We start from the raw sequence: 115,343 nt of genomic DNA, 5'->3' as shown, positions 1-115,343 counted from the left end.
GCGATTTTTTGCAATCACGGGCTAATCCATTACTGTCAACAGCCAGCCCACCAGACAGGAAACTGTAGCTTACCGAACTACCTTCAGCAGCGAATACACTCTGGGAAATAACAGCAGCACAGAGCACTGATAGTGCTATTTTTTTACTTACCATAATCAATATCACTCCAATTAATTAACAATTACCCTAAACAAATTACAAACGATCAAGTTGATGATAATTATAGCACTGTTTTAGGTTGTTGCATGATATACCATTCAAATCAAATTATCCTGTCATGATTCAAGGTGGTTTATAGTTAGTTGATGATGATATCGAGTATACATTGGTGAGATGTTATTGATATAAAACAATTATCGAGTTTTATTTAACATGATATTTACAGGTATCCATTTTTTTAAAAAAAATACAGAATAATTTACCTGGGAGGTTATTCTGCCGTTAGCCTATTGGTAAAACCCTATTTTGTTATCAATCAGTTTTTGATAAAAAAAGGGTGTGCTCATTCAATGGCCAATCAATCGACCCTGATTTTGATAAACTTCACATCCGATTATGATGAGGTACTGCCTAAAAAATAAGGTCCACGAGTACTGAACCAGAAGCGTTTTGTTAACGCAGTGAGGAGGCGAACTCAGTAGAAAAATAGAGTACTATGGGCCCTGCGTAGGGCCTAATTGAGGTTTGCCCACCCACTATCAACAGCAGAGAGCCTCCATGAGTCAGCGTCGCGATCAGTTATTGCAGCAACTGGGTATTACCCAGTGGCAGCTGCGGCGTCCTGACGCTTTAAAGGGGTTGGTGGGGTCGCCATTGCTCTCCACCATCCGCTTCGTGCTGTTGGCCGATCCACTCCCCTCATTATCAACGCCGTTACTACAGGATGTGCTAAAAACCCTCCAACTGACCGAACAACAGGTCCACTGCTGTACACCAGCATCGCTAGCGGTGCTGCCGAAAGCCGCGCTCTACTGGTCCTTAGGCGACTGGGCGGTTAAACCACCGAGCAACATGCTACTCTCCCCCCCTTTAAGCGAGCTACTGTCCTGCGCCCAGGCGAAGCGCCAGCTTTGGCAACAGATTTGTTACTATGCAGACCATCTCTCCGCTACTGTCTAGTGAGCTGGAGATGGCTTATGCTATCGCCCAGGCTGGTCACCGCTATCCTGGCCAACTGGAAACTTTTTTAGCTCAACAGGGTCACGCCTACCTGAATCTCAAGGTGATGGAGATCACCAAAATGGTGGGATTCGCCATCACCCAAATCGTACAGGATGAAGCTTCCTTACTTGATCTAGTGATTCATCCGGTAGCCCAACGGCGAGGGGTTGGTCGGCAGCTGTTGCTGGCGTTAATTGAACAGTTGCAGAGACGGTCAGTGCAGACGCTCTGGTTAGAGGTGCGGATCAGCAATGCGCCAGCGCGTGCGCTCTATCAGCAGTTATCATTTAATGAAGTTTTTGTCCGATCAGGCTATTATCCGGCTGAGAAGGGGCGTGAAGATGCTCTGATCTTAGCCAGAGCCCTCACAGACTAGATCTGAGGATCACTGATAATGTATCAAACCTTGATTCGCTCAGAGTTACAGCAAGCCTTGCAAGTGCTTCAGCGATTTTTGGCCGATGATGGCCAGCTAAAAGCTATTCAGGCAGCCGCCCTCTTGTTAACGACCGCCTTTAAGGCAGGAGGAAAGGTGTTGGCCTGCGGCAACGGTGGCTCACACTGTGACGCGATGCATTTCGCTGAAGAGTTAACGGGTCGTTATCGGAACAGTCGCCCCGCCTATCCCGCTATTGCCATCGCTGATCCGAGTCACCTATCGTGTGTCGCCAACGATTTTGGCTTTGAACAGGTGTTTTCTCGATACATCGAAGCCTTGGGGCAGCCAGGGGATGTGCTGTTAGCCATCTCCACTTCCGGTAACTCTTGCAATGTGATCAAGGCCATCAAGGCTGCCCGTGCTCAGAGCATGCGGGTGATCACCTTGAGTGGCTATCAGGGTGGAGAGTTGGCGGGAAAGGGCGATGTAGCGATCTGTGTTGACCACACCGGCTATGCCGATCGTATTCAAGAGATGCATATTAAAATCATCCACCTGTTGATTCACTTGATTGAACAGGAGATGCTCCCGTCTGTTTAAATAGCCGTTCAGGGTTTTTTAATGAAATTATTAATAATGCGACATGGGGCTGCTGAGCAGCATGCGAGTAGTGATGCCGAACGGGCGCTAACCCCCTCTGGGTGGCAGCAGAGCGTCGCCATGGCCCGCTGGTTACAAACACAACCAATCGTTGTGAAACAGGTAGTGGCTAGCCCCACTCGACGAACGCAGCAGACCTTCGAGGCGCTGCGCAGTGTGTTGCCCCAATTAACCCAGCTGCCCCAATCGCTGGATCTCACCCCACAGGGTAAAGTAGCCCCCATCATAGAGCAGCTACAGCAGGATGATGCGCTGCAGCTCCCGGTACTGCTACTCATCTCCCACATGCCCTTGGTGAGTCAGTTAGTCGGTGCCCTGTGCCCACACACTACAGCGCCTCAGTTTTCAACGTCAACCCTGGCGGCTATTGAGTTCTCAAGAGCGTCTGGCCGAGCGATGCTACAATGGCTCCAGAACCCCCCAGGCTGACTGCCGCTTAAAGCGATCTCCGATCTCAAGGGTTCAGCCACGGCACTCGATAAACATTTTGCTCGATCATCATGGTTGGAGGATTATTTGGATCAAATCACGCTTGAAGAGGCAGTTGATCAACTGCAGACCTTACAAGATCTCCTGCGCTGGGCCGTTAGCCAATTCAATGCGGCTTCCCTCTGTTATGGGCATGGCGCTGATAACGCCTGGGATGAAGCGCAACACCTGATACTCTCCGGGTTACAGTTGCCGATTGATCTGCCACCTGAGATCTATACGGCGCGACTCACGATCCGTGAACGACAGCAGCTTGTGATCTGGATACAGCAGCGGATTGAAGCCCGGATCCCGGTTGCTTATCTGACTCAGTGTGCCTGGTTTTGTGGGTTAGCGTTTTATGTTGATGAACGGGTATTAGTGCCTCGATCCCCGCTGTCTGAGTTAATTCAGAACCGATTTGCCGGGACTGTGGTCGCTGAGCCCCGGAGGATTTTAGAGCTGTGTACTGGCAGTGGGTGTATTGCCATCGCCTGTGCCTATGCTTTCCCGGAGGCGGAAATTGATGCGGTCGATATCTCACCAGAAGCGCTGGCGGTCGCTGAAATCAATATTCAGCGGCATGGGCTAGAGCAGCAAGTCACGCCGATCTGCTCTGATCTGTTTCAACAGCTTCCCCTGGACGCCTACGATCTCATCATCGCCAATCCGCCGTATGTTGATGCCGAAGCGATGGCCAATTTGCCGCCTGAATTTCACCATGAACCCACTTTAGGGTTGACGGCCGGAGCGGATGGACTGCAGGTGGTTGAACGCATTCTTTCAGAAAGCGCCTCCTATCTAGAGGAGCAGGGGCTGCTGATTTGTGAAGTTGGGAGTAGCTCCCTGGCCTTAGAAGCACGCTATCCAGAATGGCCCTTCCACTGGTTGCCTTTAAAACAGGGTGGGCAGGGGATCTTTCAATTAACTCGCCAGCAGTTATTGACTGCTGCTCAGCCGATCAAAACCTGATCGCAGGCTTCATGGTGTCGTGTAGAGAGGATTAGCCCCTATGGCAGGCAATAGTATTGGACAGCTGTTTCGGGTGACCACGTTTGGGGAATCCCATGGCCCAGCCCTGGGCGCTATCATTGATGGCATGCCACCAGGTCTGCCACTGAGTGAGGCCGATATCCAGCCCGATCTCAATCGCCGGCGACCTGGACAATCCGCCTATACGACTCAACGGCATGAACTCGATCAGATTGAGATCCTCTCTGGAATTTTTGAAGGCTGTACCACCGGCACTCCTATTGGATTATTGATCAAAAATAGTGATCAACGTTCGCAAGATTATGCGGCTCTGAAAACTTGTTTCAGACCAGGGCATGCGGACTATACCTATCAAAAAAAGTATGGGATCCGTGATTATCGCGGCGGCGGGCGGGCTTCAGCCCGCGAAACAGTGATGCGAGTGGCGGCAGGGGCCATTGCTAAAAAGTATCTGCAACAGATGCTGGCGATTACTGTGCGTGGCTACGTGGCGCAAATAGGTTCGGTGATCAGTGAACAGGTGGTGTGGGATCAGGTGGAGCAGAATCCGTTCTTTTTTGCTGATCCCAACCAAGTACCTGCCCTAATCGCCCTATTCAAAGATCTTCAGCGGCGAGGAGACTCTATCGGTGCCGAAATCGTCGTCGTAGCCAATCAGGTTCCTGTTGGTCTGGGAGAGCCGGTGTTTGATCGACTGGATGCCGATTTAGCGCATGCCTTGATGAGTATTAATGCCGTCAAAGGGGTCGCTCTGGGTGCTGGATTTGATGTCGTGACTCAGTTTGGCAGCCAACAGCGTGATGAGATCACTCCAGAGGGCTTTGTGAGTAACCAGGCAGGCGGTACACTGGGTGGGATCAGTAGTGGTCAACCGATCATCGCCAAATTAGCGCTCAAGCCGACCTCAAGTATTGCCATTCCAGGCCGTTCAGTGGATCAGCAGCAGCAAGTGGTTGAAGTGAGCAGCCGTGGCCGTCATGATCCCTGTGTGGGGATCCGTGCAGTTCCCATTGCAGAAGCCATGGTTGCCATCGTGTTGTTAGACCATCTGCTCCGTCACCGTGCCCAGTGTGGGCCTTAAAATGATCGTCGGTAGCGTCATTTTTGTACAAACGTCAACGGATAAGTATCATTTCGTCGTTAATGTGAGATAATAATGGCAGTTGGATAGCGATTCGCCTGGTAACGGCAAGGGTTGACTATCGGGCTAAGATTGGAAATTAAAAGGTTTACATCATGAAACGTGCAGTCATTACGGGTCTAGGGGTTATCTCCAGTATCGGTAACAATGGTCAAGAGGTCCTGGCCGCCCTGAAGGCCGGTCGTTCGGGTATTACCCCAGCGCCAGCGCTACAAGAGATCAATATGCGTAGCCAGATTTGGGGGGATATTAAGTTAGATTTTAAAGATCTGATTGACCGTAAGGTGGCACGCTTCATGGGAGATGCCTCGGCGTATGCCTACCTAGCGATGCAGGAAGCGATTGCCGATGCTGGCTTATCAGAGCAGCTGGTCTCTAACGACCGTACCGGTGTCGTCGCTGGAACCGGTGGCGGCTCACCGGCTAATCAAGTGGCGGCCGCCGATGCTATGCGTTCCCGCGGCTTGCGAGGCGTTGGCCCCTATATGGTACCCCGTACCATGACCTCGGGCATTACCGCCTGTTTAGCAACTGCCTTTAAAATTCGTGGGGTCAACTACACCATTAGCTCCGCTTGTGCCACCTCTGCACACTGCATCGGACATGCCCTAGAACTGATTCAACTGGGCAAGCAGGATTGTGTGTTTGCCGGGGGTGGGGAGGAGCTACACTGGACCTTGGCGATGGAATTTGACGCTATGGGTGCGCTCTCTAGGCAATATAATGCCACGCCTTCGAAAGCCTCTCGTCCTTACGATCAGGGTCGGGATGGTTTCGTGATCTCCGGAGGCGGGGGGATGGTGGTGGTGGAGGAGCTTGAGCATGCCCTGAAAAGAGGTGCTTCTATCTACGGGGAGATCGTCGGTTATGGAGCGACCTCTGATGGCTATGATATGGTGGCTCCTTCTGGTGAAGGGGCGATCCGCTGTATGCGTATGGCACTGCAGGGGGTGGAGTCGCCGATTGACTATATCAACACCCATGGAACCTCCACCGGCGTGGGTGATCTCAAAGAGCTGTCAGCTGTTCGTGCGGTGTTTGGCGACTGTTCTCCCGCGATTTCCTCAACTAAATCGATGACCGGCCATGCCTTGGGGGCCGCTGGAGTCCATGAGGCCGCTTACAGCTTGTTAATGTTAAAGCATGGTTTTATTGCTCCCAACATCAACCTTGAGCAGTTGGATGAAGAGGCTAGTGGTTTAGATATTGTTACCCAGTATCGTGAGCAGAGTCTCACCACGGTGATGTCCAATAGCTTTGGCTTTGGTGGGACGAATGCTACCCTGGTGCTGCGTAAACTATCAGCCGACACCTGATCACTTTAAAACGCTTACCAACCCCTGCCTGAGGCCTCATCTCTAGCGGGTGCAGGCTACTCCTATGCGTATTATTATCGATCAAGCCACACCAGCAGCCTCTCTGCTGTTTGGATCGCTTGGCGAGATACAGACTATTCCCGGACGTGCCATCACCAGCGAGCACTGTAGAGCGGCACAGGCGGTTATTGTCCGTTCGGTCACCTCGGTTAATCGTGAACTACTCACCGGCAGCACGGTGCAGTTTGTCGGCAGTGCTACTGCCGGCACCGACCATATTGATCGGCACTGGTTACAGCAGCAAGACATTACCTTTGCTCACGCCCCCGGGTGCAATGCTACCGCCGTGGTTGAATATGTGTTAACCGCCCTGCTGTGGTTAATGGTGCGCGAGGGCTGTTTACTCCAAGAGAAAACCGTCGGGATTATTGGTGTGGGCCATATCGGCTCGCTATTAAACCAACGACTGCAAGCCTTAGGCGTGACCACCCTGCTGTGTGATCCTCCACGGGCAGAGCGCGGGGATACAGGACCCTTTTGGCCTTTATCCCATCTTGTGCAGCACGCTGAGGTATTAACCTTTCATCTCCCGTTACAGCGGGAGGGTCCGCACCCAACGTGGCATTTGCTAGATGAGGAGCTGTTAGCAGCCCTGCCTGATGGACGGATTTTGATCAATAGTGCGCGTGGGGCACTCTTCGATAGTGCTGCGCTGCTCACCGCCTTAGCCGGTGGTAAAACGTGTCGTGTCGTACTCGATGTTTGGGAGCATGAGCCAGCGCTATCGCTGCCGTTATTATCCCGTGTCACTTTAGCCACCCCCCATATTGCCGGTTATACGCTTGAGGGTCGGGTCAATGGGGCTTTTGCTGTCTATCAAGCGCTCTGTCGACAGTTAGGGGGGCGGCCTGGCGTCGATCGCGCCTCGCTGTTACCTAATGCTCAGCAGGCGGTTACCTTATCGGGTCCCTGGCGATCTGAACAGCTAAAACCACTGCTGGATAGGATCTATCGGATAGAGCGAGATGATGCCGCACTGCGCGCGGTCGCTGACCAATCCGGCGCATTTGATCAGTTGCGCGCAGCGTATCCAGCGCGACGTGAATGCTCCTCACTACTGCTGGTGTGTGATCAGGAGCAGACGGCCCAGCAGTGGCAGCGGCTCGGATTTCAAGCGGTTGTGCGCTGACTACAACGGCTCAAGAGATTCTCGATCGGTATGTTTACCACCGACGGCTGGCCAAATTACCAACGTCAGATCTCTCAACTCAAGCATCTCGTTGGCAAGATCTTCACTCAACGGATCGAACGCCATAACTTAACGCTACGGACACACCTCAAGCGCTTGGCTAGACGAACTATTGGCTTCTCTAAATCTGTAGAACTTCATGAAAAAGTTATCGGTGCTTCTATCGATAAACTTCACTGCCAATCATTATGAGGCACTACCCTCCGGTCGTTATTTTTATAGGTCATTTGGATCCCCTGTAGTTTTTTCCCAGGAACTACTTTGTAGATATTCAAGGCAATTTTCTACACGGCAGTGGTTTGCCGCTTACGATCATCACGCCTGCTTTCGTTCGCCAGTGGTCACGCTCTGATCTTGCCACCTTTTTTTAGACACAGAGAAGAGAAACCTTAAGCGACCTGGGATAACCAATTTTTTTCAAAATTTACAGGAGACAGATAGCCTAGCGTTGAGTGCCGTCTCTGTCGGTTATAAAACACTTCTACGTATTCAAAAATGCTCAATTTGGCTTGTTCTCTGCTCTCAAAACGTTCAAAGTGGGTGTGCTCTGTTTTTAAGGTATGGAAAAAACTCTCTGCTACTGCATTGTCATAACAATTGCCCGTACTACTCATGCTAAGCGTTATCTGGTGATGCGCCGATACAGCCTTGAATCCTTTGCTGGTATACTGGCTGCCTCGGTCGGAGTGGTGGATGAGACCTGCAGCAGGCTTCCTCCGTGTTATTGCCTGGCGTAATGCTGCGGCTACTAACTCGGTGGTCATGTGAGCTTGCATATCCATCCCCACGATACTACGAGAGAACAGGTCCAGTACGATAGCAACATACAACCATCCCTCTTGGGTCGGAATATAGGTAATATCTGCTGCCCAGTATTGATCAGGGCGAGTGGCTGTGAACTTCTGCTTGAGTAAATTAGGCGCCACTGCGGCCTTTGGATCGACTATTGTGGTTACCTTAAATCGTTTTTTCATCTTAGCCGCAATATGGGCTGCTTTCATTAGCCGACAAACCCGTTTGCGTGAACAGCGCTCACCTCTAGCTCGTAACTCAGCATGGATACGTGGGCTACCGTAAATTTGGTTGCTTATGGTATAAACCTCTTTAATTTCAGATATTAAACGCTCATCCTCACAATAGCGCTTGGATGGCTCAGCCTTGATAAACTGATAATAGCCACTGCGGGATACACCTAACACGTTGGACATCCTCTCTACGCTGAATTCCCCAGCATGCTTTTGCATAAACTGGTATTTTACTTGCGGGCCACTGAGAAGATGCCCAAGGCTTTTTTTAGGATATCCCTCTCTTCGCGTGCTATCGCCAATTCTTTCCGCAATTGACTGAGCTCAGCATCAGACGCTTTCAGGTATCCTTTGCCCGGGAAAGCCTCTGCACCATCCTTGTTATGCTGATGGACCCACCCTGCCAATGTACTCTTGGGAACTCCCAATTCCTCGCTCAATTGACAGAGCGTTTTACCAGTGCTGTGATACAGCTTTACCGCATTCAGCTTGAATTCCTTATCATAGCTCCTTGATTCCCCTTGATTCATAACTTCACCTCAAAAAGTAACAAAAAATTATACGCTTTGTTCCTCTTCGTTGTGTCCGTTAAAGGGTAGCAAGATCAGGGTGTGCTCTCCGTACTTCGACATCACGACTCTGGCCAATAACCCTGGCCCAGCGATTCCTCGTTCTATCGGACGGCTGGGGGCTGGGGCCTGTACAATACAGTCACAACGACCACAGGCTTTTTTTGGGCGAACCGTTTGGATCGTTTTGAAGGCACTTTTGAGGAGTTCCAGCTGTTCGGAAACATCTTCACCCAGAGGTTTCAGCTCGCCACCACATTTTGGGCAGGCCTCCTCTTGCGGCTCTAACCGTCGTATTTCCCGAGGCAGTTCAGCCGGTAACGGTTTGCGGGCAGGGGATTGACGTAAGGCCTTGGGGACCCCAGGGTCCCTAAGCGCCAGAGCCTGGATTTGCTCCTCTTCCAGCTCACTGAGCTGTTTTTCCAATCGCCCAATTTGCCGTTTAACTTTTTCAGAACTCTGGCCAAAATGCAGCCGTTTCAGCTCCGCTAGCTGACTCTTTAACTGCTCAATCTCTGCCGCTTTATTGCTTAGGTCATGCTTGAGCGTCGTGATCGTCTCGTTTTGCTGGAAGAGCAGCTCACTTTGCTCGAGCAGTAAGGCTCTTAGCGTATTGATATCATTAGGAAGCTCATACATAAGCTGCAACGTTACACGTCGGTTACAGGAATTACAATATTGATAACCGCTGAGTGTTAATCCGTTTGGGCTGCTTCCACTCTAAACCTTCCAGTAACATGGCTAACTGAGCTGGCGTTAGAAACACCCTGCCCTCACGAGCCCCCGGCCAAACAAAATGTCCCCGCTCTAATCGCTTGGATAGCAGGCACAACCCATCTCCAGTAGACCATAATATTTTAAGTAAATGACCATTCTTACCGCGAAAGACAAATAGATGGCCAGAGAAAGGTGATGCCTTTAAGGTGCTCTCCACCTTGGCGGATAGTCCCTGAAAACTATTGCGCATATCGGTCACCCCGGCCATTAGCCAGATGCGGGTCCCTGCCGGCAGACTCAGAATCCTGACAGACTCTTCAATACGACCTGTAATGCATTGGCATCAACCAAGCCATTAATTCGGATCTTAGCTTGTTGTAGTGTGATCTCGATCATCCCCATTGGCGAGGCTGTTATCTCTACAGGCGGAGATCCCTTACTTTCTAACTGGCTAGCTGGAAGGAGTGGACTGTCTGCTTCAACTGCTATCGGGAACAAGGTGGCAGGCTCTGGCTGCTGGTATTGCCTTCGCCATTTGGATAGAGCAGATAGGCTGATGCCTTCTTTTTGAGCAATAGTTGAGAGTGAAACCCCCGGCTGACTGGCATCTGCCGCTAGGCGTTGTTTAAATTCAGGACTGTAATAAGCTGGCTTACGGCGGTTATTCGCCCTAGTAATGTTAGCGATCATGGTAGTTCCCAGCAGGATTTTAAAAGAGAACTACTTTGACGGCATCACCGTCCATTTTCTACACGGTACTGGCTTGTCGCTTACCTCTATCGGCAGTCAGAGATTTATGCACGCCAAGGGGTTGAACTGAGCCGCAGTACGCTAGGTCGTTGGATGGCGGCGGTCAGTGAGTTGCTAAGCCCCCTGGTGACTGAGATTAATCGGTATGTTTTACACTCTACAAAAGTTCACGGCGACGACACCCCAGTGCAGGTTCAGGAACCCGGTAACGGTAAAACCCGGACTGGGAGGTTGTGGACCTACGTAAGGGATGATCGTAATGCTGGTTCAGCAGAAGCTCCGGCGGTATGGTTTAGTTACAGCCCAGATCGCAAAGGAGTGCGTCCCCAGAGCCACTTAGCAAGCTATCGTGGCGTGCTCCAGGCGGATGCCTATGCGGGTTTTGATAAATTATATGCAGAAGGAGCGATTCAAGAAGCAGCGTGCATGGCGCATGCCCGGCGAAAAATCTACGATGTGCATGTACGTCATCCCTCAAAAACCACTGCGGAAGCCTTAGAGCGTATTGGCAAGCTGTATGCTATTGAAGCTGATATACGCGGTCAGACCGCAGCGCATAGATTAGCTATTCGCCAGGAACAAAGCTTCCCTTTACTGCAAGCTCTAAAGAGTTGGGTAGAGGAAAAATTGAAAACCCTATCAAGTCACTCCGACACAAGAAAAGCCTTCAATTATCTGATGAATCATTGGAGTGCTCTGAATCTGTTCTGCAGCAATGGCCTGATAAAGATCGATAACAACATTGCTGAAAATGCCTTACGGGTAGTGAGTTTAGGTCGTAAAAATTACCTATTTATGGGCTCAGATCGCGGCGGTGGGTATGCTGCTAACCTGTACACGATAATCGGAACTTGTAAATTAAACGGTATTGATCCGGAGGGTTACTTACGCCAGGTACTAACAGTGATTGCTGATTATCCAATCAATCGGATCAAAGAGCTCTTGCCATGGAACATAAAACTCTCCTCTTAGCAAGACGTCTCTGACGCACCGCTTACGAACATGAACCGCTCTGCTCAATAGTCAATACGGTACTGGCTTGTCGCTTACATATTTGACCATATAGCATCGTTTTATAATCGTCAGCGTAGACATTCTACACTGAATTATCTTTCACCCATGGCTTATGAAGCAGCAGCGTAAACTCAGTGCGCATTTTTTCCGGGACAGATCAGTGAGCAGAGTCTGTAGTTTGGCCACTGAGGCTTGAAGATTTTCTATAGCAGCAGTGAAATTAGGCTGATTGTTTTGGTTACTTTCTTCTCGATGTTCCATAGCTATTCTTTACTTGGATATTTTTAAACCGAATTTCTAGAGGACTCAGGCCTTAATGCCTTGATGGAGGCAACCTGCGCCGGCGGTAACAGCGTTTCTAAGCAGCCTAATAGGGCTGCTCCTGCTGCTTGTAGCGTGGCAATAACAGTCGATCCTTTATCAAAAAAGCCCCGAACACGGAGGGCTACACCCTCTGAAATAGTTCCAGCCACACTGGCCATCTGGGCTTCTAAAGTACGACGACTCCAGTGGGGATAACGTAGCAGCCACTGTACTGTCAGTAGGTAGCATTGGAGTAACTCCTGCGTGTCGGCTGCTAGTAGCGCTAGCATCGCTACAGTTGAAGGATCAGATCGATAACCCTCCCCTCGAAACCGAATGAGCTGCTGGTTGCTCAGCGACTCGATCACCGTTCTGATGCGTTCGACTAATGAAGGCTCTGAATAATCAAGAAACAGATCCGCTTGCAGCACTGGATACAGTAAGTTGATCAGCTGCGCCATGACTGTCGCACTGATCCCTGGCTGATTCAGTAGTAAATTGGCTATCAGCGAGGGTAGTACCAGCAGATGTTGAATATTGTGACGATAATAGCTGAGCTCAGCCACTTGTGTCGGTGGTAATGCGAGGATCGACTCTGGCTCATCAGGCGTTAGCGGCAGCACTTTGCCTAGCTTGATAGCCTGCTCAATCAAGGCCTCAACCGACTCCGTTGGTAGGGTGCAGCTGCTGCTGTATGGCGCCTGGCGCAATAGTTGCAAATAACAAGTTAATTGACGCGCTAACAGCGCACGGGGCAGGCGCTGTTGCTCAGCGACTAACAACACCGTCACACAGAGATTGACCGCATTAACCGCCGCCGCACGATTGATAGCAACCATCACCTTCTGCGCTAAGGGGTTCACCAGGGTTTGTAACCCATTTGAGCGAGTCAGGTTACCAGCAGTGCCCTCAAACTTCCCCTCCAGCACTGGCGGATTCAGATCACTGTTTAGCGAAATAGGGGCCCCAAAGTTAACATAGCTACGTCCTAAATGGCGCAGGTTTTTCAGGCTCCTCAATAGTTGCCAGAGACTCTCTGGCTGCTTCACATGACCGGCCAACTCTTTGGCATAAGTCGAGGCTTCCACCACATGCTCATAACCAATATACACCGGCACTAAAACTACAGGACGAGGAGTTCCACCGAGCAATGCCTGTAACGTCATGCTTAATAAACCGGTCTTGGGAGCCAGCAGCCGGCCGGTGCGTGAACGCCCCCCTTCTATAAAATACTCCACTGGGCAGCCCTGGGAAAATAGCGTGGCTAAATAGCTCTGTAGTGCCATCGAGTACAGCTTATTGCCCTTAAAACTACGACGAATAAAAAAGGCTCCCGTACGCCGAAACAGCGTGCCTACCGGCCAAAAGTTGAGATTAATGCCCGCCGCGATATGGGGGGGAACTAATCCTTCACGATACAACACATAAGAGAGCAGCAGATAGTCCATGTGGCTACGGTGGCAGGGCAGATAAACTATCTCATGACCGGCTAATACCCGTTGGCGAATGGGCTTGATCTCATTGATGACGATGCCTTGATATAAGCGATTCCATAACCATGAAAAAAGACGGTAGGAAAAACGGAGCAACCCATAAGAAAAGTGCGCAGCCATCTCATTAAACATCGCTAGCACCTGCCGCTCTATGAGTGCCAGATCCTTTTGCTTACTACGCGCCTCATTAGCCATTGCCGCTTGCAGGGTTGGGATCTGCAAACAGTGCTGCAACAGCTGAGAGCGCTGTGGCAGAGCGGGGCCAGCCACCATCCAGTAGTGACGTGCCCAAAACCTGCAGGCTAGGCGGGCCCATTTTTGGATATCCAGTGGCTTATCAATCGCTAAGCGCTGGGAAACGCTCTGTAGAGAGAGAGGAGGCGCCAGGTGAATAAAGAGATCCCTGCCAAACTTCACTAGGCTGAAAAATTTCCGCCAGGCCGTTAACCAGCGCCAGGAGACCCGGTTTAACCCCGCCCTCCCATAACCCGGTGATCGTCCCCACATCAGGGTAACGAGCACGATTTGAAAGTCCACTGAGGCTTGAGCCTGCAGCAGATTGAGATGCTGCAGGAGCGACTGAACGGAGGGTTGATCGAGTTCTATTTTATCCAGTAAATCAACCCCTTCATTCAGAAACAGATAATGGGCACTGGCCTGGCCCTGAAGGATCTCAGTGGCTAAGGGATCTGGCAGCTGTCGATTGAGGCAGTAGCGCTGCAAAGCCAACAGATCGATCGCTGAACGATAGGGCAATAGGTAAATAATGCGGTGATCAGAGGTTAACAGAGGAGGTGGTCGCACTGCAGGGATTTGCCTTTCGTGCGCAAACACCCTGAGTAGTAACTGTAAGCTTTGACGACAAAAGCAACGCCAAATAGACATAGCTTGCTGATCTCTCTAGATAAAAATGCGAGCAAGCATAACAAAAATAAGCCGTTAGCGCTGCCTAGAACGACTAATTAGCCACCTTTTTTTACGATTGGTGGTTTATTGTTGTCTTATCAGGGTTAGGCTACGGCCACTTGATCCCGATAGGCACAGCTGATCTCGGTCACTAGTTTCGGGTTATCTGCTAAGCCACAAACCGTACAGAGCACTGTGCTAACGCCCTGTTGGGTGATCAGCTGCTGTAAACGGACCACTTCTGGATCCGCCTCATGGTGGTAGCATAGAGCGGCAACCACCCCTTTTAGGAGATTCCCATAGGCCAATTGATTTTCGAAAGCGCCCACTAGCGGCTTAATGAGGCGATCCTCTGCCCCCAACTTACGTAGAGGCTGACGGCCTACACGGATCACGGCATCCTTTAATGAGGGGTTTTTGAAGCGATCGATGATCTTCTCAATGTAGCGCGCATGCTGCTGTGGATCAAAACCATAGCGTTTAACTAATACGGCGCCACTCTCCTGCATGGCATGACGAACGACCCTAGCTATCTGTGGATCGAGAATCGCCTGGCGAATGGTCTCATGGCCAGCTAAATAACCGAGATAGGCGGTCATGGCATGACCAGTATTTAAAGTAAACAGTTTACGCTCGATAAAAGCGGTTAAATCGTCACTCAGCTCTAAACCAGTAATTGCCGGGAACGTTCCTTTAATTTGTTTGCGATCAATAATCCATTCGCTAAAGGGTTCTACCGTAACCGCCAAGTCGACGGTAGTCATTGGGGATGGTGGAATAATGCGATCAACGACAGCATCTACAAAACCAATGGTCTGCTCTGCCCAAATCCGGGCTCTCTCTGGTAACTGTTCAAAAACAAAGTGCTTTAACTGCGTGCTCCCGTGTAGGCTATTTTCGCAGGCGATAATATTTAAACAGCTCTTAGCATTGTCAGCCTCACGCCGCAGTAAGCCACGTGCAATAATAGCTGCGATAGTTTTCAAAACCGTTGGGCCAACGGCAGTGGTGATAAGATCGGCGGTGATCACCGCTTGAATGGCCGCTTCGCTGCTGCTATGTAGCGCTGTGATCCCTCGGACCCACTCCGTTCGTTGCTGTTCGCCAACCGTCTGTACCGGATAGGCGCCCTGTTGATTCAGCTGATCAATCAGCGGTTGCGCCACATCAGCGAAAATCAGCTCGGTACCAGGATGCTCTGCCAAGAGTTTGCCGATAAATCCTCGACCGATATTGCCCGCACCAAATAACAGGACTTTCATACCGTCTCCTCACTATTCAACAGCAAGAGGAAATCTTCTATCGCTTCTGTCGTTACCAGTTTCTCGATCATCAAGGGATCCTCCAGGGCGCTGGTTAATTGGGCCAGCAGTTGCACATGCTCCTGATCACGGGCTGCGATTCCGATGACCAACCGAGCTCGCTCATCGGCTTGCTCGCCAAAGAGCACCCCTTGTGGATATTGGCAAATAACCATGCCGCTATGCAGGATCAAAGCTTTAGCTTCCGTCGTGCCATGCGGGACGGCAATGGACTCTCCAAGGTAGGTTGAAGCCAGGGCTTCACGGGCTAGCATCGCCTCGATATAGGCTGGAGTAACATAACCATTGTTCACCAACTGCTCACCGGCGAAGCGAATGGCTTGCTGTTTATTCGTAGCCTGTTGTGCTAAAAAAACATCTTGAGCCCGCAGTTGGCAGCGCGTTTTTACAGCGGGAACCGCCACCCCTTGGTCGCTGATAGCCGGAGCCGAGGGCTCAGCGGCCCGAGCGTGCAGTGACTGGGTTAACAGCCGTTTTACCAAAGTATCGTAAAAAGGGGCCTCCATAAAGTGGTTGAGCGACAGATGCTCCGCTGTGGGGCAGCGCTGTTGAGCTCGCGGCGTTAAACTATGGTGTGTGATGATAATATCAGCGTCATGAGGTATTTGATTAATCGCACAATGCCTAACGCTGACAGTCGTTAATCCAGCCGCTTCGACACGTTTTTTTAGAAGCCCAGCCCCTAAGGCGCTTGAACCCATCCCAGCATCACAAGCGACAATGATTTTAGCCACTAAGGGGCCGTTTGTTGCGGTAGTTAACGGCCCGATCACGCGCCTAGTTTTGGCAGAACTGGCTGTTTGACCAGGGGTTTGCTCCAGATCGGTTAGTGACGGCTCACTCTCTTTACTTGGTTTTAGCAATAGAGTGGCTATTACAAAAGAGACCAGTGTCGCCACACCGATTGCAGTGAGCACCCCTAATAACGAACTAGGAGGCGATAGGGCTATGATAGCCACTATGGATCCGGGCGAAGGCGGTGCTACCAAACCCGCTTTAAACAAGATCAGGGTAAATAGTCCGCTCATGCCTCCCGCAATGACGGCTAACAGCAGTCGAGGTTGCATCAAAACATAGGGAAAGTAGATCTCATGAATGCCGCCGAAAAAATGGATGATGGTAGCACCCATGGCTGATTGTCTAACCGTTTTTTTGCCAAATAACCCATAAGCGAGCAGCACCCCTAGCCCTGGACCTGGATTAGCTTCAACCAGAAAAAACAGCGATTGTCCTGCTGCTGCTGTTTCTTGAATGCCTAAGGGTGAGAAAATGCCATGGTTAATCGCATTATTAAGAAAGAAAACCTTAGCTGGCTCAGTCAACACCGTAATCAAGGGTAACAGATTGTGTTGGAGCATAAAGTTCACGCCACCGGCTAACACACCTGAGAAACTCTCTACCCAGGGTCCTAGGAAGAGAAAAGCCAGTAGCGAGAGTAATGCACCAATGATACCTAGGGAGAAGTTATTGACTAACATCTCAAAGCCACTTTTGATCTTCCCTTCGACCAGCTGATCAAAGCACTTAAGCGTATAGCCGGCGAGCGGGCCAGCTATCATGGCGCCGATAAACATGGGACTTTGGGAGCCAACAATCGCTCCCAGGGTCGTTATAGCACCGACCACGCCGCCGCGCGCCCCGCCGACCAATTGACCGCCAGTATAGCCAACTAGTAGCGGCAATAAGTAAGTGAGCATTGGCACAATCAGTTGTGCCAAATGCTCATTAGGTAACCAGCCTTTTTCGATAAACAGCGCCGTAATGAGCCCCCAAGCGATGAAGGCCCCAATATTAGGCATGATGAGATTGCTTAAGAAGCGCCCAAAGCGCTGTATCTTGATTTCTAGGTCAGTTGTTAACATTAAAATCCCTAGGTTTCCCACTTTAACGGTTTGATTTTAATTTTTCACAGAAAACCAAAACTAACCTTTCACCTGAAGCTTGGGGTACTATAAGTTATCAACGGCTGATACTCCTAGTAGAGCATCAATTTTATCAAAAAAAGCTAAAAAACCCAGTGGCAGGCGCTTATGCTTCTTAAGCCCCTATCAGCAGACTATTAGTCGTGTTAAGGTCTCTAAAAAAACAGAGGTTTTAGTTTTAAACAATGGTGACTAATTTGGAGCCCCTGATGATACGTTACCCTATCGTTGTTGCTGATCTGGATGGGACCTTGTTCAATCAAGAACATACTATGAGCCGCTTCACGCAAGAAACAGTACAGTGGCTGATCACACAAGGAGTCCATTTCATTTTTGCCACAGGCCGTCATACCCTTGATGTGCAGTGTATTCAAAAAAAGCTAGGGGTTTGTTGTTTTATGATCACAGCCAATGGCGCCCGTGTGCATGATAATTTAGGGAACTTACTGTTTAAACAAGATATTTCAACAACCATTACCCATCATTTGTTACAACTGGTCCCTATAGCGCAGGGGATTATCACCAGCGCCTATCATGATAGCGGCTGGTTTATCAATAGCGCTGTCCCTGATCTAGAACAATTCCATCGAGATTCCTTGTTTCATTACGATCTTTTTCCAACGAATTTACAAAACTTACCCCCATTATGCAAGGTGTTCTATCTAGGGGCCCACGAAGCGTTAATTCCGCTTGAGAGGGCTATTCATGCTGATTGGGGTGATCAAGTCAATGTCACCTTTTCGCAAAAAAATTGTTTAGAGGTGATGGCCAGCACTGTTTCTAAAGGGTGTGCCCTGCAGAGGGTTCTAGCCCATCCACTGTTTGCCTCCCAACAATACACGTTAAAAGATTGTATCGCTTTTGGAGATGGCATGAATGATTTAGAGCTACTCACCATGGCTGGTAAAGGCTGTATGATGGCCAATAGCGTTCAACGATTGAAGGAGAGCCTACCGGAATTAGAAATGATCGGCGATCATCAAGAAGATGCCGTGGCTCATTATCTTCGTAATCAGTTTTTTTATTCAGATATCTAAAATCACATTAACCTGAACTGTTGGGATCTGCAGGACAAAATAAGAGAGCAAGTGACTATTAGTAAAAGATAAGGAAGATAGATACTGATCGGTGTATCCTGCGGTAGCGCCCCAGAAGCCAACACCATTCCACCAGCTAAAATCATCTGTAAAAAGGTTATCAGCGCCGCGCCTGCACCAATGTTTTTAGAAAGAGCGCTTAAAGCTTGTGGGATTGCATTGCCAAACACCTAAAAAGTGATGGTGTGCTTTACTTCAGAGATTGCACAACAAAATTCGTAAGCAATTGTGGGCGTTGCAGGAATATAAATATCAGTCGCCATCTCAGATAACGCTATGGCAATAGTTATTATGCTGAGAAAACCGAGATTAACTTTCTTAGATTCTTCCACTAGGTAGGTAGGTACGATGTAGATGGTTGATCTTAAATTCAGGGCGAGCCTACCGACCACTCTGGGAGTCAGATGTTATCCCAACTCAGTGGCCAACAAGCCTGTAACTGAATTATAGCAGCTATTAGAAAAGTTATTTTTTTATTAGTAGGCTACAGCTGAGGAAACAGCGGGTCTCTCTACCCGTTACTGGCTGAGAGAATCATAGGTACAACTTGCAAATCGCACGCCAAAGTAATTAACGAGAAAGAGATCTGGGTGGTGAAGGAGATTCAAACGGTAGCTCTAGGAGGTGGTTGGCTCAATATTGGATTATCTCAATCGGTGATCTCTAGTTTTTCACACTGTTTTTGATAACGACCAAATGACGCTCCTCATTGAATATCCCAGGAACTTGTAAAGAGATAATCTCTGTTACGCTGAAACCAACGGCTATTGCTGTTAGCGCTTCCGCTGCCAGCTTACCCTTCATCGCATAAAATTGGCCGTTGGCGCAGAGTAAATGGTGACACTGATTTAACATCGTCGAAAGCGCCGCAAATGCACGGCTCATGATCCCATCGAAGAGTAGTGTTGGCCTAAAGCTCTCCACTCGGCTCTGTATCACGGTAACATTCGTTAAGCCTAACTGCTGCTGTACGTGGGTTAAGAACCTGGTGCGTTTTCCAGCACTGTCTAACAGCGTAAACTGCCGCTCAGGTTGCGCTATGGCTAAAGGGATACCTGGTAACCCTGCGCCGCTGCCGACATCCAGTAAATGTGCTCCTTGTAGAAAGGGGGCAACCGATAGGCTATCCATTATATGGCGTGATAACATCTGCTCGGGTTGCCGTACTGCGGTTAAGTTGTAAACTTTATTCCAGTGAGTGAGCAGCGCTAGGTAGTGTAGTTGCGCTTTTTTTTGTTCTAGTGTGAGCTGTAAGGGGGTGGCTGATAAGAGTTCGTCAAACAGTTTTAGCATTTATTCAGTCACCAGCGCTAGCGTTGTGGTTTGCAATAGCGCCCGTTTTTTTAACCAAACCAGCAGTAGTGAGATAGCTGAGGGGGTTATCCCATCAATACGGCTAGCTTGACCAATGGTGGTTGGTTTGTGATCGTTCAGTTTGCTGATGACTTCACAAGAGAGACCAGTGACTAACTGATAATCCAGTGTTAACGGTAGCGGTGTCTGTTCATGACGCCGCTGTTTATCCACTTCGTTTTGTTGGCGGTCAATATAGCCTGAATATTTGATCTGGATTGCGACTTGTTCGGTAGCTGTCGGATCAAGTGCCAGTGATGCCCATATCGGCAAGGTTAGTAGTGTCTGATACTCTATTTCTGGTCGTCGAAGCAGGGTTTCGCCATTGATTTCATGAGATAACGGGGATTTCAGCCAGGGGTCCAGTCTTTTAGCATTCTCATCTCCCGGCTGGATAAAGGTGGTTCGTAGATGGTGCCGCGCTGTTTCTATCTGTTCAAGCTTGCGGTTAAAGAGCTTCCAACGCTTATCGTCAACTAATCCTAGTTCACGCCCTTTAGCCGTGAGTCTGAGATCAGCATTATCTTCCCGCAGTTGTAAGCGGTACTCCGCTCGGGAGGTAAACATCCGGTAAGGCTCTTTAGTTCCTTGCGTGCAGAGATCATCCATTAAGACCCCCAAATAGGCTTCATCACGCTGTGGATACCATTGGGGTTGCTGATTAGCATAAAGCGCCGCATTGAGTCCAGCTAACAGCCCTTGGGCCGCTGCCTCTTCATAGCCAGTGGTGCCGTTTATCTGCCCAGCAAAAAACAGACCCTGAATCAATTTGCTTTCAAGGGTTGGTTTAAGATCGCGGGGATCGAAAAAATCGTATTCAATAGCATACCCTGGACGCGTGATGTGTGCGTTCTCTAATCCTCGGATAGTACGTACCAGCTGATATTGCACATCAAAAGGCAGACTAGTTGAAATGCCATTTGGGTAGATTTCGTTGCTGTTGAGCCCTTCAGGCTCTAAAAAAATTTGGTGCTGCGATCGATCAGCAAAACGCATCACTTTATCTTCAATGGAGGGACAGTAACGCGGCCCTATCCCAGCAATCTCACCACTATAGAGCGGACTACGGTCTAAATTGGCGAGAATCAGATCATGGGTCTGCTGGTTAGTATAGGTCAAGTGGCAGGGAAGCTGCTGCGGGTGTTGATCAGCTGTGCCCAGAAAGGAGAATACCGGTTTTGGAGTATCCCCCTGTTGTAGGTTTAAAGTCCGAAAATCAATAGAGCGGCGGTCAATGCGCGGCGGGGTTCCCGTTTTGAGTCGTCCGATACGGAGTGGAAGTTCTCGTAGCCTTTGTGCTAAGCGGGTCGCTGGCGGCTCACCGGCACGTCCCCCTTGGCTTTTTTGTTGGCCAATATGGATTTTACCCTCTAAAAACGTGCCGACGGTCAAAACAACCGCTTTGGCACGAAACTTCAGACCCATTTGAGTCAGCACGCCGGTGACTTCATCAGCTTCTAGCAGAAGATCGTCGACTGCTTGCTGAAAAATAAATAGGTTGGGTTGTTGCTGTAAAGCGGAAAAAACGACTTGTCGATAACGCATTCGGTCTACTTGAGCTCGAGTGGCCCGTACCGCTGCCCCTTTGCTGGCATTGAGGATGCGGAATTGTATCCCCGCTTGATCAGTAGCCAAAGCCATTAAACCACCTAACGCGTCGATCTCTTTGACCAGATGACCTTTCCCGATGCCGCCAATTGCTGGATTACAGGACATCTGTCCCAGCGTGTCCAGGTTGTGCGTGAGCAACAAGGTCTGTTGTCCTCTCCGAGCGGCGGCCAAAGCAGCTTCGGTGCCGGCGTGGCCGCCACCCACGATGATGACGTCAAAAATGGTTGAATGAAACATAGTCCAATGATCTCGTTAGGCGATAAACCCTTGGGGTGATTGTACAGCTTATTCGGGTGGTTGTTCAGCACCAGGAGCGGTTTTTTAAGATCAGTGATCCTGGGTGGATGATCCTGTCTAATAATAAGATCTTCTTTTAGGATCTTTTTTATTTTTACTACTACTAGGATCGTCCTCTGCGGTGCATAAGGCTATTTAACCCTTATAGATCAAGGTATCGAGTGGGATCGTTTCCGGTGTGTGTCGCGTGATCTACGATCTTTTAAGCGGTGGATAAGATCACGATCTATCCACCGCTTGATCCAGGGCCCAAACGGTCTACAGTTTGCTCACGGTTTGTTCCAAGCTTATCAGTGCGGTTACTCACAGGTTGTTAGTGTTACCGGATGTTTCAGTCAGGGTCGCCAGCCAGCACTGCAACCACGCTTCCGCACAGGCCTCTAGATCGGGTTCACTACTCACATCAATTTCTAAGCGTTGCACGATGCTTTGCGCCCCAAGATCACACAATTGTTGATCAGCGGTGATGGCGCCTTGGCAAAAAGTGTCATAACTACTATTATCCCCTAAACCAATGATCCCATAGTGAAGCTGACGCAAATCAGGGGTGCTCTCTTTCAGCGCTGCAAACAGTGGTTGTAGATTCTCAGGGAGCTCTCCTGCACCATGGGTTGAGGTGATGATCAGCCACACCCCCTGCCGAGGGAGCTGTTCGAGCATCGGCCCATGGTGTAGTTTGACAATAAAGCCTGCGGCTTCTAGTGGCTCACATAAGTGTTCGGCTAAGTACTCTGCACTGCCTAAGGTACTGCCAGTGATGACGGTGATAGTTTTCATTGTGATGGGCTCCTGAACCCAGAAAGCAGGTTTTTATTTTAAAGGGGTGGTCGAATTTTTATGATACAGTGAGATCTCCTGAGTGGTAGCCGCTTTTTCCCACCTTTGACTAGTTTATCAGTAGAAATGGATGCCTGAATTACCTGAAGTAGAAACCCTATGTCGTGTGCTGCGGCCTAGGCTAGTGGGTGACGCCATTGAGGCGGCTGTAGTACGCCAGACTCAATTACGCTGGCCAGTGGCCCCTGAGCTATTTCAGTTATCCGGGGCACCGATCATCAGTTTACAGCGGCGCGCCAAATATCTATTAATGCAGCTGGCGAGTGGCTGGTTCGTCATCCACTTAGGGATGTCTGGCCGTTTACAGTGGCTTCCTGGGCACACACCAGTCAACAAGCACGATCATATTGATCTGTTGCTGGCGAGTGGTAACCTATTGCGTTTTACCGATCCACGCCGGTTTGGCGCTTGGCTATGGTGTGTTGATCCCTATCAACACCGTTTATTGGCTCACTTAGGGGTAGAGCCGCTCTCACCCGCGTTTACTGGTGCCTATCTGGGCCAAGCGGTGTGTGGTCAAAAGATGGCGATCAAGCCTTGGTTAATGAAAAACAGTGTCGTAGTGGGTATTGGGAATATCTACGCCAGTGAAGCCCTTTATCGCGCGGCGATCTCCCCCTGCTGCCAAGCTAGGCGCTTGGATCAAGAGGCGGCTGATCGTTTAGCTGTGAACATTCAGCAACTCCTCCAGGAAGCGATTACACAGGGCGGCAGTACCCTGCGTGATTTTAGGCAGGTCGACGGCCAACCAGGCTATTTTTCCCAGAAATTACAGGTTTATGGGCGTACTGGGCAGCCCTGTCAACGGTGTGACACACCGATTGTTTGCCTGCGTCAAGCCCAACGCTCCACTTTTTATTGTCCAACCTGCCAGGTTGAATAGCCGGCTGCCAAACGACCTCGCTGAGGAGATCCTATGGAGATACGGATATTAAGGATTGCAGGAGGCTTAATCACTGCGCTATTAGTTATTGTTAGCTGGTTCTGGTTTCGATGCCAGCAGCGGCGACAAGCGCTGCTGCTTGAACAGCGTTTATTGCAGCAGCGGTTAGAACAGTGCTCTGCTGATCGTGATCAACAGCTGCAGGCGCTACGCGCTTTGCAAGCAGAATACCAGCAGCTGCAGGTGAGCCTAGCTTCAACGCGTGAAGCTTTACAGCAGCAAGCCCATTGGCGAACCAGCTACGAGACCCTGATTCAGGAATTAAACCAGTTAAAAACGCTTCAGGCAGCCCAGCAGGCGGAGCAACGTGAAATTGAGGTGCGTTTTGAGGAGAGCCAGCGGGCGGCAGCCCAGCAACAGCAGCTGTTGGTCACAAGTGAACAGCGCCTCACTACTCAATTTGAGAATTTAGCCAACCGGATTTTTAATCAGAGCAACCACCAAGTAGAAGAGCGGAGCCGTCTGAGCTTGGAGAAATTATTAATTCCCTTGAAAGAGCAGCTAGACGGGTTTCGCCGACAAGTGCAAGAGAGTTTTGGGCAGGAGGCGCGTGAGCGTCACACCCTAGTGCATGAGATCCACCAATTACAGCAGCTAAACCTACAGATGGCACAAGATGCCGTTAACTTGACCCAAGCGCTGAAAGGCAGTAACAAAACCCAAGGAAATTGGGGTGAGATGGTACTGTCCAGGGTGTTAGAAGCGTCGGGACTTCGCGAGGGGCATGAGTACCAGACACAAGTCAGTATCACGGTTGATTCAGCACAACGCTGGCAGCCGGATGTCATTGTGCGGCTTCCCCAGAATAAATCGGTGATTATTGATGCTAAACTCTCTCTAATTGCGTACGAACGTTACTTTAATGGGGAACCTGGGGAGCAGCGGTCCCAAGCGTTGGCGGAGCATTTGAGCTCCATTCGCAACCATATCCGTCAATTGGGCCATAAGGAGTACCATAAGCTGCTGGGATTAGGCTCCTTAGATTATGTTTTGATGTTTATTCCAGTAGAGCCAGCACTGCTGTTAGCGCTCGATCATGCCCCAGAGCTACTCAATGAGTCCCTACAGCGACAGGTGATGTTGGTCAGCCCTAGCACTTTACTCATCGCGTTACGGACCATTGAAAACCTCTGGCGTTATGAACGGCAGAGTCAACACGCTGAACAGATAGCCGACAATGCGGCAACCCTCTATGATAAATTCCGGCTGTTTGTTACCGATATGGAGCATCTAGGGCGCTCGTTAACCAAAACCCAAGAGAGTTATCAGCAGGCTATGAAAAATTTAGCCAGTGGTCGAGGTAATTTAATTCGTCAGGCTGAAAAATTTCGCCACTTGGGTGTGGCTGTCAAACGTCCTTTAAGTCCTGAGCTAGAGCAACAAGCCCAGGAACCGGATTTGGAGGAGATCCTCGAAGAGGGCTCCCAGAAACCACCCTTAGCTGATTGTGTTTAATAATGCGATGTTGCGCTTCTGGCCTGATGCTATTATTTCATTAGCAGTATGGCGTTAACCTGGTCTTTCATTGATATCTCTAATTCCAGAACTATCAAAGTGTTAGCCGTCGTCTTAGCATAACAATCAATCAAAGGCGTCACCTGGCAGTAGCACAGGTTCTCCAGTTGATTCCCAGTGACAATCAATCGTATCAGTCATTAGGGTAGGTCTCTCTATCACTTCTTGGTTCATTATAAACTGTATCGCTATTGGGTTTTTTGGTTCATAACGTATTCTTATAGAAGTTGGTGAGGTGTTATTAGGGCCTGTTGAGGTTTCACATGGGCAGCCATAGATAACTACAAGCCATGGCTAGCATACTTTGATAATTGCGCTTCAATTTATCAAACCTGGTGGCAATGGCTCGAAAATGCTTTAGCCTGGCGAAGGCATTTTCCACAAGATGTCTGAGTGTATACAGATGCCTATCTAGGCTAGCGTTCCCTATCACTGAGTTTTTCTTTCTGGGACTATTCGGAACAGTGCCTTTCTCAGAGATTTGTTGGCGTATTGCCTTGCTGTCATAACCTTTATCAGCCATCAGAACTTCAGGGGGTGGAAAGGATTCTATCAAGCTCGGAGCCGCTAAACAGTCGTGAACTTGTCCGCCGGTAATTTTAAAAGAAATGGGTAATCCATAGCTGTCTACTGCCAGGTGAATCTTACTGGTACGGCCTGCCCGGCTGATGCCAATGGCCTCACAATCCTTACCAGCAGCCCCTGCACTATGTTGGTGGGCCTTTACATAGCTTCCATCCATGAATACCCATTCCAAATCAGGATCTTGGACTACTGCTTTAAAAATCCTTAACCACTTGCCAGTCATCGACCAGTCATTAAATTTTTTGTAGAGGGAGGCCCATTTGCCAAATTGCTTCGGCAAGTCACGCCAAGGGCACCCTACACGCATTCGATAGAACATTCCCTTAACTTCCAATCAAAGATTGAGCTTGTCATAAATTCCTTCTTGAAGCATGATCGTTTTTAGCTTCGACCACTGCTCATCACTGAGCATTAAGCGGGGCATTGCAAACTCGTTTTTTTGTTGGTATCACAACGACAATATTACGAGTTTGCTCTTATATTTCAATAAATTATAGCGAAACCTCAACAGGCCCTAGGATAATGGCCGAAATTAAAACAGCTAATGAACCACTGAAATGTTTTTTGATAAACATAAAACACCTCCCATAGTAATTAATTGATAAAGCAATGATTCAACGGTTTATACTCACCGCACTGAGGCTAAAACCTTCCCTGGTTAATGAATAAAACTCCAAGAAGCAAGAGCACTCTAACAAAATAAAATAGAGATATCAATTAAACTCATTTGTTAAACAAGTGGGGTATCTTTGTTTTTTTTAATTAATTGCTGTACAAAAAGTTTTAAATTATGGGCGCTAGAGGTCTATGAACTTGGATTGGTTAATATTGGTTTTCCTCTATAATTAAGAGAGTTTTAATGGTTGCGTTTTAGTAAGAGAGTGGCCAGTGCTAAGTAGAGTAACGAAGGCAGCGCCGCGCCTAAGAAAGGCCACAATTTGTAGACCACACTGAGTTGGCTGAATAGCTCGCTCAGTACATAGAAAATAAAACCGCCAGCGATACCCATCATCATGCGCATACTGACGGTGATTTGCCGCAATGGCCCAAACATACTGGAGAGGGCGAGAAATAACATCACGAGTGTCGATAACGGCGCCAGTAGCTGTTTCCAGAACTCTAACTGGTAGCGACTACTCTCCTGCCCACTTTTTTTTAAGTAATCAATGTAACGGGTCAACTTCATCATCGAGAGTGTTTGTGGATCCATCGTGGCAACCCCAAGCTTTTCAGGGGATAACGGTAATGACCAATCACTCACCAAAGCCTGTTCGGTAATGATGGGTTGATTGGCGACTAAGATCCGTTTAGTGACGTGATGCAGCTTCCAGTGCTCCTGTTGAAAGGTCGCTGATTGCGCTTGGGTGATGACCGTTAACCGCTGCTGATCATCAAAATGGTAAATGTGGATCCCTTGTAGTCGCCGCGGATGGGTCAACTGTCCAATATAGACAAAGTCTGAACCATCTTTGATCCATAGCGCCCCCTGCACCGGTAAGAGGGTCCCGCCCTCGATAGCTTGGGCGCGGAACTGCCGGGCCGCTTGCTCCGACCAAGGCACCACCCATTCTCCTAAGACCATACAGAGTACGATAAAGGGCAGCAGTGCTTTGCTAACCGCCACCATGATGCGGCCTCGGCTACACCCCAAGGCTTGCATCACTACCAATTCACTATGACTGGCTAAAATCCCTAACCCTAATAGTACCCCTAGTAGGGCAGCGAGGGGGAAAAAAAGCCGCAGGTCCTGTGGTAGTGTCAGTAGGGTATACCAGCCAGCACGCCAGCCATTATAGTGCCCCTGACCAGTTTGTCTTAACTGTTCAAGAAATTTAATGCTGGTCGATAAGCCGATGAGGACTAGAAGGGTCAAGCAGGTGGCGCCCACAATACTCCGTCCTAGGTAACGCTCAACCACTTTCATGCGAATAGGGCTCCTCAAAGCGTGATAGGGTGTACTAGGTTCTTAGGGAGAATCGTTGGCGTAGTGGCCGCCAATGATGCGGAATATTTAGCCAGAATGCCAGTAACAGATAGCCGGCATTGATCGCCCAAAACCAGGCAACTGTACCCAATTGGCCGCGCTCTAGTGCGGAACGAACCAAGGTTTGGAACAAGAAGTGGATTAAATAGAGCAGCAGGGGCGGCAACAGGCTAAAAATTCGAGGTTGTCTGGGGTTGTGCTTGCTAAGAGGAACCGCTAACGAAGCCATTAAGGGTATAAAAAATAGCAGGGATAAGCGCCAGTGCAACTCTCGGCGTGCTGCGGGTTTTGAGGAGCGCCATAACCAGCGGAGGCTATGTCCCTCTAGGCTTTTTTCTAAAGAGGGTGGTTGTTTTTGGCTGAAATGCACTTGATACTGTTTAAATTGAGTGATGTGTAACGGCTGATCCGGAGCCAGGCCGCGATAATGCACGCCGCTATCCAGTAGCAGCATTCGTGATCCATCGGCTCGCTGTTGCAGGGATCCAGCTTCAGCAATCCAAATAGCAAAAGGGTGGCCGGCCGCTGGATGACCTTGGGCGGCAAACAGCTGTGTAAACTGGTGATCCTTGGAGTCCCCAATAAATAACACCCAGGGATCACGCCCAATACGCCTGAATTTTCCTTTGGCTAAAGCGACTGCCTCCAAGTGATTGGTAGCCTGTTGTACCATTTGGCGTTCATAATGGGCTGCTTTAGGTCCAAACCACACCAGATTAGCGGTTGCAGGGATGCAGGAGAGGAGTGCCAGACACCAGGCTACCTTGAGCAAACTGCACTGAGGCAGGCCCCCTGCCTGCATGGCAACCATTTCACCATTGGCATAGAGAGCCCCGTAGGTTAATAATAGACTCAAAAATAGCGATAAGGGGATAATCAATTGCAGCATGTAGGGGAAGCCGAAGCCTACTATGGCCCATAGCCAACGAGCAGATAACGCCTCAGTGGCTACATCAGACAATACCCGGATCAATTTTTGACAGGAAAAAATTGAAACCAGAATGAGCAGCAGCGCCATCTGATTTTTTAGCACCTGTCCTATCAGATAGCGATGAATAATCATACGCTGGGATCCTCTGAGAAACCTTGTGTTTTGCTGAGAAAAGCGATAGCGTCTTCTCCCATAGATGGTGCTAACATCACTGCATTGGAATCAGCGTGCATACCCTGAGATCGGGATGGTCGTCAACGGCCATCGGCTGGATCATTATCTAGAAAAGCGCCTGCTTTGTCTTTAATTTTAGGAGAGACTATGGAATTTGTCGTTAACGTTGGCCAGGATCAGTATCCGCAGACGGCTTGCAGAGTCGTTGGTGTCTTTGAATCACGCCAGCTATCAAAAACTGCAGAGCAGTTCGATACCCTCAGTGGCGGCTCTATTACAGCCCTACTGCAGCAGGGGGCACTGGACGGTCACTTAGGTCAATCGTTGTTACTGCATCAGGTGCCGCAGCTGCCATTTGATCGATTGCTGCTGGTGGGTTGTGGGAAAGCCAGTGAACTCACTGAGGAGCACTTTCGAAAAATTATTCAAAAAGCTTTACAGTGCCTGAATGACACCGGATCGACCAGTGCCGTCGGCTTCTTTACGGAGTGGCCGGTTAAGCAGCGTAGTACCTACGGGGTAATACGCCAAACGATAGAGGACGTTCAACAGGCGCTTTATTGCTTTGATCAGCTTAAACAGGAAAAGCCTGAGCGCTCTCGTCCCCTAAACAAACTCATACTGCCGGTAGCGACGCCTGCGGAGATCGCCTTAGGTGAAACAGCAATCGCCCAGGGTCTGGCCATTGCCAACGGCGTCAAGCAGGCTAAAGATCTGGCGAATATGCCGCCAAACCTGTGTCATACCGTCTACTTAGCGGATCAAGCACGCCAACTGGCTGAGCGCTTTGCCCCACAGATGAGGACGACTGTACTCGATTCTACTCAGATGGCAGCGTTAGGGATGAACGCCTATTTGGCGGTTGGCCAAGGATCACAGTATGAGCCCTTGATGTCCATCATGACCTACGATCATCACCCCGATCCTCAGGCTAAACCGATCGTGTTGGTGGGTAAAGGGTTAACTTTTGACTCTGGCGGGATCTCACTCAAACCGGGTCTGGCCATGGATGAAATGAAGTATGATATGTGTGGCGCGGCGGCGGTTTATGGTGTGATGCAGGCGGTGGCTGAGCTGCAGCTACCCCTGAAAATCATCGGTATTATGGCAGGCTGTGAAAATATGCCGGGCAATAAAGCCTATCGTCCGGGGGATATCCTGACTACTCTATCGGGCCAAACGGTCGAGGTATTAAACACCGATGCTGAGGGACGCTTGGTACTCTGTGATGTCCTTACTTATGTTGAACGCTTTGAGCCGGAACTGGTGATCGATGTCGCTACCTTGACCGGGGCTTGTGTAATCGCTTTAGGGCATCACATCAGTGGACTACTCTCTAACCATGATCCACTGGCGCAGGAACTACTCAAGGCAGCACAGCAGGCCAACGATCCTCTCTGGCAGCTCCCCTTGGCAGAGCAGTATCAAAATCAACTGAAATCTAACTTTGCTGATATGGCCAACATTGGCGATCGGAGTGCTGGCACCATTGTTGCCGGCTGTTTCTTATCACGATTCACTCGACGCTATCACTGGGCCCACTTAGATATCGCTGGGACTGCCTGGCGCAGCGGTAAAGCCAAAGGAGCTACTGGCCGACCGGTAGCGTTGCTCACCCAATTTTTGCTGAATCGTGCCGGAATGGCCATTGAGGCGTAACGGTCACGCGTTAATCACTCCAGGGCTCTGGTAGACAACGCGGTGCGGAAGGTGACCTTCTATTTACTGCCAGCGTCTCCACCTGCTGATGCTCTGGCGGTGCAGGAGGCATTAGTGTGCGATTTGGCGTGCTCATTATGGCGTCAGGATCAACGCCTGCTGATCGCCTGTGAGAACCAAGTGCAAGCTTATCGATTGGACGAAGCGTTGTGGCAACGGCCGCTGCACCGCTTCGTGCCGCATGCTTTAGCCGGAGAAAATTTGCGGAATAAAGCGCCGATTGAGATCCATTGGCCAGAACAGCCTCTTAGCTCTGGCCGCACACTACTAATCGCTTTATTACCTCATTGGGTGGAGTTTTCCAGCCGTTTTACCCAGGTGATTGATTTCGTACCCAATGAGCAAGCGCTGAAACAGCTAGCACGCCAACGCTACCACGCTTACCGTCAGGCTGGTTTTCAACTGACCACTGCTGAGCCTCCGCCCTCTTTAACTGATGATGACCATGGAAAAAACATACAACCCCCAAGCGATTGAACAAACCCTGTACCAACAGTGGGAAAGCCAAGGATACTTTAGACCGACCCAACACCCCGAGCAAGCCAACTACTGCATCGTGATCCCACCACCCAACGTGACCGGTACGCTACACATGGGTCATGCTTTCCAACAGACCTTGATGGATGCGCTCATTCGCTATCAGCGGATGCAGGGTAAAAACTGTTTGTGGCAAGTGGGCACCGACCATGCCGGGATTGCAACACAAATGGTGGTTGAACGTAAACTAGCGGCTGAGGAGCAGAAAAGCCGCCACGACTATGGTCGTGAGGCCTTTATTCAGAAAATATGGCAGTGGAAACAGGAATCAGGGGATACCATTAGCCAGCAGATGCGGCGCTTAGGGAATTCGGTCGATTGGGAACAGGCCTGCTTTACCCTCGATCCTAGCTTATCACAGGCGGTACAAACGGTCTTTATTCGTCTTTACCAGGAGAATTTGATCTATCGTGGAAAACGTTTGGTCAATTGGGACCCGAAGCTACAGACCGCTATCTCTGATCTCGAGGTGGAGAATCACCCAAGCAGCGGTCATCTCTGGACCCTACGTTACCCCCTGGAGATCGGCCGCCCTGGTGCACTCAAGACCCCCTACTTGTGTGTGGCCACCACCCGTCCGGAAACGCTGCTGGGTGATGTGGCGGTGGCTGTGCACCCAGAGGATGAGCGTTATCAGGCGTTGATTGGTCAAAGGGTCCGGGTACCCCTAGTCAATCGTCACATCCCCATTATTGCTGATAGGACGGTGGATCCCACTTTTGGCACCGGTGTGGTCAAAATTACGCCGGCACACGACTTTAGTGACTATTCGCTGGGACAGCGCCATCAGTTGCCAATCATCAACTTATGGACTCCACAGATCACGCTCCGTGCGCAGGCCGAGGTGTTGAATAGCGACGGCTCCCCTAATGAGATCGTTGAAGCAATGCTGCCTGCTGTCTATCAAGGACTCGATCGCGAGAGACTGCGTCAACGGGTGGTGGAGGATTTGCAAGCGCTAGGATTGTTAGAGCAGATCCAAGCCCATGAGTTGTCAATACCTCATGGTGATCGCAGCGGGGTGCCGATAGAGCCCTTGTTGACCGATCAGTGGTATGTGCGGGTCAAGGCACTGGCCCCTACCGCCATCGAGATGGTCAAGCGCGGTGAGATTCAGTTTGTGCCGCAGCAGTATGAAAATCTTTATTTTGCTTGGATGTATGATCTACAAGATTGGTGTATCTCACGTCAGCTGTGGTGGGGACACCGCATCCCCGCCTGGTATGATCCTCAGGGAAGGGTCTATGTCGGCACCGATGAGATCTCAGTTCGGCAACACTATCAGCTGGCAGAGTCTGTCCCCTTACGCCAGGATGAAGATGTATTAGACACCTGGTTCTCTTCAGCACTCTGGAGCTTTACTTCCTTGGGCTGGCCAGCACAGCTGGAGCGTTTTAAGATTTTTCATCCGACTCAGGTGCTGATCACCGGTTTTGATATCCTGTTTTTCTGGGTCGCCCGTATGATCATGCTCACCTGCCATCTGTTAAAAGATGAGACCGGGCGTCCACAGGTACCCTTTAAGCAGGTCTATGTGACCGGCCTGATCCGGGATGATCAGGGGCACAAGATGTCAAAATCCAAAGGCAATGTGTTAGATCCGCTAGATTTGATCGATGGTATCACCCTAGCAGAACTCCTAGTAAAACGGACCACCGGCCTGATGCAGCCGCAACAGGCTCAGCAGATCCGCCAGCGCACTGCTCAGCAGTTTCCTCAAGGGATAGCCGCACACGGAACCGATGCCCTGCGCTTTACTTTAGCGGCATTGGCCTCGCATGGTCGAGATATCCACTGGGATCAGCAGCGGTTAGTGGGCTATCGGAACTTTTGTAATAAATTATGGAATGCTAGCCGCTTTGTGCTGCTGAACACTGAAGGGAAGGCCTGTGGCCAGCCTGGCACAGAGATGAACAGCCGATCGCTAGCTGATCGCTGGATCATCTCTGCGTTAAATGAGACAATCCAGCGCTGCCGCCAAGCGTTTGATGCCTACCGCTTCGACCAAGTGGCTATGGCGCTGTATACCTTCACCTGGGACCACTACTGTGATTGGTACTTAGAGATCGCCAAAGTGCAGCTCAACTTAGGTGATCCCACAGTACAACAGGCCACTCGCCAGACGCTGCTGCAGGGCTTAGAAACCTTGTTACGCTTAGCCCATCCGATTATCCCCTTTATTACCGAGACCATCTGGTTAGCACTGAAAGCGGTTATGCCGCTGACCGGTGAGACCATTATGCTGCAGCCCTTTCCCGAGTATCATCCTGAACAGGTTGATCAAGCGGCGACGGCAGCGGTGATCTGGATGCAGCGGCTTATCAATGGGATACGCCATCTGCGAGCTGAGAGGCAGTTTCCCCCCGGAAAGAAAATCGCGATCTTGCTACGACAGCTCGATCCTCAACAGCAAGAGTACCTATCGCAGAGTGCAGCGTTGATCAAGACGCTGGCCCGCGTCAGCACTATTGAGATCGTGCAGCCTGGTACAACATTACCTATAGCAGCCACGCTATTGCTAGAGAATATGGAGCTACTGATCCCCTTGGAGGGGGTGGTTGATCGTCAGGCCGAGTTAGCGCGTTTAAGCTGCGCTCTACAGAAGCTCTCTTTAGAACAGGAGCGTCTACAGGCTAAGTTGAGTAACCCAGGTTTTATCACCCGGGCCCCACAGGAGGTGGTTGCCCAGGAGCGTGCTAAGCTCACCAGTTGCCTGGCTGATCAACAGAAACTGCAGCAACAATATGCCGACCTAAAGGGGTAAGATCACTTTAGCAGGTTCTCAGTCGACAGCGATAGAGTAGGAGTGCGCTGCAGAAACTTATCAAAGCTGGAAACAGAGGGTAGTTGATAAATAACGCATGGTTATAAATACACGGTAGCCCTATAGTATAGAACAGACAGCCGAGAATCATCCCCCTACGTACCCCTTCTCTGTTAATATACACGCTACAGAGTGGAGACAATGCCCTTGCCACTGTCATAGATAAGCAACAGAGAGAGAATAAAGTCAACTGACCACTCTGCTCCCAGTACAGGATATGAACTGTTTGAGAAAGGTGGAAAGGGAAATAAACAAAAAAACTTAACGAAACTTGCGGAATTCTCCATCCATAACCTTGGTTTGGGTGGAGATGGATAGCGTCCCTTATTCTTGGCTGTCATTCTTCCGGTTGTCGTTGCTGCTGAATATATTGTTGCAGAATTTCTAACGGAGCTCCGCCAGCGCTGATCAGGCAGTAGGCCCTGGTCCATAAGACTGGGTTTCAGTAATACGCTTTTAGGTGGTCAGCAAATTCCTGATCTTGACCCGATTTGATGGACACATCGAAGAGAAACGAAGCGTATCAACTTGGTTACTTTTCGAGATCAGCGGCTGGGTAAAAATGAGGTGTGGTTGTTATATCGGTGAGACTAGCTGAGGTTGGCAGATGAGATTGCTACAGTAGATATAAAAAAACCGTAAGGGGTGGAAGAGCTAACCCTTGCGATTTTAACCGATCTGTTTCATCATCACTCAATGATTTTAGAGACTATCACGGCGCCAACGGTATGGCCCCCTTCACGAATAGCGAAGTTCAATCCTTCCGTCATGGCGATGGGAGCAATTAAGGTGACGGTCAGTTGCAACTTGTCTCCTGGCATCACCCTCTCCACTCTGCCTCTTGCTGATCCCCTTAGTGGTATATTGGCTGACCAATCCTGAGATCAAGCAGACCCCTAACGCGCCAGCTCTGGCACGAGCTGAACTGCAGCAAATAGGCTCTATCAGACGTGGTGAAGGGTTGATGTTAGGCACCTTTATTGTGTTATTAGGGTTACTGCCCTGGAACCTCAAGCTCTCCCATAAATAGTCAATACGGTACTGGTTTGTCGCTTACATATTTGACGCTATAAAATCATTTTATAATCTTCAGAGAAGATATTTTACACTGTAAATTCGGTGCGAACTCTTTCCGGGACAGACCAGTTGCAATAGCACCCGATATTTTAAGATTTTTATATTATATATTAGTCTATTATATATATGGTGATGTTAGTATCCTCTAGTCAATTCAGAGAATTTAGTCATGGAAAATAATGAAAAACCGCATCGTCCGCGGAAAGGTGTAACGCCTGTACAATATGGTGAGTCATTGTCATCCCCTGGTCGGCCACGCAGTAATAGAGAGGGTGTTTCACAAACTGAGCAGCCCTATCAAACCTCTTCAGCAGACTTTGAACGTAATCCTAGAGGGCACAGAGATTCGGAAACCTACCGAGGGGAGCAGGTTAGCTATGGCAGTTACCGCACTGAAAGACCAGGGGAACCTAATCATCCTGGCGCTGCTATTCATGCCTCTAACAGAGGCGGTAACAGCTTTTCCCAATATTCTCAGCACCATAAAACGGCCACAGATTTTGGAAGGAGTGAAAGGCGTTCAAGCAATAGGGAGCCATCCGTAGCGTATCAGGATTTTCCTCTCGCTGAATTGGCACACCGATGTAATCGTTTATCAAAACTGATTAAGAATAACCAAGGAAAAGAAGAGGACTTTAAATTTTTTCAGATAGCTGCTAAATATATCCAAGAACTGGAGATTTCTAAGCAACAGCATAAACCCAAGGATATAGCGTTATTAGCCAACGCTTTTAGCAAATTTCCTCATGACAGAGACTGTAAAAGCGCGATAGCGCGGATTGCTGAATTCATAACAGGTCAAACCTTGGGCGCGGCGCTGTGTGACTTTAACGCACAAGATTTGGCCAATTTAGCCAATGCCTTTAGCAAACAGCCTGATGACCGCCACTGTAAAAGCGCGATAAAGCGGATTGCTCGATACCTAACAGGTCAAACCTGGGGCAAGGCGCTGTGTACCTTTAACGCACAACAGTTGGCCAATTTAGCCAACGCTTTTAGCAAATTTCCTCATGACAGAGACTGTAAAAGCGCGATAGAACGGATTGCTCGATACCTAACAGGTAAAACCTTGGGCGAGGCGCCGTGTAACTTTAACGCACAAGAGTTGGCCAATTTAGCCAATGCCTTTAGCAAACAGCCGGAGACCATCGCCTGCAACAGCATGGTAGTGCGGATTGCTGAATTCATAACCGGTCAAACCTTGGGCGCGGCGCCGTGTACCTTTAACGCACAACAGTTGGCCAGTTTAGCCAATGCCTTTAGCAAACAGCCTGATGACCGCCACTGTAAAAGCGCGATAAAGCGGATTGCTCGATACCTAACAGGTCAAACCTGGGGCGAGGCGCCGTGTACCTTTAACGCACAAGAGTTGGCCAATTTAGCCAACGCTTTTAGCAAACAGCCTGATGACAGAGACTGTAAAAGCGCGATAGAGCGGATTGCTGAATTCATAACGGGTAAAACCTTGGGCGAGGCGCCGTGTAACTTTAACGCACAAGAGTTGGCCAATTTAGCCAACGCTTTTAGCAGATTTCCTCATGACAGAGACTGTAAAAGCGCGATAGAGCGGATTGCTCAATACCTAACAGGTCAAACCTTGGGCGAGGCGCCATGTAACTTTAACGAACAACATTTGGCCAATTTAGCCAATGCCTTTAGCAAACAGCCGGAAACCATCGCCTGCAACAGCATGGTAGTGCGGATTGCTGAATTCATAACCGGTCAAACCTGGGGCGCGGCGCCGTGTGACTTTAGCGCACAACAGTTGGCCAATTTAGCCAATGCCTTTAGCAAACAGCCGGAGACCATCGCCTGCAACAGCATGGTAGCGCGGATTGCTCGATACCTAACAGATAAAACTTTGGGCGAGGCGCCGTGTGACTTTAACGCACAAGGGTTGGCCAATTTAGCCAATGCCTTTAGCAAACAGCCTGATGACAGCGACTGTAAAAGCGCGATAAAGCGGATTGCTCGATACCTAACAGGTAAAACCTGGGGCGAGGCGCCGTGTAACTTTAACGCACAAGAGTTGGCCAATTTAGCCAATGCCTTTAGCAAACAGCCTGATGACAGAGACTGTAAAAGCACGATAGAGCGGATTGCTCAATACCTAACAGGTCAGACCTGGGGCGAGGCGCCATGTAACTTTAACGCACAAGGGTTGGCCAATTTAGCCAATGCCTTTAGCAAACAGCCGGAGACCATCGCCTGCAACAGCATGGTAGCGCGGATTGCTCGATACCTAACAGATAAAACTTTGGGCGAGGCGCCGTGTGACTTTAACGCACAAGGGTTGGCCAATTTAGCCAATGCCTTTAGCAAACAGCCTGATGACAGAGACTGTAAAAGCGCGATAGAGCAGATTGCTCGATACCTAACAGGTAAAACCTGGGGCGAGGCGCCGTGTACCTTTAACGCAAAAGATTTGGCCAATTTAGCCAATGCCTTTAGCAAACAGCCTGATGACAGAGACTGTAAAAGCGCGATAAAGCGGATTGCTCGATACCTAACAGGTAAAACCTGGGGCGAGGCGCCGTGTGACTTTAACGCACAAGAGTTGGCCAATTTAGCCAATGCCTTTAGCAAACAGCCTGATGACAGAGACTGTAAAAGCGCGATAGAGCGGATTGCTGAATTCATAACCGGTCAAACTGATCTTGCCACCTTTTTTTAGACACAGAGAAGAGAAACCTTAAGCGACCTGGGATAACCAATTTTTTTCAAAATTTACAGGAGACAGATAGCCTAGCGTTGAGTGCCGTCTCTGTCGGTTATAAAACACTTCTACGTATTCAAAAATGCTCAATTTGGCTTGTTCTCTGCTCTCAAAACGTTCAAAGTGGGTGTGCTCTGTTTTTAAGGTATGGAAAAAACTCTCTGCTACTGCATTGTCATAACAATTGCCCGTACTACTCATGCTAAGCGTTATCTGGTGATGCGCCGATACAGCCTTGAATCCTTTGCTGGTATACTGGCTGCCTCGGTCGGAGTGGTGGATGAGACCTGCAGCAGGCTTCCTCCGTGTTATTGCCTGGCGTAATGCTGCGGCTACTAACTCGGTGGTCATGTGAGCTTGCATATCCATCCCCACGATACTACGAGAGAACAGGTCCAGTACGATAGCAACATACAACCATCCCTCTTGGGTCGGAATATAGGTAATATCTGCTGCCCAGTATTGATCAGGGCGAGTGGCTGTGAACTTCTGCTTGAGTAAATTAGGCGCCACTGCGGCCTTTGGATCGACTATTGTGGTTACCTTAAATCGTTTTTTCATCTTAGCCGCAATATGGGCTGCTTTCATTAGCCGACAAACCCGTTTGCGTGAACAGCGCTCACCTCTAGCTCGTAACTCAGCATGGATACGTGGGCTACCGTAAATTTGGTTGCTTATGGTATAAACCTCTTTAATTTCAGATATTAAACGCTCATCCTCACAATAGCGCTTGGATGGCTCAGCCTTGATAAACTGATAATAGCCACTGCGGGATACACCTAACACGTTGGACATCCTCTCTACGCTGAATTCCCCAGCATGCTTTTGCATAAACTGGTATTTTACTTGCGGGCCACTGAGAAGATGCCCAAGGCTTTTTTTAGGATATCCCTCTCTTCGCGTGCTATCGCCAATTCTTTCCGCAATTGACTGAGCTCAGCATCAGACGCTTTCAGGTATCCTTTGCCCGGGAAAGCCTCTGCACCATCCTTGTTATGCTGATGGACCCACCCTGCCAATGTACTCTTGGGAACTCCCAATTCCTCGCTCAATTGACAGAGCGTTTTACCAGTGCTGTGATACAGCTTTACCGCATTCAGCTTGAATTCCTTATCATAGCTCCTTGATTCCCCTTGATTCATAACTTCACCTCAAAAAGTAACAAAAAATTATACGCTTTGTTCCTCTTCGTTGTGTCCGTTAAAGGGTAGCAAGATCAGTTCTTGATGACAAAATAAAGCAGATGAGTCGCTTTGCGTTCAATGGTTGGGTAAGCAGGTTCTCCGAATACAGATTGATCAAGGTTACCTAAAAGTGCGGCGAGGGCATTCCCACGCTCAAGGCCAAAAATATCGCTGGCCTCGCCTCTGGAAATAAGCGAGTCTTTCAAGCGAGCAATGGACTGCCTAACATCATCAAATGAGGGAATCACACCACCTATTGTTCCGCTTAGTTCAGACAATGACCCTTCATCATAACGCTGTAACAACAGAAAAGTTTTGGCATAACGGCTGATGATCTCAATCAGCTCTCGACTGGTTTCAGCAGGAAAATCAGCCGATTTGGCTACCTTTCTAACCAGTACCAGCGCCGCTTCCAGTTCAGTAGCATTATGCTCGAATCGAGCACGATCTAGCGTCCATCCTTTCATCAAATGATCACGTAAAACAGTCGACGCCCATTGACGAAATTGGGTACCGCACTTCGAATTGACTCGATAACCAACAGATATGATTGCATCTAGGTTATAGAAATCAACCTGGTAGGTCTTACCATCGGACGCAGTATGTGCAAATTTTGCACGTACTAATTTGGCTACTAATTCACCTTCTTTGAAAATATTCCGAAGATGCTTGGTGATCACTGAACGTTCTCTTTGGAACAATTCGGCAATTTGTTCCTGGGTCAACCAAAGGTTATTACCCTCAAGCCGAACGGTTACTTGTCCGCCACCCGGTGGTTCAAAAATAACTATTTCACTTCCGGTATCACTCCAGGAGTATTGCTTATAATTGGGAGGATATTTCATTGATGTGTGGCTCACACAGCAGTCAATTTTTTTAAGGATGGTAACGTTTTTAGTCGTATTACTGATGTCTTTAGATGGATCAAAATTAATTCTCACGTTTAATTATTGTATGCACAAAAATAAATGTCAAGAGTTGAATGATTTTTGGCAGGAAAGGTCAGAATTTGTCTTTAGCTGCGTCCTGGTAGTGCCCCACCTTTTGATACGTGTGACATACTCCCACCCCTAAATTGGTAAATCAATTCTAGTGGGGGTATCTTGCGACCCAATCTAGCCGAATACTAGATCCTCTCGCTGTAGCATGACCGCTGAGTCCTATCGCTACACGGGAACACTTTACACAACCGCGCAATATCCTGACGGTTCAGCTAAAGCAAATTGGACGATCATTTTAGCCGCGTTATGGTCGCGATCGTGGCTGCACTATCGCTATAAAAATGGGTGATGCCTACCTCTAACCCCAAGGTTTTATCAGCTTCGATAACCGCAGCGATAGGGTGAGAACTTTGGTCATCAACTAAAATACTGGCATAGTATTCACCACAAGCAATCCGCTTGATGGTAACGGTTTTTATAGCCCCGAAAAATGGACGATGTAGCCTGATTTTGATCCCTTTGATTTTCGGCAAGTTCAGCAAGGAGCCATTGAAGTCTACCGTGACCTGTTGCGGACACTGAAACGAGCGACAAGCGGCCTATTTTTTCTTGAAGCGCGGAAACTTAGTCGTACCCTGGAAGAAGTTGATGAAGGCAGTCTCAAGGTGCATTAGGGCTGACAGAAGAGATTGGCTATTCACTTCAGACAACCACGGCTTCTCCGCTTTCTTAAAGGCCACCTAGTAGACGTTGTAGTTCACTTCTAGAGAGGTTCTTCTGATTCTCCTGGTAGAATTTATCTTTCAGGCTCAAAGCCCAATTATAGATATTGCCGCGCACAGCCAAAATGCTTTTCTAAAAGCTCTTCTTGGGCAGCATTAGGATAGATTCTGTATCGATAAGCCTTCATGTGTTGTATTATGGCCAATCACATTTAGCGATTCAATCATGAAGTCCCATTATCACTGTGTTTATAAACTAAAATATCATTTAGTGTTGGTTACTAAATATCGAAGACCCTGCCTCACTCGGGCTATGCTGCAGCGACTGCAACAGATGTGTAGTGAACTGCTGCAGAAATGGGATGTTACGCTAGAAGAATTTGCGAGCGAGGCTGACCATGTTCATATGATGCTCGATAGGCCCCCAAATATTATGCCAAGCCGATTGGTCAATAACCTGAAAACGGTGACGAGTCGCCTGCTGCGTACCCGAGCAAGCCAACTCACCTACTACCCCAACAACTCTATCTTTTCCTTTTTATCTTGACTAAGAAAAGATAGTATATTATATTTTCTTATTAGTGATCTATTAAGAAAAGATAGCGTATGAGTCAAAGAATTGGAACGTATATCAAACAAAAAGTGCCAGGAGAATCCTATAAGGCATATGTCCCACCTAAGCTTCCGCCAGTCCCTCCTGTGGATTTGTGGCAGCTTTATCCATACCTTGAAAAAGCAACTCAGGCTTTAGCCGAGTTAAATAGCATTTATAAGACCATTCCAAACCCATCTCTATTTCTTTACATGTACGTTCGTAAAGAAGCATTACTTTCAAGTCAAATTGAAGGAACCCAAAGCTCATTTTCAGATCTTATGCTTTTTGAACACCAACAAAAATCGGAAGTGTCTCTCGAAGATGTTGAAGAAGTGTCTAATTATGTCAAAGCCATCAGCTATGGATTGCAGCGCTTAAAGGAAGATTTTCCTCTATCCCTCAGGCTCATTAAAGAAATACATAGCGTATTGCTTTCTGGTGTAAGAGGATCAACTAAATTACCTGGAGAATTTAGGCGATCACAAAACTGGATCGGCGGAACAAGACCAGGAAATGCATTATTTGTACCACCCCCGGTAAATATCCTTAATCAATGCCTTAGTGATTTTGAAAATTTCATGCACGATGATAGTCTACCAGTTCTTATTAAAGCAGGGATAGCTCACGTTCAATTTGAAACAATACATCCTTTTCTGGACGGGAATGGCAGGCTGGGTAGATTATTAATAATCCTGTTATTATGCGAAAACGGTATACTCGATGAACCTATTTTATATTTAAGTCTTTATCTTAAGCAGAATCGTCAACCATATTATGAACTACTACAAGAAGTTCGTTTTAACGGAACCTGGGAAACATGGTTGGAATTTTTCCTTGAAGGTGTTTATTTGTCCGCAAAACAGGCAATTAATACAGCAAGACAAATTAATGCTATTTTTGAGAAAGACCTAAAAAAAATAGCAGATCTGGGACGTGCCAGGTTTTCATGTGAACAGATACTAGACTATATGAAACGATTACCTCAAGTAACAGTTGCTCTACTTGCAAAAGAACTAGAAATGACAGCGCCTACTGCCAGAAGTGCACTAAATCATATGATGCGACTTGGAATTCTAGAAGAAGCTAGCGGTAAAAAGCGCGATAAATTTTATGTGTACAGAAAATATTTAATTTTACTTGAAGATGGTGCAGAACCATTCTATACCAGAAAATAATTAAGCTTTAACAGATATTTTGTGGCTAAACTGGTTTTTCTTGAGTTAGGTTAATCAGAATTATCCTATTAATCTAGTGGATGGCGCTCGACAAAAATGTTGGTATACTAGCTGTATGTTTATGTTAGAACAAATTATAATTAAAAAATAAAACCTAATATATATAGGTTTGTCCAGAATAAAAATAGTCGTAACTTTAATAAAAAAATCAGAGAAAATCATTTTTATTTATATTGAACAAACTACCCCACAAATATATAATAAAACTATAAATTAAGTGGTGAAACTAATAGGGATAAAAATCATGAGAAGAATTTTAAAAACTAAATTTATCACAAAAAATTGAAAAACTTTTTCCAGAAGGACCCCAAGATTTTAAACGGTTTATTGAACATACTGATAGTTCAGAAAAAATGAAACCTAAAGGGCTGAACGACATAATGAATGAACTTCTAGATCCTTATCCTTCTGGGATACTATCCAGTGATCTTCTTCACTGGATGATGTATAGACTTGGCTTAGAAGATCTTTATAGAAAAAAGTTCGCTAAGTATGACTTCTCGGAATATGATGCTTTTGATGACAATTTCTGCCAAGAAGCTTGTACACGTGGAGCACGTCTACCAAATTGCTTGAAGCCTTTTACAAAGGCCCTCCAAAATCGGAGAGCCTTTGGAGTGTAGAGCTGTCAAGGGCCCACCGGAAGCCGCAGCAACGCGACTGAGCACTGAACGGGTGAGATACCGTCTTACCCATCATGATGCAAGCGCTATTTTTGCATCAAAGGGAATTCCAGATTTTAGTACGCCATAGGCCAGTTGTAATAGCTTACGCATAGCCGCACAGATGCCAATCTTACTACCTTTATGGCGTGGTCATATACAGGATTTTTAGGGGTATTTGATTGAATTATCTGGAAAAAGAGCTTCAATTATGATCAAATAATCGCAGATTTGCACAGGCAGTTCAATGGATTGAGTCTGGGTAATCAGCTGACTGTGGCCTACAAGCCTTTTCATAATCAACTGCGCAAGGAAGCGTTTGCCGACTTTATGAAGCAACTGACGCAATTTGCTATGGCCCAGTTCGTAGAGGGAATATCTACCCTCCTACCACCTAAACTGTCCAGTTTTGATGATGTGCTATTGCAGGATGGCAGCTCATTTTCTCTCCACTCCGGCCTAGCTGATATTTTCCCCAGTCGCTTCAAAAAAGACCAGGCGGCGATTGAATGTCATTTGAGCATCTCTTTGCTTAGCCAATCGCCAAAAACCAGGGCAGTCACAGCAGATAAGGCTCTCAACCCAATCATCGTAGAGGCCCGTAATGGGCAAGGACGAAAGTTAACCCAGCTAGAGGGTCAGAAGCTTCAAGCAGTCAACCTTAAGACCAACCGCTCTGAAGTCCTTGATTTGCACTGCCGGCGTGGTCACTACGAATTTCGAGTGATCCGCCGTTGGTTTTCCGAGGAAAAGCGCTTCTGCCTATGGTTGACCAAGCTGCAAAAAATGTCTGATCTTGCTACCCTTTAACGGACACAACGAAGAGGAACAAAGCGTATAATTTTTTGTTACTTTTTGAGGTGAAGTTATGAATCAAGGGGAATCAAGGAGCTATGATAAGGAATTCAAGCTGAATGCGGTAAAGCTGTATCACAGCACTGGTAAAACGCTCTGTCAATTGAGCGAGGAATTGGGAGTTCCCAAGAGTACATTGGCAGGGTGGGTCCATCAGCATAACAAGGATGGTGCAGAGGCTTTCCCGGGCAAAGGATACCTGAAAGCGTCTGATGCTGAGCTCAGTCAATTGCGGAAAGAATTGGCGATAGCACGCGAAGAGAGGGATATCCTAAAAAAAGCCTTGGGCATCTTCTCAGTGGCCCGCAAGTAAAATACCAGTTTATGCAAAAGCATGCTGGGGAATTCAGCGTAGAGAGGATGTCCAACGTGTTAGGTGTATCCCGCAGTGGCTATTATCAGTTTATCAAGGCTGAGCCATCCAAGCGCTATTGTGAGGATGAGCGTTTAATATCTGAAATTAAAGAGGTTTATACCATAAGCAACCAAATTTACGGTAGCCCACGTATCCATGCTGAGTTACGAGCTAGAGGTGAGCGCTGTTCACGCAAACGGGTTTGTCGGCTAATGAAAGCAGCCCATATTGCGGCTAAGATGAAAAAACGATTTAAGGTAACCACAATAGTCGATCCAAAGGCCGCAGTGGCGCCTAATTTACTCAAGCAGAAGTTCACAGCCACTCGCCCTGATCAATACTGGGCAGCAGATATTACCTATATTCCGACCCAAGAGGGATGGTTGTATGTTGCTATCGTACTGGACCTGTTCTCTCGTAGTATCGTGGGGATGGATATGCAAGCTCACATGACCACCGAGTTAGTAGCCGCAGCATTACGCCAGGCAATAACACGGAGGAAGCCTGCTGCAGGTCTCATCCACCACTCCGACCGAGGCAGCCAGTATACCAGCAAAGGATTCAAGGCTGTATCGGCGCATCACCAGATAACGCTTAGCATGAGTAGTACGGGCAATTGTTATGACAATGCAGTAGCAGAGAGTTTTTTCCATACCTTAAAAACAGAGCACACCCACTTTGAACGTTTTGAGAGCAGAGAACAAGCCAAATTGAGCATTTTTGAATACGTAGAAGTGTTTTATAACCGACAGAGACGGCACTCAACGCTAGGCTATCTGTCTCCTGTAAATTTTGAAAAAAATTGGTTATCCCAGGTCGCTTAAGGTTTCTCTTCTCTGTGTCTAAAAAAAGGTGGCAAGATCAGTCGATGTATGGCTGCTCCCCGTACTGGAAGCATTGATTCATCATGCAGGGTCTGAAATAGAGCATCGATTGTCATGGGCAAAGCAATATATACTGAAGAACGCAACAAAATCACAGCAAAGAAAATCCATACAAAACAGAACGTTAGATGGCATCTTCGCCGCACTTAATGCTTAAGGTCCCGTATAGGTTAAGATACTAATGTATCCAAATATTCTTGCGTTCTATCACAATACCAGGCGTGACTTAAAGCCTCTAAGCGTGATTTTATTGCTTGGCTCTGCTGCTGATAATCACGATCGGCAAGCTGAAGCCGCTGATCATACAAATTCTGCATCTCTTCAAACAGTGGATCTTGTACCGTTTCACGATACTGTTGTAAAAGAGTAGGCACTTGACTGTGTAAGTAGCGATGCCAGATCTCTGATGTGGCTAACCCGATGGCAGCTCCGCTATCTGGTTGTTGGGCAACCGCCTCTAAAATAGTGTTTTGAGCAGCCAGTGTTTGCTGATAAGTGACCTGAGTGATAACCCCATGACGCAGTCTACGGACTGGTGAAATCAGATTAATTTTTCCCTGTTTAGCCAGCTGACTAATAAAAGACAGCGTCTCTTCAACTTCATCTGAATCAATATCTTTATCCTGTAAATCGTTAAGATGAGACTGTACGATGGCTTTTAATTGTTCCTCTTGAAAGAGGGATGTTCCTAAAGTCACTAATTGACTACGCGAGAGCATTACTGGATTTTTAAGTAGGGTTGATACTGTTACCGCTTTCACACAATCACGAAAGGCTAAAATAGTTTTATCTCGACAAGTCGATATCGCTTCATGCGCATAAGCAGCACACATGGCTGCTAATTCTGGATCATTCGGCAGTGCTTGTAAGATTGTACCAATGGCCTGACGTAATTTTATCCCGTGAATAGGATCCCTATATTCCGGGCTGCGCAGTAAGCAGCAGGTAGCAGCATCGTGCGAAAATAATAAGGTAATGAATGCTGAAAAATCAATCTCTGAACTCTGTTTATCTAGCATCACTTGCCAATGGCCTATTAAAGCCGATCGCTCTGCTGTCGATAAATCAGGCAAACAAGTATGAATCAAATCCTGAATGGTTTCTTGTTGCTGCTGTATTTTGATTTCCGTTTTATTAATATCAGATAATTCCTCATTATTGTTCTGTGCTTTAGGGTATAACTGACTTAAAAAATATAGACGTTCTTTTAACTGAGTAAATAGTTTAAGAGCAGCCCGCATTTCTACATAATCTTCTGGTGCGGTTGCTCTAAGATTAAAATTAATTTTTTCTAGTTGCGGGAAAATCTGATGTAACCGTTTAATCACCTGTGGATCAGTAATCGGTATAAATAGTTTTAAATCTTTTAATTTTTCATTTTTCCGTGTCAGCGATGCAAGATGAGAAAGTTCTAGGGGTGGAATATTGAAGGTTGATCTGATGTTGTCACTATTAGGAACTAAGATAATAGAGCGAATCTCCGGAGAAAAAGCAAATTGCTGTAATGCTTGAGACACTTGTTCCCCACTGATACTTTTTTTATCATTATGGTAAATGAAAGTCAATTGACGTAAAAACTTTGGCACCTCACAATTTGATAATTCTTTAGCAGCTGCGTCATCCAAAATTAAATTTATTTTGGTCAGATAAGGGAGCTGAGATAGCGTATCCCTTAACGCTTCTGACTTTACTGATCCAGATAAAGTTCCTTGTATATTAGGCTCTGGATAAAGTAAATAGTCATCAATAGCCGATAGTGGGGCATTAGAAGTTAGCATCATCATCAAATGATACCACATGCCATAAGCATCTTTTTCAGATTCTGAGGCCTGCGACAACATATTACCTTCTTTAGAAAGTAGTGTGATTAGCTGTGGTGAACTATCTACCAGAGGTTGTAGTAACTGTTTTTCAAATTCATTAGCCTGAGAGTAGATCCGTGAGACAGCACTATTACTTACGGTCAACATATGATGTAAATAACCACGCAAGGAAGTTTTTTCAGGAAGAGGTTTTTCTTCAATAGATCCTAAAAATTGTTCTAATACTTGAAAAAATAGTTCACTATCTATTGGTAATATTAATTCTCGCAAAATATCATTATCTTCTTGTAATGGATATTCTTCATCAGATAATACAGTATCTGTGGAACTATTATTAGCCAATCTTACTTGTGTAAAACTATGATTTAATGTAGCAAAATTATTCGTATTAACAGACAGATCCACAGCATTTAATACATTAGCGGTTTTTTGCAAACTTCGTTCACCAGACAATAAGTCTCCGCTATCTGATAAAGAATTGCCTGTTTCTGTATTAACGGAAACTCTTAAATTAAGATCTGAAGACGAAATATTATTTTTCATGCTTTCTCCTGATCAGTGGTTTGTCGGTTAAAGATGTAACCATATTGTTTAGTCATGCCGCCTCCTAAATTTTTTATAATAAAAAAAACGTAGGTCTTTATATCAAAAATTTTTAAAAATTAATAAAATATTACAAGTAAATCATGATCATAAGAATATATAATTTTTAGAAATTTATTACAATAGTGCAACCATTGATTCCCTGCAAATTAATAGACAATTGTACGCATGATGTTAATCTTCTTTGTCTGCACCAGAATTTATTGGTTTTGAAAACATTAAAGTATTAGATTTTATAATAGAGGTTACATGCAGATCTATAAAATTTTGATGGATTTCTATAGGGTTTTTAAAAAAATTAAAAAATGTTCCTCTTATCCCAGGATGTTTTTCTTCTAGTTTTTTGATGTCTACTGTTTTTCTTATCTCAGGATGTTCTACTGCTAGGTCTTTGATTCTTTCTGAATTCCTAATCTCTTTGAATGCGCCTGTCACCGGATCATCATTAGTGTGAAAATCTCTTAATTTTAAAGCTATTTCGGGATTATTTTTTATTTTTTCTGCTACTTGCTCTTCTTTAGTGTCCATTGCTTGAAATGTATAGGCTAGATGAATCTTATCATGATAAGCAGCCAGCGCAGTTTGGGCTAATCCACCTCCCATGGAATGTCCTGCAATAGTTAATATTATCTTTTCATTATTTTCCTCCTGAGTTCTCTCAGCTACTTCTATAAAAAACTTCATGATCTTTTCAACAGCTTGATAATTCTTAGCCCTATGTTGACTCTCGGTGGCTGTTTTGGAAGAAGTATTGTTTCTATTTTCATCTTCTGTCATTTGGTCAGTGATAGTAGCCCCTGTAACTTGATTGTTATTTATATTATGAGTTTGTGATGGGCTTTGGGAAGATCCCAATAAAAACTTTTTTACATTTGTGGCGTTTTTCTTAAGCCCCATACAAATGTTTTTAGTTGCATTTGCTACCGTTGCTTTTAAGTATCGAGTATCGACACCTTTGAAAAATATATTCCATTCGGTATCTCCCGCTTTGGTGGTTCTGCTTGAAACTTCAATGGTTCCTTTGTAAGACTCATTAAAATAAACGCCAGGTCTTACTTGCCCTGTGTCATCTTTTTTAGGAGTAAAACCAACAATGGCTAATGCATCCTTTAATTCACTATTTTCTAATGGTTTAAATATAAAATTTTGCGGTATCATATCGTTGTTAACTAATGGGTTTAAAAATTTTTCTCGTAGATTTTTATCTTTAATGACCGGCATAGCATAAATAACATAGTCAAGATCTTGAGCTATACGTTCATGGTTTTTCCAAGAACATTGTGTGATGCCATTAGAAGTCTGTGGGCTGAGTACTGATTTTTCAGTCTGCAATAGGCTGGCTTTAGAAGTAGCAGAGGATTGTGTTGAGCCTGATGATTTTTTTTACTGTCTATCTAGATTAGATCTCGAATGATTACTTCTATCAAAACTTCTAAAGTTAGAAGTTAAACTGTCTCTCCTTGGTTTTAAATGATTATTAGGATTTAAAATCCCACTAGGGAATAGTGTGGCTTGAAGTGGATTTTTTGTAACAGAATCTAAGCTATTCAAGGTTTTTTTTGGGAGTAACATCCTCTCTAATATTTCTGCCACGCATTTGTGCCTGGGGGGTCTCGAGAGACTCTCTATCCCTATTGATTGCACTAGGAGTGTTGCTGATGCTTAACATACGAGCCTCCACTATTTAAAGCAGCTGTTAACCAATCAATATTGTTGATGCCATTGGCAATAGACAGGGTTTATCATGCGTGTAATCACCATTAAAAGTCAATAGAGACCAGAAGGCAAATAGGGCTTAAGCGTTAATTTTTACTACTGAGTTGGTCTATTTCAAGGGTGAAATATATTGACTGATAGGCCAAAATGCTGGGTCCTGCGCGACCCAGCATCAATCCTGGATAACACTAACGGTGATCAGTTTGATAGCTGTCGTCATCAGTCATGATCAGTCACCACCGCTTAGGCGCTCCTTCAAATTAGAAGAAAGGTTAAGTTGCCTGGTAGTGATAGGGACGGTAGCAGGGTTGCCAGAAATTTTGATCAATGCGCTCCTGCAACTCGGTATCGCTCATTGCCTTAGCCACCACCCCCTCCTGCTGTGCAGCTTTAGCCACCTGCAACGCAATCGCCCGTGAAACTTGTTGAATTTCATTGAGCGGTGGCAGCAGTGGGCCCTGGCCATGCTGTGCGAGCGGGGAGCACGCTGCCAGAGCACGACTGGCGGCCAATAGCATCTTTTGCGTCACCTGGGTGGCTTGACTGGTCAGTAAGCCCAGCCCAAGACCCGGGAAGATATAGGTGTTATTGCACTGTGCTATAGGATAGGACTTGCCCTGGTACTGTACAGCGTCAAAGGGGCTGCCAGTCGCCACCAAAGCGGTACCCTCAGTCCAAGCTAGCAGATCAGCTGGATGGGCTTCAGCATGCGAATTGGGGTTAGAGAGTGGCATGATAATCGGGCGTGGGCAGTGGCGATGCAGCTCACGAATCACCCGTTCGTCAAACAGGCCAGGCTGTCCAGAGACCCCAAACAGCACCGTGGGCTGTGCATGATGAATCACCTCCCATAAGGAAAAATGCTCATCCTGTCGTTGCCAGTGACTCAGAGCCTCGCTGCTTTGTGCCAAGACTTGCTTAAAGGGCGGCAGAGCGGTTGATCGATCAGTCAGTAACCCTTTACTACCGATCATAAAGAGTCGGCGGCGCGCCTGTTGCTGGCTCAACCCCTCCGCCTCCATCTGGGCGATGATCAACTCAGCAATCCCACAGCCCGCTGATCCACTGCCTAGAAAGACGATACGCTGCTGGGAGAGCTGGCTACCGGCGGCATGACAGGCTGCAATCAGAGAGCCTAGGGCGACTGCTGCGGTTCCTTGAATATCATCATTAAAACAGCAGAGCCGCTGTTGATAACGCTTCAGCAGGGCGAAGGCATTTTTTTGTGCAAAATCTTCAAATTGCAGCACTACAGTCGGCCAATAACGTTGGATGGCTTGAATACACTGCTCCACAAAAGCGTCGTAAGCGGCCGCCTCAATGCGCGGCTGGCGCCACCCTAGGTAGAGTGGATCACTCAGGTGTTGGGGATTATTAGTCCCGACATCCAGTAGAATGGGCAGGGTGTACGCAGGATCAATACCCCCACAGGCTGTGTAGAGGGAGAGTTTCCCAATAGGGATCCCTATGCCCCCAGCGCCTTGATCGCCAAGACCCAAAATGCGTTCTCCATCTGTTACCACAATCACCCGCACCTCTTGGTGTGAGAGGCTCTGCAGTATGGTGTCTAGGTGATGGCGGTTCGGATAAGAGAGTACCAGACCACGGGATCGGCGGTAGATATGTGAAAATTGTTGGCACGCCTGACCGACGGTTGGTGTGTAGATAAACGGTATCATCTCACTGAGATGTTCTTGCAGCAACCGATAGAACAGGGTTTCATTAGTATCTTGTAAGTTTCTTAAGTAGATATGACGATCCAATGCCTTATCAATTTGACAAAACTGTTGGTAAGATCTGGCCGTTTGGGTGTCAATCGACTCGACGGCTCCCGGTAGCAAACCGTGGAGATGAAAGGTAGACCGTTCCTCATCGGTAAAGGCGCTGCCTTTGTTGACCAAGGATTTTTCCAATAAAGCCGATCCAGTCACTGTTGTGTAAAAGGGTGTGCTATTCATCATGTTTGATACCACAGAAAGCAATCTTAATAGATCAATTAGCATACCACAATTGAGTATCCATGTACCTCTCCGAAGCATGCAGCCGAAAGCCTGTCTCTTGGTAGTGAGACCTAGGCTGAATCCCTACTAGAATATTCCTCACTGCAGGCTACTAACGATTATTGTGAGCCACCACCAAATTTTCAATTCGAGTGTTGACTACCGATGGCTGGCGAAGTTATCAGCAACAGCTCTCTCAGCCCAAGCATCTTGTGGGAAAAATTTTACTCCACGTATTGAGCGTCATCATCTAACACTACGAACATCTACCAAGCGCTTGGCTAGAGGCACCCCTTGCTTTTCCAAATTTATAAAGATCCATGAAAAAGTCATGGGAGCTGATATCACTGGATCTCTAAATTTTGCTTGCGAAAGATCTTCTGTTGAAGCCATGCCTCCTAAGTTTAGTAGGGGGATGGGCATGCTGAGTCTACCCCTATTTAAATTATTCTGCTCTATCGATAAACTTCATTGTCAATCATTATAGACCACTAACTAAATTTGACTTCTATTCCTAAGAGAACCTATAAAGGTCACTGTCAAATTTGTACTTCATTTTATTCAGTGTCCATGTCCGTTAAAGATCAGATAATCTAGTTATACCCAATGATTGATTAGGGTAATAAAAAGGTTAAAAAATAATATCACTACTTCTGCCAACAATAGTGAACTACCTTTTTAGGAAAATTTTATCATGGTAATATCTGATAGGAAAAAGCATTATCCTTTACAGCAAGGGTTTATGATCATAGAGGCTGTTATCGTGACTTGTGTCTTGGTGAGTTTGATGAGTCTCGGGTCACGCTATATTACTCAGCATGCTGAACGCACAGTCAATAAAATTACCGCCCAACAGCTGAGGCAAGTTACTAAAGCCGCACAGCACTATGTGCAGGATCATTATTCACAATTTCAAAAAAATCCTAACCAAAAAATCACTTGGCAAGATTTGGTTAATGAGGGGTATTTATCTACTCAATCTCCTGAAAAAAATAATTATGGTCAGGAGTATCTTTTTAGCGTCACAGACCAGAAGGGGCTATTGCAGCTGCTACTCACTACTGACGGTGGGCATCCTATCAGTGAATCGTCACTGCGGCAGATTGCTGCCATGGCGGGCAGTTCAGCCGGCTACGCTTCTGAGCTACATAAAAATAAAATCACTGGTCATCAGGAGAGTTGGTTTCTAAATAGCCCCCCTTTGAACATTGGACATCTGGCTAGCTTGACCATGGTCAATGAAAAAGAGGTGATGGATGCCGCTACCTTTCTGCGCCGTACTCAACTGGTCGGTCATCCCGAATATAATCGTATGGAAGCCGACTTAGAGATCAAGGAACATTTACTAAAGATAATAGAGGGTTCCGCTCAAACTCAACTATCTCCCACAACCCTGACGCTAGATAATCCAGTGGGATCTGCTAAAACCAAACATATCAGTTTAGATGTTGGTGGAGCTCCTATGCTGCAAATGAAAGATAGTTATAATACAATTAATAATGGCGCTGAAAGCTTAATGAGCAGCGATCGACTGGAGCTTATTCGTCCTAATGAGGGTAATGAGATTAAATTAACTAGTAATAATGACCCTTCAATCACGATAAAAAAATCAAACGCTAATATCAAATTAAATGCGGATGAATTATTGATGAATAGTAGTTATAATGCTGGGAGTATCAATATGATACTCAATAGCTGGGATTCTAGTGACCTCGGGATCCATGTTACGGTCGAGAAGGTTGAACCATTTTGGTCCACATATACATGGAGTAGAGGGGTTCATATAAGCCCCAATTGGTTACGCCTGCCTGTGTATAAGAGAAATCATGACAGTTCTTTTGGTTCTACTCAAGGTAAAGACTATGCTATAGAGGTTTGTAACAGAAGCAGTCGGGTTGAATATGGGATGGAAACTCATATAGGCAGGTTATTTGTAGTGACTAATCAGTCTACTGGTAATACCGCTATTTGGATTTGCACAACAAAACCAAATCGGCCCGTGTTGTTAGGATACCAAGATTGAAAACACACCAATCTACCCTTGAGGTGACACTCTTTTTAAAAGGTTTAGGGTTATCGTTTTTTGCAGGATACTGCGGTATTGATTGGCCGGCCGATAACTCCTCTCTTCAATCGATACGCTAGAAGCGTGCTCCGCGGCGGAATTTGGTCATGAGCATCTGTTAAAAGCGCCCGTAATAGGATACAGTGCCTGGATCATCGATAGACCGTTGAAGGAAGCGTGATGCACTTTATTGTCCCCACTCAAACGACCACTTGGCGAACCCTAACCGAATCGCGCGCTACCAGCCTTGTTTTAGGCGTTTTGTTACTGGTGGCTGCTTCTAAGATCGCTATTCCCATAGAACCCGTCCCGATCACGCTAGGGAGCGCCGCAGCACTGTTAATCGGGTTAACCTACACACCGCGGGCAGCTTTTGAGACCCTGGCAATCTGGCTGGGTTTAGCCGCTTGCGGTCTGCCAGTCATCAGCTCTCCGGCCTTGCTAGGGCCGAGTAGCGGCTACCTGCTGGGCTGCTTAATCGCTGCACCAACGATGGCCTACCTGTTGCAGAAGAGAGCACGCAATAGTGCGTGGTTTTTATTGCTTACTGTCTTGCTCGGTAACGTCATTATTTATGGTTTTGGAATAGCTTGGCTGACAAACTATATGGATCGACTAGCCGCTGTTCAGGTCGGCTTACTTCCCTTTATCTGGACAGGATGCTCCAAGGCGCTCCTTCTAGCTGCCGGCGTTCGACTGGTACGTCAAAAATAGCGGTGATTATCAGGCGTCTCCATGCTCACGTTGGATCCAGTCTCCACTAGGAATAGGTTTCAGATGAGCAATCGGGCGCCGATAAAGGTAAACCCAGGCCCGCCCCCAGCAGGTCATGACCAGTTGCCGCTGGTACTCACGTGGCGCACTCTTCAAGTCATCCAATTGCTGCAAGGTTGCAGAGTCTATTCGATACACCTCCCCTTCTAGGATCCCCTCGCCGGGCACCGCAGCCGGATAAAGGCCGACATCATAGAGATCATAACCAGTTAATCGATAGGATCCTAACCATTGTGCATTAGTCATCCAACGGCTATTACCTTGCTTGCGTCGCAAGCTGCCATACACAAATACCTTCATCCTCAAAACTCAAATTGATAAAGCAGATTCAACGCTTGTTCGATCCCGGAAAGCATCTCTAAATACAATCTAGGCCTTAGCCGGTAGCGCAGTGTTAACGTTGAAAATTCAACACCATACTTAAATTGTAGATCACGCTGTAAGTAACCGCTGATGACGATTTGTGAATGATTACCCACGACAGCGGTATCTAGTGAGAGATCACTAATACCAAATGCTTCGCCCACCTGTCCAATAAAACGAGTCAAACCTGGTAATTTAACCAATTTTCCACTCTGAAGGACACTTAAACTGATTTGTGCGGCTAAGGTATTGTATTGACCATCCGCTTGCTTACGGCCGTTCAAAAGATAGGCTAAAGCCTCCATTTGTGGCAATGCAGGTTCAGAGAAAATCGTGAGTTGGGGGGCATCGGAGAGACCATGCACCAGCAGACCTGCAATGACCTGATCTTCCGTTTTTTCTGGATCACGGATGGCTTCAAGATCCAACAGTAAACGGTCGACGGGCCCAGAGAATAGCAGCTTTCCCTTACGGATTAACAGGGATTGTCCATAGGCGTGTACACGGCCTTGAGGAATATTAAGTTGACCATATAATCCTAGTCCTTGCTGCGCTTGTTTGACTTTTAAATCTCCTTCCAACTGGATTTGTAATCCAGATCCTGTCAGTTGGACATCTTCGCCTAAGGAGAGTGTGAGGTCGCTCATAATGTCCCACTGGGGAGCGATTTTTTTCTTTGGCTGCCAGGCATTGTTCAGCAACACTTCATGCTTAGAGACTTTAACCGCTGAGCTCGGTAGTGCATCACTAGTCATCCGTGCTCGGGGGATAATCAGTGCACCTTGCAGCTTTATTTGACCAGGGGTCGAGATCAGGTGTAGATCTGGGGCCACAGTCAATTGGATCTCTGGAGACCAATTGACTATCAAGGGATCGCCTTTAATAGTGAGGTCACTGCTCCACTCCCGCCAGTGTCGCCACTGTGTATTTCCCTGTAGCTGCAATTGACCACGCTCTGTTTGAAAATGGCCAGTCAGTTGGGCTTGCTGCCCTTTGAATTGCAGTGTTAATTGTCCATTTTTGAGATTATCAATAGGCAACAGCGTCGGTAAACGGCCTTCAGTCAAGGTGACTCCACCCAATAGCTGGGGACGAGCAACCGTCCCTGCAAAACGGACCGTGCCATTCATTACTCCTGATGCTGAGGCGATCGGCGTTTTTACAGCGTTGGCTAAGGAGGATAGTGTGAGTGCTTTTAGCTGTATATGGCCGGACAATTGACGCTCTGTTTGTGGATGATCGACTTGTAGGTGTGTCTGGATCATGCCCTGTTTTGCTAATAGTAACTGGCTATCCAGTACCACTTTATCCGGTGCCAGTTGAAAGTTCAGACGGAGCCGTTGGCACTCAAGCGGGAAAGGCTCTTCTTGGATCAAGGGGATTACTTTGATCGGCTGCCCCTGTAGGGCTAGTGTGAAGCGAGGCCACCGCTCACCCCGTGGCCAATGGAGGCGACTGCGGCCAGTGACAACCCCTTGTAGTTGAGTGACCGAATGGAGTAATGGTTGCAACAACGCTAAATCCAGCCGCTGGATCTCAACGAGAGCCTCTGCAGTCCCAGCCTGATAGGTTAAGGTTGGAATAGACACCAACGCTTGAGCGTGGCGCCAGCGATGGGCGTTGACCGTCCAGTGCTGCTGAGGGTGCTGGTACGCCATCTGGATAGCGTGCGTCGGGCACCACTCACCAACGGGGGTTTGTAGCTGTACATTCGCTAGGGTACCGTGCCAGTGGGTCGTTTGGCGATCAAAGCGGCCCTGTAGTTGCAGACGTCCGGCAATCGGGGCCCCCTGTACTTGGAGCTGTACCCGATGCTGCTGTTCGTCACCTTGGGCAGTCAGATCCAGCCGATCCACGGTCAACACTGGATGCCGCAGTCGCTGAATGCGCAGGGTTGTTTGACCGTGTGCCGAATTCCCAGCACTGATCTGGCTCTTGAGTACAGCCTGCGCAATACTGAGCTGTTGCCAGTGAAATTGCTCGAGGAGGAGATTACTCTGCAGTTGTGGTTGTTTGAGTGTTCCAGACAAGGTTAATTTTCCTTTGATAGCGCCCGCTAGCCCTGGCAATAAGCCTGATAGCCGGGGGGCCTTGATCAAGGCTTGCAGATGGCAGTGTGAACCTAATTCACCTCGCAAATCAAGCTGATTAGTCCCTAAGGAGAGCTGCAGTTGTGGGGTATGCCACTGACCATTAGCCTGCCTAGAGAACTGCCCGCTCAGGAGAAGGGGCTGTGTATTCAGTATCCCTTGCAACTGTAGGCGTGACGCTGCCAACTGCCATTGATTGGAGGCTACTTGGCCACTGGCTTCAAGCACACCCCCCAAGATCAGCACCCCTAGTCGCTCCTGTTGGAGGGTGAGATCCTGTAGGGCAAAGCGACTCTGCCAATGCACTACAGGAGACCAAGCGATCCGGGCAATGGCTTGCACACTACCACTTGGCGTGGTGAGCTGCAGTGCTGTTAGCTGCAGTTGCTGCTGATTGCCATTGCCTTGCAGCTGAAGATCACCGGGCTCTTTCAGCAGCTGATCACTCCAGGGGAAGCCACTCCCCTCCACGCGGGCTTTTAAAGCAAAGGTGTAGTCGGTTAATGACCCTCGAAGCTCTCCGCTGACTGCCTCCGCTTGCCACTGTGGTGTCGCTGAAGGCCACCGAAGTTCATCACTATGGAAAGTCGTCTCTAGTAACAGCTGGTGTGATTTGGGCGTCACTAGCACCGTAGCCTGCAGGGGAATTGGTCCGTTGGCTTGCAGCTGCAGTGTTAGCTGCTCCTGCAGGGCTCCGGTTAGTTTTACTTGCACCCGCTCACCGACTAGTGGTAGTGAGGGTGCAGTCACCTCTCCTCTTAGCGTCAGGGAGAGCGGATAGCGCTGCTGTAACCCGATCACCCCTTGCAAGGCGAGCTGGGCTTCAGGGGAGTCTACACTGAATTCATGGATAATGACGCGTGAGGGATGCAACTCGGCAGAGAGTACCACCTGGTTTAGCACCTGTACTTGGGGGCCCTCAAAGCGCCAATGGCTCCCAGTGATGGATTCCAGGTTGATGGCTAAAGGTAAACGAAGTGCTCGAGGAAGTTGTTGTAGTAAGGTGGTGATGTAGATTTCTAGCGTCTGCTTCGGCTCGGGCGAGCCCTGCGAGGGGGGCTGTTTTTGCTCAGGCTGCCAAGTGACCGTGAGTCCCTCAAGGTGGCTAGGTCGCACCTTGAGCCTGTGGAAACGCCAGCTTAGTGCAGTTTTCAGTGCTGCTAACGTCACAGTGATGGGGCGTTGAGGTTGTAACCCCTGGAGCGTGAGCTGGCTTAACTGAATATCCTCAATCCCCAGGCAGCCCGTTTTAAGAGCACCCAAACCAGGTTTCAACTGCAGCCGTTCAGCCTGCAGCATGATCTGGGCTGTTTGGTAGCGCAGCTGTGCAACCACCAGTGTCGAGCCATTGCGGCTGATCTGCTCTACACTCAACCCTGGGATCCAGCGAACAGCGCTGGCTATTAAGAGCCATAACCCTGTGGCGGTGGTTAGCAGCCAGAGCAGGAGAGCGGTCACTCCGCACAGTGACAGTAGTAGCGCTGTGAGGCTGCGTTGTAAACGCTTCACAGCTCTGCTCCAAAGGCCAGATAAAATTGCAGTTTACGTTGTTGCCGATCGCCGATTGCCCTGGCAATGTCCAATCTAATAGGACCTATAGGAGAGGACCAGCGTAAACCAAACCCTGAGCCGTGCTTGATAGCCTGTTTAGTCAGCTTGTGAGCCGCTACCCCGCTGTCAACAAACAGTGCTAACCACCAGGCTTCCATTAAGGGGTAATGATACTCGACTGATCCAGTAGCTAGCCGAGAAGCCCCGGTCAATTTACCTTGTGCATCTTTGGGAGAGAGGGTGCGATTGAGGTATCCGCGGACGCTACCATCGCCACCGGCGAAAAAGCGCAGTGAGGCGGGTATCCTCGAAAAATTTCCGGTATTCATCCAACCGGCATTTAAACGAATCAAGCAGCGATGGCGTTGCTTAGAGGTACGTATCCAACTGTTTTTTAATTGAAAGCGGCTAAAAGTCACTGCCGATCGCCATAATTGATTAGAAAAATCGATCGTGTAGTGCTGACTATCCCCCCAATCGGGCATCAGCCCCCCGCGCTGCCGGATACGGTTGATACTAACACTGGGATAGAGCAGGTAGCTGGTAGTCGGCGCCTGGGTACCTTGGGTAAAGTGGTCACCACGCCAGTGCAAATTAAGGGCGGGTTGCCAACCACTCCAGAGATCCCAATAACGCGCTAGATCGACAGTCCATGCTTTGGAACAGGTATCATTTTCACGTCTGTTTTCAAAGCCTGCGGAAAACAGGTAGTACTGTTCCAAAGGATTTTTCAACAGTGGCCATCGATAAGTCACCTTGAGCTGCTGTTCCGGTTTAGCCAGCTGGAGGCGACTTTCTACACTATGACCTAGTCTATTGATCCAGGGTTTGCGCCAATTAGACTGGAATCCAACGCCTCTGCCAGAGGCATAGCCTAAACCCAGCTCAATATTGTTTGGTTGACGAGGGGTGACTAGGACTAATAGCGGCAAACAATCGTTTTCTTTTCTATGCTCAAATTGTGGGATCACCGTGACTGAGTTAAACCACTGAGTGGCTGATAAGCGACGGCTCAACTCGAGCATCCCCTCCACTGTATAGGGCTCACCGGCTTTAAAGGGGATTAGGGTCTGTATGAGCTTTGGCTCAAACGGTGATCCCTGTAGCGTGACCGCACCAAAACAGTAGCGCTTACCACTATTAAAAGTAATGCTCCAAAAGGCCTGGTAACGTGATGGCACCACCTGTAATTCAGCTTTGATGAGCTCTGCATCGAAATAGCCCCGATGGGCCGCTAAATTAGAGAGTTGAGACAAAAAACGGTCGAATTGGCCATGATCTAACAAGTCACCGATGGCCGGTGGATCGCGCTTTAGTAAGGCTTGATAGAGTAGGTCTTCTGTGGCCTCACCGTTTAGGGTGATGTTAACCCCAGCAATCTTCAGCGCTCTTCCAGGCTCAATGTGTACCTTCAATGCGAGCGGCTGCACGACTGTCCTCAGTGAAACAATACGAGGAGCATAGTAACCATGAGCACGCAGCGCTTGGTGTATTCCCTCCTCAACACGCACTCGCAATCGGCCATCCAGCACCTTCTCATCTTTGATGAGTGGTTCTAGATGACTGACCACATTCTTTCGCAATTCTGTAGTTAATCCACTCAGTTGAAGTTCAAACGCTTCGGGAGATGAAAGATTGAGTAACAACAAGAAGCAGCACAGCGTGCTTCTACCCATGAAAGCTTTATGTAAAGGAGAAGCACGCGTGACCAAGCTTCTAGACCACTGTCATCCTTAGCTGTAGAATTCGCCGGTTCACTTCTGAAATAACACCCAGCTGGTCACTGGTACGCTTTTTCGGCAGTTGTAACCGTCCTTGATCAAATTCAAACGCACCGACCCCTTTGATATACAGGTGACCACGAAAAAAAGTTTTGACATAACGGGCAATCTGTAATGGATTATAACGGCCAAAAATCTTCATGATAACTTGACCCCCTCAAGGTTTATGGACGCGATCATCGCTCAGTCACTCAGTAGCTACCCTCGCCCGATTTGGACCAGTGACTATGGCTAGAAGTTCCCGTAGAATCTATACAGCGGCTGTCACCTCAACAGTTAGCGTGCCTGCCACCTCTGAATGGAGGTGGCAGTTGATCTCATGCTCACCTACCTGACGTAGGGGACCCTTAGGCAGAGAGAGTTCATGCTTAGCGAGTTCAACCCCAGCGGCCGTGATGGCCAAAGCAATCTCTCGGGCACCGACGGAACCAAACAGTTTGCCTTCGGCTCCAGCCCTAGCAACGATCTGCACGCGCGTTAAGGCAGACAGCTGTTCCAGTCGTGTTTTTGCCTGTTGTAACCTAGTCTCAGCAGCCTGTTGCAGCACTGCTTGACTGGCTTTAAAGCGGGCGATGTTTTCTGCGGTGGGGATAACTGCTTTACCTTTGGGGATCAAAAAGTTACGCGCATACCCGGCTTTGACGGTCACTTGATCGCCCAAGCGGCCTAAGCCTCGCACTTCATCCTGTAGGATTACATCCATTCCTCTATCCTCATTTCAATTCTGACCAGACGGCTTATCATGATTACTGGCGACTGTCGGTATAGGGCAGCAGTGCCAAATAGCGGGCATACTTGATGGCACAAGCCAATTGGCGCTGGTATTTGGCGCAAGTACCCGTAATGCGGCGAGGAACGATCTTGCCACTCTCGGTAATGTAATTCTTTAACAGCACAGTATCTTTATAGTCTACTTCTTGAATACCTTCGGTAGTAAACCGGCAAAACTTACGGCGACGGAAATAACGTGCCATTGAATTCCTCTCCAGAATAAGTCAATTGAACGGATTCAGCATGCAGTACTAGCCTATTTAAGCCACGGGTACCTTGGCTATTGCTCAAGAAACCCTGTACTTGTACATGGCTGCCCACCGTCAGATGATTAGCCACTGCTGTCTTTGCCTGCGGCCCACTCACAATGACGGGCATATGACACCAGGCTTGGCGTTGACAGCCCGCTTCCTGCTGTTGTGAACGGTGTTGCAGCATAAACTGACAATGGGAAGCACCGGATGGGCTCTGTTTGCGTATCGGCGGCCTACAGACGATGCCAGATAACATCAGCCGATTCACCGCTGAGCCCTTCATCCTTTACGCTTCGTTGTGCACTTCATGGGTTCTAGTCGTGGGTTCTTGGTGCAGAGACTCACGACGCTCGTAACGCTCCTCTTTGGGCTTAGCGATCGACGACGCCTGCGTCACTGCCCGTTTGGTTCGTATCACCAACGACCGGATAACCTTATCATTGTAACGGAATTGGGTCTCTAATTCCTCCAAGGTTTTTGAGGTGATTTCAACATTGAACAGGAGGTAGTGGGCCTTATGTAATTTCTCGATAGGGTAGGCTAATTGCCGGCGCCCCCAATCTTCTAGGCGGTGTACCTGTCCCTCTGCCGCTTTAATGATTCCCGTTAAACGTTCGATCATCGCCGGCACCTGCTCGCTGTAATCCGGATCGAACATAACAACAATTTCGTAATGACGCACTATGGGCTCCTTATGGATAAAGTAGCTACCCGTGGGTTATCGTTCTCCAGGGCAGCAAGGAAGCTAGTCAAAAGACTAAAATAGCCGGTGATTGTACTGGGGCGCTTGAACGAATACAAGCCACCTTTTATGATAAGAGGGGTGCTTTCCCTGCTCCGCTAGCCACGGCTAAAAGTCTATCTCACTAGTACGCTGCCGTACCGCTTCAAACAAACAGATCCCTGTGGCGACCGAAACATTTAAGGAAGCGACGCTACCCTGCATGGGCAAGCGGACGACCACATCACACTGCGCTTGGGTTAAACGGCGCAGACCATGCCCTTCAGCACCCATCACCAAGGCCAGCGCGCCAGTGAGTTTTTGCTGGTAGAGTAGCGGAACGGCTTGATCGCTAGTCCCGACGATCCAAACTCCTTTTGCTTGCAGATCTCGGAGGGTCCGTGCCAAATTAGTGACCGCCACTAAGGGAACACGCTCCGCAGCCCCACAGGCGACTTTGCTAACGGTCGCATTATAGGGTACCGCCCGATCACGGGGAATAATCACCGCCTGCACGCCCGCCGCATCGGCACTACGTAAACAGGCGCCTAGGTTATGCGGATCGGTGAGGCCATCCAATACCAGCAACAGAGGATCAGGTCTCTTCAGGAGCGCCTGCAGCTGTTGTTCATCATAGAGCGGTTGCGGGCGAATCCGCGCGACCACCCCTTGATGGGCGGCTCCACCACTTTTATTGGATAGTACCGCTGGATGTACGCGCTGTAGGGCAATGCCCTGGGCTTGCACTGTTTGAATCATCGGCTGCAGTCGTGAGTCCATCCGGCCGATAGCCACAAACACCTCCAGCAGCCGGTGTGGTTCCTGGGCCAGCAGGGCAGTCACGGGCTGGAGACCATAAATCAGATCACGCATAGCGGTGGCTATTGCTGTTGACTACCAGCGGCGGCTGGTCCGCTTGGTTTCACTGCTCTCCCTTGAAGGCTTTTACTGCGGCGTTTACGGAATTTGCGCGGTTTTGGAGGGTCGCTGATCTCAGCCCCCGTGGCCGGCGACGCTTCCCTGGGTGCTGCTGCGGTAGAGGGGGCTTTAGTTCGCTTGCGCCGTTTTTTCGCGCTGCCACCCGCCTCCGCAGGCGGGACTGTGGAGCGCTCAGCGTCTTTAGAGCGTTTGGCCCGTAAGGAGGGACGGTCGCTGCTGACCAGCGCAAAATCGATTTTACGCTGATCTAAATAGACTGCGGCGACTTTAACCTGAACCACATCGCCCAAACGGTAGATCATCCCTGAGGTCTCTCCAACCAGACGTTGACCCACGGCATCAAACTGGTAGTAGTCATTGTCTAAGGTTGAAACGTGCACGAGTCCATCAATAAACAGCTTCTCTAAGCGGACAAAAAACCCAAAACCGGTCACACCAGCAATGACCCCACGAAATTGCTCACCGACATGATCTTGCATAAACTCGCACTTAAGCCAATCTGCCACTTCACGCGTGGCTTCATCAGCCCGCCGCTCTGTCATAGAGCAGTGCGCTCCCAACTGGACCCAGTGTTCCAAGGCTATCGCCTCCTGATCGGGCGCCGTAATGACCTCTGGGTGGCTCAATAAGGCCTTAATGGTGCGATGCAAAGTCAGATCAGGGTAGCGGCGGATTGGCGAGGTGAAGTGCGCGTAGGCGGCTAGTGCCAAGCCGAAGTGGCCGCGATTTTCTGGTGTATACAGCGCGGGCTGCATGGATCGAAGCAACATCGCCTGGATCAACTCGCTATCGGGTCGATCAGTGGTTTCTTTCATTAACGTGGCATAGTCTTTGGGCGCCGGCTGGCTGCCCCCAGTGAGGGTTAACCCCAGCTCTTTTAAAAATTGCCGAAACCCGGTTAGCCGCTCTTCATTGGGGGAATCATGCACCCGGTAGAGTGCTGCTACGGAGTGCTTCTGCACAAAGTGCGCTGCGGCCGTATTGGCTAGCAGCATACACTCTTCAATAATCTTATGGGCATCGTTACGCACGAGGGGCACAATCTGTTCAATCCGCCGCTGTGCATTAAAGAGGAACTGGGTCTCTTGCGTCTCAAATTCAATACCGCCGCGGCGATCACGACTATTTTTCAAAGCAATAAAAAGTTGATAGAGGATCTGTAGCCTGGGGAGTAAGGGCGCATGGCCTGGATCTTGAGCAGCCTCTCCAGCTAGCAGCTGCGCCACCTGTGTGTAGGTCAGGCGTGCCCGAGAGTGCATCACTGCCTCATAAAATTTAAAACTACTCAGTCTACCGTGGGCTGACACGGTCATTTCACAGACTAAACAGAGGCGATCAACCAGCGGGTTCAGCGAGCATAATCCATTAGAGAGGCGCTCCGGCAGCATGGGAACCACCTGCAGTGGGAAGTAAACCGAGTTCCCCCGCTTCTGAGCCTCTTCATCTAAGGGGGTGTGGCTGCGGACATAGTGGCTGACATCGGCAATCGCTACCCAGAGGCGCCACCCGCCACCGCGTTTGGACTCACAATAGACTGCATCGTCAAAATCACGGGCATCTTCACCATCAATGGTCACGAACGACAGAGCGCGCAAATCGACACGGCCGGCCAGTGCCTCTGGAGGGACTTCATCCGCCAAATCGGCGATCTGTGAGCTGACCGTTTCCGGCCAAGCATGAGGAATATCATAGTTACGGATCGCCATTTCGATTTCGATTCCCGGCGCTAAACTATCTCCGAGTATCTCCATAACCTGACCCACAGCCTGGTGACGTTGGGTGGGTCGTTGCAGTAACTCGACCACCAGCACCTGTCCGACCTGCAGTGAAGTTTCACCGTTGGGCTTAATAGCAATTTCAAAATTAAGGCGTTGATCATCCGGCACCACAAAGCCTAGGCCAGACTCTAGTGCGTAGCGCCCGACAATGGGGCCCTGACGGGGTACCAGTACCCGAACAACCCTGGCTTCTCGTCGCCCGCGACGATCAACACCCAGGGGTTGCGCCAATATTTCATCCCCATGGATCACCTGTCGCATCTGTTGGAAGGCTAAGAAGAGATCCTCTTTGCTGCCCTCAACCCGCAAGAAACCGTAGCCATCTCGGTGGCCCAACACTCGGCCACGCACGAGATCGAGTCGCTCTGGCAGGACATAACATTGACGCCGGGTAAACACTAACTGCCCATCACGCTCCATGGCGCGCAAACGGCGACGCAACGCCTCTTGGTGCTGCTCGGTGACCAATCCTAGCTCGCGGCATAGGGTCTCCCGATCAGCCGGGGTTTGAAGCTGCGCAAGATAACTCAAAATATACTCACGGCTGGGGATTGGATCGCTATACTTTTCAGCTTCCCTGGTTAAATAGGGATCATCAACCATGCAAACGGTTCCACTCTCACTGTCTTTTTAAGGAGTATATCCTATTTTTTGGATCAGGATCGCTAAACCGGTGTAGGTGGCAGGGCCATCGAGCATCCCTTGATGGCTATGTTCCGTGGCGATGAGGGGTGAATCAGGCTAGCGTTGTCTTCTGTGCTGACACAGCGTCTCCTGAGAATGATTACAATTTCAACGATGAAAAGCCGCTAGCCCCTAGGCAAGCACCACACTCTTCAGTAAGATCCCCCCGTTCAGGCTTCAACCGTGGAAGGATTGTGCTCAAACGAGACTATAGTACCAGGGGTGGTACACGGACAAAAGGCCGTAAAAAGTCCCATAAAATAGCTAAAGGCGCGACGCTCCCTAAAAGTCTACTGCTCTTTTTATTAGGGGTACTATTGACGCTAACCGCTGTGGGGTACTGGGTCAAGCAGCACGGGATAACGCCAGCCCGACCCACTCGTCCTAAACGAGCACTGAACAAAACGCTGCCTCCTAAGCCACAGGAGCGTTGGCGTTATATCAAAGCGCTAGAAAGCAAACAGATCCTGGTTCTGCCTCCGGATCCTAGTCCGCTCTTGATCCGGGAAGCGGCGGCGCCGCTGTCAATAGAAAAAACGCCCCCCCGGCCGCCTTTAAAAGCGCCTCAATGGCTGCTACAGTGTGAATCCTTTCAGCGCGTAGAACAGGCACAATCCCTGCGTGCAGGTTTGGCGCTCTTAGGATTTGAGGCGACTATTCTTACAGAGGGCACGCGACAACGTGTGGTACTAGGACCCTACCCCCAGCGGGCGATGGCTGAGAAGATCTTACACCAATTAAAACAGGAGCAGGTCTCTTACTGTGTCCTAGTGGCTGCTTAATCATTAACCCTGCTCACCACTCAACCGTTGTGATAGTCATGTCCCAACAACACCTTCGGATGATTTGATTGAGAACGATAAAGGATCAGCTGTGACAACTGTTGTGAGTATACGTCGCCATAACCAGGTCGTGATCGGTGGCGATGGTCAAGTGACTTTGGGCGCTGTGGTCATGAAACATAATGCCCGAAAAGTACGCCGGCTTTATAAAAACCAGGTGCTCGCCGGTTTTGCCGGTGGAACAGCCGATGCTTTTGCCCTGTTTGACTGTTTTGAGCGAAAACTGGAGCTGCATCAAGGGCACTTACTGAAAGCAGCCGTTGAATTGGCCAAAGATTGGCGAACTGATCGCACATTGCGGCGGTTAGAGGCGCTTCTTGCGGTGGCTGATCGCCAAGTCTCTTTAATTATCACCGGTAATGGGGATGTCATTCAACCGGAGGATAATTTAATTGCTATTGGATCTGGAGGGGCGTTTGCGCAGGCAGCGGCACGGGCTTTATTAGACAACAGTGCACTATCAGCCTATGAGATCGTTGAAAAAGCACTCACCATTGCTGGTGATCTCTGTATCTATACCAATCGCCACCAGACGATTGAGCAACTATCGTTAGCCGATTAAGGATCATGAGAGATGTCTACGCTGACGCCACAGGAAATTGTACAGGAATTAGATCGATCGATTATCGGTCAAGTCAAGGCTAAGCGGGCCGTAGCCATTGCGCTGCGCAGTCGTTGGCGCCGGCTGCAACTAGAGGAGAACCTCCGGCAAGAGGTGACCCCTAAAAATATCCTGATGATTGGTCCCACGGGGGTGGGCAAGACAGAAATTGCCCGTCGTTTGGCAAAATTGGCGAATGCCCCCTTTATTAAGGTCGAGGCTACCAAGTTCACCGAAGTGGGCTATGTTGGTAAAGAGGTCGACTCTATTATTCGTGATTTAACGGATGCAGCACTTAAAATAGTCCGCCAACAGGCTATGGATCAACAGCGTCAGCAGGCGGTGATCCAGGCTGAAACGCGCCTGCTAGAGATCCTACTGAATCTGCCTAGTGAAGAGAGCCGTGAGCAGTCCGATCCCTTGGTCAGGCGCCAACAACTGCTGCAACAGTTACAATCAGGGCAACTGGATGAGCAGTTCATTGAAATTAGTCTCTCTACCACCCCCTATGGAGTAGAGATCATGGCGCCCCCTGGGATGGAGGAGCTGACGAATCAATTGCAATCCATGTTTCAAAATTTAGCGGGCCAGAAACAGAAAAAACGCACCTTAAAAATGGGTGAAGCTCGTCAACTGCTCGTAGAAGAAGAGGCCAGTAAATTACTGAGCCCCGAGGAGTTGAAACAACAGGCGATTGAGCGGGTAGAGCAGCAGGGGATTGTGTTCATTGATGAAATTGACAAACTATGCCAGCGGGGAGCGAGCTCCTGCCCGGACATCTCTCGCGAAGGGGTCCAACGAGATCTATTGCCGCTGATAGAGGGCTGTACTGTCTCGACCAAACAGGGCATGGTCAAGACTGATCATATTCTGTTTATCGCTTCGGGGGCTTTTCAGGTGTGTAGCCCCTCGCAATTGATCCCTGAGTTACAAGGGCGTTTACCGATTCGGGTTGAGCTGCAACCTCTGAGTACCGAGGATTTCGAACGTATTTTAACGGAGCCCCGTGCCTCACTCACCGAACAATACCGCGCGCTATTGGCGACTGAAGGGGTTGAGATTACCTTTACGACGGCGGGCATCCGCCGCATTGCGGAAGCGGCTTGGCAGGTGAATGAACGGACAGAGAATATCGGTGCCCGTCGGTTACACACGGTACTCGAGACGCTCCTTGAGGGGATCTCTTACGAGGCCAGTGAACGACGTGGTCAACAGATTAGCATTGATGCTGACTATGTCAGCGCTCATCTCGACGAACTGGTACAAGATGAAGATTTAAGTCGTTTTATTTTGTAGCACACTAGAGCGCCAATTACAGTATACTACCGCTTGGGAGTTGACCAGACAGTCGCTGCTTTAGCCCGCACGCGTTCGAAAGAGCGGGTGAGCTAAAGGGGAGGAAAGTCCGGGCTCCATAGGGCGAGGTGCCAGGTAACGCCTGGGAGGCGCGAGCCTACGACTAGTGCAACAGAGAGCAAACCGCCGATGGCTCTAACGAGATCAGGTAAGGGTGAAACGGTGCGGTAAGAGCGCACCGCACGGCTGGCAACAGTACGTGGCACGGTAAACTCCACCTGGAGCAAGGCCAAATAGGGGTTCAAGGTATGGCCCATACTGAACCCGGGTAGGCTGCTTGAGCCTGTGCGTGAGTACAGGCCTAGAGGAATGGCTGTCCACGACAAAACCCGGCTTATCGGTCAACTCCCTCCCTTTTTCTCCAATACACCCCTCAAAGCAGTGCGAGATCCTCGCCAATGAAGCCGCTAAGCCTGAAGGCTGCCCAAACCGCTATTTCACAAAAATGATTTAAAATCAGCACAAAAAACTTTTAAAATAAATCAAATTAGTTTAATTTATGGCAATATCTCTATTATTAGAGATATCTATTTTAATTTTAACGTTTTAGTGACATTAATTCACCAATAGACTCTCAGCAAGGAAGCAGTAATGTGGTTAGGAAAACAGCTGGTTTGATCTTGCCACCTTTTTTTAGACACAGAGAAGAGAAACCTTAAGCGACCTGGGATAACCAATTTTTTTCAAAATTTACAGGAGACAGATAGCCTAGCGTTGAGTGCCGTCTCTGTCGGTTATAAAACACTTCTACGTATTCAAAAATGCTCAATTTGGCTTGTTCTCTGCTCTCAAAACGTTCAAAGTGGGTGTGCTCTGTTTTTAAGGTATGGAAAAAACTCTCTGCTACTGCATTGTCATAACAATTGCCCGTACTACTCATGCTAAGCTGATCTTGCTACCCTTTAACGGACACAACGAAGAGGAACAAAGCGTATAATTTTTTGTTACTTTTTGAGGTGAAGTTATGAATCAAGGGGAATCAAGGAGCTATGATAAGGAATTCAAGCTGAATGCGGTAAAGCTGTATCACAGCACTGGTAAAACGCTCTGTCAATTGAGCGAGGAATTGGGAGTTCCCATGATCTTGCTACCCTTTAACGGACACAACGAAGAGGAACAAAGCGTATAATTTTTTGTTACTTTTTGAGGTGAAGTTATGAATCAAGGGGAATCAAGGAGCTATGATAAGGAATTCAAGCTGAATGCGGTAAAGCTGTATCACAGCACTGGTAAAACGCTCTGTCAATTGAGCGAGGAATTGGGAGTTCCCAAGAGTACATTGGCAGGGTGGGTCCATCAGCATAACAAGGATGGTGCAGAGGCTTTCCCGGGCAAAGGATACCTGAAAGCGTCTGATGCTGAGCTCAGTCAATTGCGGAAAGAATTGGCGATAGCACGCGAAGAGAGGGATATCCTAAAAAAAGCCTTGGGCATCTTCTCAGTGGCCCGCAAGTAAAATACCAGTTTATGCAAAAGCATGCTGGGGAATTCAGCGTAGAGAGGATGTCCAACGTGTTAGGTGTATCCCGCAGTGGCTATTATCAGTTTATCAAGGCTGAGCCATCCAAGCGCTATTGTGAGGATGAGCGTTTAATATCTGAAATTAAAGAGGTTTATACCATAAGCAACCAAATTTACGGTAGCCCACGTATCCATGCTGAGTTACGAGCTAGAGGTGAGCGCTGTTCACGCAAACGGGTTTGTCGGCTAATGAAAGCAGCCCATATTGCGGCTAAGATGAAAAAACGATTTAAGGTAACCACAATAGTCGATCCAAAGGCCGCAGTGGCGCCTAATTTACTCAAGCAGAAGTTCACAGCCACTCGCCCTGATCAATACTGGGCAGCAGATATTACCTATATTCCGACCCAAGAGGGATGGTTGTATGTTGCTATCGTACTGGACCTGTTCTCTCGTAGTATCGTGGGGATGGATATGCAAGCTCACATGACCACCGAGTTAGTAGCCGCAGCATTACGCCAGGCAATAACACGGAGGAAGCCTGCTGCAGGTCTCATCCACCACTCCGACCGAGGCAGCCAGTATACCAGCAAAGGATTCAAGGCTGTATCGGCGCATCACCAGATAACGCTTAGCATGAGTAGTACGGGCAATTGTTATGACAATGCAGTAGCAGAGAGTTTTTTCCATACCTTAAAAACAGAGCACACCCACTTTGAACGTTTTGAGAGCAGAGAACAAGCCAAATTGAGCATTTTTGAATACGTAGAAGTGTTTTATAACCGACAGAGACGGCACTCAACGCTAGGCTATCTGTCTCCTGTAAATTTTGAAAAAAATTGGTTATCCCAGGTCGCTTAAGGTTTCTCTTCTCTGTGTCTAAAAAAAGGTGGCAAGATCAAACTGATAATAGCCACTGCGGGATACACCTAACACGTTGGACATCCTCTCTACGCTGAATTCCCCAGCATGCTTTTGCATAAACTGGTATTTTACTTGCGGGCCACTGAGAAGATGCCCAAGGCTTTTTTTAGGATATCCCTCTCTTCGCGTGCTATCGCCAATTCTTTCCGCAATTGACTGAGCTCAGCATCAGACGCTTTCAGGTATCCTTTGCCCGGGAAAGCCTCTGCACCATCCTTGTTATGCTGATGGACCCACCCTGCCAATGTACTCTTGGGAACTCCCAATTCCTCGCTCAATTGACAGAGCGTTTTACCAGTGCTGTGATACAGCTTTACCGCATTCAGCTTGAATTCCTTATCATAGCTCCTTGATTCCCCTTGATTCATAACTTCACCTCAAAAAGTAACAAAAAATTATACGCTTTGTTCCTCTTCGTTGTGTCCGTTAAAGGGTAGCAAGATCACAAAATACTCCACCTCAGACAACCAATTCCCCTGTAGCAGCTAACGCCACTCCCAGCTTCACCGTTTCTCCAGCGGGGGGATCTGAAGATGAGAAGACCATCTATAGGGACCCACAAACTACTTTGCTGAACGAGCACACGACAGCTGACTCAAGCTTTTCCACACAAGATGAGTGGTCCCCGAAGAGTAACAAGACCTCCCAACCCCAAGGTAGGATACCACCCTATTATTCTATCGGTACAGCACCGTCACGAATCTCGGATTCAAGCTCTTCAACATCTGGTTTTTCTGAAAGCAATGATGGTCTGGTAATAGAATTACCCATAACAGAAACCACATCGTCGAATACCCCTTTTAGGGACTATGAGGATACAGTGGGTAGCAGTGACGGTTCAGAAACTCCGGTTAAGGACGAACAATGTACTTTGCCAACTGTGCACACGAGCGCTGGCTCAAGTTCTTCAATATCAAGAACAAGTAGTGATAATATCATTGAGCATTCATTATCTGATCAAAATTCCAGGCAACTCAGCGATTTCAACCGTGATAATTCAAGGAACATGAATGAGGCTGTGAGTAAGAGAACATTAGCTGAGTATTCAGAAAGAAAAAATAGAATCAAGGATATAAGAAAAAAATTTAATGACATTTATCATCAACTGTCACTAAAAAGTGCTCGAGAAGTTACGCCTTTGCGTAACAAAATAATAAATATATCATCATTAAATCAACCTAGTGAAAAAAATGAACAAAAAGCGGAAGATTGTCTAAATAATATTGAAAAATATAAAAAATAAAACATTAAATGTGAATAGCTTACTATGCCTAGGTTTAGGGAATAGGGGACTGAAGTCGATACCCAAGAATAAGATTAGCTAACCGTCTCATATTTAAATTATTCAGCTCTAAGTAGAAGTCTTGATAGACCATTCATAATCAATGCTCTGACCATGCCTGGAACCGAATGTCGGCCATCTACAGAAGCAGTGATTTACTTCAACCTAGAGTAGAGTATACCACTACCCTGTATTCAATGAATATTTAATGGAAAACCAAATGAATATATTTGATCAAGAAAATGAAAAAGTTATAGAATTTTTACTTAAAATTAAAAATAAAAATTATACTGTTAAAGATTTAGAAATTAATATTCTACGCTTCATCAGTCAAGATGAAAATTCTTGTTTAGTACGTCTTGAAGAAACTGATGAAAATTTATTGATGTTAATAGCACAAATAAATATGGGAGATGCTACATCAAGAGTACTCGGAAAGATATTTGATACGCAAATAAGAGATATACTAGAATTAAGGGATAAAAAAGATAATAATGCCCTAATGATCGCAGGAATATTCAATAACGTAACTTTCCTTGAATCAGTGAAGATTTCTGTGACCGATGAGTTTATCAATTTCAAAAATAAATATAATAAAACTGCCTTTATGCTTGCTGCAGATAACAATCATAGGGAATTTTTAGAAAAGATATTCGAACTCAACTATAAGATACCAGAAAAGGACCTAGAAAGATCATTGATGATAGCTGCTGAAAATGGAAATCTATCTATAGTGGAACTTTTATTATCAAAAAACGTTAATCCTTTTGTCAGCAATAGCGAAGGCTACTCGCCACTAATGTTAGCTTACAGAAAAAATCATTATGATACTTATTCACTACTCAGAAAGCAATATCCTATCAGTCGGCAACTTTTCATCCCGGCCTGCATTGGTGTGTTGTTAGAAGACTATGTGGAAATAGAAAAACATCGCCATCCCTATTACTGTTGTTTTTTCAAAAATTTAGGTCAAGTAATAAAAAATATTGCGTATTGGTTACATTTTGCAGCCAACAAAATACCGTTTACTTTGATATTTTCTAAGGAAATTAATAAACGCTTGCCCCATCTTTTGGAGGCGATTATTGTAACTGAACAACGTGAAAAAGATTCTGCCAAGTTGTTGTATGAAGGACATGATATAATGTCAGTGTCGCGTGCCATGGCGGTATTTTCCCAAATGGTTCAACCATTATCTTCTGTTCGTGAACAAGATCAAATATCCTATTCTTTAGAGGCGGACATCGCAAACCCAGAGAGCAATCCTCTCCCTGTTCACTCAGGGTAGATCACCACCGCTCAGCGAGGCTGACCGTGGGCTGATCGCGCTCTAGGGCCAGAGTGATCAATCGATCGAGGAGTTGTGAATAGGCCAAGCCGCTGGCGGCCCAGAGTTGTGGATACATACTGATGGCCGTAAACCCAGGAATGGTATTAATCTCATTGAGGAAAATCTGCTGATCAGCCGTCACAAAAAAATCCACCCGGGCCAGGCCGTAGCACCCTAGTCGTTGCCAGGCCTGGATCGCTAGCCGACGCACCCGCTCGCTAGTCTCCGGCGTTAATGGCGCCGGGATCACCAGCTGCGCCTGCCCACGGTTGAGATATTTGGTCTCATAGGCGTAAAAGGCATCCTGCACCACAATTTCACCGCAGACGCTCACCGCTGGCTGCTGATTCCCCAGCAGGGCACACTCAATCTCTTGGCCCTGGATAGCGGTTTCCACCAACACCGTGTGATCAAACGCCAAGGCGTGTTGCACCGCCGGCTGGAGCTCAGCGGGGTGCAACACCCGACTCACCCCAATTGAAGAGCCTTGGTTGGTCGGCTTCACAAAGAGCGGTAGCCCCAGCGTCGCCACCAGCGCTGCCGGGTTGAGCTGCGCAACATCAGGGTGCCGCAGCACCACAAAGGGGGCCACCGGAATGCCCGCCGCTTGCAGCAGCTGCTTGGTGATCGCTTTATCCATGCCGATGGCAGAGGCCAGCAGATCACACCCGACAAACGGCAGCTGCAGCCAGCGCAACAGCCCTTGCAAGGCGCCATCCTCCCCCATCGATCCATGCAGCAGTGGGAACACCACATCAATCGCCGGCAGCGGAGTGCCACTCTGGCTCTCCCGTAGCTGGCCCCCACGGCTGCCGGGCTGTAGTGCTAGCGGTTCTCCGGTGACGCGTAGCTGGATGCGAGCTGGATCCTCTGGGTAGCGTAAATAGTCCGCTTCATCACAGTGCCACCACCTGCCCTGTTGATCAATGCCGATTAACAGCAGATCATACTGCTGCCGATCCAGCGCTTGAATCACCTGAATCGAGGAGAGTAGCGAGATCGGATGCTCAGGGGATGGCCCCCCGACAAGCAGTGCGACCGTTTTTTTAGAGCGGCAGGGGGGGCTAACGAACGCGGGAGACATACTCCCCCGAACGGGTATCTACTTTAATCACTTCACCCAGCTGCACAAACAACGGCACCCTCACCACCGCACCAGAGCTGAGGGTCGCTGGTTTGCCACCACTACCCGCAGTATCACCTTTTAGCCCTGGATCGGTCTCCACAATCGTTAATTCAACAAAATTGGGGGGGATCACACTAATCGGGCGACCATCCCATAAGGTGAGCACACAGGGGGCTTGCTCGACTAACCATTTGGCACTATCCCCCACGACCCGCTGGTCGGCCGCCAGCTGTTCGAAGGTGTCGTCATTCATAAAATGCCAAAATTCACCATCCTGGTAGAGGTAGGTTAAATGAACATCAATGACATCCGCTGCCTCGACTGATTCACCCGATTTAAAGGTTTTTTCAATGGTACGACCACTGATTAATCGGCGAATTTTAACGCGGCTAAAGGCTTGACCCTTACCCGGCTTAACAAATTCGTTCTCGATAATGGTACAAGGCTCACCCTCTTGCATGATTTTAAGGCCAGCTCGAAACTCGCTTGTGTTGTAAAATGGCATAGGATCTCTTCGAGTCATTACAGTTAAATCAGCATGGTGAATATGATAACCCAGAGTAGACCATTGGGAGAAGCCTGGTTACAACAGCTGGCCGATGTCGTCACCCGTCCACAGGAGCTGCTCAGACTACTGCAGCTCGAAGATCGGCTGCTCCAGCCCGCTATGGCAGGGCGGAACGCCTTTCCCCTGCGGGTGCCGCGCGCTTTTATTGCGCGGATGCGCGTCGGCGATCCCGATGATCCACTGCTGCGGCAGGTGTTGATCTCCCCTCAGGAGCTGCTCTCTTCCCCAGAGTTTAGTCCCGATCCGTTGCATGAACAGCAAGCGGTGGGGGTGCCGGGACTCCTCCACAAATACCCTAACCGAGTGTTGATGGTGGTGAAAGGGGGCTGTGCTGTCCACTGTCGCTACTGTTTTCGCCGCCATTTCCCCTATCAAGATCATCCTAGTGGCAAGCAGCCTTGGCAGCGGGCGTTAGCCTATATTGCTGAACAGCCCGCCGTGGATGAGGTCATCTGGTCAGGCGGCGATCCCCTGATGGCCCAAGATCAGGAATTGGACTGGCTACTCACCCAGTTGGAGGCGATTCCCCAGCTGCAGCGTCTGCGCATTCATACGCGGTTACCCATTGTGATCCCGGCACGGATCACCGAGGCACTCTGTCGTCGTTTGGCCACCTCACGTTTTCAAATTCTGCTGGTGACCCATGTCAACCATGCCAATGAAATCGATGCTACGGTGAGCGCGCACTTAGAGAAACTGCGGTTAGCCGGCGTAACCCTCCTCAATCAAGCGGTGCTCTTGCGCGGCGTCAATGATAGCGTGGCCGCCCTGCTGGCTTTAAGCCTGGCGCTGTTTAAAGCCGGCGTTTTACCTTACTACTTGCATCAGTTAGATAAAGTTCAGGGGGCGGCGCACTTTCTGGTGTCGGACGACACCGCACAAAACTTATGGCAGGGAGTGCTCCAACAAACCTCCGGGTATCTGGTGCCACGCTTAGTACGAGAGGTGAGTGGTGCTTTGAGCAAAACACCGCTGCCGGTAGCCCTGGTTGATGGCTCCTGAAAATTCAGGCTGTTGGGGGGCTACACACCGTGATCAACCGAGTGGTTCGGCGGATAAAGAGAGTTTTCCCTGGATAAAGCGCTGGAGAGTCCCCTGGTGCTCTACCAACAGAGCCCCTTGATGATCGATCCCCCGCGCTATTCCGACAATAGCGGCTCCCTGAGGAGGCTGCAGGTGAACAGGCTGCCCTATAAAAGCGTCCAGTTGTGGCCAGCGGGCTAAGCAGGCAGCCAATCCCTGTTCAACAAACTGGGGTAAGGCGACTCGCCAGGCATTGAGAACCTGACCAATCAGCTGCTCCGCCGCTATCACGATCCCAGCGGCTTGTAAACTCATCACTGGTTGATGGATAGCGTGCTGTTGGGAGACCGGAGTGATGAGGTTAATCCCACAGCCAATGACTAATGCCACCCCCGCCCTGCCCGCGGCCGCGCCGGCTGTTTCAATCAGCAGGCCACCCAGTTTACGCCCCTCAATATAGAGATCATTCGGCCATTTGACTGTAACCTGTTGTGCTCCTAGCCGCTGTAAGGTTTCCGCAGTGACTAAGCTGAGGGCGACACTTAAGCCCACCAGGGTGTGAGGCTGCCGTGGCCAGTGCCAGAGCATCGAGAACAGAGCACAGCTGCCAAAGGTGGTGAGCCACGAACGCCCACGACAGCCACGGCCGGCGGTTTGGTACTCCGCCACGCAAGCAGCACCACTCTGTAACGCCTGCTGCTGCTCTAATAGCGCTTGGTTGGTTGAGCTGAGCACTGGGATCAGCCTAATGTCCTCAGAGTGACTCTGGTGACACAAGGCTGCGTGACTTAAACGAGGAGGCGGTGTCGTCAATTGGTAGTGATGATCGGCATGAGTCACCCCCCTGATCCCCCACGCTTTTAAAGTCAGGAGCGCCTGTTGCAGCCCTACTGGAGTTGTCTTGAGTCGCTCTAGCAGGTGCGCTTCTGCCTGTGGTGTTCCCGACGATAACTGTTGCAGCAGTTGTAAGGGGTGATCATAGGTTATCAAGCCAGCACCTCGGCGGGGTTTAAGGGGCCAGTGGCGCCCATCAAACAGATCTCTGGCTCTAAGCTGATGGCAAACTGCTGTTTGATCTGTTGATGAATGTGCTTGGCCAGTGCTAATACCTGTTGCGGCGTGGCGTGACCGAGGTTCACCAGGACCAGCGCCTGCTGTTGATGGACGGCCGCGTCACCGATACGGCAGCCTTTGAGACCACTCTGCTCAATTAACCAGCCGGCAGCCACTTTAACCTGTCGCTGGGAGTGTGGGTAATAGGGGAGATCCGGGTAACGGGAGAGTAGATCTTGTAACTGATGCTTGGTGATCAGCGGATTTTTAAAAAAACTGCCGGCATTGCCGAGAAGCAGCGGATCGGGCAGCTTAGCCCGGCGAATGGCACAAATGGTGTTAAAGAGCGCTTGTGGGACCACAGGGGTGCTGAGTGGTGTCAGCTCACCATAGGTTAAGCACGGATGCCACGCCTTGGGGATGTTCAAGCCCACCCCTACAATCACCCACCGTTGATGTTCCAGGTGTTTAAAAAGACTATCTCGATAAGCGAACTGGCAAGCGCTCGCTGGCAGTCGCACGGGCTGGCCCTGCTGTAAATCTATTAGATCAACATAGCGGCAAAACTGTTTAAATTCGACACCGTAAGCCCCGATATTTTGCAGCGCTGCCGCCCCCACTGAACCAGGGATCAGGGCCAGATTTTCTAAGCCGGCCATCCCCTGTTGTATCGTATAATCGACCAGTTGATGCCAATTTTCACCAGCCGCCACCCGCAGATGCCAGGCCTCTGCCCGCTCTTCCACCTGGAGGCCTTTGAGACGGATCAACAGGATGGTGCCCTGAAAATCTTCACAAAATAGGGTATTGCTGCCCTCGCCTAATAGCAGCAGCGGCTGTTTGGCTCTTTGAACTTGCTGATACGCACGACTTAAATCCTCCAGACTCTCCACGGTGATCACCTGCCGTGCCCGAACCGGTAGAGCAAAGGTATGATAGCGCCGCAAACAGTGGTTGATCACACTCATGCCAGCTCACGCCGCAGGGTGTGCAGCAGCGCCTCAACCGAGGGGAGCACCTGCCGCCAACACTGAAAGGCATAGGCCGCCTGCTCCACTAACATGCCCAGACCATCCGAAAGGCGGCTAGCGCCCTGCTGACGAGCCCACTGTAAAAAAGGGGTTGTGTTGGGCTGATAATTGAGATCATAACAAGCGGCTGCCTCCCAGCGTAGTGAGGCTAACCAAGGGTGCAAGGCGTCGAGGCTACGGGCACTGGTTGCCTGAATCACCAGATCAAAGACACCGTGGTGCAGGCGTTGTGGTTGTGCGATCTTTACAGGGCCAAGCTTGGTACACTCTGCAGCTAACTGCGCCGCTGTCGCCAGCGTGCGATTGAGCAGCACGACTTCAGCCGGTTGGGTCGCTAATAGCGGTAACAAGATACCCCGGGCCGCACCGCCAGCACCAATCAATAAAATACGGGCCCCAGGCAGCAGTAGCTGCTGGCGTTGCAGATCTTTAACCAGGCCAATGCCATCGCCATTATCCCCTAATAAACGGCCATCACCAAGCGGTAGCACGGTGTTCACCGCGCCCAGTTGTGCGGCGGGGGTTAATTGATCCACATAGCGCGCTGCGACCGTTTTAAAGGGGGCTGTAATGTTAGCCCCTTGACCCCCTGTGGCAAAAAAGGACTCTAGCACCTGTGGAAAGAGTTCAGGCGCCACCGACTGTGCTGTATAGGTTAATGACTGCTGTGTCTGCTCAGCAAAGCGTTGATGAATTCTCGGCGACAGTGACTGGCTCACCGCCTGGCCAAATAGCGCGTAACGATCCATCCGTGATGACTATCCCCCAGGGCGTAGACAGCGATTGGTTAAGGCGTCCCGGATTTCACAGGGGGCGACTTGCGGCCCGACGGCTCCAGGCAGCACGGGCAGCTGATGACCTAATTGTGCCTGGAGGGCTTCAAGAGAGCGGCAAGGCGGTAAACCACTGCGGTTAGCACTGGTCGAGGTGATCGGTTTACCAAACGCTTGGCACAACTGGCGCACAATGGGATGGGCTGATACCCGTACCGCTAGGGTATTAAAAGACCCAGTCAGCCAGGCAGGGGTGGTTGCCGAGACCGGCAATACCCAGTTGATCGGGCCTGGCCAACTCGCCCATAGGCGCTGTTTTACCTCATCCGACAATCGGCTATCATCCACATAGGATCTGAGTTGCTGATAGTCAGCGGCCACCAGTATCAACCCCTGCGTCTGGGAACGCTGTTTTAAAGCCATGAGTTTAGCGACCGCCAGTTGACTATCTGGATCACACCCTAAACCAAACACCGCCTCAGTCGGATAGGCAACGACTTGTGCTGCCCGCAGCGCTGCTACGATAATGGTTAGCTGGGATTGCGGCGCTAGTGCTGGGATCTCCCTAGCGATCATCACAGTATTCCATGGTCCCTCTTCAGTGCACTTGACGGTCCTGAGTCTCAAACAGCAGGGTTTCCAGCTGCTGATAGGCCGATTGGTTTCCCGGAACATTGAGGAGGACCATGAGAACGACCCACTTTAAATCTTCTAGTGAGAGCATCGAATCTTCCAGCGCCATCACCCGATCGATGACCATTTCGCGTGTTTGTGAATTTAAAATATGCATCTGTTCTAAAAATAGCAGAAACCCGCGACAGTCCGCTGTGAGCTTCCGCAACTCTTCCTGATTATACAGTCGCATGGTTTGCGGGGCCGCGGCGAATAAATAGGGCACGGTATCACTATTTTGTAACGTCGCCAGTCGCTCCATCCACTGCAGCGCTTTATCAATATCTTCTCGCTGAAAACCAGCGTAAGCCAGCTCCTCAGTGAGTTTATCTTGATCGATAGCCACCTCTATTTCGCTATGAATATAGGTTTCAAATAGGTACATCAAGACGTCGAACATGGCTTGTCCTCTTACGCTGGACATAGCCGCCGGGGACAGCGGTGATCCATCCTGCTAACTCCAGCTCAATCAATTGTTTGACGACCTCTGGGAGTGGTTGACCAGCCCGCTCGGCGACGACGTCAATCGGGGTTGTTTTATTATCCACCTTATCTAAGAGATCCAAACAGGGTGGTGCTGCACTGCTCGCTACAGCCATGGGTGGTGCTAAAGGTGGCTCTGGAACCGTTAACGGTAACCAGTGTAAGGAGCTATTGAGCACTTCTAACAGTTCGGAGGGCTGTGATACCAACCAAGCACCTTGCCGAATTAATTGGTGACACCCTTGACTATTTTCACTGTCTAAGTGTCCCGGTAGGGCAAAAACCTCACGTCCTTGTTCTAACGCATGACGGGCTGTAATCAGTGAACCACTCCGCAGTGATGCTTCAACGACCAAAACCCCAAGACTTAACCCGCTAATCAGCCGATTCCGCTGCGGAAAATGTCCGGGGAGAGGGGGGGTGTCTGGTAAATACTCAGAAACCAATAGGCCACCAGAGGCTATTATACGTTCTGCTAAACCCTGATGACAACGGGGATAAGGCGTTTGCAGTCCATTACCCAATACCGCCACTGTTTTGCCGCCCTCCGCCAGCACCGCGCGATGACCAATGCCATCGATGCCGACGGCTAAGCCACTGGTGATGACCAGACCACTAGCCGCTAGTTGGTGGGCAAAATAATCCCCCCAGTGGATCCCATAAGTGGTCGCCTGGCGGCTGCCTACCAGGGCACATTGTGGCGCATTGAGCAGCGCAACGTCGCCAGCGATAAACAGCAGCGGCGGCGCGTCCTGTAAGCTGCGAAGCGCTTCAGGATACTCCGGGTGATGGCACGTTAACAGCCGGTGCTGTGGAGCGGCTAGCCAGCGCTCTGCTTCGGTTAACCGCTGGCGGTTAGGGTTCAAGAAAGCTTGGCATTGCTCTCTGGATAACCCCACGGCGTGGAGCTGTGCAACCTCAGCACCTTGGAAAGGGCCTAAACGGCCCACCACTGCTCGGAGTTTTGCAGCGCCTAAGCCAGGGATTAAGGCTAAGCGCAACCAAAATTCATCACCCTCCACGCTATTTTAACCTCATCATTCTGAAGCCGTCAGCGGACACTCTACACGGATCAGAGTATCTAAAAAATTGGAAAATCTATAAAATGAGAACTATTCTCCCTATTCTGATTCTCAATGAATTTTTTGATATAAACCCAAGAGAGTTCTATGGCAGTTTTACCCCTACTACGGTTTCCTGATAAGCGCCTACGGATCAAAGCAGCAGCTGTTGCTGAGATCAACCACGCGACGCGGACCATTGTACAGGATCTGTTGGATACGATGTATGCGGAGTCAGGGATTGGTCTGGCCGCCACCCAGGTTAATCTTCACCAGCAGATCGTGGTCATCGATCTGAGTGACTCGCAGGAGCAACCGCAAGTCTTTATTAATCCGCGCCTCATCACGCAATCGGGAAGCACCAGCATCCGTGAAGGCTGTCTCTCCGTTCCCGATGTTCGGGCGCTAGTGCCCCGTGCTTCACAGATCACCGTGCGTGCATTCAATGCGCAGGGGTGCCCTTTTGAATTGCAAGCAGAAGGTTTATTGGCTATCTGCTTGCAGCATGAGATCGATCATTTGAATGGCACGTTGTTTATCGACTATCTCTCTTCGCTGAAGCGCCAACGCTTACACCAGCGGTTCACAAAAATGGCCAAACAGCAGGCCGCACTAGTCACCCAGGAGCGGTGATGAGCGCCTCATCATTACGCATTATTTTTGCTGGAACGCCTGAGTTTGCAGCACAGCACCTGGCAGCACTGTGCACCGCTGGACATCAGCTGGTAGGCGTATTAACACAACCCGATCGAGCCTCCGGTCGCGGAAAACAGCTAAGCGCCAGTCCAGTCAAGCAATTAGCACTTCAGTATGGCCTACCGCTGAGGCAACCCCCCACCCTACGATCGGCCACACTACAGCAACAACTGGCCACGCTTCAAGCCGATCTGATGGTCGTCGTCGCTTATGGCTTGATTCTACCCTCGGCTATACTAACCCTGCCACGTTTGGGGTGTATTAATGTGCACGCCTCGTTGCTGCCCCGCTGGCGTGGCGCTGCGCCCATCCAACGGGCGATCTTGGCGGGTGATGTTTGTTCGGGGATCACCCTCATGCAGATGGAGGCGGGTTTAGATAGCGGGCCCATCCTCCAGCAGATCAGCTGCCCCATCACGGCGCAAACGACGAGTGCCTCCCTACTACAACAGTTAGCGACCTTGGGCGCCTCCGCGCTGGTAGAGCTCTTACCGTTGCTGGCTCAGGGCCAAGTGGTAGCACAACCGCAGGAGCAGGCTGGGATCACCTATGCGGAGAAGATCAGTAAACAGGAGGGAGCCTTGGATTGGCACCGCCCCGCTGTAGCGCTAGCCCGTGCGGTACGAGCCTTCAATCCCTGGCCGCTCGCTTACTGTGAAGTCGCTGGACAGCGTATTACCGTATGGCAAGCCGAAGCACTCTCGCACCGCGTTGTGGCGGCACCTAAAACGATTATAGCGGTTGATCCACGAGGTATTCAGGTGGCCACTGCCGAGGGAAGTTTACTGCTACAGCGGCTCCAATTGGCTGGCAAGCGACCGATATCAGCACACGACCTGTTCAATGCCCATCGCCATTGGTTTACCGTAGGATCGCAGGTGGCGTAACGCCGTCCGCGTTTGGCGTGCCGAAATCGTGATCTTGCTACCCTTTAACGGACACAACGAAGAGGAACAAAGCGTATAATTTTTTGTTACTTTTTGAGGTGAAGTTATGAATCAAGGGGAATCAAGGAGCTATGATAAGGAATTCAAGCTGAATGCGGTAAAGCTGTATCACAGCACTGGTAAAACGCTCTGTCAATTGAGCGAGGAATTGGGAGTTCCCAAGAGTACATTGGCAGGGTGGGTCCATCAGCATAACAAGGATGGTGCAGAGGCTTTCCCGGGCAAAGGATACCTGAAAGCGTCTGATGCTGAGCTCAGTCAATTGCGGAAAGAATTGGCGATAGCACGCGAAGAGAGGGATATCCTAAAAAAAGCCTTGGGCATCTTCTCAGTGGCCCGCAAGTAAAATACCAGTTTATGCAAAAGCATGCTGGGGAATTCAGCGTAGAGAGGATGTCCAACGTGTTAGGTGTATCCCGCAGTGGCTATTATCAGTTTATCAAGGCTGAGCCATCCAAGCGCTATTGTGAGGATGAGCGTTTAATATCTGAAATTAAAGAGGTTTATACCATAAGCAACCAAATTTACGGTAGCCCACGTATCCATGCTGAGTTACGAGCTAGAGGTGAGCGCTGTTCACGCAAACGGGTTTGTCGGCTAATGAAAGCAGCCCATATTGCGGCTAAGATGAAAAAACGATTTAAGGTAACCACAATAGTCGATCCAAAGGCCGCAGTGGCGCCTAATTTACTCAAGCAGAAGTTCACAGCCACTCGCCCTGATCAATACTGGGCAGCAGATATTACCTATATTCCGACCCAAGAGGGATGGTTGTATGTTGCTATCGTACTGGACCTGTTCTCTCGTAGTATCGTGGGGATGGATATGCAAGCTCACATGACCACCGAGTTAGTAGCCGCAGCATTACGCCAGGCAATAACACGGAGGAAGCCTGCTGCAGGTCTCATCCACCACTCCGACCGAGGCAGCCAGTATACCAGCAAAGGATTCAAGGCTGTATCGGCGCATCACCAGATAACGCTTAGCATGAGTAGTACGGGCAATTGTTATGACAATGCAGTAGCAGAGAGTTTTTTCCATACCTTAAAAACAGAGCACACCCACTTTGAACGTTTTGAGAGCAGAGAACAAGCCAAATTGAGCATTTTTGAATACGTAGAAGTGTTTTATAACCGACAGAGACGGCACTCAACGCTAGGCTATCTGTCTCCTGTAAATTTTGAAAAAAATTGGTTATCCCAGGTCGCTTAAGGTTTCTCTTCTCTGTGTCTAAAAAAAGGTGGCAAGATCAATCGAGTATACCTTTTGCTACAAAAATAGCACTGGCATTATCAGCAAGACGGTATCTGATAAACACCGAGAACAAGCGTGCTTAGATATGAAATACCCGTCCGCCCCCTTCGGGCAGTTCGACGGTCAGACTTAGCTTACCGCCCATTGCCTCAATATAACGCTTAAGCGTTGCCAGCTTAACGTCATTGCCTCGTTGTTCAATCTGAGCGATGGCCGGCTGACTGATACCCATCGATTCCGCCAGGGATTTTTGCGATAGCTGTAATGCTTCCCGCATCAAATGTAATCCCGTTTCCAGAACCATTTCATCAGCCATTGCTTTGATACGTGCCTGACTTTCTGGCGGATAGGCTGCGATAACATCGCGTAATGTTTTCATTTTTTTCCCTCCATCCCGGATAAATGAGCAGTAAATTCTTCGTCCGCAATGCGGAGCATCGTCTCATAAAATCGCTTGTTATTACTTTTGTAACCAGCACAGAGTACGATAGCCTGTCTTTCATGGTCGAAAGCAAAAAATGCACGTATTGGGCTGCCTGAATACTGTACGCGTAGCTCCTTCATGTTTTTGTGCCTGGAACCTTTCACGGTATCTGCATAGGGACGTGACAGTTTCGGACCATACGTTTCAAGGTTGGTCAGATTTGCCAGTACCTTTTCTTGCATCCCATTTTCCTGTTCGTGTAACCAGGCATAAAATCGTGGGGTTAACACTACGGTCCACAAAATTCAGTCCTCATCAATCATAGCTGATAGCTCCATTATATAAGCTACAGATTATTATTCAAGTTTTTGTTACTTCATAATCTACTCTCACCACTTGGTCATGAATCGCCTCGGGTTTTCCGGAGATTCCCCTGTTTCCCTATGAGAGCATAGAGTGATGGAGACGAAAAAAAGAGCAGCAAAACACTATTCACCTCCTTCCACTACTGAAATTGTGCTTTTCCTTGCGGAGATTCTATGAGATCTAAGAGTACCCTTGGCAAGCTCACCTCTTTATATTTATACTCAAACCTCACAAAACTATTGGGGAGGCGCCGCTCTGTTCAATACCCTATCTCTTAGGCTGCGAACCCTGCCAACACCGCTGGCTAGCCTCGCACTGGGCATTGCGAGTCTGGGCTGGTACCTAGAGAATGCGCTACCCCTGCAGGGTTGGGGGCAGATCACCGGGGCGGTCATCGCGGCCAGCTTGCTGTCAGCGCTGATCGCCAAATTTACACGACATCCCGATAGCCTGCTCCAGGATCTGCAACATCCCGTCGTCGGCAGTATCCTCCCCACCTTTGCCATGGCGACAATGGTGATCTCGAAAACCGTGGGACTTTTTCATCCCGTAGCAGCTCAGATCCTCTGGTTGACTGCAGTGATAAGCCATATCACTGCCTTGATAAGCTTCTGCTATCATCGTGCCCAGGCGTTCTCTATGCACCAGATGGTACCCAGTTGGTTCGTTCCACCTGTTGGGATTGTTGTTGCGGCTCTCACAGTACCTGGAGCACAGTTTATCCCGTTGTCCCTGGTGTTACTGACCTTCGGTATGTTAAGTTGTCTGATTCTGTTACCGCTCATGATCTATCGCTTGCTATTCTTTCATGAAGTGCCTGATAGCGCCAAACCGACTATTGCCATTCTGGCGGCCCCTGCAAGCCTGGTATTGGCAGGCTACCTGAGTGTGGTCTCCGTACCTTCGCTGCTGCTCTGTTCATTGCTATTGGGCATTGCTGTGCTGATGACCGTGGTCACTTACTGCGCATTTTTTCGTCTGTTACAGTTGCCCTTCAGCCCAGCTTATGCTGCCTTTACCTTTCCGATGGCGATTGGCGCCACCGCACTGTACAAGTTATCCGCCCTGCTGAGCCAGTACGAACTCGCTCAGGATTATGCTGACCAAGTGTACTGGATGGCAACTATGGAGATTGTCATTGCTACGCTGATCATCACCTATGTCTCACTGCGCTACCTACACTATTATTGGAGCAGCAGGCCCCACCAGTCAGGCAATCATCAAGGAGTGCCATGACCCCGCTGCACCTTCCCATTGAACACTATCCCCAGCTGTTGGCGGCGAAGCGCCAGCGGTTGCAAACCTTACTGGCTGCTTACCAAGCGCCTCCTGTAGCATGCTTCGCCTCACCGGTCAGTCATTACCGACAGCGGGTTGAGTTTCGCATCTGGCATGAGGGGGCTGATCTCTATCAGGTGATGTTTAATCCGACCAATCGATCCTGGTTTCGGATCGATCACTTTCCAGCGGCCAGCCAACTGATTAACCGTTTGATGCCGGAAATCATGCGTGGCTTACGGATCACCCCAGAGCTGCGCTACAAGCTGTTTCGGATTGATTATCTCTCTAGTTTAAGTGGCGCCGGATTGGTTACGTTACTCTACCATCGCCCCTTAACAGCAAACTGGCGTGAGCTAGCACGACAGCTACGTGATCGGGTGCAGCAAGCGCTGGGGATTACTTTGCAAATAGTGGGTCGTGCTCTAAAGCAGTGTATCAGTGTCGATCACCCCTTTATCGATGAGGTGCTCTCCATCCAGGGGCGGCAGTTCCACTACCGACAAATTGAGGGAACTTTTACCCAACCCAATGCTCAGGTAAACTGCCAGATGTTGAGTTGGGCCTGCGATAGACTGAGGGGCTCTACGGGTGATCTGTTGGAACTCTACTGCGGTAGCGGTAACTTTACCCTGCCGTTAGCCCAGCATTTTCGACAGGTATTAGCCACAGAAGTGGTTAAAGCAGCGGTACAGGCGGCGCAGCACAATCTGACGTTTAATCATATTGAGAATGTGCAGGTTGTACGACTTTCCGCCTCTGAACTCAGGCAGGCGCTCCACAGAGAAAGAACTTTTCGACGCTTAGCAGCGATCACTTTAAGTGATTTTCACTGTCAAACCGTCTTAGTAGATCCACCCCGCTGCGGCTTAGATGCAGCGACCTTGCGCTGGATCCAACACTATGATCAGATTCTTTACTTCTCCTGCAACCCCAAGACCCTGGGGGATAATCTCTCCCGGTTATCTCAAACCCATGCGATTGCCCAGTGTGCCCTGTTTGATCAGTTCCCTTATACGGACCATAGCGAGTGCGGTGTGCTACTACAACGTCGCTAATGGTGCGGTTTTTCACAGGAAAAGTGATCAAACGGCCTTGGAGCGTTTCATCATATCGAAAAAATCTTCATTGGTTTTGGAGCTCGATAACTGCTTAATTAAAAACTCCATGGTCTCTATCTCTCCCATAGAGTGCAAGATTTTACGCAATATCCACATCTTTTGCAGTTCATCTGGGGTGGTCAGGAGCTCTTCACGACGGGTTCCTGAACGATTATAGTCAATGGCGGGGAATACCCGTTTTTCAGCAATTTTTCGTGACAAGTGCAGCTCTAAATTACCAGTTCCTTTAAACTCTTCGTAGATAACCTCATCCATCTTGGAGCCGGTCTCCACCAGGGCGCTAGCAATGATGGTTAAACTCCCCCCCTCTTCGACATTGCGGGCAGCGCCAAAAAAGCGTTTGGGGCGGTGCAGCGCGTTCGCATCAACCCCACCGGTAAGCACCTTGCCGGAGGCAGGCACCACGGTGTTGTAAGCGCGGGCTAAACGGGTCATCGAATCTAAAAGAATCACCACATCTTTTTTATGCTCAACCAAACGCTTGGCCTGTTCGATGACCATTTCTGCCACTTGAATATGCCGGGTTGCCGGCTCATCAAAGGTAGAGGCCACGACCTCCCCTTTGACTAAGCGCTTCATTTCGGTCACCTCTTCAGGGCGCTCATCAATCAATAGCATGATCAATTCACAGTCTGGATGGTTATGCGCGATGCTGAGAGCGATATTCTGCATTAAGATTGTTTTACCCGCTTTCGGCGGTGCAACGATTAAGCCGCGTTGTCCTTTACCAATTGGGGCTGCCAGATCTAACACTCTGGCAGTGATATCTTCTGTCGAGCCATTACCCCGTTCCATACGTAAACGGACGTTAGGGTGCAGGGGGGTTAAATTTTCAAAGAGAATTTTATTACGGACATTTTCTGGCTTATCGTAATTGACTTGGTCAACCTTTAATAAGGCAAAATAGCGTTCGACCTCTTTGGGTGGCCGAATAGTCCCTGAAATCGTATCGCCAGTCCGGAGATTAAAGCGGCGGATCTGACTCGGAGAGACATAGATATCATCAGGCCCAGCCAGGTAGGAGCAGTCGGCTGAGCGTAAAAAGCCAAAACCATCTTGTAAGATTTCTAGAACCCCATCGCCAAAGATGTCTTCACCACTCTTTGCATGCTGCTTCAGGATAGTGAAGATCATATCTTGCTTGCGCGTTCTGGCTAAGTTTTCTAATCCAATAGATTCTGCTAACTTAATCAGTTCAGCAACGGGTTTTGTTTTTAGTTCGGTTAAATTCATACAGTAAGTTCTTAATACTGAATAAAAGAAAAGGGTAATGCTGACAGTTCGCAGCGGATAAATGAGTTACTAGGACAACAGGTCGAGGACGTAAAAATAGAAAAGACTCCGTTAGGAAAACGCCGATAGGTTTATCAGGTTAGTGAGGCACTGTGCTTCTGCTGCAAACTACTCCCACCTCTTATGAGACACTCTGTGAGCCATCTTAAGTGATCACACTCAGCAGTGGACGACTAACCCTTTCTTTCTGATTGAATCAATAGATTGGCTCGCTTCTCAGCATGACAGGGTGTGGACCCTGCACCCCGCTGACAGTCAGCTAGTCGCCAGCCAGCCAGCCTGCTCTTCAGCTGCCAGCAGTAGACCAGAATAACCGGCAAGTCTGATTCAACGACCATCATCACAGTGCTCTGCCCAGTGGCTTTACCCTGGAAATGTCTTATCATGGGTGATCAGAAGAGAGCTTGAAGACGTTGCAAAGGCAGCCCCCAGTCAGCGATCAAAGACCAACGACGGCGGGCAGCCCTGGTTCAAGCCTAAGGGCCCACCTGCTTTTCGGCCAGCATATCACCAGCCCGCTAACCTGTCTAGAAGCAATATTAGACCCCGGTACGCGACCAACAGTATCATGGCTGCTGCTTGGACTGCTACGATTATAGATGTTTTTTTAAAAAATCACCTAGCTCTTTTGTGGATAGTCCGCCCACCTGAGTAGCCACCACGGCTCCCTGTTTGAATAATAGCAGGGTTGGAATGCTGCGGATATGATACTTCGGCGCGGTGACGGGGTTTTCATCAATATTTAATTTTGCCACAATCACGCGACCTTGGTACTCATCAGCTAACGCCTCTAAAATAGGTGACAAAGCTTTACAGGGACCACACCACTCTGCCCAAAAATCGACCAATATGGGTAAGGATTGGTTGTGTAAAACCAGGCTATCAAACGTAGCATCGGTCAGCTGAACTAGATTATCGTTCATATTTTTACTCCAGCAGTTTATAGTTGACGATTCAACAGTGAGGGGATGTTCTCGACGGGCTGCACTATTTGAATTGAGAAACCACCCTAAATCAAGCACAACCGGATGACTTTAGCACCTAGCACATCATGAATAAAACACATTTAACCACTGAAAGATTTACCGACTTCGCGCTACACCCTAGGCTGTTACAGCCTCTTGAGCGCTTAGGTTTTGACTATTGTACGCCAATCCAAGCCTTAGCACTGCCACTGATGGTGTCTGGTCAAGATATTCTGGGGCAAGCGCAAACAGGCACTGGGAAAACCTTAGCTTTTCTATTGGCGACCTTTCATCAGCTGTTGGTCCAGCCTGATCTCCCTGATCGCCAACTGAACCAACCACGGGCGCTGATATTGGCCCCAACACGTGAGCTGGCGGTACAGATCCATAGCAATGCGCAACCCTTTGCTGAGGCGAGCGGTTTACGACTGGGGTTGGCCTATGGGGGTGAAAGCTATGACAAGCAGCTGAAAACGCTCACGGCCGGCGTTGAAATCCTGATTGGTACCCCAGGACGCCTGGTGGACTACTTGAGGCAGCAGGTGATCAACTTTGAACTGCTTCAAGTATTAGTGTTAGATGAAGCTGATCGTTTATGCGATGTGAGTTTTATCAAAGATATTCGTACACTGCTGCGCCGCATGCCAGCAGCGAAGCAGCGGCGGAATTTGCTGTTCTCAGCCACCCTCACGGCCCGGGTGCATGAGTTGGCTTTTGAACAAGCGCACTGCCCGCAGCAGATTATTGTCCTGCCAGAGCAGCACTTAGGGAAAGCTGTACAAGAGGAGCTCTTTTATCCAGCACAAGATGACAAAAGAGCCCTATTACAGACCTTGATTGAAGAGGAGTGGCCCGAACGCTGCATCGTGTTTGCCAACACCAAACAGAGTTGTGAACAGCTGCACCGCTACCTGTTAGCCGATAGGCACCGGGTTGGCCTATTGACCGGTGATGTGCCCCAGGCGAAGCGGTTGAAAATTTTGTCACAATTTACGCAAGGGCAGTTAGATATCTTAGTGGCCACCGACGTGGCGGCGCGTGGACTGCATATTCCAGAAGTCACGCATGTTTTTAACTATGATCTACCCGATGATTATGAGGAGTATGTGCACCGGATTGGCCGAACCGGGCGCATCGGGGCCTCTGGGCAGGCGATTAGCTTTGCTTGTGAGAACTATGCGGTCAACCTACCGGCCATTGAGTCCTTTATCGGCCACTCACTGCCAGTCAGCCAATATGATCCCCAGGCTTTACTCCGTCACCTGCCCGATCCAGCTAAGCCTCACCAACGCCGCCCTCGGCGCCGGGTGAGCCCGCCAGGCAGCGCCGCTCGATAGTGCTGCCGGTGTTGTGGGCTATCAACGGCGGCTGATCAAGAGCGGTGAGTCGTCCACCTGGAACCTAGTGTCTGGAGCCACCGGGGTCTGGCGATCTCCCGCCTCTGTCAGGCGACAGCCTACCACGCTATCCAGCGCAGTGATCACCTGTTCGCTGGTGATCGACTGACAGCTCATCTGGGCGACTAATTGGGCGGTCTGCCTTAACCAGTTTGGCGTCTCTTTTGGCCCCTCTGATACCGGTAGGCTCCTCTCAGGAATGGCCGGCAAGGCAGCCCTGTTTCTACGAAAGCGATGGGGAACCGGCCAGGCGCCAAAGAGAATCGGTTGGTGAACCGGTGCACAGGAGAACCCTACCGAACCGCTAGCAGTGTCCACAACGGGCGGTGGTTCGGCTGCTGAGACTCTCCCGTGGTAAGCTAGCGGGGTGGATCGGTTGGAGCTCGCTATCAGACAGGAGGCCGTTGGGGTACTGGGCCTAGGATAGGCACTACGGTTTGTTGTCCCCGTGGTTGTGCTGACTTCAGTAATCCTGTGGTGTTGCGCAGGAGAGGACGAATTTAAAACCCCGCTGCTATTCAGCACGCTAACTTTCATCGGTTGACCCTCCTCGGCCATCAATGCTGGACTATGATTAGAACCCTGCTGCAGACCAGCACAATACCTGATCACTTGACGCTTGGCCTCATCACTTAAGGAGCCCGGAGCCTCGGCATATTTGTCGAGTACGGCTATCACGGCATTCAATGAGGGCTCTTTAAAAAGGCTCAAATCAATTCCCTGCATAATAGTGCTAGCGATATCGCCGTTGCAAATCGACTCTCCCGTTCGACACCAGCGCTCCTGAACTAATACTTGTGATAACTCAGCAATCCAGTCATAAGGGTTGACGGCCTGCCTGATGGCAGTCGGAGTCCTGAGCCAATGGCTCAAGTGGCTGTAGTGGATCATGAGATCACTCCTCTGAACTGTTTCAAACTACTAACACTAACTACTAGTTCTAATGTTGATGGTTGTCAAAGCGGGCTCACGAATACCCAATGGGCTCAGTTCGGTCAGTATGACAGCCTCTGCTGTAAAATTTTGTAACCTATTTTTAATATTCAGGGGGGAGTAGCCTACTTATCCTGAAAGTCAGAGGCTGGCAGTAGCGCGTGACGGCTTGGGAGGGTGCGGGTGTTTTTAAACCGCCGCAGCTGACAAAGGGGAAGAGCGACAACAACGTATGAAAAAGAGTACCGGAGTCCCTAAAAAAAGCCCAAGGAAGCGGCATAAGAAGAAGCGGTTGAAAAATCGCAAGCGCTCACTACGACAGCGTCTTGCTCGGCTATCGACAACCCAGCAAGCCTTAGCAGCGATCCGGCCGGCGACTTCAGGCCTGCCGGCAGCAGAGTCTGAGCCGGAGAGATCGCTGCCAACGCCAGCACGAGGCAGACCGCTGTGGGAGGTCACGGTCAACAGTGTTGACGCTCCCCAGTTCTTCGGTCTACAGCAGCTACCAAAAATTTCAGATCTAGTCACCATTCGGCTGCCCAGGCCCGCCACGCCACCCACGGTTGACGCGGTCTATCGTCACTCCTGGGCACTCCAGCCAAGCAGCTGGGGGGTGGTGCTGTCGAGGACTAAGCCCTGTGAGCCACCCCCGGAGCTCACAACCAGACCTCTACGACTGCCCCTCGCATTCTTGAGTCCGCCATTAACCATCGTTATGCCTCACTGGCCACCGTCAAAGCCACCACCGGAGCAGCCCCCGGAACAACCGCGGACACAGAACGAGCCGTCGCTCCCAGGCTTACCGCCTTCTGGTCGATCAGTTCGTAAAGTAGGGAGTTTAAAAGAGCTCACGCTAGCGGTTGTAGCCGATAATGCGAGCAGAGAAGAGCAGGCACCTGCTGGTAATAGAGAAAACAGTGTACCTTATGAAGTTGTTTTTATAAGGCATTCAAGAAGAATGAAGCAGTTAAGAAAAACCACTGAACCGTTTAAGAAAAAGTCTTGTTTTGTCAAAAAATTCTATCGACCTGATAAAAATCGATTATCCCGCAAAAGCATTGGCTCTTCGAAAAGAGAGCGCCTTGGTTTATCAGGCAGTCATCAACCTAGACGTCATGCTATGAAAACACCCCTTTTATCACGAGCGGCTGGTAAGGGTTTATTAATCAAGCCTGTTAAATTGTTAGTACCAATTATAAAACAGCACAGCGAACTTTTTACCCCGGTTGCAGCTGCAGAATTGCGGATGAGGCAGCCCTCAAGCTTAAGCTATTCCGCTATTAAAATGCACTTAAAGCCTGAAAAAACAGCTTTTATAACCGATAATGCGACCCGTGAGGAGCAGTTACCGGCTGATGATAGAGAGGACAATGTACATTATACACTTATTGTTAGAGAGCCTTTACCAGTAACCGAGCCGCTCAGAAAATATGCTGCATTATTTAGTGACAAAGCCTATTTTGTCAGAAAAGAGTCTCGAGCTAATAAACTGATTGTTAGAAAACAGGATGAAAAAGCCATTGATGTCAGCCAGCATAGGTTAACAGAGCTCCAATCCTCGAAGAGTTCCGCGGCCGATAGCGAGCAAATGACCCCAGTTTCCCCGGCAGCAGAGCCTATGAGGCAGGACCCAAGCGTAGAGCACTCCCCGGCCGAGCAGCCTTTAAACTTCATCTACCCCGCTGTGATAGCTGATCAACTGATGAATGAGGCACTGATATTTGATCAAGGGGCTGCTAAAGACCATTTTCGGAAGTTCTTTGGACCACGTCAAACTACCTCCGGCTCAGAGTGGGAGTTTTGCGAGGCTGAGAGCCTCTTTATCCGCCTGTCTGAATGCTTGCCTGAACTTAAACAGGCGTGTTTGGAGGAGTTTGGGGCGGTGCCTGGGCAACTTTTTTGTTTAGTCTCTGCTGAAGTAGCTCAATACGTTAAGCTGAGCTTGACCGAGCAAGACTGTGTGATTAGAGATCTTTGGCATGAATTCTCTGAGCATATGGCTGATTTCGATCGGCTGATACATAGCCTGGCAGCTGCTGGCCCCACAGCGTCTGGAGTACTTGAGCCCCCCGCTGGTCCACCCTGTGAGGTGGTGACCACCTCACTGCTGCTGCCTCATCCAGCACGTGATCATTCATTCAACAACGATGGCTGACTGTATTAATGTATTTTATAAATTCTATCCATAAAGCGAGTGTGTCTGGCCAGCAGCAGTCAGTAGCTGATGAACAGTCCCTGAAGTTGTTAAACGAAGAGTATTCAAAGTTATTAGAAGCCGTCCATCACGGGGATAAAAAGGCCGTTGAATCCACGTTAACAAAGTACCCAGCGCTGCTAAACCGGACCGATGCGCAAGGCAATACCCCGCTACACTATGCAGTGGCTCAGCACAATTTAGGATTAATCGAGTTTTTGATCCAACAGGGTGCCGTGGTGACTACCCAAAACCAGCAGGGAGAAACTGCTGGGGATTGGTATAAAGAGTTGCTCGCTGGTATGTGTACCTTGGAAAAACTGTTTGACTCAACAGAGATGCTGCAATTGGTTGAAAAAAATAATGTTCAGGTTATAACAGACTACCTAAAATTAGAAGCCGCACGTAGCCTACGCTTTTCACGAGGGAGCACACTGCTACATTTAGCCGTGGAGTTGCAGAAACCCGCTGTCGTTAAAGTAATCCTGGAAGGGATCACTCCAGAAAAGATTGATCAACTATTGAAGTTAAAAAATAGTCAAGGCGACACGCCATTAGATCTGGCAGAGCAGAAGTTATACCCGTACGTTACCCCGGTAGCTCAGGAAATATTCGCCGTTCTGCAACAACCGCCCACTACGACACCCGGGGAGAGCGTACCAATGAGTCAGCCACTGCCTACAGCGTGGCAATTTCTTATTGATAAAACAACCTTTAACAGCAGAGTTAATAAGCTATCTAAAAAATTAAAAAATCCGATAGTCGTGGCTGATTTTGAACAACTGAATCCCTTGCGGGAGGTTATTTGCCGGCTAGCTTATACAACTTGCTGCCAAGCACTCCCTAGGCTATCAAAACTTGAGAGACAAAACTCCTTAGAAGAGACCTGGCCATACAATTTGTTCGGGTGTTGGGGTGAGAATACTCAACTTGAATTTCAGAAGAAACTGCAGGCTATTGTGGGTTATCTGGCTAACATTATCCAGCAGCAACAAGTCAATCAAGTGATCCATTTCTCAAATGAAATATCATATGACAATGGTTGGCATTTCTATGATAAAAATACAATCTATCTTAATCCAACGGCAAAAAAAAACAATCTGGTTTCTTTAGTAGTAACTTTGATCCATGAAGCTACCCATATGGTTAATCAAAGCTATGATTTTGTCACTATGGCTGATTCTGTAGATAGCAAAGGGTATACCGTTGATCTCAGCCAGGCCTATCAGTTAGCCTCAACAGGAGAATCTGAAGAATTAACGCCAGAACGCGTCAAACTATTTGAGCTACGGCAGCGGCTTCAGGAGGGTGATAGGCCTGGTTGGCGGCAACGGCTGCACCACTGGATGGCGCTGAATAATGCTGATACGCAAACCCTGGCCATTCTGCTGTTGGCCACCCTGCCGGAAAAGTATGCTAAGTTTGACAATAAACAACAAACTTTGTTGATTAAAGAAAAATTCCTCTCAGAAGCGTATTTAAATAAACACCCCACACCGCTGCCCCTAACAGCACCCTCTCCACTGCCCGTGCCGGAGCCACCGGTGACGAATGCTCATCCCTCGTCAGATGACCAGCTAGTGCTGTCGCATACGGCGACAACCACCAGTGGTTCAGTTGGCAAGCTGTTTAAAAGCCTCTTCAAAAAGCAGCCAGAAGAGCAGCAGGTGACTAGCCCCCAATCGCCCAAGCCCAAGCGTGACGCTAGTTATGATAGTCTGAGCACCAACGACAGGACCCCCTCACCGCCGCCCCGTGTTACACAGGCGGTGGCCGCTTATAAGTCATCAGACGACCGGTCAGGGTTCTTGCGCACAGAGACCACTAACCGTTCGATCAAGACAGTTACCAATCCCATCATTCCAAAAGGCAGTAGTGATTGATCGATAGCTGCTTGGGGCGACCACGGTGGCGGTGTGACGGTGGGTGATGATTCCTAAGCTGTCGGTTGGGAGAGTCGATCATCCTCAACCTCTCTATTGATCTTTTATCCAGCAGAAAACCCAAAGCGCGCCCGTAGGTTAGCAATGTGATCTTTTGCTTTATCCATCCGCTCCTCGGGGCTGGCCGGGGTGGCCCGGGCGGGCCAGTGGAGATCACCCGCGGGTAACTCTAAGAGAAAACGGCTAGGGGCTGGAGAGTGTGTTTCACCCTGCCGTCGGCGCGTCTGGCAGTGGCTACAGGTCAATTCACGTTGGGCGCGGGTGATCCCCACATAAGCCAGTCGCCGCTCCTCTTCAATCGTCTCTTGATCAAGACTGTTTTGATGTGGCAGCATCCCCTCCTCCATGCCGACCAGATAGACATAAGGAAACTCTAGCCCTTTGGCAGTGTGCAGCGTCATCAGCTGCACCGCATCACGACCCTCCTCACTCTCCTGGCGATCGAGCTGATCGTGTAGGGTAAAACGACGAATGATCTCCACCACCGACAGCGCCTCTCGACTCTCATCACCCATCAGCAGCGTGGTGATCCAATGAAACAGCTCCTGAATGTTGTTTAAGCGCAGTTGCGCGGTTTGTGGACTGGCCGCACTCTCTCGTAGCCAGCTTGCATAACCGAGCGTCGCTACCAGCTGATTGAGCGTCTCTAGCGGCTGGGTAGCCAACTGCTGCGCCAGCTGACGCATGGTGCGTGTAAAGGTGCGTAGCCGCATCAAGCAGCGCTCCGGCAGCTGCTGCTCCAATCCCAACTCACTACTGGCCCTGAACTGATCTTGCTACCCTTTAACGGACACAACGAAGAGGAACAAAGCGTATAATTTTTTGTTACTTTTTGAGGTGAAGTTATGAATCAAGGGGAATCAAGGAGCTATGATAAGGAATTCAAGCTGAATGCGGTAAAGCTGTATCACAGCACTGGTAAAACGCTCTGTCAATTGAGCGAGGAATTGGGAGTTCCCAAGAGTACATTGGCAGGGTGGGTCCATCAGCATAACAAGGATGGTGCAGAGGCTTTCCCGGGCAAAGGATACCTGAAAGCGTCTGATGCTGAGCTCAGTCAATTGCGGAAAGAATTGGCGATAGCACGCGAAGAGAGGGATATCCTAAAAAAAGCCTTGGGCATCTTCTCAGTGGCCCGCAAGTAAAATACCAGTTTATGCAAAAGCATGCTGGGGAATTCAGCGTAGAGAGGATGTCCAACGTGTTAGGTGTATCCCGCAGTGGCTATTATCAGTTTATCAAGGCTGAGCCATCCAAGCGCTATTGTGAGGATGAGCGTTTAATATCTGAAATTAAAGAGGTTTATACCATAAGCAACCAAATTTACGGTAGCCCACGTATCCATGCTGAGTTACGAGCTAGAGGTGAGCGCTGTTCACGCAAACGGGTTTGTCGGCTAATGAAAGCAGCCCATATTGCGGCTAAGATGAAAAAACGATTTAAGGTAACCACAATAGTCGATCCAAAGGCCGCAGTGGCGCCTAATTTACTCAAGCAGAAGTTCACAGCCACTCGCCCTGATCAATACTGGGCAGCAGATATTACCTATATTCCGACCCAAGAGGGATGGTTGTATGTTGCTATCGTACTGGACCTGTTCTCTCGTAGTATCGTGGGGATGGATATGCAAGCTCACATGACCACCGAGTTAGTAGCCGCAGCATTACGCCAGGCAATAACACGGAGGAAGCCTGCTGCAGGTCTCATCCACCACTCCGACCGAGGCAGCCAGTATACCAGCAAAGGATTCAAGGCTGTATCGGCGCATCACCAGATAACGCTTAGCATGAGTAGTACGGGCAATTGTTATGACAATGCAGTAGCAGAGAGTTTTTTCCATACCTTAAAAACAGAGCACACCCACTTTGAACGTTTTGAGAGCAGAGAACAAGCCAAATTGAGCATTTTTGAATACGTAGAAGTGTTTTATAACCGACAGAGACGGCACTCAACGCTAGGCTATCTGTCTCCTGTAAATTTTGAAAAAAATTGGTTATCCCAGGTCGCTTAAGGTTTCTCTTCTCTGTGTCTAAAAAAAGGTGGCAAGATCAGTGGTGGGGTTAAATCAGATCCAGTTGGGTCAATACTTGCCACCTGGTACGCCGATTGTCAGTGTGCAGGATCTCTCGGCGATGCGCGTGCACTTCACGCTGCCACAAACCGCTATCACTCAGCTCCAAGTCCAGCAGCCCGTGACCCTACGGGTAGACGCGCTCCCCTCGCACACCTTCCAAGGGATGATTACCGCCCTGGAACCGCAGATCACCCCCCTCAGTGGATTGCTACAACTACAGGCGGATATTGCTAATGAAGCGGGTCTCTTGCGCGCTGGGATGCTGTCGCGGATTACGATTCCCACCCCTCAACCCTCCCAAAACCTGGTGTTACCGCAAACCGCCATCACCTTTACGCTCTATGGCGATACCGTCTATGTGCTGACCACCGATGAAGCTGGGGTGCTGCGGGTACGTCAAATCACCCTCAAGCTAGGAGAGCGTCAAGGGGCTATCGTCCAAGTGCTGGAAGGGCTACAGCCTGGTGACGCCGTAGTCACCTCTGGTCAAGTGCGCTTAAGTCATGGCAGTCGTGTCACCGTTGTAGCGCGTGATTCAGCCCCCTCACCCCTCGAATCGTTACCGAAACTCTAATAGGAGCGTGGGCCATGCAGTGGTGTGATCAATTTATCCGCCGTCCGGTTCTGGCCAGTGCCCTCATGCTTTTGCTGGCCCTGTTAGGGTTACAGGCCTTTTATACAATGCCGGTGCGGGAGTATCCACAACTGACGCAGACGTTGATCACGGTCACCACCAGTTACTACGGGGCTAGCGCCGATTTGATCCAAGGCTCGATTACCGCCCCATTAGAACAGGCGATTGCCAACGCCAACAATGTGGACTATATCACCTCGAAAAGCCAACCTGGCATGTCTGTGATCACGGTGCATATGCTGCTCAACAGTAATGCCGATGCCGCACTCGCTGAGGTGTTATCACAGATCAATAGCGTCCGCTCTCAGCTGCCTAAGGCCGCAGAAGATCCCACGCTAGAGCGCTCTAGCAGCGATGCTACTTCGATTCTCTACTTAGGGTTTACTAGTAGTGCCTTGAACTCCAGCCAGATCACCGACTATTTGCAACGGGTCATTCGTCCACAACTGTTAGCAGTGAATGGGATCGCTAAAGTGGGGATTTTTGGCGGACAGCAATATGCCCTGCGGGTGTGGATCGATCCACAAAAACTGGGAGCGTTAGGGGTGACGCTCGATCAGGTGGTTGCGCAACTACAGGCGAATAATTATCAATCGGCCACCGGGCAGTGGATCGGGTACTTTATTCGCTACTATAGTAGCGCCGAAACACAGGTACGCACGCTTGAAGAGCTAAAGGCCCTGGTGATCGCAGCACCACAAGGAGCGCTAGTGCGCCTGCAAGAGGTGGCAGAAGTGACCTTGGAGCAGAGTCATGATCGCTATCGGGTCTCAGCCAATGGCCAAGAGGCGGTGATTATTGGGCTCGATGGCGAGCCGAATGCCAATCCAATCACCGTTGCACATGAAATTCGGCAGCTGCTGCCCACGTTAGAGCGTACCCTGTTGCCCGCCATCAACATGACCCTGCTCTATGATGCTACCACCGCCATCGATGCTGCCATTGCGCAGGTGATCAAAACCCTACTAGAAGCCTCGGTGATTGTTTTGGTAGTGATCTTGCTATTCTTAGGCCGCTGGCGGGCGGTATTGATCCCGGTCATCACTATTCCACTATCCCTACTGGGGGTGCTACTGCTGATGCAGCTGTGTGGCTTCTCCATTAATTTATTAACCTTGCTGGCCATGGTACTAGCGATCGGCTTGGTGGTTGATGATGCTATTGTGGTCCTAGAGAATATTGAACGGCATATTCAAGCTGGCCAATCCCCGTTTAGAGCCGCGGTGATCGGTACCCGGGAAATTGCGCTGCCGGTGATCACCATGACCGTCACCCTAGCAGCCGTGTATGCCCCTATCGCCTTTATCGGTGGTTTAACAGGTGCTCTATTTCAGGAGTTCGCCTTAACCCTCTCTGGTGCCGTCTTGATCTCCGGGCTAGTGGCACTCACGCTATCACCGATGATGTGTGCTCACTTGCTAACGCTGCACCAACCGACAGTCTTTGAACAGCAGATACAGCAGCTCCTGCAGGGATTAGCTGAGGGTTATGAACGAGCGTTACAAGCGACCCTGGCACACCGTCCCGTGGTGCTCTCTTTTGCACTAGCCATCCTGCTATCGCTACCGCTGTTAGCCCACTTTATTCCACAAGAACTCGCCCCAGCTGAAGATAGAGGCATGGTGATGCTGATAGGGACGGCCCCCGCTACAGCCAATTTAGAGTTTATTCAACAGACCATGCAACAGGTCAATACCATTCTCAAACAACAACCGGAGATTGCCTTTTCACAGCTCTTTTCAGGGATGCCCTCCGCGCATCAAGCGTTTGGCCTTGGTGCCATGACCCCTTGGAGTGAGCGCACCACCTCGCAAAAAGCGCTCATTGCACGGATTACCCCTTTATTGCAGTCGATTCCTGGGATCGCCATCACCGTGTTTCAACGGCCAGAATTACCAGGCAGTTCACTGGGACTGCCGCTACAGTTTGTCATGACGACCGCGCTACCGTTTGAAAATTTGCATCAAGTGGCGCAAGAATTTTTGGCTAAGGTGCAAGAGAACCGCCAATTTGCCTACTCACAGCTGGATCTGCACTATGATGCCGCCACGATAGAGATGAGTATTGATAAAGACAAGGCGGCGGCCTACGGTGTGACGCTGCAAGCGATTGGGCAAACGCTAGCCACCCTCGTGACCGATGGCGCTTTGAACCGGGTGGAGCTGGATGGCCAATCCTATGAAGTAATCGTCCAAGTAGAACGCCAACAGCGCCTAGATCCCAGCGTCCTCCAGCACTACTTTGTACGGGCAGCAGATGGCCGTGCTCTACCGCTGAGCACGCTGATCAGCAGCCGGGTGGTGGGAAAACCACGGGCGCTGTCCCACTTTAACCAATTGAATGCAGCGACCATCAGTGTCGTCTTAGCACCGGGCCTGGCCATGGGTGAGGCGATTGATTGGTTCAAGTCAACCGCCACTCAGCAACTACCTCAAGGGTACCGCTATGATTTTACCGGTGAAGCGCGCCAGTTTATTAGCGAAGGGCAGGTGCTGTACTTAGCTTTTATCATGGCACTACTGGTGATCTATTTGGTCTTAGCGATGCAGTTTGAATCGCTACGGGATCCTCTGGTTATTTTAGTGGCGGTGCCGCTGGCCCTGTCTGGTGCACTGATTGCCATGGCCTGGGGGGCCGCCACCTTGAATATCTACTCACAGATCGGCCTGATCACTTTAGTCGGTCTTATCAGTAAACACGGAATTTTAATGGCTGAAGTGGCCAAAACCGCTCAATTAGAGCAAGGATTAGATCGCCAGTCGGCGGTATTGTTGGCGGCTAAACTGCGGTTACGACCGATCGTCATGACTACGGCTGCGATGGTGGCCGGATCCATTCCGCTACTATTTTCCACCGGTGCCGGTGCCGCCGCACGCTTTAGCATCGGTCTGGTCATGGTGGCCGGCCTGAGCCTAGGAACGCTATTTACGCTGTTTATTCTGCCGGTGATCTATATCCTACTGGCCAGTCAGCATCGACCACTGCCACAGTTTATAGAAGAGTAGGGGCTAATCGGTAGTGGGACAAGAAAACTACCGTCCGTTGCCCACCGTAACGACCGGTAACCGCTCTAACCAGCCTCTGAAAACCTCCCTGTTTTGATGACGCTCCTGACACACTAGTCAATACACCCCGCTGCAAAAAATACCGATCATTGGATTAAAAAAACCTAAAATCTTCTTTTATCTAAGCCACTTTTTCTCTCATCCCCCTGAATAACTCATAGCCTCTTTGGGTGAGATCTCCCTGTTTTTCTACTATATTGTAGGTTTCCAAATAGCTGCTCAATGCTCTTTTTAAGAAATAATGGTTACTCTTTAAATGATCGCCAGTCGATAATTTTACAGCTTGAGAAAAATAAGTAACAATGTTTCCAAGAACATAATTTGCATGATAGATTCCTGCCATTGGCCGCTTATCTTCCCTAAAGGGAGCCGCGTATAAATCTTCTGCTGGATTATTCACTAGCTGATCTTTTGCTTGCTCTAAAAACAGTTCACAGTGTGATGATTCATGAATTAAATCTTCAATATATTGATTGATTGTGCTTTTTTGTGTTTTTGTATTTGGACACAGGATAATACAACCTAACGTTTTGATTGCTGAAGACGATTTTATACTACCTCTATCGGTAAGACCCACTAAGACAATCTGATTTATCAAGGAGATGACGAATTTATAAAAATAATCCGAGAGAGCTTTCATAACTTTTAGAGCTTGACTTATTTTTTTTATTTCCGCCATTTCATCGCCCAGGAATGGACCAAAAGCATAAATACCATCGTCATTGACAGCATTATCAGGCTTATCATAGATAGCTTTTAGTATTTTTCCCGTTTCATTTGATATCGTCAAATCATTCAGTATTAACACTGCCGGTTCTTGACGCTTTATCTGATTACCAGGCTGATCAGAACAGTGCTTCAATGCATTTGTTAAATAATACTTCACCTTTTTTTGGTTTTTTTCTTTTAGGGCATCAACACACAAAAAATAGTTTGCAAAAACTTTCCAGTTAAAATTTATTTTTAATTTTTCTATAAAAGAAACACCCAATGCTTCAGATAGATACCTTAAAGAGTTATAAACCTCTTCTTCAAAAAACAGTTTATTTTTTTCTATAGCATCCATCATAACACGCCCCCTTTTAAAAAAATCAATCTCTTGCTGGTTCCGATCATATCCGAACACTGATTCTGATCTTGCCACCTTTTTTTAGACACAGAGAAGAGAAACCTTAAGCGACCTGGGATAACCAATTTTTTTCAAAATTTACAGGAGACAGATAGCCTAGCGTTGAGTGCCGTCTCTGTCGGTTATAAAACACTTCTACGTATTCAAAAATGCTCAATTTGGCTTGTTCTCTGCTCTCAAAACGTTCAAAGTGGGTGTGCTCTGTTTTTAAGGTATGGAAAAAACTCTCTGCTACTGCATTGTCATAACAATTGCCCGTACTACTCATGCTAAGCGTTATCTGGTGATGCGCCGATACAGCCTTGAATCCTTTGCTGGTATACTGGCTGCCTCGGTCGGAGTGGTGGATGAGACCTGCAGCAGGCTTCCTCCGTGTTATTGCCTGGCGTAATGCTGCGGCTACTAACTCGGTGGTCATGTGAGCTTGCATATCCATCCCCACGATACTACGAGAGAACAGGTCCAGTACGATAGCAACATACAACCATCCCTCTTGGGTCGGAATATAGGTAATATCTGCTGCCCAGTATTGATCAGGGCGAGTGGCTGTGAACTTCTGCTTGAGTAAATTAGGCGCCACTGCGGCCTTTGGATCGACTATTGTGGTTACCTTAAATCGTTTTTTCATCTTAGCCGCAATATGGGCTGCTTTCATTAGCCGACAAACCCGTTTGCGTGAACAGCGCTCACCTCTAGCTCGTAACTCAGCATGGATACGTGGGCTACCGTAAATTTGGTTGCTTATGGTATAAACCTCTTTAATTTCAGATATTAAACGCTCATCCTCACAATAGCGCTTGGATGGCTCAGCCTTGATAAACTGATAATAGCCACTGCGGGATACACCTAACACGTTGGACATCCTCTCTACGCTGAATTCCCCAGCATGCTTTTGCATAAACTGGTATTTTACTTGCGGGCCACTGAGAAGATGCCCAAGGCTTTTTTTAGGATATCCCTCTCTTCGCGTGCTATCGCCAATTCTTTCCGCAATTGACTGAGCTCAGCATCAGACGCTTTCAGGTATCCTTTGCCCGGGAAAGCCTCTGCACCATCCTTGTTATGCTGATGGACCCACCCTGCCAATGTACTCTTGGGAACTCCCAATTCCTCGCTCAATTGACAGAGCGTTTTACCAGTGCTGTGATACAGCTTTACCGCATTCAGCTTGAATTCCTTATCATAGCTCCTTGATTCCCCTTGATTCATAACTTCACCTCAAAAAGTAACAAAAAATTATACGCTTTGTTCCTCTTCGTTGTGTCCGTTAAAGGGTAGCAAGATCAGAATAGGTGTTCGGATACATCGGAATACGCATCTCTCACATCAAAATTATTTGAAAGATTAAAGCTAACTATTTTTTATCGATAAGAACAGCCGCTGTGTACCAATGTCCTTTCTGGGTAAACAACGCAGACAGTGCGATACCATCCATCTTAAGAGCTCCGCTATCTAGGAGCATACTGAAGTATGAATGGCATCGACTGAGGTATACTAACGTTTCAATAGTAAGCTACTATTTTTTAAACTAGACGGGCCGAACAGTGGTGTAGAGTTGTCCTTTCGGGATGAATAATTGAGACAGTTCAATATTGTTCATATTAGTAACTCCTCTGTCTGAGATTATACTGACATGATGCGAGGCATCAACTTCTTTATAACGTAGTATCAACAGTCAATCAATATTTTTTAATCAAGACAAACCGCCTGGATATCGGTGAGCAGTCCCATGCGCTTAACCCGTTTTAGAGATGACAAGGGGCTTGCTGGGAAGCTGCAGAGGCCTTCGTCAAGCCTGAGGGACTAAGACGATCTAGTCATGGTGACCGGCTTGAGCCCAAGCCCGCTATTGACGCTGTTGTTCCTACTGGTCATCGATAGGCTACTGGCCCGTCAGCCTTGACCACGGCCTCCATTGATAGCAGCGTAGTGGCTGCTCGCTCGTCAACACAGGCGTTTAAACGCTGGCTGTGGCATACTACCGCTCACCTCCCAACAAGAACTGGCCAAGAGACTTAGTCATGATTGATCCCCTAAAAGTTGTCTCCCTAGCCCGCCAAGTCCAGAAGGCCATTCCTCAGGGGATGCGTGATCTCGGAGCAGGGATGGATCACAGCATTCGTCAACTGGTACAAGCCCAAATCATCAAGCTCGATCTAGTGGATCGTCAACAATTTGAGCAACAATGCCAATTACTCCAACAGGCGCGTGAACAGTTGGCACAGTTAGAACAGCAGGTAACCCATTTAGAAGCGCAACTGGCTGCACGCTGTCAACAAGGTTAAAGGGCAGTGAAGAAGCGATTACAGGCGATACTGATTGCTCTGGCAGTCGCTACAGCACCGTTTAACTGAGCGTCCAGCACGTTTTTCAGTTTCCAGCAAACCAGGCCGGCTGTCCCTGAAAAAACGAGCGGCCCCTGTTTTTACAACTCATTAATCCTCTTCCAGATTACTAGGGCCTGTTGAGGTTTCGCTATAATTTATTGAAATATAAGAGCAAACTCGTAATATTGTCGTTGTGATACCAACAAAAAAACGAGTTTGCAATGCCCCGCTTAATGCTCAGTGATGAGCAGTGGTCGAAGCTAAAAACGATCATGCTTCAAGAAGGAATTTATGACAAGCTCAATCTTCGATTGGAAGTTGAGGGAATGTTCTATCGAATGCATGTAGGGTGCCCTTGGCGTGACTTGCCGAAGCAATTTGGCAAATCGGCCTCCCTCTACAAAAAATTTAATGACTGGTCGATGACTGGCAAGTGGTTAAGGATTTTTAAAGCAGTAGTCCAAGATCCTGATTTGGAATGGGTATTCATGGATGGAAGCTATGTAAAGGCCCGCCAACATAGTGCAGGGGCTGCTGGTAAGGATTGTGAGGCCATTGGCATCAGCCGGGCAGGCCGTACCAGTAAGATTCACCTGGCAGTAGACAGCTATGGATTACCCATTTCTTTTAAAATTACCGGCGGACAAGTTCACGACTGTTTAGCGGCTCCGAGCTTGATAGAATCCTTTCCACCCCCTGAAGTTCTGACGGCTGATAAAGGTTATGACAGCAAGGCAATACGCCAACAAATCTCTGAGAAAGGCACTGTTCCGAATAGTCCCAGAAAGAAAAACTCAGTGATAGGGAACGCTAGCCTAGATAGGCATCTGTATAAACTCAGACATCTTGTGGAAAATGCCTTCGCCAGGCTAAAGCATTTTCGAGCCATTGCCACCAGGTTTGATAAATTGAAGCGCAATTATCAAAGTATGCTAGCCATGGCTTGTAGTTATCTATGACTGCCCATGTGAAACCTCAACAGGCCCTAATAGGTTGCTTGCTTGCGGCCTCTGGGGCGACTGTAGGTGTAAAGCTATTTTCTCTAAAGCTTTATCGCATAAAGGTTCTCCTGGCCATCTGCTAAAGGCATTGGCTAAATTGGCCAACTGTTGTGCGTTAAAGTCACACGGCGCCTCGCCCAAGGTTTTACCTGTTAGGTATCGAGCAATCCGCTCTACCATGCTTTTGCAGGCGATGGCCTCAGGCTGTTTGCTAAAGGCATTGGCTAAATTGGCCAACTCTTGTGCGTTAAAGTTACACGGCGCCTCGCCCCAGGTTTGACCTGCTAGGTATTGAGCAATCCGCTCTACCATGCTTTTGCAGGCGATGGCCTCAGGCTGTTTGCTAAAGGCATTGGCTAAATTGGCCAACTGTTGTGCGTTAAAGTTACACGGCGCCTCGCCCCAGGTTTGACCTGTTAGGTATCGAGCAATCCGCTCTATCGCGCTTTTACAGTGGCGGTCATCAGGCTGTTTGCTAAAGGCATTGGCTAAATTGGCCAACTCTTGTGCGTTAAAGTTACACGGCGCCTCGCCCCAGGTTTGACCTGTTAGGTATCGAGCAATCCGCTCTATCGCGCTTTTACAGTGGCTGTCATGAGGAAATTTGCTAAAAGCGTTGGCTAAATTGGCAAAATCTTGTGCGTTAAAGTCACACGGCGCCTCGCCCAAGGTTTTACCTGTTAGGTATTGAGAAATCTGCCCTATCGCGTTTTTACAGTGGTTGTCATCAGGCTGTTTGCTAAAAGCGTTGGCTAAATTGGCCAACTTTTGTGCGTTAAAGTTACACGGCGCCTCGCCCAAAGTTTTATCTGTTAGGTATTGAGCAATCCGCGCTATCGCGCTTCTACAGTCTGATCTTGCTACCCTTTAACGGACACAACGAAGAGGAACAAAGCGTATAATTTTTTGTTACTTTTTGAGGTGAAGTTATGAATCAAGGGGAATCAAGGAGCTATGATAAGGAATTCAAGCTGAATGCGGTAAAGCTGTATCACAGCACTGGTAAAACGCTCTGTCAATTGAGCGAGGAATTGGGAGTTCCCAAGAGTACATTGGCAGGGTGGGTCCATCAGCATAACAAGGATGGTGCAGAGGCTTTCCCGGGCAAAGGATACCTGAAAGCGTCTGATGCTGAGCTCAGTCAATTGCGGAAAGAATTGGCGATAGCACGCGAAGAGAGGGATATCCTAAAAAAAGCCTTGGGCATCTTCTCAGTGGCCCGCAAGTAAAATACCAGTTTATGCAAAAGCATGCTGGGGAATTCAGCGTAGAGAGGATGTCCAACGTGTTAGGTGTATCCCGCAGTGGCTATTATCAGTTTATCAAGGCTGAGCCATCCAAGCGCTATTGTGAGGATGAGCGTTTAATATCTGAAATTAAAGAGGTTTATACCATAAGCAACCAAATTTACGGTAGCCCACGTATCCATGCTGAGTTACGAGCTAGAGGTGAGCGCTGTTCACGCAAACGGGTTTGTCGGCTAATGAAAGCAGCCCATATTGCGGCTAAGATGAAAAAACGATTTAAGGTAACCACAATAGTCGATCCAAAGGCCGCAGTGGCGCCTAATTTACTCAAGCAGAAGTTCACAGCCACTCGCCCTGATCAATACTGGGCAGCAGATATTACCTATATTCCGACCCAAGAGGGATGGTTGTATGTTGCTATCGTACTGGACCTGTTCTCTCGTAGTATCGTGGGGATGGATATGCAAGCTCACATGACCACCGAGTTAGTAGCCGCAGCATTACGCCAGGCAATAACACGGAGGAAGCCTGCTGCAGGTCTCATCCACCACTCCGACCGAGGCAGCCAGTATACCAGCAAAGGATTCAAGGCTGTATCGGCGCATCACCAGATAACGCTTAGCATGAGTAGTACGGGCAATTGTTATGACAATGCAGTAGCAGAGAGTTTTTTCCATACCTTAAAAACAGAGCACACCCACTTTGAACGTTTTGAGAGCAGAGAACAAGCCAAATTGAGCATTTTTGAATACGTAGAAGTGTTTTATAACCGACAGAGACGGCACTCAACGCTAGGCTATCTGTCTCCTGTAAATTTTGAAAAAAATTGGTTATCCCAGGTCGCTTAAGGTTTCTCTTCTCTGTGTCTAAAAAAAGGTGGCAAGATCAATACGCTCCTTGCCGCAATAGCGCTGTTCAGCCTGTAAATCAACCCTGATTCGTCGAACACCGTAGGTTTTTCTACTGGCCAGATGTAGCGCCAGAATGCGTTCACCTAAGACTTTATCTTCCTGACCACGCTGGCCAGGTCGGCGATTAAGCCAGGCGTAAAAACCGCGCCGACTGACTGATAATAAAACACATAGCCGTTTAACTGGGTGGAAAGCTTGTTGTTTCAGTATCATAGCGAACCTCTCCTGCTTTCCCTGGAAAAGAGCGCTGCCACTTTTTTTAAAATTAATTTATCTTCTTCTAATTCAATGACCTTCCTCTTTAAACGCCTTATCTCTAGCGCTTGCTCAGAGCATTGTGGCTGGCGAGTAAAGCTTTTATCAGCCTTGGCTGTGTGCCGCCAACCATACAACGTATTGTCACTGATTCCCAACTCGCTAGCCAGTTGGGGAACAGATTTGCCGCTCTCCGCCAGCAATTCCAGAGCCCGTCGTTTAAACTCAGGCGTATACTGCTGTCTTGACATACTAACCTCATTTTCAATCTTACATTTGAAAACAAGGTGTGCACTAATTCAAGGGCAGATCACTCAGGGGGCTGCCATAGGTTTGGTGGCTAGCTGCATGAATAACCACAATCTTAGAGTGCAAGCGTTGATTATCTAGGGCCCGCTGCGAGGGCTTTGCGCTGATAAAACGGTAGTAACCACTACGAGAGACTTCGAAAACCTTGGACATCCTCTCTCTCCACACTAAATTGTTGAGCGTGTGATTGCATGAATTGATATTTCATTTGCGTGCTACAGAAAAGATGCCCAAAGCTTTTTTTAAAATGTCCCTCTCTTCTCGAATGGTCGCTAATTCTTTGCGTAATTGAGCATACTCTGCCTCTGATGGCTTGAGGAAACCCTTACCAGGAAAGGATTCTTGACCACTTTTTTGATGATCATGTACCCAATGCACCAAAGTGCTCATTGGGATCCCTAATTCACTGCTGGTTTGCTTATAGCCTCTGCCACTGGAGTGGTATAACTTAACTGCATTTAGTTTAAATTCTTTGTCGTATGCTCTCAATTGATCTCGACTCATCTAATGACCCCACAAAGTAACAAAGTTATAGTCTTCGTTTCTCTTCGATGTGTCCATCAAATCGGGTCAATATCAAATTCCTTCTTGAAGCATGATCGTTTTTAGCTTCGACCACTGCTCATCACTGAGCATTAAGCGGGGCATTGCAAACTCGTTTTTTTGTTGGTATCACAACGACAATATTACGAGTTTGCTCTTATATTTCAATAAATTATAGCGAAACCTCAACAGGCCCTAGGTTATTTGAGTCGGCCCCTCTTCTTTTTGTTCTGTTTGGCACTGTTGTGCTTGCTTGCATCTTGCCACTCTCCACCACTTTCCCCATTTTCTGTTTCACTTTCTTCTTTTTCGGTGGTTGGTTCTGGTTCTGGTTCTGGTTCTGGTTCTGGTTCTGGTTCTGGTTCTGGTTCTGGTTCTGGTTCTGGTTCTGGTTCTGGTTCTGGTTCTGGTTGTGAAGGGACCGCTATTTTTGCATACCTCAAAGCCATTAACTGTTCACGCCGCACCAACGCCAACCGTTGCCCCTCGGCTGAATGTAGTCTTGTTACCTGGTTTGGATCTACTTGTTGTTCCCAGGGAAGAGAAAAACGGTAACTCAACACCGCACTGATCTGATGTCTAGAGTGGCCGCCGAGACCCGCTTGCCGGTGGTAGGACAAAGTCAAGAGCGGAATTGGCGTGTAATCAATCCCCCAACGCCACTGCTTGGGATTCCGGTAGCGTTGTTGCAGACCACCCAACGCCACTTCATCACCAAAATAGTGAGCATAGCGTATGGAAGCACCCATATGGGGTAGGACGGGGAGATAGCCTCGTAAGCTCACATCATAACCGTTGGCCGGACGCTGCTGATACGCTTTCAAATCACGGGCGGTACGCCAGCCATTGGCTGGGAGATAGCCATTGACCGCTAGCGTTAACGACTGCCACCACGCCTCAGCACCCACCCCTAAACGACGCTGCCGTCGTGTGGTGTCTTGATCATAAAACAGGTTACTCCCCACACCCCAATGGATTTCTGGGAAATAGCGCCATCCCACCCCAAAACTCAATAGGTTGCGCTGCTGCTGACGCTGCCAACCACCTTGTAGGAACAGTAGCTGCTGTTCCTGGCGGGAAAACGGACAAAACCCTTCAATCGATACCTGCTCATTAGCCTCTTCCTGAGGCCCGCCGAAAGCGACATGAACAGAAGGGAGCCCCTTAAGCGTCACTAAGGAGTCACCCCTAGTGGCCAAAGGCTGTGCCGTACCTCCAGCGATCACGACAGTAGCGCTGGTTGCTAAGAAACAAAACAGGGAAGTGTTTAATAAACTATTCATGAGGCAACTGACCCATCTAGAGAATAACTATTATTATTTTTACATATTAATATTTTTTTTAAAACAATTAACAAACAAAAAATTAACATTTTTTTGATTAAATGGCAACATTACCCTATTGATTGGTTCTTGATCGGATACGACCAGAGAGCACTGTTGTGTTACATCACTGACGAACAGCTATCCGGTAGGGTGTGACCGATGACCGAATTTAGCTACCACCCTGAGGCACTTTCCGCTACAGTGTTTTCATTTAGGTGAGAGGATATCGCGATGAAAATTGCCTTGTTGGGGGCTGCGGGTGGCATTGGTCAAGCCTTAGCATTCCTGCTTAAAATGCAACTGCCTGCACACTCGATACTCTCTTTGTATGATGTCTCACCGGTTACCCCAGGCGTAGCGGTCGATCTCCGTCATATTCCAACAGCCGTATCCGTGATTGGCTATAGCGGCCCTGATCCGACTGAGGCTTTACAAGACGCCGATATCGTTCTGGTGGCTGCCGGAGTACCCCGCAAGCCCGGCATGGAGCGCAATGATCTCTTCAAAATCAATGCGATGATCACCCAATCACTGCTACAACAGATCGCACAAACCGCACCACTCGCCTGTATTGGGATCATTACTAATCCACTCAATAGCCTGGTACCACTCGCAGCAGAGGTCCTGAAACAAGCTCAGGTGTATGATTGGCGCAAGCTATTTGGCATCACGACCTTAGATCTCACGCGTGCCACCACCTTCATCGCTGAACTCAAAGGCTGTGATCCCCGCACCATTACGCTCCCGATCATCGGAGGTCACTCGGAGCAGACCATTCTGCCACTGTTCTCCCAACTCCCTCACCTGACCTTCAGTGATTCGGAGATCGCCGCCTTAACGCAGCGGATACAGCAGGCTGGTACTGAAGTTGTGCAGGCTAAAGCAGGCTATGGATCCGCCACCTTGGCAATGGCTTATGCCGGTGCTCAATTTGCGCTAAAGCTCATTCATGCCCTCCAGGGGGAACCCCAGGTTGAGGTGACCGCCTATGTCGACAGCGAAGCCCCTTATAGTCGCTTCTTTTGTCATCCACTGCTGCTTGGCTCTGAAGGCATCGCACAACGACAGCCTATTGGTCCCTTAAGTCCTGATGAACAGCAGGCCCTGGAGCAGCTATTGCCCACGCTCAAAACCGACATCCAGTGGGGGCAATCGTATGGGGTCAACAATGTTGTCGACGTTAAACGCTTTGCCAGCGTTTAACGGGCCCATAGGGATGAAATGACTGTTATATAGTTGGCTTTTTTGCAATCGGTTGCTTAGAGTACACAGGCTATGTTGATGAGAATAACCTCTTCGCTACTAACCTGTCAGGGTTACTGAGGAATGGATTTACAAGCTATATACCACCTGCTGCGAGCCGATTTAGCTGCAGTGGATGCTCTAATACAGGCACAGCTGCACTCTACCGTGCCACTGATCAAACAACTGAGTGATCATATCATCCACAGCGGCGGTAAGCGGTTGCGACCGATGGTCGCCCTATTATCAGCCAGGTCCCTGCAGGGCCCACCGCAGGCCGCCATCACCGTGGCGGTCTGGATTGAATTGATTCATACCGCCACGCTACTCCATGATGATGTCGTCGATGCGTCAGAGAAACGCCGTGGAAAAGCCACTGCACATACCCTATTCGGTAATGCGGCGAGTATCTTGGTAGGCGATTTTATCTATACGCGGGCCTTTCAGCTGATGATGGAGCTACAGTCACTGCCCTTGCTGCAATTAATGGCGAAGACTACTAATAAAATCGCTGAAGGCGAGGTGCTGCAATTAACCCGCTATCACGACGCTGCGATCACCGAAGCAGACTATTGGCAGATCATCGACTATAAAACCGCCTCTCTATTTGCCGCGGCCGCCCAAAGTGGTGCGCTGCTAACCGATACACCGGGAACAGCGCAGCCAACCCTGAAAGCTTACGGCTATCAATTGGGCAGGGCTTTCCAATTAGTGGATGATTGGTTAGACTACCAGGCACAACACCCCACCTTTGGGAAAAATGTTGGGGATGATCTGCAAGAAGGCAAGCTGACCCTGCCACTCTTACATGCACTGCAACAGGCTCCAGCAGCGCAGTCCGCACTAATTCGCCAAGCTATCGAGCAAAAAAACGGCCGTGAGTTTCTCAGCACGGTGTTAGCGGTGATGCAGCACTGCGGATCACTAGATTATGTTCAACAGTGCGCTGAGGCCGCCATAGCCAAGGCCATTGAATCACTCCACGGATTGCCGGTGACCCCTTATCGTCAGGCTTTAGCCAGCCTCGCCTCCTCGGTACTACAACCCTTATATCATGAATAACCCTACAGCCCGCTATCTGCTTCGTGATGCCTTTGAAGTGGTCCCGCCCGACGCTCTCTCGAAAAGGCTGCAGCAAGCAGACAACCCCCGACTGCAGGTTAAGCTGGGGTTCGATCCCACAGCCCCTGATTTACACCTGGGCCATGCTGTTGTCCTGCGCAAGCTCAAAGAATTTCAAGAATATGGTCATAAAATAACCGTTATTGTCGGTGATTTTACAGCGCTGATTGGTGATCCGACGGGGCGGGATCAAACCCGACCACCCCTCTCCAAGGAGGACATTCAAGACAATAGCAGGACCTATCTGGCGCAGCTCGGAAAAATAGTCGACACCGCTCGAATAACGATTCGATACAATTCAGAGTGGCTGCAGGCGATCAATTTCTCCGATATCATTGGCTGATCTTGCCACCTTTTTTTAGACACAGAGAAGAGAAACCTTAAGCGACCTGGGATAACCAATTTTTTTCAAAATTTACAGGAGACAGATAGCCTAGCGTTGAGTGCCGTCTCTGTCGGTTATAAAACACTTCTACGTATTCAAAAATGCTCAATTTGGCTTGTTCTCTGCTCTCAAAACGTTCAAAGTGGGTGTGCTCTGTTTTTAAGGTATGGAAAAAACTCTCTGCTACTGCATTGTCATAACAATTGCCCGTACTACTCATGCTAAGCGTTATCTGGTGATGCGCCGATACAGCCTTGAATCCTTTGCTGGTATACTGGCTGCCTCGGTCGGAGTGGTGGATGAGACCTGCAGCAGGCTTCCTCCGTGTTATTGCCTGGCGTAATGCTGCGGCTACTAACTCGGTGGTCATGTGAGCTTGCATATCCATCCCCACGATACTACGAGAGAACAGGTCCAGTACGATAGCAACATACAACCATCCCTCTTGGGTCGGAATATAGGTAATATCTGCTGCCCAGTATTGATCAGGGCGAGTGGCTGTGAACTTCTGCTTGAGTAAATTAGGCGCCACTGCGGCCTTTGGATCGACTATTGTGGTTACCTTAAATCGTTTTTTCATCTTAGCCGCAATATGGGCTGCTTTCATTAGCCGACAAACCCGTTTGCGTGAACAGCGCTCACCTCTAGCTCGTAACTCAGCATGGATACGTGGGCTACCGTAAATTTGGTTGCTTATGGTATAAACCTCTTTAATTTCAGATATTAAACGCTCATCCTCACAATAGCGCTTGGATGGCTCAGCCTTGATAAACTGATAATAGCCACTGCGGGATACACCTAACACGTTGGACATCCTCTCTACGCTGAATTCCCCAGCATGCTTTTGCATAAACTGGTATTTTACTTGCGGGCCACTGAGAAGATGCCCAAGGCTTTTTTTAGGATATCCCTCTCTTCGCGTGCTATCGCCAATTCTTTCCGCAATTGACTGAGCTCAGCATCAGACGCTTTCAGGTATCCTTTGCCCGGGAAAGCCTCTGCACCATCCTTGTTATGCTGATGGACCCACCCTGCCAATGTACTCTTGGGAACTCCCAATTCCTCGCTCAATTGACAGAGCGTTTTACCAGTGCTGTGATACAGCTTTACCGCATTCAGCTTGAATTCCTTATCATAGCTCCTTGATTCCCCTTGATTCATAACTTCACCTCAAAAAGTAACAAAAAATTATACGCTTTGTTCCTCTTCGTTGTGTCCGTTAAAGGGTAGCAAGATCAGGCATAGCGTCAAAATTTACCGTCTCCAAGATGATGTCTCGCGATGATTTTCGAAACCGAACAGCAGCCGGCAATCCGATTGCACTGCATGAGTTCTTATACCCACTGATGCAAGCCTACGACTCCGTCGCCATTCAAGCCGACATTGAGTTAGGCGGATCTGATCAATTATTTAACTGCATGATGGGCCGTGACTTACAAGAAAAATCGGGGTTGCGACCACAAATCGTGCTGACCATGCCGCTGCTGGTCGGGACCGATGGGGTTCATAAGATGAGTAAATCAAAAGGCAATGCTATCGGTTTAACAGAGCCCCCCGAGGTGATGTATGGTCACTGCCTGTCGATTCCCGATCGCTGTTTGGAATCGTACCTTCGACTCGCGACCTCGTGTGACCATCCAGATGTTCTGCTAGAACAACTGAAGTCAGGGGAGCTACATCCGATGGCGCTCAAAAAAATCATCGCCTTTGATGTGGTCAAAACCTACCATGATGAAGAACAGGCCACCATGGCCGCCGATTATTTTCAGAGAACCGTGCAAGACAAGCAACTATTGGATTCGGACTTCACCCCGATAACCTTTGCTGAGTTAGGGGTCCAGCAGGTGATCAATATTGTCGATCTCCTCCATCGATTAACCCCCTCACAAAGCAAGTCTTCAATACGCAGGTTAATCCAAGGCGGTGGTGTACAGCTAAACAGCACGCGTGTGAGTAGTATTGAAACCTCCCTTGATCCCCAAGCGGCTCCCTGGCGGTTAAGAGTTGGCAAAAAGGCTTCCTTTATCCTCACGGCTTGATCGGCCTGTCAACGGCCACTTTAAATCGCAGGACCCAACAGAAAACGTTCATCGGTGTCAAGAATTGGGATCTCACCTTGTCAAACATCACTACTTTACTTACAATGGGCGGTTTAGTGTGAAGTTGTGTCACATCGGTCAGTGGCGCCCAATATAGGTGGCGCGTGGGGTTTTAGTATGTACGTGGTTTTCCAAAGTGGTGGTAAGCAGCATCGGGTCAGTGAAGGCCAGATTATCCGTGTCGAGAAGCTCGACCAACCCCTGGGTGAATTGATTGAATTTCCTCAAGTGCTTATGGTTGCCCAGGATGAACAGATCACAGTGGGAGCGCCGTTTGTAGCTGGCAGTAAAGTCACCGCTGAGATTGTCGGTCATGGCCGCGGAGACAAAATTAGAATCATCA

Annotated in this window: 100 protein-coding genes, 1 other RNA gene and 15 pseudogenes (2 of these 116 cut by a window edge); 54 read left to right on the top strand and 62 right to left on the bottom strand. The window is 48.8% G+C overall.

Going from position 1 to position 115,343, the window contains the following annotated elements; translation table 11 throughout:
- Positions 1-154 carry the beginning of an outer membrane beta-barrel protein gene (locus NL324_RS02035; protein ID WP_253306119.1) on the bottom strand. It extends 776 nt beyond the left edge of the window, so 154 of the gene's 930 nt are visible here — the first part of the coding sequence; its start codon is at positions 152-154; the stop codon falls past the left edge of the window.
- Positions 155-718: 564 nt separating this feature from the next.
- On the opposite strand from NL324_RS02035, the gene NL324_RS02030 reads away from it, so the two are divergent.
- The 9 genes and pseudogenes from NL324_RS02030 to NL324_RS01990 all read left to right on the top strand — a co-directional run.
- Complete coding sequence (locus NL324_RS02030; protein ID WP_253306118.1) at positions 719-1,120, top strand: DNA polymerase III subunit psi; 402 nt, start codon at positions 719-721, stop codon at positions 1,118-1,120.
- Positions 1,092-1,538 (top strand): ribosomal protein S18-alanine N-acetyltransferase, encoded by a 447-nt coding sequence (gene rimI / locus NL324_RS02025; protein ID WP_253306117.1) that lies wholly within the window; start codon positions 1,092-1,094, stop codon positions 1,536-1,538. The genes NL324_RS02030 and rimI overlap by 29 nt, the downstream gene beginning before the upstream one ends.
- An 18-nt stretch (positions 1,539-1,556) precedes the next feature.
- Complete coding sequence (lpcA, locus tag NL324_RS02020) at positions 1,557-2,141, top strand: D-sedoheptulose 7-phosphate isomerase (RefSeq protein ID WP_253306116.1); 585 nt, start codon at positions 1,557-1,559, stop codon at positions 2,139-2,141.
- A 21-nt stretch (positions 2,142-2,162) separates the two neighbouring features.
- Positions 2,163-2,630, top strand: a complete 468-nt coding sequence (gene sixA / locus NL324_RS02015; protein ID WP_253306115.1) for a phosphohistidine phosphatase SixA — start codon at positions 2,163-2,165, stop codon at positions 2,628-2,630.
- Positions 2,631-2,717: 87 nt separating this feature from the next.
- A complete protein-coding gene (gene prmB, locus NL324_RS02010) occupies positions 2,718-3,641 on the top strand; it encodes a 50S ribosomal protein L3 N(5)-glutamine methyltransferase (protein WP_253306114.1) in 924 nt (307 codons plus the stop codon).
- 40 nt (positions 3,642-3,681) lie between these two features.
- Positions 3,682-4,743: a chorismate synthase gene (aroC, locus tag NL324_RS02005; protein ID WP_253306113.1), complete on the top strand. Its 1,062-nt coding sequence runs from the start codon at positions 3,682-3,684 to the stop codon at positions 4,741-4,743.
- Between the two features lie 155 nt (positions 4,744-4,898).
- Positions 4,899-6,119, top strand: a complete 1,221-nt coding sequence (gene fabB / locus NL324_RS02000; protein ID WP_253306112.1) for a beta-ketoacyl-ACP synthase I — start codon at positions 4,899-4,901, stop codon at positions 6,117-6,119.
- Between the two features lie 64 nt (positions 6,120-6,183).
- The gene (locus NL324_RS01995) at positions 6,184-7,308 is read left to right on the top strand and encodes a 4-phosphoerythronate dehydrogenase (protein ID WP_253306111.1); all 1,125 of its coding nucleotides are present in this window, start codon (positions 6,184-6,186) and stop codon (positions 7,306-7,308) included.
- Positions 7,309-7,560 (top strand): annotated as a pseudogene (locus NL324_RS01990) (IS1 family transposase); the annotation flags it as partial.
- Between the two features lie 197 nt (positions 7,561-7,757).
- Here NL324_RS01990 and NL324_RS01985 read toward each other — a convergent pair.
- From NL324_RS01985 to NL324_RS01965, 5 genes and pseudogenes are all read right to left on the bottom strand, one after another.
- Positions 7,758-8,696, bottom strand: coding sequence for an IS3 family transposase (locus NL324_RS01985; protein ID WP_253307079.1), 939 nt, complete (start codon positions 8,694-8,696; stop codon positions 7,758-7,760).
- Positions 8,624-8,923: a transposase gene (locus tag NL324_RS01980; protein WP_253305847.1), complete on the bottom strand. Its 300-nt coding sequence runs from the start codon at positions 8,921-8,923 to the stop codon at positions 8,624-8,626. The genes NL324_RS01985 and NL324_RS01980 overlap by 73 nt, the downstream gene beginning before the upstream one ends.
- An 81-nt stretch (positions 8,924-9,004) precedes the next feature.
- Positions 9,005-9,601: pseudogene (locus tag NL324_RS01975) on the bottom strand (transposase domain-containing protein); the annotation flags it as partial.
- Positions 9,602-9,632: 31 nt separating this feature from the next.
- The gene (tnpB, locus tag NL324_RS01970; RefSeq protein WP_253307098.1) at positions 9,633-9,983 is read right to left on the bottom strand and encodes an IS66 family insertion sequence element accessory protein TnpB; all 351 of its coding nucleotides are present in this window, start codon (positions 9,981-9,983) and stop codon (positions 9,633-9,635) included.
- The gene (locus NL324_RS01965; RefSeq protein WP_253306110.1) at positions 9,977-10,369 is read right to left on the bottom strand and encodes a transposase; all 393 of its coding nucleotides are present in this window, start codon (positions 10,367-10,369) and stop codon (positions 9,977-9,979) included. Before NL324_RS01965 ends, tnpB begins: the two co-directional genes overlap by 7 nt.
- An 84-nt stretch (positions 10,370-10,453) precedes the next feature.
- On the opposite strand from NL324_RS01965, the pseudogene tnpC reads away from it, so the two are divergent.
- A pseudogene (gene tnpC / locus NL324_RS01960) lies at positions 10,454-11,401 on the top strand (IS66 family transposase); the annotation flags it as partial.
- Positions 11,402-11,542: 141 nt separating this feature from the next.
- Here tnpC and NL324_RS01955 read toward each other — a convergent pair.
- The 4 genes from NL324_RS01955 to NL324_RS01940 form a co-directional block, all read right to left on the bottom strand.
- On the bottom strand, positions 11,543-11,704 hold the full coding sequence (locus NL324_RS01955) for a hypothetical protein (RefSeq protein ID WP_253306109.1): 162 nt from the start codon (positions 11,702-11,704) through the stop codon (positions 11,543-11,545).
- Positions 11,705-11,727: 23 nt separating this feature from the next.
- Positions 11,728-14,124 (bottom strand): glycerol-3-phosphate 1-O-acyltransferase PlsB, encoded by a 2,397-nt coding sequence (gene plsB, locus NL324_RS01950; RefSeq protein WP_253306108.1) that lies wholly within the window; start codon positions 14,122-14,124, stop codon positions 11,728-11,730.
- Positions 14,125-14,249: 125 nt separating this feature from the next.
- Positions 14,250-15,407: a mannitol-1-phosphate 5-dehydrogenase gene (locus NL324_RS01945; RefSeq protein ID WP_253306107.1), complete on the bottom strand. Its 1,158-nt coding sequence runs from the start codon at positions 15,405-15,407 to the stop codon at positions 14,250-14,252.
- Positions 15,404-17,329: a PTS mannitol transporter subunit IICBA gene (locus NL324_RS01940; protein WP_253306106.1), complete on the bottom strand. Its 1,926-nt coding sequence runs from the start codon at positions 17,327-17,329 to the stop codon at positions 15,404-15,406. Before NL324_RS01940 ends, NL324_RS01945 begins: the two co-directional genes overlap by 4 nt.
- 269 nt (positions 17,330-17,598) lie before the next feature.
- Between NL324_RS01940 and NL324_RS01935 the strand changes: the two genes are divergently transcribed.
- Entirely contained in the window at positions 17,599-18,426 is an 828-nt protein-coding gene (locus NL324_RS01935; protein ID WP_253306105.1) for a Cof-type HAD-IIB family hydrolase, read from the top strand.
- Positions 18,427-19,149: 723 nt separating this feature from the next.
- Here the strand turns inward: NL324_RS01935 and rsmG are convergent.
- The 3 genes from rsmG to mioC all read right to left on the bottom strand — a co-directional run bounded on the left by rsmG (position 19,150) and on the right by mioC (position 22,524).
- Complete coding sequence (rsmG, locus tag NL324_RS01930; protein WP_253306104.1) at positions 19,150-19,779, bottom strand: 16S rRNA (guanine(527)-N(7))-methyltransferase RsmG; 630 nt, start codon at positions 19,777-19,779, stop codon at positions 19,150-19,152.
- On the bottom strand, positions 19,780-21,687 hold the full coding sequence (gene mnmG / locus NL324_RS01925) for a tRNA uridine-5-carboxymethylaminomethyl(34) synthesis enzyme MnmG (RefSeq protein WP_253306103.1): 1,908 nt from the start codon (positions 21,685-21,687) through the stop codon (positions 19,780-19,782). It lies immediately after the preceding gene.
- 363 nt (positions 21,688-22,050) lie between these two features.
- Positions 22,051-22,524 (bottom strand): FMN-binding protein MioC, encoded by a 474-nt coding sequence (gene mioC, locus NL324_RS01920; RefSeq protein ID WP_253306102.1) that lies wholly within the window; start codon positions 22,522-22,524, stop codon positions 22,051-22,053.
- Positions 22,525-22,654: 130 nt separating this feature from the next.
- On the opposite strand from mioC, the gene mutM reads away from it, so the two are divergent.
- Positions 22,655-23,467: a bifunctional DNA-formamidopyrimidine glycosylase/DNA-(apurinic or apyrimidinic site) lyase gene (mutM, locus tag NL324_RS01915; RefSeq protein ID WP_253306101.1), complete on the top strand. Its 813-nt coding sequence runs from the start codon at positions 22,655-22,657 to the stop codon at positions 23,465-23,467.
- Between the two features lie 33 nt (positions 23,468-23,500).
- Positions 23,501-24,982 (top strand): DNA recombination protein RmuC, encoded by a 1,482-nt coding sequence (gene rmuC / locus NL324_RS01910; RefSeq protein ID WP_253306100.1) that lies wholly within the window; start codon positions 23,501-23,503, stop codon positions 24,980-24,982.
- Positions 24,983-25,301: 319 nt separating this feature from the next.
- Here the strand turns inward: rmuC and NL324_RS01905 are convergent.
- The 3 genes and pseudogenes from NL324_RS01905 to lptF all read right to left on the bottom strand — a co-directional run bounded on the left by NL324_RS01905 (position 25,302) and on the right by lptF (position 28,674).
- Positions 25,302-26,051 (bottom strand): annotated as a pseudogene (locus NL324_RS01905) (IS5 family transposase).
- A gap of 432 nt (positions 26,052-26,483) precedes the next feature.
- Positions 26,484-27,551, bottom strand: a complete 1,068-nt coding sequence (gene lptG, locus NL324_RS01900; protein ID WP_253306099.1) for an LPS export ABC transporter permease LptG — start codon at positions 27,549-27,551, stop codon at positions 26,484-26,486.
- 34 nt (positions 27,552-27,585) lie between these two features.
- Complete coding sequence (lptF, locus tag NL324_RS01895; RefSeq protein WP_253306098.1) at positions 27,586-28,674, bottom strand: LPS export ABC transporter permease LptF; 1,089 nt, start codon at positions 28,672-28,674, stop codon at positions 27,586-27,588.
- Between the two features lie 189 nt (positions 28,675-28,863).
- Here lptF and NL324_RS01890 point away from each other — a divergent pair, with 189 nt between their 5' ends.
- The 3 genes from NL324_RS01890 to NL324_RS01880 are packed head-to-tail and all read left to right on the top strand — an operon-like array spanning position 28,864 to position 33,736.
- Positions 28,864-30,375 (top strand): leucyl aminopeptidase, encoded by a 1,512-nt coding sequence (locus NL324_RS01890; protein WP_253306097.1) that lies wholly within the window; start codon positions 28,864-28,866, stop codon positions 30,373-30,375.
- Between the two features lie 42 nt (positions 30,376-30,417).
- Positions 30,418-30,912 (top strand): DNA polymerase III subunit chi, encoded by a 495-nt coding sequence (locus NL324_RS01885; RefSeq protein ID WP_436298224.1) that lies wholly within the window; start codon positions 30,418-30,420, stop codon positions 30,910-30,912.
- Positions 30,881-33,736, top strand: a complete 2,856-nt coding sequence (locus tag NL324_RS01880) for a valine--tRNA ligase (RefSeq protein WP_253306095.1) — start codon at positions 30,881-30,883, stop codon at positions 33,734-33,736. The genes NL324_RS01885 and NL324_RS01880 overlap by 32 nt, the downstream gene beginning before the upstream one ends.
- A gap of 397 nt (positions 33,737-34,133) precedes the next feature.
- On the opposite strand, the pseudogene NL324_RS08325 reads toward NL324_RS01880, so the two are convergent.
- Positions 34,134-34,223 (bottom strand): annotated as a pseudogene (locus NL324_RS08325) (IS200/IS605 family transposase); the annotation flags it as partial.
- Positions 34,224-34,485: 262 nt separating this feature from the next.
- A pseudogene (locus tag NL324_RS01875) lies at positions 34,486-34,629 on the bottom strand (EF-Tu C-terminal domain-related protein); the annotation flags it as partial.
- A 23-nt stretch (positions 34,630-34,652) separates the two neighbouring features.
- On the opposite strand from NL324_RS01875, the gene NL324_RS01870 reads away from it, so the two are divergent.
- Both NL324_RS01870 and NL324_RS01865 read left to right on the top strand, forming a co-directional pair.
- On the top strand, positions 34,653-34,826 hold the full coding sequence (locus NL324_RS01870) for a hypothetical protein (protein ID WP_436298221.1): 174 nt from the start codon (positions 34,653-34,655) through the stop codon (positions 34,824-34,826).
- A 216-nt stretch (positions 34,827-35,042) separates the two neighbouring features.
- The gene (locus tag NL324_RS01865) at positions 35,043-37,547 is read left to right on the top strand and encodes a hypothetical protein (RefSeq protein ID WP_253306094.1); all 2,505 of its coding nucleotides are present in this window, start codon (positions 35,043-35,045) and stop codon (positions 37,545-37,547) included.
- Positions 37,548-37,565: 18 nt separating this feature from the next.
- On the opposite strand, the pseudogene NL324_RS01860 reads toward NL324_RS01865, so the two are convergent.
- From NL324_RS01860 to NL324_RS08320, 4 genes and pseudogenes are all read right to left on the bottom strand, one after another.
- Positions 37,566-38,731, bottom strand: a pseudogene (locus tag NL324_RS01860) (IS3 family transposase).
- A 74-nt stretch (positions 38,732-38,805) separates the two neighbouring features.
- Complete coding sequence (locus NL324_RS01850; RefSeq protein ID WP_253306093.1) at positions 38,806-39,618, bottom strand: virulence RhuM family protein; 813 nt, start codon at positions 39,616-39,618, stop codon at positions 38,806-38,808.
- Positions 39,619-40,004: 386 nt separating this feature from the next.
- A complete protein-coding gene (locus tag NL324_RS01845) occupies positions 40,005-40,247 on the bottom strand; it encodes a hypothetical protein (protein WP_253306092.1) in 243 nt (80 codons plus the stop codon).
- A gap of 287 nt (positions 40,248-40,534) precedes the next feature.
- Positions 40,535-40,624, bottom strand: coding sequence for a helix-turn-helix domain-containing protein (locus NL324_RS08320; RefSeq protein WP_366516331.1), 90 nt, complete (start codon positions 40,622-40,624; stop codon positions 40,535-40,537).
- Between the two features lie 38 nt (positions 40,625-40,662).
- Between NL324_RS08320 and tnpA the strand changes: the two genes are divergently transcribed.
- From tnpA to NL324_RS01825, 5 genes and pseudogenes are all read left to right on the top strand, one after another.
- Entirely contained in the window at positions 40,663-40,983 is a 321-nt protein-coding gene (tnpA, locus tag NL324_RS08315) for an IS200/IS605 family transposase (RefSeq protein WP_366516330.1), read from the top strand.
- A 59-nt stretch (positions 40,984-41,042) separates the two neighbouring features.
- A complete protein-coding gene (locus tag NL324_RS01840; protein WP_253306091.1) occupies positions 41,043-42,206 on the top strand; it encodes a Fic family protein in 1,164 nt (387 codons plus the stop codon).
- A 944-nt stretch (positions 42,207-43,150) separates the two neighbouring features.
- Positions 43,151-43,708: pseudogene (locus NL324_RS01835) on the top strand (IS4 family transposase); the annotation flags it as partial.
- Positions 43,709-43,796: 88 nt separating this feature from the next.
- Positions 43,797-44,096, top strand: coding sequence for a transposase (locus NL324_RS01830; protein ID WP_253305847.1), 300 nt, complete (start codon positions 43,797-43,799; stop codon positions 44,094-44,096).
- On the top strand, positions 44,012-44,962 hold the full coding sequence (locus NL324_RS01825) for an IS3 family transposase (protein ID WP_366516351.1): 951 nt from the start codon (positions 44,012-44,014) through the stop codon (positions 44,960-44,962). Before NL324_RS01830 ends, NL324_RS01825 begins: the two co-directional genes overlap by 85 nt.
- 230 nt (positions 44,963-45,192) lie before the next feature.
- On the opposite strand, the gene NL324_RS01815 is transcribed toward NL324_RS01825, so the two are convergent.
- The 3 genes from NL324_RS01815 to NL324_RS01805 all read right to left on the bottom strand — a co-directional run bounded on the left by NL324_RS01815 (position 45,193) and on the right by NL324_RS01805 (position 51,125).
- On the bottom strand, positions 45,193-47,388 hold the full coding sequence (locus NL324_RS01815; RefSeq protein WP_253306090.1) for an NEL domain-containing protein: 2,196 nt from the start codon (positions 47,386-47,388) through the stop codon (positions 45,193-45,195).
- Positions 47,389-47,622: 234 nt separating this feature from the next.
- A complete protein-coding gene (locus NL324_RS01810; RefSeq protein WP_253306089.1) occupies positions 47,623-48,780 on the bottom strand; it encodes an alpha/beta hydrolase family protein in 1,158 nt (385 codons plus the stop codon).
- A gap of 656 nt (positions 48,781-49,436) precedes the next feature.
- Entirely contained in the window at positions 49,437-51,125 is a 1,689-nt protein-coding gene (locus NL324_RS01805) for an NAD-dependent malic enzyme (protein WP_253306088.1), read from the bottom strand.
- 185 nt (positions 51,126-51,310) lie between these two features.
- On the opposite strand from NL324_RS01805, the pseudogene NL324_RS08305 reads away from it, so the two are divergent.
- The 3 genes and pseudogenes from NL324_RS08305 to NL324_RS01795 all read left to right on the top strand — a co-directional run bounded on the left by NL324_RS08305 (position 51,311) and on the right by NL324_RS01795 (position 53,943).
- A pseudogene (locus NL324_RS08305) lies at positions 51,311-51,651 on the top strand (IS1 family transposase).
- A 207-nt stretch (positions 51,652-51,858) separates the two neighbouring features.
- Entirely contained in the window at positions 51,859-53,187 is a 1,329-nt protein-coding gene (gene pilV, locus NL324_RS01800; protein WP_253306087.1) for a shufflon system plasmid conjugative transfer pilus tip adhesin PilV, read from the top strand.
- Positions 53,188-53,409: 222 nt separating this feature from the next.
- A complete protein-coding gene (locus tag NL324_RS01795; RefSeq protein ID WP_253306086.1) occupies positions 53,410-53,943 on the top strand; it encodes a biotin transporter BioY in 534 nt (177 codons plus the stop codon).
- A 9-nt stretch (positions 53,944-53,952) separates the two neighbouring features.
- Here NL324_RS01795 and NL324_RS01790 read toward each other — a convergent pair whose 3' ends face one another.
- From NL324_RS01790 to rnr, 10 genes are all read right to left on the bottom strand, one after another.
- Positions 53,953-54,303, bottom strand: a complete 351-nt coding sequence (locus tag NL324_RS01790) for a gamma-glutamylcyclotransferase family protein (protein ID WP_253306085.1) — start codon at positions 54,301-54,303, stop codon at positions 53,953-53,955.
- Positions 54,304-54,305: 2 nt separating this feature from the next.
- Positions 54,306-57,965: an autotransporter assembly complex protein TamB gene (tamB, locus tag NL324_RS01785; RefSeq protein ID WP_253306084.1), complete on the bottom strand. Its 3,660-nt coding sequence runs from the start codon at positions 57,963-57,965 to the stop codon at positions 54,306-54,308.
- Entirely contained in the window at positions 57,962-59,683 is a 1,722-nt protein-coding gene (gene tamA, locus NL324_RS01780; protein WP_253306083.1) for an autotransporter assembly complex protein TamA, read from the bottom strand. The genes tamB and tamA overlap by 4 nt, the downstream gene beginning before the upstream one ends.
- A 40-nt stretch (positions 59,684-59,723) precedes the next feature.
- Positions 59,724-59,930 carry a DUF1107 domain-containing protein gene (locus NL324_RS01775; RefSeq protein WP_253306082.1) on the bottom strand — a complete coding sequence of 69 codons (207 nt, stop codon included), beginning with the start codon at positions 59,928-59,930 and terminating at the stop codon, positions 59,724-59,726.
- A 108-nt stretch (positions 59,931-60,038) separates the two neighbouring features.
- On the bottom strand, positions 60,039-60,491 hold the full coding sequence (gene rplI / locus NL324_RS01770) for a 50S ribosomal protein L9 (protein WP_253306081.1): 453 nt from the start codon (positions 60,489-60,491) through the stop codon (positions 60,039-60,041).
- Between the two features lie 43 nt (positions 60,492-60,534).
- Positions 60,535-60,762, bottom strand: a complete 228-nt coding sequence (gene rpsR / locus NL324_RS01765; protein WP_253306080.1) for a 30S ribosomal protein S18 — start codon at positions 60,760-60,762, stop codon at positions 60,535-60,537.
- Entirely contained in the window at positions 60,737-61,096 is a 360-nt protein-coding gene (gene priB / locus NL324_RS01760; RefSeq protein WP_253306079.1) for a primosomal replication protein N, read from the bottom strand. The genes rpsR and priB overlap by 26 nt, the downstream gene beginning before the upstream one ends.
- A gap of 3 nt (positions 61,097-61,099) precedes the next feature.
- Positions 61,100-61,495, bottom strand: a complete 396-nt coding sequence (rpsF, locus tag NL324_RS01755; protein ID WP_253306078.1) for a 30S ribosomal protein S6 — start codon at positions 61,493-61,495, stop codon at positions 61,100-61,102.
- Between the two features lie 168 nt (positions 61,496-61,663).
- The gene (rlmB, locus tag NL324_RS01750) at positions 61,664-62,407 is read right to left on the bottom strand and encodes a 23S rRNA (guanosine(2251)-2'-O)-methyltransferase RlmB (RefSeq protein WP_253306077.1); all 744 of its coding nucleotides are present in this window, start codon (positions 62,405-62,407) and stop codon (positions 61,664-61,666) included.
- 8 nt (positions 62,408-62,415) lie between these two features.
- Positions 62,416-64,854, bottom strand: a complete 2,439-nt coding sequence (gene rnr, locus NL324_RS01745; RefSeq protein WP_253306076.1) for a ribonuclease R — start codon at positions 64,852-64,854, stop codon at positions 62,416-62,418.
- A gap of 275 nt (positions 64,855-65,129) precedes the next feature.
- Here rnr and NL324_RS01740 point away from each other — a divergent pair, with 275 nt between their 5' ends.
- From NL324_RS01740 to rnpB, 4 genes are all read left to right on the top strand, one after another.
- Entirely contained in the window at positions 65,130-65,717 is a 588-nt protein-coding gene (locus tag NL324_RS01740; protein ID WP_253306075.1) for an SPOR domain-containing protein, read from the top strand.
- Positions 65,718-65,808: 91 nt separating this feature from the next.
- On the top strand, positions 65,809-66,339 hold the full coding sequence (hslV, locus tag NL324_RS01735; protein WP_253306074.1) for an ATP-dependent protease subunit HslV: 531 nt from the start codon (positions 65,809-65,811) through the stop codon (positions 66,337-66,339).
- Positions 66,340-66,351: 12 nt separating this feature from the next.
- Positions 66,352-67,674, top strand: coding sequence for an ATP-dependent protease ATPase subunit HslU (gene hslU / locus NL324_RS01730; RefSeq protein WP_253306073.1), 1,323 nt, complete (start codon positions 66,352-66,354; stop codon positions 67,672-67,674).
- A gap of 36 nt (positions 67,675-67,710) precedes the next feature.
- Positions 67,711-68,087: RNase P RNA component class A (rnpB, locus tag NL324_RS01725), an RNA gene on the top strand.
- A 302-nt stretch (positions 68,088-68,389) separates the two neighbouring features.
- On the opposite strand, the pseudogene NL324_RS01720 reads toward rnpB, so the two are convergent.
- Positions 68,390-68,617: pseudogene (locus NL324_RS01720) on the bottom strand (IS3 family transposase); the annotation flags it as partial.
- An 81-nt stretch (positions 68,618-68,698) separates the two neighbouring features.
- Here NL324_RS01720 and NL324_RS01715 point away from each other — a divergent pair.
- Together NL324_RS01715 and NL324_RS01705 are read left to right on the top strand one after the other, a co-directional pair.
- Positions 68,699-68,863: a transposase gene (locus NL324_RS01715; protein ID WP_253306072.1), complete on the top strand. Its 165-nt coding sequence runs from the start codon at positions 68,699-68,701 to the stop codon at positions 68,861-68,863.
- Between the two features lie 27 nt (positions 68,864-68,890).
- Positions 68,891-70,056: pseudogene (locus tag NL324_RS01705) on the top strand (IS3 family transposase).
- Between the two features lie 131 nt (positions 70,057-70,187).
- On the opposite strand, the gene NL324_RS01700 reads toward NL324_RS01705, so the two are convergent.
- Positions 70,188-70,487: a transposase gene (locus tag NL324_RS01700; protein ID WP_253305847.1), complete on the bottom strand. Its 300-nt coding sequence runs from the start codon at positions 70,485-70,487 to the stop codon at positions 70,188-70,190.
- A 452-nt stretch (positions 70,488-70,939) separates the two neighbouring features.
- On the opposite strand from NL324_RS01700, the gene NL324_RS01695 reads away from it, so the two are divergent.
- Both NL324_RS01695 and NL324_RS01690 read left to right on the top strand, forming a co-directional pair.
- A complete protein-coding gene (locus NL324_RS01695) occupies positions 70,940-71,362 on the top strand; it encodes a hypothetical protein (protein ID WP_253306071.1) in 423 nt (140 codons plus the stop codon).
- Positions 71,363-71,621: 259 nt separating this feature from the next.
- Positions 71,622-72,689 (top strand): ankyrin repeat domain-containing protein, encoded by a 1,068-nt coding sequence (locus NL324_RS01690; RefSeq protein WP_253306070.1) that lies wholly within the window; start codon positions 71,622-71,624, stop codon positions 72,687-72,689.
- Position 72,690: 1 nt separating this feature from the next.
- Here the strand turns inward: NL324_RS01690 and ddlA are convergent, their stop codons facing one another.
- Both ddlA and efp read right to left on the bottom strand, forming a co-directional pair.
- Entirely contained in the window at positions 72,691-73,815 is a 1,125-nt protein-coding gene (gene ddlA / locus NL324_RS01685; RefSeq protein WP_253306069.1) for a D-alanine--D-alanine ligase, read from the bottom strand.
- Entirely contained in the window at positions 73,796-74,362 is a 567-nt protein-coding gene (efp, locus tag NL324_RS01680; RefSeq protein WP_253306068.1) for an elongation factor P, read from the bottom strand. The genes ddlA and efp overlap by 20 nt, the downstream gene beginning before the upstream one ends.
- Positions 74,363-74,395: 33 nt before the next feature.
- On the opposite strand from efp, the gene epmB reads away from it, so the two are divergent.
- Positions 74,396-75,427, top strand: coding sequence for an EF-P beta-lysylation protein EpmB (gene epmB, locus NL324_RS01675; protein ID WP_253306067.1), 1,032 nt, complete (start codon positions 74,396-74,398; stop codon positions 75,425-75,427).
- Positions 75,428-75,460: 33 nt separating this feature from the next.
- Here the strand turns inward: epmB and NL324_RS01670 are convergent, their stop codons facing one another.
- Genes NL324_RS01670 through dprA form a run of 6 tightly spaced genes read right to left on the bottom strand, consistent with a single transcriptional unit; the run spans position 75,461 to position 80,482 of the window.
- Entirely contained in the window at positions 75,461-76,438 is a 978-nt protein-coding gene (locus tag NL324_RS01670) for a biotin--[acetyl-CoA-carboxylase] ligase (protein WP_253306066.1), read from the bottom strand.
- Positions 76,435-77,460, bottom strand: coding sequence for a UDP-N-acetylmuramate dehydrogenase (gene murB, locus NL324_RS01665; protein ID WP_253307097.1), 1,026 nt, complete (start codon positions 77,458-77,460; stop codon positions 76,435-76,437). The genes NL324_RS01670 and murB overlap by 4 nt, the downstream gene beginning before the upstream one ends.
- Before the next feature lie 5 nt (positions 77,461-77,465).
- Positions 77,466-78,281 carry a shikimate dehydrogenase gene (gene aroE, locus NL324_RS01660; RefSeq protein WP_253306065.1) on the bottom strand — a complete coding sequence of 272 codons (816 nt, stop codon included), beginning with the start codon at positions 78,279-78,281 and terminating at the stop codon, positions 77,466-77,468.
- 9 nt (positions 78,282-78,290) lie between these two features.
- The gene (gene tsaC, locus NL324_RS01655) at positions 78,291-78,881 is read right to left on the bottom strand and encodes an L-threonylcarbamoyladenylate synthase type 1 TsaC (RefSeq protein WP_253306064.1); all 591 of its coding nucleotides are present in this window, start codon (positions 78,879-78,881) and stop codon (positions 78,291-78,293) included.
- Positions 78,882-78,903: 22 nt separating this feature from the next.
- Positions 78,904-79,377, bottom strand: a complete 474-nt coding sequence (locus tag NL324_RS01650) for a DUF494 family protein (protein WP_253306063.1) — start codon at positions 79,375-79,377, stop codon at positions 78,904-78,906.
- Complete coding sequence (dprA, locus tag NL324_RS01645; protein WP_253306062.1) at positions 79,349-80,482, bottom strand: DNA-processing protein DprA; 1,134 nt, start codon at positions 80,480-80,482, stop codon at positions 79,349-79,351. Before dprA ends, NL324_RS01650 begins: the two co-directional genes overlap by 29 nt.
- Positions 80,483-80,629: 147 nt before the next feature.
- Between dprA and def the strand changes: the two genes are divergently transcribed.
- From def to NL324_RS01625, 3 genes and pseudogenes are all read left to right on the top strand, one after another.
- Complete coding sequence (gene def / locus NL324_RS01640) at positions 80,630-81,154, top strand: peptide deformylase (protein ID WP_253306061.1); 525 nt, start codon at positions 80,630-80,632, stop codon at positions 81,152-81,154.
- Positions 81,154-82,104, top strand: a complete 951-nt coding sequence (gene fmt / locus NL324_RS01635; protein ID WP_253306060.1) for a methionyl-tRNA formyltransferase — start codon at positions 81,154-81,156, stop codon at positions 82,102-82,104. Before def ends, fmt begins: the two co-directional genes overlap by 1 nt.
- A 106-nt stretch (positions 82,105-82,210) precedes the next feature.
- Positions 82,211-83,376 (top strand): annotated as a pseudogene (locus NL324_RS01625) (IS3 family transposase).
- Between the two features lie 121 nt (positions 83,377-83,497).
- Here NL324_RS01625 and NL324_RS01620 read toward each other — a convergent pair.
- Both NL324_RS01620 and NL324_RS01615 read right to left on the bottom strand, forming a co-directional pair.
- Complete coding sequence (locus NL324_RS01620) at positions 83,498-83,797, bottom strand: helix-turn-helix domain-containing protein (RefSeq protein WP_253306059.1); 300 nt, start codon at positions 83,795-83,797, stop codon at positions 83,498-83,500.
- Positions 83,794-84,144, bottom strand: coding sequence for a type II toxin-antitoxin system RelE/ParE family toxin (locus NL324_RS01615; RefSeq protein WP_253306058.1), 351 nt, complete (start codon positions 84,142-84,144; stop codon positions 83,794-83,796). Before NL324_RS01615 ends, NL324_RS01620 begins: the two co-directional genes overlap by 4 nt.
- A gap of 319 nt (positions 84,145-84,463) precedes the next feature.
- Between NL324_RS01615 and NL324_RS01610 the strand changes: the two genes are divergently transcribed.
- The gene (locus NL324_RS01610) at positions 84,464-85,444 is read left to right on the top strand and encodes a TDT family transporter (RefSeq protein ID WP_436298252.1); all 981 of its coding nucleotides are present in this window, start codon (positions 84,464-84,466) and stop codon (positions 85,442-85,444) included.
- Positions 85,441-86,544: a tRNA (uridine(54)-C5)-methyltransferase TrmA gene (gene trmA, locus NL324_RS01605; RefSeq protein ID WP_253306057.1), complete on the top strand. Its 1,104-nt coding sequence runs from the start codon at positions 85,441-85,443 to the stop codon at positions 86,542-86,544. The genes NL324_RS01610 and trmA overlap by 4 nt, the downstream gene beginning before the upstream one ends.
- Positions 86,545-86,571: 27 nt before the next feature.
- Here trmA and rho read toward each other — a convergent pair whose 3' ends face one another.
- The 3 genes from rho to trxA all read right to left on the bottom strand — a co-directional run bounded on the left by rho (position 86,572) and on the right by trxA (position 88,823).
- On the bottom strand, positions 86,572-87,840 hold the full coding sequence (rho, locus tag NL324_RS01600; RefSeq protein ID WP_253306056.1) for a transcription termination factor Rho: 1,269 nt from the start codon (positions 87,838-87,840) through the stop codon (positions 86,572-86,574).
- Between the two features lie 233 nt (positions 87,841-88,073).
- Complete coding sequence (locus NL324_RS01595; protein WP_253306055.1) at positions 88,074-88,286, bottom strand: hypothetical protein; 213 nt, start codon at positions 88,284-88,286, stop codon at positions 88,074-88,076.
- Between the two features lie 207 nt (positions 88,287-88,493).
- Positions 88,494-88,823 carry a thioredoxin TrxA gene (trxA, locus tag NL324_RS01590; protein ID WP_253306054.1) on the bottom strand — a complete coding sequence of 110 codons (330 nt, stop codon included), beginning with the start codon at positions 88,821-88,823 and terminating at the stop codon, positions 88,494-88,496.
- Between the two features lie 128 nt (positions 88,824-88,951).
- On the opposite strand from trxA, the gene rhlB reads away from it, so the two are divergent.
- The gene (rhlB, locus tag NL324_RS01585) at positions 88,952-90,202 is read left to right on the top strand and encodes an ATP-dependent RNA helicase RhlB (protein ID WP_301282745.1); all 1,251 of its coding nucleotides are present in this window, start codon (positions 88,952-88,954) and stop codon (positions 90,200-90,202) included.
- A 21-nt stretch (positions 90,203-90,223) separates the two neighbouring features.
- Here rhlB and NL324_RS01580 read toward each other — a convergent pair whose 3' ends face one another.
- Positions 90,224-91,153, bottom strand: a complete 930-nt coding sequence (locus tag NL324_RS01580) for a hypothetical protein (protein ID WP_253306053.1) — start codon at positions 91,151-91,153, stop codon at positions 90,224-90,226.
- 274 nt (positions 91,154-91,427) lie between these two features.
- Here NL324_RS01580 and NL324_RS01575 point away from each other — a divergent pair, with 274 nt between their 5' ends.
- Positions 91,428-93,350, top strand: coding sequence for a hypothetical protein (locus NL324_RS01575; protein ID WP_253306052.1), 1,923 nt, complete (start codon positions 91,428-91,430; stop codon positions 93,348-93,350).
- Between the two features lie 8 nt (positions 93,351-93,358).
- The gene (locus NL324_RS01570; RefSeq protein WP_253306051.1) at positions 93,359-95,272 is read left to right on the top strand and encodes an ankyrin repeat domain-containing protein; all 1,914 of its coding nucleotides are present in this window, start codon (positions 93,359-93,361) and stop codon (positions 95,270-95,272) included.
- A 104-nt stretch (positions 95,273-95,376) separates the two neighbouring features.
- Here NL324_RS01570 and NL324_RS01565 read toward each other — a convergent pair whose 3' ends face one another.
- Complete coding sequence (locus tag NL324_RS01565) at positions 95,377-96,075, bottom strand: 3'-5' exonuclease (RefSeq protein WP_253306050.1); 699 nt, start codon at positions 96,073-96,075, stop codon at positions 95,377-95,379.
- Between the two features lie 102 nt (positions 96,076-96,177).
- On the opposite strand from NL324_RS01565, the pseudogene NL324_RS01555 reads away from it, so the two are divergent.
- The 3 genes and pseudogenes from NL324_RS01555 to NL324_RS01545 all read left to right on the top strand — a co-directional run bounded on the left by NL324_RS01555 (position 96,178) and on the right by NL324_RS01545 (position 101,045).
- A pseudogene (locus NL324_RS01555) lies at positions 96,178-97,343 on the top strand (IS3 family transposase).
- A gap of 40 nt (positions 97,344-97,383) precedes the next feature.
- Positions 97,384-97,980: an efflux RND transporter periplasmic adaptor subunit gene (locus NL324_RS01550; protein WP_253306049.1), complete on the top strand. Its 597-nt coding sequence runs from the start codon at positions 97,384-97,386 to the stop codon at positions 97,978-97,980.
- 14 nt (positions 97,981-97,994) lie between these two features.
- Positions 97,995-101,045, top strand: a complete 3,051-nt coding sequence (locus NL324_RS01545) for an efflux RND transporter permease subunit (protein WP_253306048.1) — start codon at positions 97,995-97,997, stop codon at positions 101,043-101,045.
- Positions 101,046-101,226: 181 nt separating this feature from the next.
- Here NL324_RS01545 and NL324_RS01540 read toward each other — a convergent pair whose 3' ends face one another.
- The 3 genes from NL324_RS01540 to NL324_RS01530 form a co-directional block, all read right to left on the bottom strand.
- Positions 101,227-102,174: an aKG-HExxH-type peptide beta-hydroxylase gene (locus NL324_RS01540; RefSeq protein WP_253306047.1), complete on the bottom strand. Its 948-nt coding sequence runs from the start codon at positions 102,172-102,174 to the stop codon at positions 101,227-101,229.
- 103 nt (positions 102,175-102,277) lie between these two features.
- A complete protein-coding gene (locus NL324_RS01535) occupies positions 102,278-103,216 on the bottom strand; it encodes an IS3 family transposase (protein WP_253307079.1) in 939 nt (312 codons plus the stop codon).
- Positions 103,144-103,443 (bottom strand): transposase, encoded by a 300-nt coding sequence (locus NL324_RS01530; protein ID WP_253305847.1) that lies wholly within the window; start codon positions 103,441-103,443, stop codon positions 103,144-103,146. Before NL324_RS01530 ends, NL324_RS01535 begins: the two co-directional genes overlap by 73 nt.
- Positions 103,444-104,255: 812 nt before the next feature.
- On the opposite strand from NL324_RS01530, the gene NL324_RS01525 reads away from it, so the two are divergent.
- Both NL324_RS01525 and NL324_RS01520 read left to right on the top strand, forming a co-directional pair.
- Positions 104,256-104,519 carry an accessory factor UbiK family protein gene (locus NL324_RS01525; protein WP_253306046.1) on the top strand — a complete coding sequence of 88 codons (264 nt, stop codon included), beginning with the start codon at positions 104,256-104,258 and terminating at the stop codon, positions 104,517-104,519.
- Positions 104,520-104,782: 263 nt separating this feature from the next.
- The gene (locus NL324_RS01520; protein ID WP_253306045.1) at positions 104,783-105,520 is read left to right on the top strand and encodes an IS5 family transposase; all 738 of its coding nucleotides are present in this window, start codon (positions 104,783-104,785) and stop codon (positions 105,518-105,520) included.
- Here the strand turns inward: NL324_RS01520 and NL324_RS01515 are convergent.
- Positions 105,515-106,363, bottom strand: coding sequence for a hypothetical protein (locus NL324_RS01515; RefSeq protein ID WP_253306044.1), 849 nt, complete (start codon positions 106,361-106,363; stop codon positions 105,515-105,517). The two genes, NL324_RS01520 and NL324_RS01515, sit on opposite strands and share 6 nt — an antisense overlap.
- Before the next feature lie 128 nt (positions 106,364-106,491).
- Here NL324_RS01515 and NL324_RS01505 point away from each other — a divergent pair.
- Positions 106,492-107,657, top strand: a pseudogene (locus NL324_RS01505) (IS3 family transposase).
- Positions 107,658-107,675: 18 nt separating this feature from the next.
- Here NL324_RS01505 and NL324_RS01500 read toward each other — a convergent pair.
- From NL324_RS01500 to NL324_RS01480, 5 genes are all read right to left on the bottom strand, one after another.
- On the bottom strand, positions 107,676-107,933 hold the full coding sequence (locus tag NL324_RS01500) for an IS3 family transposase (protein WP_253306043.1): 258 nt from the start codon (positions 107,931-107,933) through the stop codon (positions 107,676-107,678).
- The gene (locus NL324_RS01495) at positions 107,930-108,226 is read right to left on the bottom strand and encodes a transposase (protein WP_253306042.1); all 297 of its coding nucleotides are present in this window, start codon (positions 108,224-108,226) and stop codon (positions 107,930-107,932) included. Before NL324_RS01495 ends, NL324_RS01500 begins: the two co-directional genes overlap by 4 nt.
- A gap of 43 nt (positions 108,227-108,269) precedes the next feature.
- Entirely contained in the window at positions 108,270-108,437 is a 168-nt protein-coding gene (locus tag NL324_RS01490; protein ID WP_253306041.1) for a hypothetical protein, read from the bottom strand.
- Between the two features lie 51 nt (positions 108,438-108,488).
- Positions 108,489-108,788 (bottom strand): transposase, encoded by a 300-nt coding sequence (locus NL324_RS01485; protein ID WP_253306040.1) that lies wholly within the window; start codon positions 108,786-108,788, stop codon positions 108,489-108,491.
- Between the two features lie 239 nt (positions 108,789-109,027).
- Positions 109,028-110,110, bottom strand: coding sequence for an inverse autotransporter beta domain-containing protein (locus NL324_RS01480; protein ID WP_253306039.1), 1,083 nt, complete (start codon positions 110,108-110,110; stop codon positions 109,028-109,030).
- A 273-nt stretch (positions 110,111-110,383) separates the two neighbouring features.
- Between NL324_RS01480 and mdh the strand changes: the two genes are divergently transcribed.
- The 3 genes from mdh to tyrS (NL324_RS01465) all read left to right on the top strand — a co-directional run bounded on the left by mdh (position 110,384) and on the right by tyrS (NL324_RS01465) (position 112,859).
- On the top strand, positions 110,384-111,355 hold the full coding sequence (gene mdh, locus NL324_RS01475; protein ID WP_253306038.1) for a malate dehydrogenase: 972 nt from the start codon (positions 110,384-110,386) through the stop codon (positions 111,353-111,355).
- 123 nt (positions 111,356-111,478) lie between these two features.
- Positions 111,479-112,456, top strand: coding sequence for a polyprenyl synthetase family protein (locus tag NL324_RS01470; protein ID WP_253306037.1), 978 nt, complete (start codon positions 111,479-111,481; stop codon positions 112,454-112,456).
- Positions 112,449-112,859 carry a tyrosine--tRNA ligase gene (tyrS, locus tag NL324_RS01465; RefSeq protein ID WP_253306036.1) on the top strand — a complete coding sequence of 137 codons (411 nt, stop codon included), beginning with the start codon at positions 112,449-112,451 and terminating at the stop codon, positions 112,857-112,859. Before NL324_RS01470 ends, tyrS (NL324_RS01465) begins: the two co-directional genes overlap by 8 nt.
- 37 nt (positions 112,860-112,896) lie before the next feature.
- Here the strand turns inward: tyrS (NL324_RS01465) and NL324_RS01460 are convergent.
- Positions 112,897-114,062: pseudogene (locus NL324_RS01460) on the bottom strand (IS3 family transposase).
- A gap of 80 nt (positions 114,063-114,142) precedes the next feature.
- Between NL324_RS01460 and tyrS (NL324_RS01450) the strand changes: the two are divergent.
- Positions 114,143-114,940, top strand: coding sequence for a tyrosine--tRNA ligase (gene tyrS, locus NL324_RS01450; RefSeq protein WP_301282770.1), 798 nt, complete (start codon positions 114,143-114,145; stop codon positions 114,938-114,940).
- Between the two features lie 177 nt (positions 114,941-115,117).
- Positions 115,118-115,343: the 5' portion of a 50S ribosomal protein L21 gene (gene rplU, locus NL324_RS01445; RefSeq protein ID WP_253306034.1), read on the top strand. Its footprint extends 86 nt past the window's final position; only the first 226 of its 312 coding nucleotides appear in the window; it begins with the start codon at positions 115,118-115,120; its stop codon lies beyond the right edge, outside the window.

Origin of the sequence: unidentified bacterial endosymbiont, assembly GCF_918320885.1 — a bacterium.
Classification (GTDB): Bacteria; Pseudomonadota; Gammaproteobacteria; order Enterobacterales.
Note: the sequence above shows the minus strand (reverse complement) of the source record. Positions and strands in the feature narration are given on the sequence as shown.

Excerpts from the sequence above, each read along its gene's own strand:
- NL324_RS01995 (WP_253306111.1), top strand. The coding sequence starts at position 6,184 with ATGCGTATTATTATCGATCAAGCCACACCAGCAGCCTCTCTGCTGTTT.
- def (WP_253306061.1), top strand. The coding sequence starts at position 80,630 with ATGGCAGTTTTACCCCTACTACGGTTTCCTGATAAGCGCCTACGGATC.
- NL324_RS01500 (WP_253306043.1), bottom strand. The coding sequence starts at position 107,933 with ATGATACTGAAACAACAAGCTTTCCACCCAGTTAAACGGCTATGTGTT.
- NL324_RS01955 (WP_253306109.1), bottom strand. The coding sequence starts at position 11,704 with ATGGAACATCGAGAAGAAAGTAACCAAAACAATCAGCCTAATTTCACT.
- trmA (WP_253306057.1), top strand. The coding sequence starts at position 85,441 with ATGACCCCGCTGCACCTTCCCATTGAACACTATCCCCAGCTGTTGGCG.
- NL324_RS01850 (WP_253306093.1), bottom strand. The coding sequence starts at position 39,618 with ATGAAATATCCTCCCAATTATAAGCAATACTCCTGGAGTGATACCGGA.
- plsB (WP_253306108.1), bottom strand. The coding sequence starts at position 14,124 with ATGTCTATTTGGCGTTGCTTTTGTCGTCAAAGCTTACAGTTACTACTC.
- NL324_RS01795 (WP_253306086.1), top strand. The coding sequence starts at position 53,410 with ATGCACTTTATTGTCCCCACTCAAACGACCACTTGGCGAACCCTAACC.
- tsaC (WP_253306064.1), bottom strand. The coding sequence starts at position 78,881 with ATGATCGCTAGGGAGATCCCAGCACTAGCGCCGCAATCCCAGCTAACC.
- fmt (WP_253306060.1), top strand. The coding sequence starts at position 81,154 with ATGAGCGCCTCATCATTACGCATTATTTTTGCTGGAACGCCTGAGTTT.
- NL324_RS01650 (WP_253306063.1), bottom strand. The coding sequence starts at position 79,377 with ATGTTCGACGTCTTGATGTACCTATTTGAAACCTATATTCATAGCGAA.
- NL324_RS01775 (WP_253306082.1), bottom strand. The coding sequence starts at position 59,930 with ATGAAGATTTTTGGCCGTTATAATCCATTACAGATTGCCCGTTATGTC.
- NL324_RS01490 (WP_253306041.1), bottom strand. The coding sequence starts at position 108,437 with ATGTCCAAGGTTTTCGAAGTCTCTCGTAGTGGTTACTACCGTTTTATC.
- priB (WP_253306079.1), bottom strand. The coding sequence starts at position 61,096 with ATGAAGGGCTCAGCGGTGAATCGGCTGATGTTATCTGGCATCGTCTGT.
- rimI (WP_253306117.1), top strand. The coding sequence starts at position 1,092 with ATGCAGACCATCTCTCCGCTACTGTCTAGTGAGCTGGAGATGGCTTAT.
- NL324_RS01545 (WP_253306048.1), top strand. The coding sequence starts at position 97,995 with ATGCAGTGGTGTGATCAATTTATCCGCCGTCCGGTTCTGGCCAGTGCC.
- NL324_RS01935 (WP_253306105.1), top strand. The coding sequence starts at position 17,599 with ATGATACGTTACCCTATCGTTGTTGCTGATCTGGATGGGACCTTGTTC.
- rlmB (WP_253306077.1), bottom strand. The coding sequence starts at position 62,407 with ATGCGTGATCTGATTTATGGTCTCCAGCCCGTGACTGCCCTGCTGGCC.
- trxA (WP_253306054.1), bottom strand. The coding sequence starts at position 88,823 with ATGAACGATAATCTAGTTCAGCTGACCGATGCTACGTTTGATAGCCTG.
- NL324_RS01880 (WP_253306095.1), top strand. The coding sequence starts at position 30,881 with ATGGAAAAAACATACAACCCCCAAGCGATTGAACAAACCCTGTACCAA.
- NL324_RS02030 (WP_253306118.1), top strand. The coding sequence starts at position 719 with ATGAGTCAGCGTCGCGATCAGTTATTGCAGCAACTGGGTATTACCCAG.
- lptG (WP_253306099.1), bottom strand. The coding sequence starts at position 27,551 with ATGAAAGTGGTTGAGCGTTACCTAGGACGGAGTATTGTGGGCGCCACC.
- NL324_RS01575 (WP_253306052.1), top strand. The coding sequence starts at position 91,428 with ATGAAAAAGAGTACCGGAGTCCCTAAAAAAAGCCCAAGGAAGCGGCAT.
- NL324_RS01945 (WP_253306107.1), bottom strand. The coding sequence starts at position 15,407 with ATGAAAGTCCTGTTATTTGGTGCGGGCAATATCGGTCGAGGATTTATC.
- NL324_RS08320 (WP_366516331.1), bottom strand. The coding sequence starts at position 40,624 with ATGAAGGCTTATCGATACAGAATCTATCCTAATGCTGCCCAAGAAGAG.
- pilV (WP_253306087.1), top strand. The coding sequence starts at position 51,859 with ATGGTAATATCTGATAGGAAAAAGCATTATCCTTTACAGCAAGGGTTT.
- hslU (WP_253306073.1), top strand. The coding sequence starts at position 66,352 with ATGTCTACGCTGACGCCACAGGAAATTGTACAGGAATTAGATCGATCG.
- tnpA (WP_366516330.1), top strand. The coding sequence starts at position 40,663 with ATGAAGTCCCATTATCACTGTGTTTATAAACTAAAATATCATTTAGTG.
- NL324_RS01525 (WP_253306046.1), top strand. The coding sequence starts at position 104,256 with ATGATTGATCCCCTAAAAGTTGTCTCCCTAGCCCGCCAAGTCCAGAAG.
- NL324_RS01485 (WP_253306040.1), bottom strand. The coding sequence starts at position 108,788 with ATGAGTCGAGATCAATTGAGAGCATACGACAAAGAATTTAAACTAAAT.
- NL324_RS01530 (WP_253305847.1), bottom strand. The coding sequence starts at position 103,443 with ATGAATCAAGGGGAATCAAGGAGCTATGATAAGGAATTCAAGCTGAAT.
- mioC (WP_253306102.1), bottom strand. The coding sequence starts at position 22,524 with ATGAAAACTATCACCGTCATCACTGGCAGTACCTTAGGCAGTGCAGAG.
- NL324_RS01715 (WP_253306072.1), top strand. The coding sequence starts at position 68,699 with ATGAATCAAGGGGAATCAAGGAGCTATGATAAGGAATTCAAGCTGAAT.
- NL324_RS01940 (WP_253306106.1), bottom strand. The coding sequence starts at position 17,329 with ATGTTAACAACTGACCTAGAAATCAAGATACAGCGCTTTGGGCGCTTC.
- NL324_RS01690 (WP_253306070.1), top strand. The coding sequence starts at position 71,622 with ATGAATATATTTGATCAAGAAAATGAAAAAGTTATAGAATTTTTACTT.
- lptF (WP_253306098.1), bottom strand. The coding sequence starts at position 28,674 with ATGATTATTCATCGCTATCTGATAGGACAGGTGCTAAAAAATCAGATG.
- tyrS (WP_253306036.1), top strand. The coding sequence starts at position 112,449 with ATGAATAACCCTACAGCCCGCTATCTGCTTCGTGATGCCTTTGAAGTG.
- NL324_RS01595 (WP_253306055.1), bottom strand. The coding sequence starts at position 88,286 with ATGATAAGACATTTCCAGGGTAAAGCCACTGGGCAGAGCACTGTGATG.
- lpcA (WP_253306116.1), top strand. The coding sequence starts at position 1,557 with ATGTATCAAACCTTGATTCGCTCAGAGTTACAGCAAGCCTTGCAAGTG.
- NL324_RS01700 (WP_253305847.1), bottom strand. The coding sequence starts at position 70,487 with ATGAATCAAGGGGAATCAAGGAGCTATGATAAGGAATTCAAGCTGAAT.
- NL324_RS01890 (WP_253306097.1), top strand. The coding sequence starts at position 28,864 with ATGGAATTTGTCGTTAACGTTGGCCAGGATCAGTATCCGCAGACGGCT.
- NL324_RS01790 (WP_253306085.1), bottom strand. The coding sequence starts at position 54,303 with ATGAAGGTATTTGTGTATGGCAGCTTGCGACGCAAGCAAGGTAATAGC.
- fabB (WP_253306112.1), top strand. The coding sequence starts at position 4,899 with ATGAAACGTGCAGTCATTACGGGTCTAGGGGTTATCTCCAGTATCGGT.
- NL324_RS01865 (WP_253306094.1), top strand. The coding sequence starts at position 35,043 with ATGGAAAATAATGAAAAACCGCATCGTCCGCGGAAAGGTGTAACGCCT.
- tamA (WP_253306083.1), bottom strand. The coding sequence starts at position 59,683 with ATGGGTAGAAGCACGCTGTGCTGCTTCTTGTTGTTACTCAATCTTTCA.
- NL324_RS01495 (WP_253306042.1), bottom strand. The coding sequence starts at position 108,226 with ATGTCAAGACAGCAGTATACGCCTGAGTTTAAACGACGGGCTCTGGAA.
- epmB (WP_253306067.1), top strand. The coding sequence starts at position 74,396 with ATGGTGAATATGATAACCCAGAGTAGACCATTGGGAGAAGCCTGGTTA.
- sixA (WP_253306115.1), top strand. The coding sequence starts at position 2,163 with ATGAAATTATTAATAATGCGACATGGGGCTGCTGAGCAGCATGCGAGT.
- rmuC (WP_253306100.1), top strand. The coding sequence starts at position 23,501 with ATGGAGATACGGATATTAAGGATTGCAGGAGGCTTAATCACTGCGCTA.
- NL324_RS01840 (WP_253306091.1), top strand. The coding sequence starts at position 41,043 with ATGAGTCAAAGAATTGGAACGTATATCAAACAAAAAGTGCCAGGAGAA.
- rpsR (WP_253306080.1), bottom strand. The coding sequence starts at position 60,762 with ATGGCACGTTATTTCCGTCGCCGTAAGTTTTGCCGGTTTACTACCGAA.
- rsmG (WP_253306104.1), bottom strand. The coding sequence starts at position 19,779 with ATGCTAAAACTGTTTGACGAACTCTTATCAGCCACCCCCTTACAGCTC.
- rho (WP_253306056.1), bottom strand. The coding sequence starts at position 87,840 with ATGAATTTAACCGAACTAAAAACAAAACCCGTTGCTGAACTGATTAAG.
- NL324_RS01815 (WP_253306090.1), bottom strand. The coding sequence starts at position 47,388 with ATGAAAAATAATATTTCGTCTTCAGATCTTAATTTAAGAGTTTCCGTT.
- rhlB (WP_301282745.1), top strand. The coding sequence starts at position 88,952 with ATGAATAAAACACATTTAACCACTGAAAGATTTACCGACTTCGCGCTA.
- NL324_RS01540 (WP_253306047.1), bottom strand. The coding sequence starts at position 102,174 with ATGATGGATGCTATAGAAAAAAATAAACTGTTTTTTGAAGAAGAGGTT.
- NL324_RS01620 (WP_253306059.1), bottom strand. The coding sequence starts at position 83,797 with ATGAAAACATTACGCGATGTTATCGCAGCCTATCCGCCAGAAAGTCAG.
- mdh (WP_253306038.1), top strand. The coding sequence starts at position 110,384 with ATGAAAATTGCCTTGTTGGGGGCTGCGGGTGGCATTGGTCAAGCCTTA.
- mnmG (WP_253306103.1), bottom strand. The coding sequence starts at position 21,687 with ATGTTTCATTCAACCATTTTTGACGTCATCATCGTGGGTGGCGGCCAC.
- rnr (WP_253306076.1), bottom strand. The coding sequence starts at position 64,854 with ATGGTTGATGATCCCTATTTAACCAGGGAAGCTGAAAAGTATAGCGAT.
- mutM (WP_253306101.1), top strand. The coding sequence starts at position 22,655 with ATGCCTGAATTACCTGAAGTAGAAACCCTATGTCGTGTGCTGCGGCCT.
- NL324_RS01980 (WP_253305847.1), bottom strand. The coding sequence starts at position 8,923 with ATGAATCAAGGGGAATCAAGGAGCTATGATAAGGAATTCAAGCTGAAT.
- NL324_RS01805 (WP_253306088.1), bottom strand. The coding sequence starts at position 51,125 with ATGATGAATAGCACACCCTTTTACACAACAGTGACTGGATCGGCTTTA.
- NL324_RS01520 (WP_253306045.1), top strand. The coding sequence starts at position 104,783 with ATGCCCCGCTTAATGCTCAGTGATGAGCAGTGGTCGAAGCTAAAAACG.
- NL324_RS01580 (WP_253306053.1), bottom strand. The coding sequence starts at position 91,153 with ATGATCCACTACAGCCACTTGAGCCATTGGCTCAGGACTCCGACTGCC.
- NL324_RS01830 (WP_253305847.1), top strand. The coding sequence starts at position 43,797 with ATGAATCAAGGGGAATCAAGGAGCTATGATAAGGAATTCAAGCTGAAT.
- NL324_RS01570 (WP_253306051.1), top strand. The coding sequence starts at position 93,359 with ATGTATTTTATAAATTCTATCCATAAAGCGAGTGTGTCTGGCCAGCAG.
- NL324_RS01965 (WP_253306110.1), bottom strand. The coding sequence starts at position 10,369 with ATGATCGCTAACATTACTAGGGCGAATAACCGCCGTAAGCCAGCTTAT.
- ddlA (WP_253306069.1), bottom strand. The coding sequence starts at position 73,815 with ATGTCTCCCGCGTTCGTTAGCCCCCCCTGCCGCTCTAAAAAAACGGTC.
- rplI (WP_253306081.1), bottom strand. The coding sequence starts at position 60,491 with ATGGATGTAATCCTACAGGATGAAGTGCGAGGCTTAGGCCGCTTGGGC.
- NL324_RS01470 (WP_253306037.1), top strand. The coding sequence starts at position 111,479 with ATGGATTTACAAGCTATATACCACCTGCTGCGAGCCGATTTAGCTGCA.
- NL324_RS01480 (WP_253306039.1), bottom strand. The coding sequence starts at position 110,110 with ATGAATAGTTTATTAAACACTTCCCTGTTTTGTTTCTTAGCAACCAGC.
- efp (WP_253306068.1), bottom strand. The coding sequence starts at position 74,362 with ATGCCATTTTACAACACAAGCGAGTTTCGAGCTGGCCTTAAAATCATG.
- aroC (WP_253306113.1), top strand. The coding sequence starts at position 3,682 with ATGGCAGGCAATAGTATTGGACAGCTGTTTCGGGTGACCACGTTTGGG.
- aroE (WP_253306065.1), bottom strand. The coding sequence starts at position 78,281 with ATGGATCGTTACGCGCTATTTGGCCAGGCGGTGAGCCAGTCACTGTCG.